This is a genomic window from Glutamicibacter uratoxydans, from assembly GCF_050753455.1.
GTDB classification, from domain to species: domain Bacteria; phylum Actinomycetota; class Actinomycetes; order Actinomycetales; family Micrococcaceae; genus Glutamicibacter; species Glutamicibacter uratoxydans_A.
Map to the genome: position 1 here is coordinate 2,580,604 of NZ_CP192736.1, position 114,725 is coordinate 2,695,328.

Here is a 114,725-nt window from a genome sequence, read left to right on the forward strand (position 1 = left end):
CCAGCGCGTTATCGGCGATCGCCACCTTATGGTGTGCCTCGTAGCGTTCTTTCAACCCACGCAGGATGGCGATGGTGTCATCAACGCTAGGTTCGCCCACGTACACCTGGGCGAAACGACGTTCTAGAGCGGGGTCCTTCTCAATATTTTCGCGGTACTCATCCAAGGTGGTGGCACCGATTAGGCGCAATTCGCCGCGGGCCAGCATGGGTTTAAGCATGTTCCCGGCGTCCATGGCGCCCTCGGATGCTCCGGCGCCGACCACCGTGTGAATCTCATCAATGAAGGTCACGACTTGGCCATCGGCAGCTTTGATTTCTTCCAAGACGGCTTTCAGACGCTCTTCAAACTCACCGCGGTATTTTGCTCCGGCAACCATGGCACCCAGATCTAGTGAAATGAGGGTTTTGCCACGCAATGATTCGGGAACGTCTCCGGCGACCATGCGCTGGGCGAGCCCCTCAACTACCGCTGTTTTACCGACACCTGGTTCACCGATCAGCACCGGGTTGTTCTTAGTACGTCGGGAAAGAACCTGTACCACGCGACGAATTTCCTTATCGCGCCCAATTACCGGGTCCAGTTTGCCAGAGCGAGCCAGAGCGGTCATGTCCGTCCCGAACTTCTCCAAGGACTGGAAGGTCCCTTCCGGATCCGGGCTATCGACTTTTCGATCCCCGCGGATGGATGGCAGGGTGGCACTGAGCAGTTCCCGAGTGGCTCCGGCCTCACGCATAGCCTCACCGGCCTTGGTGATATCCGAGGCAAGGGCAATAATCAGGTGTTCGGTGGACACGTAGCTATCGCCAAGCTCGGTAGCCAGCTCCTGTCCAGCGCTGACGCTCTGCAGCAGCTGTCGCGAGAACTGCGCTTGAGCTACGGATGAGCCAGAACCAGAAGGCAGGTTCTTAATGACCGAACTGGCCTTAACGGAGAGGCCATCCACGTCGATCCCCGCGGTTTTCAGCAACGCCACGGCCACCGAATCCCGCTGATCGAGCAATGCTTTAAGTAGGTGGGCTGGTTCAATTTGTGGATTGCCGGCGGTAGAGGCATTCATCCCGGCAGCCGATAGTGCTTCCTGGCTCTTGGTTGTGAGTTTGGTGTCCACGCGAGTCCCTTCTCTAAATCAAACACCTCGTAAACTTGAGTGTACTTGACTCAACTTACTTTTCAGAGAATCTATTCCGAACATCACCAGAAATTTTTCCAATCCTGCCGCAATGTCCACCCCGGAGGCCGGTCACTCACAGTTCACGTCAACTCCTCCTGGACCCCGCAACCCTCATGTTGGCAACCCTCCTAGAGCAGCAACTCTTCGCCGAGCTCTTCGAGGGCAAGGCTCGTGACGGCCAGTAGCCCACTATCCGACAGCGCCTCATCCGCGGTGTCCCCCCACAAGAAGCGATAACTAAAACCTGCCGCGCCGCAAGCTAAACAGACTAAATGGTCTATGCAGCAATAATTTTGGTCTGCATAGTGTTGCCCATGGCTGACGAGCTACCGGGCAGACGAGCACTGCCCCCCAGACACCGCGCGTACGCGCCGATTAATTCTGGCTGCTGCCTCGCGGCTCATCGCCAAGGACGGCCTCGGAGTATCGATCGGTGGCATCGCCGCAGCAGCAGGCATATCCAAGAGCGGTTTGCTTCACCACTTCAGCTCGCGCTCCGTCCTTTTCGACGCGCTGACGCGCGGGATCTTCGACGAGATTCGCAGCATCGTTTACAAACAGGCGACCTGACCGAGAACCGGCCCGGCAAGCTCCTGCGGGCTTACGTACGCGCGATGTGCGACGAGGCCGAGTGGTTTGTCAGTGAACAGTCTCAGGACGAGTTGCATCTCGACTGGGGCCCGTGGGTCGTTGTCCGCTCCAGCACATCTACTGCGGCCATCGAAAGCGCGGACGCCCGCCGTTGGGATGCCGAGCTGAGCGCCGACGGGTCGGACAAGGACCGCGTTTTGCTCGTTCGGCTCGCCGTCGATGGGCTGTCATCAATCGCCCAGCAAGATAAAGCCCATGCGCGCAGTTACCTCGAACGGATGCGGCCACTGGTGGACTCGCTAAATCTGTCAACGATCTGGGTCGTCGTGGCGATTATCCTTCTCGCCCGTCGTCCGGCAGCGATAAGTTGGACCTCCGCTGCGGGGGCCTTGCCTCCTTCGTTGCCGGTGTCCTCGTCTGCTACTTCGCCGCCAGCACCGCTGCCAGTTCAAACACCCTTCGTGGGTTAACCCTTGGTCCGGGCTACCCCTTGGCGCGCTGGCCACAGTGGCCGATCTACCCAGTACTTTTCCCATGTTCTTAGCCGTGGAGCGCATCATCAACGCCGAGATTCCTTCTTCCACCGGTGTGCTGCTACTCATGGGCTACAGCGTGATCTACATTCTTCCTACGCTGGCAGTTCTTATCCTCGGAAACCCCTTCGGGCGAAGGAGTAGGGGCCGGATTCAACGGATTTACAATAGGTATGCACTGGGCGAAGTGAAAGCTAGTTGGAAACTCGCCGCGTTTTACCTAACGGGAGCAATCGCGACGACAGTGCTACTCATCTTCGTCATTTGGTGAAAGCTCAGATGAAATCCTTTAGCCCGCGCGGCTGAATCTGACACTTTTTGAGCGGCTTCACACTTGCCTGATCTTTAAGCAAAATATCGCGCGCACCTCCCGCGAGGGGTGACACACGCGATATTTATTCCGTCGACTAGCGGTTTCGAATGGAGCCGATGTAGTAATCCGAGGGAACGATGGCCTTGCCCAGCGGCATCAGCGAGACCGGGATCATCTTCAAGTTTGCGATTCCCAGCGGGATACCAACGATCGAGACGAACATCGGTATCGCGGTCATCACGTGGCCGATGGCGATCCAAATTCCCGCCACAATCAGCCAGATCACGTTGCCCAGGGTTGAGAAGGCTCCCACCGGCCCGCGATCCACCACGGTGCGCCCAAAGGGCCACAGCGCGTAACCGGCAATCCGGAACGAGGCAATCCCAAAGGGAATCGTGACAATGAGCAGACAGCAAATAATGCCGGCCAGCACGTAGCCAAGGGCGAGCCACAGCCCACCAAAGACCAGCCAAATGACGTTAAGCACCGCACGCAATAGGTTCATAGCCTCATCATCTCGCATGTTCCCGACCCCACACCATCCGGGAATACCCTGAGCCAGCCCGGGAATTCGAGTCAATCACGCGATGGTTCTCACGCGGAGACGACACCGCCTGCACAATAAAGCTCGGCTAGGATAAATCATCATGAGCGACAGTAGCCTTAATCCCGAATCCATCAACGATCCTGACTATCGCGACCCTGAGCTGTACCGCAACGAACCAGTATCTTTTGTTCGCCGTGGTAATCGCCTGCAGGGCCGGCGGGCCAAAGCCTGGGAACGCAATGCCGAACGCTTCATCATTGAACCCGAACGTAAGCGCGCTGACACCTCGGTAGCCGATGATCAGCATTTGGATTTGGAGCAGACCTTCGCTCGGCAGGCTCCGCTGATTGTGGAAATCGGCACCGGGTTAGGTGAATGTATCGCCAATGCTGCCAAGGACGATCCAGCAAGCAACTATTTGGCGGTGGAGGTCTACCGCCCCGGGTTAGCTCAGCTGATGCTCAAGGTCGAATCCTTCGGTTTAGAAAATGTCCGAGCCATTCAGGCCAACGCTCCCGAAGTTCTTGATGTCATGCTCTCGGAAAATAGCGCCGATGAAATCTGGATCTTCTTCTCCGATCCTTGGCATAAATCCCGCCATCACAAGCGGCGCCTGATCAAAAGCTCATTCCTCGATAAGGTGGCCCGCATCTTGAAGCCCGGTGGCACCCTACGACTAGCCACCGACTGGTCAAATTACGCCGAACAGATGCGGGAACTTCTCGAAGCCCACGAGGCGTTCGAGAACCAGTTCCCCGGAAACTTCGCAGGTGAAGAAAGCAATCTGACACAGGTGCGGCGACAGGGTCTAGAGAAAGAGGAAAGCGATCCCGACTTCATTGATGAGCAAGGCGGTTGGGCACCACGCTTTGAGCGTCGTATCCTGACCAGCTTCGAAGGCAAGGCGCTGAACTCCGGACGACTGATCTTCGATCTGGCCTATACCCGTAAGGCTTAGTACGAGCTGAGCGACGATGAATTGAGAGCAGGGGCTGACATTGCATAATGGCAATGTCAGCCCCCGAATCTTTACCCCACCGGGCTAGCACCGAGGCCTTGAATGTCCTCGATGGCTTGATCATGTTCCCCTTGGGTGATGGCTTTGCGGATGACACAGGCTTTATTGGTCACTACTTGATGGTTGAGTCCACTTCGAACTGGGCAGTTTGCTCATGCTGACCCAGAGTTTTTATCCCCTGAACAACGCGACATTGCCCCTAGATCCCTAAATTAGCGACCAATTGCTCGCTGGGTAGTAAAGATTCCAAAGCTGGTTTCGCGGCGTACCGGACGCATTCCACGGGCCAGACTGACCACATCTCCGGCGGTCGTTCCCGCCGCAAAGACTCGACTCTGACTATTGCGCAGTTGGTGTACCTCCACGGAGAGTGTTTGCACCTGCCCGCGCAACTGCTCCACCTCGCGTTCTAACTGCAGTATCCGCCGGATACCTTCGAGGGACACGCCTTCTTTGCTCAGCTGTTGGACTTGGCGCAAAAGTTGCACATCGCGTTGTGAGTAGCGGCGCTGTTTTCCCGCCTGTCGACTCGGTGAAACCAAACCCATGCGGTCGTACTGCCGGAGAGTCTGTGGGTGCATGTCAGCCAGCTGAGCGGCGACTGAGATGACAAAAACCGGACGAATGAAGTCACCGGTCATGCTCTTCTACCACCTTTCCTGGGACCTTACACGTTGTTCTCAGTGTAGTGCGCCGACCTCCGGTCTTCTCACCGGCGGTCGGCCAACACTCACAGTTTGGCTTTGGCCGCCAAATCCGCGCGGGGGTCTTCCCCCGCAGTGGCCGCAGCGAAGTCTTCGACCGCTTGTTTGGCCGCCGAACTCAGATTCTGGGGAACCACCACATCGAGGACGATGAGCAGATCGCCACTGACCTTCGAGGTTTTCACCCCACGCCCCTTGAGCCGCAAGGTACGCCCGGAATTGGAACCTGCCGGAACCTTGACGGTCACGGCCTCACCCTCCAAGGTGGGAACCTGAATCTTCGCGCCTAGTGCAGCTTCATCGAAGCTGACCGGAACGTGGATTCGAATATTGTGTTCCTCCCGCTTGAAGAAGGGGTGCTCTAAGACCTTCACTTTCACCAGCAGGTCACCGTTGCCGGCGGCTCCGGGTTGCCCCTTACCGCGCACGCGCACCGATTGACCATCCTTGATCCCGGCCGGGATCCGCACATCAATGACTTCACCATTCGGTTCACGTAACCCGATGGTGGTTCCCTTAATGGCTCCGGCGAAGGAAATCGAGGTGCTAGCGGTGCGGTCTGCGCCCTTTTGTGGTGGGGCCTGACGGCCAAAGCCACCAAAGCCTCCCCCACCGCCGAAACCGCCGCCACCGCCAAAGAGGTCCGCGAATTCCGGTGGGACCTGCCCACCCCGGCCACCGCCGGGTGCACCGCCGCCGAAGAGGTTGGAGAAAATGTCCTCAAACCCTGCGCCCTGTCCGCCACCTGGACCACCGGAGGTGAAACGTGCACCGGAGCCCATGGCCCGGATCGCGTCGTATTGTTTACGTTCCTCGGGATCCGAGAGCACCGAGTTCGCTTCGGAAATGTCTTTAAACTTCTGCTCTGCCTTGGCATCCCCGGCGTTAGTGTCCGGGTGATACTGCCGCGCCAGTTTCCGGTAGGCCTTTTTAATATCCGCGTCGCTTGCGTCCTTGGGGACGCCAAGGATCGCGTAGAAATCCTTTTCGATCCAGTCCTGACTTGCCATCAGGCATCCAACCTTTCATCGGCCGATTCAACACTGCCCACTGTCGAGAATCGGCAGTGGGCAGTGTCGGTGTGTATTTGTCTCGGCGACTACTCGCCGGTGGATACCATCACTTGGGCGGCGCGCAGGATGCGCTCCCCCTTCTTGTATCCGATACGTAGGATCGCTCCGACGTGGTCTGCTTCGATACCTTCAACGGGCTGGCGTAAAAGCGCCTCATGCACGTTGGGGTCGAATTCCACGGCGTTCTGATCGATACGTTCCAGACCGTGTGTTTGCAGGACACCGTCGAGCTTGTTGGCGATGGCCGCGAACGGGCCATCGGCCAAGTCCCCGTGCTGGCGGGCCGCGTCGATGTCATCCAGTACCGGAAGCAGGGAGGCGAGCACCGACTGGACCGCATTGTCGCGGACAACTTCGCGGTCACGCTCCACGCGCTTACGGTAGTTGACATACTCGGCCTGGAGACGAAGCAGGTCGTTGCGTAGTTCGGTGACTACCTCGGCGACCTCGTCCTGTTCGGACTCGACGGATTCGCCGGCTTCGTTCAGGATCGCCTCGGCCTGACCCAAAGCGTCGGCGTTCGGCTGCTCATTGGCAGCGTCCTGCTGGTTCTCCGGCTGCTCGCCGGAGTTGGCGTTCTGGTCCTGTGCCTCGGACATATTCCCTTACTCCCTACTTCTTGTCGGCTTCGTCTTCGTCGACAACCTCGGCGTCGACGATGTCTTCCTCAGGTGCTGGATCCTGTCCCTCACCTGCGGCAGCGCCTTCAGCCTGTGCGTTAGCGTAGATCGCTTCGCCGAGCTTGGTCTGCGAAGCTTGCAACTTCTCGAACGCAGCCTTGACCTCGTCGTCGTTGTCCTGCTTCTCCAAGGTAGCCTTCAGCGCGTCAACGTCAGCCTGAACTTCGGTCTTGACCTCTTCAGGCAGCTTGTCCTCGTTGTCCTTGATCAGCTTGTCAACCGAGTAAGCAGCCTGTTCGGCAGCGTTACGGGTTTCTGCAGCCTCACGGCGCTTCTTATCCTCTGCAGCGTGCTCTTCGGCTTCGCGTACCATGCGCTCAATGTCATCCTTGGACAGCGAGGTGCCGCCGGTGATGGTCATCGACTGCTCGGTACCGGTGCCCTTGTCCTTAGCCGAAACGTGAACGATACCGTTGGCATCGATGTCGAAGGTGACCTCAACCTGTGGGATACCACGTGGAGCCGGTGCGATGCCGGTCAGCTCGAAGGTGCCCAGAGCCTGGTTGTCGCGGGTGAACTCGCGTTCGCCCTGGAAGACCTGGATAGAAACCGATGGCTGGTTGTCCTCAGCGGTGGTGAAGGTTTCACTGCGCTTGGTCGGGATCGCGGTGTTGCGCTCGATCAGCTTGGTCATCACGCCACCCTTGGTTTCAATACCCAAGGACAGTGGGGTGACGTCGATCAGCAGAACGTCCTTGCGCTCGCCCTTCAGAACGCCTGCCTGCAGGGCTGCGCCCACGGCAACAACCTCATCAGGGTTCACGCCCTTATTGGCTTCCTTGCCGGCCATTTCCTTGACCAGTTCGGCCACGGCTGGCATACGGGTGGAACCGCCGACCAGAATCACGTGAGCGATATCCGAAACCTTGACACCGGCTTCGCGGATGACATCCTGGAAAGGCTTCTTGGTGCGCTCCAGAAGATCTGCGGTCAGCTCCTGGAACTTGGCACGCGAGAGGTGCTCATCCAAGTGCACTGGACCGTCTGCGGTAACCGATAGGTACTGCAGCGAGATGTTGGTGCTGGTAGCCGAGGACAGTTCCTTCTTGGCCTGCTCGGCAGCTTCCTTCAGACGCTGCAGGGCAATCTTGTCCTTGGACAGGTCCGCACCCTTGGCCTTAGCCTGAGCTAGCAGCCAGTCAACGACGCGCTGATCCCAGTCATCGCCACCCAGACGGTTGTCGCCCGCGGTAGAGCGAACCTGAATGGTGGAGAAGTCATCCTCATCCTTGCCAACTTCCAGCAGGGAGACGTCAAAGGTACCGCCACCAAGGTCGAATACCAGGATCAGTTCGTCTTCTTTACCCTTTTCCAGACCGTAGGCCAGTGCAGCCGCGGTTGGCTCGTTGACGATACGCAGGACGTTCAGACCAGCGATTTCACCGGCTTCCTTGGTAGCCTGACGCTCGGCGTCGTTGAAGTAGGCAGGAACGGTAATTACCGCGTCGGTGACCTTTTCACCTAGGTAGGACTCGGCATCGTTCTTCAGCTTCATCAAGGTACGAGCCGAAATTTCCTGTGCGGTGTACTTCTTCTCGTCAATGTCGATCGACCAGTCGGTGCCCATATGGCGCTTAACCGAGGCGATGGTGCGATCGATGTTGTTCACGGCCTGACGCTTGGCAATGTCACCAACCAGCACTTCGCCGCTCTTGGAGAAAGCAACGATCGATGGAGTGGTGCGGTTACCTTCCGCGTTAGCGATAACGGTTGGCTCGCCGCCTTCCAGAACGGAAACGACGGAGTTGGTGGTTCCGAGGTCGATACCTACGGCACGCGACATAGTGGTTCTCCTTTTGCCTTGGTGAAAATACTAACGCGGCGGGCTTCTGCCCAGTTGAGCGTTCTGCACTCAAGTTTACTCTTGGGTTTCTGAGTGTCAAATCAAACCTGAGTCTAACTCACTCAACTTTGCGTTCTGTCTTGTTCAACAAGACCCAGCATCGATTCATTCCCGGTTTTAGAGATATCCTTTAAACACCACTTCAACGCGTGGTTTTCAGTCATTTCGGCCACTAAGGAGAGCAACGATGAATGAAAAGAAAAAGTTTTCTGAACTTACCCGCTCGGCTCAACTCTCCATTGTTGCGGCTGCCGCAGTGCAGTTGATCTTATTAGGCACGGCTCTGCGCGACATCTCGAAGCGAGAGAGTAGTCAGATCAACGGATCCAAAATCGTGTGGGTGGCAGCCAGCTTCGTGAATTTCATCGGTCCGATTTCCTATTTTGTTTTCGGACGTAAAAAACGTTAATCGCTAGGGTCCGCTAGTCCCAGACACACGAACCCACCGTGTCGCAGCGCACGAACCCACCGTGTCGCAGCGCACGAACCTACGGTGCCGCTGCGCACGGGGCGTTCCTTGAGCCCCACACCGGTAGCAGCAAGCGTCATCTCCAACAACTTTGCCTTCGATCGCTACTCTGCGTTGGTGGTCGGACAGACTGCTACCGCTCAGATTGCGAAGGGCCGGTTTAAGATCAACCCAGGTTAACAAATTTAACCCCCGCGTTCCGGATCACTCCAGAAAGCGGGGGTTACAGCATTCTGCTCGTACTGAGGGTCTAGCGTCCGCCAGTCGCCGGGCTGGTGGCGCGACGCGGGCCGCGTCCACGAGTACCTGCGGTAGCACCGGCCGTAGTTCGGGCCCCGGCCGAACGCCCGCCAGTACGCGAACCACGCGAGCCATTGCCTGGACGCTCGGTATTTGACCCGCGTGAGGACCGTGCCGGACGATCACTAGCACTTTGAGCGCCACGTTCGGAGCGGTGGGTGCCGCCTGCGCGCTGCTGCTCCTCAAGCGATGAACCCCTACGGGCGGGACGGCTGCTCTGTCCACCGCGCGAACGGTTGGCGGTGCCGGTGCTGTGTGTCTTGGTCGAAGTGCTGCGCTTGGGCTGCTGCTTCACTGGGGCAACGTAGGTCACCAAGTCTGCTACTTCGCCAACTACCTCGGCCACCGCCGGGGAGTTACGATCTACCGACTCGAAAGGAACCTTCAGGCCAGCTTGCTTCAGCAGCTGAGCCACATCGCCTTGTTGCTCCCGGGTAGCAATAGTGACCACGGTGCCATCGGAGCCGGCACGCGCGGTACGTCCCGAACGGTGCAGGTAGGCTTTGTGCTCCGCTGGCGGATCAATGTGCACCACCAGCTCCACCCCGTCCACATGGACGCCGCGGGCGGCCACGTCGGTAGCCACCAGCACCTTGGCCGAACCGTCAGCGAAGGCTGCCAGGTTTCGGTCGCGAGCGTTCTGGCTGAGGTTACCGTGCAGGTCCACCGCCGGGATGCCAGCCTTCGAGAGCCACAAGGCCATCTTCTTGGCATGGTGCTTGGTGCGCATGAACATGATGCGACGGCCGGTGCCGCTGGCCAGAGTACGCACCATTTCCTTCTTTTCATCGGCAGAGATCACAAAGACGCGGTGTTCCATCGTGTTGACCGCAGCCTGGGGTGCATCCACTGAATGAATGGTGGGGTTCTGCAGGTAACGCTTGACGACCTTATCGACCCCGTTGTCCAAAGTTGCCGAGAACAGCAGGTGTTGAATTCCAGTTGGTACGCGATCCAAGATCCGACGTACGACAGGTAGGAAGCCCATGTCGGCCATGTGGTCGGCCTCGTCCAACACCGAAATTTCAACATGGGACAGGTCAACGAGCTTCTGCTTCATCAAATCGTCCAGGCGCCCAGGACAGGCGATGACAATATCTACCCCATCGTTCAGCGCCTTTTCCTGACGGCTCTGGGCCACCCCACCGTAAATCACGGTGGTACGCAAACCCGCGGCCTCGGCCAACGGCTCGGTGGTCTTGGCGATCTGAGTAGCCAATTCGCGGGTTGGGGCCATGATCAGCGCGCGCGGAAAACGGGCCTTGCGACGCTGCGGCTTGGCTGCCAAGCGGGCCACCAGGGGAAGCGAGAAGGCTAGGGTTTTACCCGAACCGGTCTGACCGCGGCCCAATACATCTCCACCGGCAAGGGTGGAGGGCAAGGTTGCTTCCTGAATTGGGAACGGGCTGGTAATACCCTGCGCTTCGAGAACGGCAACAAGGTTTTCTGGCACGCCAAGGGCGCTAAAAGTTGAAGTCATGAACGAACTTTCTCTATTACTAGCTTAAACGCCATGATCGGCGCATCGGGTCGCCGAAAGCTGGAGAAAGTCCGCAGCCGCGCCCGGATCAAGAACGCTGATCCGAAAAGTACGCGTGGCCGCGCGGGCAGAGAAATTGCCCCGAGACCGGTGGGAAATCTATATCAGTCGACGCATGCAAGAACTTGGGTCTGCGCCGAAAACTCGACGCAACCGCTTGTGCACATCCATGATTCTATCAGCGAACAAGCCGATATCCTGCGCCCTAGGCCACTGGATATCGGCTTGTTCAGGAGACTTCCGCCACCTATCAACCTCTGACAGGGTTACTTCGTACCTCGCGAGAGTTTGCTCGGCCACCAGACAGCACGTCCGATTTCGTGAACCAATGCTGGAACCAGCAAGGAACGAACAATCAAGGTATCGAGCAGCACGCCGAAGGCGACAATGAAGCCCAACTGCACGAGGAACATGATTGGAATGATTCCCAATGCGGCGAATGTCGCGGCCAAAACCACACCAGCCGAGGTAATGACCCCACCGGTGACCTTCAGCCCACGGTTCACACCTTCGATGGTTCCGTGTTTCAGAGCTTCTTCGCGGACACGGGTCATCAAGAAGATGTTGTAATCCACGCCCAGCGCAACCAAGAACACGAAGCCGAAGAGTGGGACAGCCGGATCGGCACCGGAGAACCCGAAGATGTTATTGAACACCAAGGCACTGACGCCCATCGCGGTTCCATAGGACAGGACGGTGGTCAGGATCAACAGCACCGGCGCCAAGATCGAACGCAGTAGCAGCATCAAAATGATCAGGATCGCCACGAGAATCAACGGGATGATCTTGAACAGGTCCGCCATTGCAGTTGCGGCGGTGTCGATCTGAGTGGCGGTAGTACCGCCAACCAATCCGTCAGCATCCTGCGCATGAACCAGATCACGCAGCTCCTTCACGGTGTCCTTAGCCTCATCCGAGTCGGCAGCATCGGCAAGGGTGATGGAAATGAGTGAGCGGCCTTCAACTACCTGCGGTTCGGCACCGCGTTCGGCCATGGCCGGTCCGCCATCTTCAGCCTGAAGATATGCCGAGTCCACGCCCTGCAGGTTTGTAATGTCTTCAAGCAGTATCTCGGCTTCAGATTCCTGAACCACCGCGATAGCTGGGGATCCAGACCCTCCCGGGAAATGCTCGCCCAGGGCAATCTGTCCGTCACGTGCCTCGGATTGGGCGGTCACCAGTTCGCTTTGCGGAACACCGCTGGCCTTGAGCTGGGTCATGCCCAGTGCACCAACGATCAGCAACAGCGTGGTCGCCACCCAAACCAGGCGGCTACGCTTGGCGACAAAGTTGGCGATCTTGCCCCAGAGCCCGTCACGCATCGCGGCATGTTGTCCTTCTAGTTCCGGCTTCGGAGCAAAAGGCCAGTACGCGGCGCGGCCGAGCAGGCCGAGAACTGCGGGCAGGAATGACAATGCAGCAATGATCGAGAAGATGATGCCGCTGGCGGCAATCGGGCCAAGTGCCTTATTCGAGTTCAGATCAGAGAACAGCAGGCAGAGCAGACCCACGGTCACGGTACCGCCCGAGGCGATAATCGGTTCAAAGGATCCACGAATGGCCGTATTCACGGCCTTCCACTTCTGCTCCCCACGGCTCAGCGCTTCCTTATGGCGTGCCACCATCAACAGCGAGTAGTCGGTTGCAGCGCCAATGACAAGAATCGACAAGATGCCCTGTGACTGTCCGTCTAGACGGATCCAGCCCGCGTCAGCCATGTAGTAGACCACGACAATCGCGGCGCAGAGCGCCACCATACTGGTCATCAGTACCGCTAGAGGTAGTAGCAAGGAGCGATAGACCAGCAACAGAATGATCAGTACCGCGGCGAGCGCCACACCCAGCAGAATCCCGTCGATACCTCCAAAAGCTTCGATGAGATCGGCGCTAAAACCGGCTGGTCCGGTCACATAACTAATACTGCCCTCGGGGATCAGATCCGGCAGAAGAGTGCGGAGTGCTTCGACCCCTTCATCGGCTTTGACCTCGCCGCTAATGGGGATCAACAGCTCAATGGCGAGCCCGTCCTCAGAAATAAACGGCCCGGTCACCTCTCCGTCTAGGTATTCAAAGTCTGACAAGTCCTCAGCAAGTGTGGCGGCGACTTGCCCATCTAACCCATCCTCGGATGTGACTAACACGACAGCAGGAATTGCATCGCTGTCGCGGAATTTGTCCTGCCACTCCAAGGCCTTAGTTGCCTCGGCGGAGGTCGGCAAGAATGCGGCCTGATCATTGGTTTGCACTTCGGATAGCTTTCCGAAGGTGGGGCCGCCAATACCCGCGACGGCCAACCAAACCAGAATTAACACCGAAGCGATCAGTACTCGCACTCCGGTTCGCTTAGACGTGCTCCGGCGTGCCGGTGATTCTTCATGCTCTGCCACGAGGTTCCTTCTCACTGTGCGTTCACGGGCAAGGTTTGGGCTTCAAGACGAGATTTCGTTCGTCAAGGAAGTAATTCCATTATCGAACTATACCATTAGATATAAGATACCGTTATGGAGTCACGGCAAAGTTTCGAGTTAGTGCAGCTGCTACAGCGTTTCGCCCAGGCCTCGGATCGCTATGTGGAATCCACCGGAGCCCTGCATCGAACTCACCGCACAGACATGAATGCCTTATCGGTCATTCTTCGTTACGAGCGTGAGCGCCGCCTGCCATCTCCCAGCGATCTCTCCCGTGAACTGCATCTGAGCTCCCCGGCAACCACCGCACTTCTGGACCGGCTCGAACGCTTGGGATATGTGCAGCGACAGCGCGGGGATAAGGATCGCCGCGTCGTGCGAATCGCCCTGACCGATCAGGCACGCCTCGACGGGCGCGCCATGTTCATGCCTTTAGCTGAGCAAATGATGCAACTAATTTCCGATTACACACCCGAACAGGTGCAATTGCTCCACGGTTTCATGGTCCGCGCCATCGAAGCGGTTGACGCGGCACGTGAAGTTTCTATTTCCACCCATGACCAAGAGAAATAGCCTAGCCCTCCACGGCTGATCTAAACTATCGCGGTGACTCTTCCACTCTGGTTCTCACTGCTTGGCGCATCCGTAGTGATCAGCTTCACCCCCGGTGCCGGTGCCATCAACACCATGAGCAACTCCTTGCGAGGCGGATGGCGTGGGTCGATTTGGGGAATCCTCGGGCAACAAATAGCTCTGCTGATCCATGTGGCGGTCGTGGCCGCTGGCGTAGGTCTTTTGGTCAGCAATTCTCCAACTGCTTTCGAAATTATTCGCTATAGCGGCGCTGCCTACCTGATCTATCTGGGCATTCGGATGTTGCTTGCCCGAGCCGAACCGGGTGAAATCGCCCTCCAACGCAGCGCCGGACGATGGCAAATGGTGCGCCAAGGAATTCTGGTCAACCTGCTAAATCCCAAAGCGATTGTTTTTTTCTTGGCGCTCACCCCGCAGTTCATCCTGCCTCATCAACCGCAACTACCGCAGTACCTGATCTTTATCAGCACGATCATCGTGGTCGATATCTTGGTGATGTTTTTCTTCTTTGCCGCCACCGCTCGCAGCTTCCAACGCTTCACCGCAACCGCTCGTGGCCTGAGAATTCAAAATATTATCTTCGGTACACTGTTCATTTTTGTCGCCGCGCTCTTGGTCCTAGCCCGCTAACTGGGCGACAGATCACTAATCGTTGTCAATTCGTTGCCGCCGATCAGCGTCTAAGGCTCGATTGTGTTCAAGGTTTCCCCCTAGACTTGTGTCATGTTCCGGATTATGACCGTGTGCACGGGAAACATTTGCCGCTCGCCAATGGCCGAATTCATGCTGAAGAACGCTCTAGAAGATGCCGGGATTACCGATGTTGAGGTCATCTCTCGCGCAATCAGCGATGGTGAAGCCGGAAACCCTATCGATCAACGCGCCGAAGCAACTCTTCGAGCCCACGGGTTGAGCGGCGAAGGACATACCGCCACCCAGTTCCATGAGGATGAAATCAGCGAGATGGACCTGATTTTGGCTCTCGACATCGATCATTTCGAGGCGCTGATCCCGGCGCTGACGGCAGTGGACCAACAACAACGGCCACAACTGCGCATGTTGCGTTCCTTTGATCCGGCCAGTTCCTCCGAACCACACGAAAAGCAGGGTATCTACGATCCCTGGTACGGGGATGCCGGCGATTTCCGGGAGACCTGGAAGCACATTAGCGCCGCGCTTCCCTCACTTGTTGAATACGTACGGAGCAATATCGCCTCTCGTGGAAACCGTTAAACCACTCATTATCGCCCTCGATGGACGATCCGGAGCCGGTAAGACGTCATTGGCTCATGCCCTGACTCAGCTCTTCGGCGCCGCAAACACCTCGCTGCTGCATCTGGAAGATCTCTACCAGGGCTGGCAGTCACTGGAACGCACCAGCCACCGACTTCATGGTTTATTGCAGCAACTAAGCTCCGGTGAAACCGCCAGCTGGTTCGGCTGGGACTGGGTCCAGCACACCGAAAGTACTCAATCTTTTAGCGTGCAACCCCGCCCGATCGTGCTGGTTGAAGGGGTCGGCAGTCTGCATTCGGTGGTCCGCAACTTTGTAGATTTTGGAATCTGGTTGGATGCTGACGATGCCGAACGTAAATCTCGGGCACTCACCCGGGACGGGGACACCTTCGCCCCGCACTGGCAGACCTGGGCACAGCAGGAACAGAATTATCTGGCTGCGGAGAATCCTCGGCTGGCAGCGAATCTGATCCTCGACGCCGAGTCCACCGACAGTACGCTGACTCAATTCCAGCAGCTGGCTCGTTTCCTCCCGACAGCACTGAGCCGGTTTGTGCCCCCCGAGGTGTTAGCTGCCCCGGCTAGGCAAAGCGCCCTGTTGCCGGTCCCGGAAGACATCGCGTCACTCTTTGAACTAGTTTCCGCACAGTGCAGCCATGCGGCGCTGCTGGAATCAACCAGCCATCAGCAGACCGACCCGCTGGGCCGTAACCGCTACACACTGATGGCCCTAGCGCAGCAACCTCACTGCCCCATTCTGCTTACTAACGAATCTCAAGTCAGCATGCGAGCTGGCAATGCACACCTGCGTTTGGGTGCCGAATTCTTTGCTGCCCTAGGAAATATTTGGCCCGACCCAGTGAACCATCCACCAGTAAATGACGCGGCTCCCGCGCCACAGTGGGTTGGCTATCTAGGGTATGAACTCAAACGAGAAGTGGGAGCCGCTGACATCCGGGCAGTCCTACCCGATGATTCGGTTCGCCCCGACGCTATGTTCTTTGAGCCCGATACCCTGCTGATCATTGATCATCAGGAACAGACCCTGAACGTCCAGGCACCACCCGAGCTGCTTGAGGCCACCGTGCAGCGCGCCCGGTCAGCACTTTTGATCACCCGGCAGTCCCGCTCCTTGGCGGTACCCGAGTTTCGCTCTGCGGATACCGCATCCGGCTACCGATCCAAGGTGCTTGAAGCCAAAGCGGAGATTCGCGAAGGAAATACCTACGAAGTCTGTCTCACCACAGAGCTTGAAGCAGTAGTCGAGGAATTCAGCCCTTTCGAAGCCTACTGCCGATTGCGGTCTTCTTCACCGGCACCCTTCGCCCATTATTTGCGTTTGGGACAGGTGGAAGTAGCCAGTATTTCCCCGGAACGCTTCATCAGTATCTCAGCCACCGGCAAGCTGCGGGCCGAACCGATCAAGGGCACCCGTCCCCGCGGGCACGACGAAGCAAGCGATATCGCGCTACGCCACGATCTGGCCACGCACCCGAAAGATCGGGCCGAGAACATCATGATTGTCGATCTGTTGCGTAATGATTTATCGCATTATGCGATGCCCGGTTCACTTTCGGTGCCGCGGCTGTGCGCGGTAGAAAGTTATGCCACGGTCCACCAAATGGTGTCCACCATCGATGCGCAACTTCAAGATCCGCGGTTTGCCGCCGCCGCACTGCGTGAAACCTTCCCCCCGGGGTCAATGACCGGCGCCCCGAAGCTTTCCACCATGACCATCCTTGATCGTTTGGAAGCTGGCAGGGCCCGCGGACTGTATTCCGGTGCGGTGGGTTACTTGGGGACCCAGGGCAGCGCCGATTTGGCCGTGGTGATCCGCACTCTGGTCTGCGACCGGTTAGCCGATAGCCGCTGGAGGCTGAGTCTCGGGTTGGGTGGGGCGATCACCGCCGACTCCGATCCGCAGGAAGAGTGGGACGAGGTCCTTACCAAGTCGGTGGGTGTGCTCAGCGCGCTGGGAACGTGCTTCCCCACTAGTGCAGACTGATAAACCGCTGCTCCCGGATATTCTCTGGTGCCTCGGTTTTCAGTTTCGGCAGATCAGGTAGACCTCCGGCGAACTTACTGCAGGGTCGCGGTCAACCGGGCGGCATTGTCCACCCAGCGTTGCATCCGGGGTCGTTTCATCCATTCTTCGAGAGTGAGCTCCCGGGAAATGCTCCGGTAGTGCGCTTGTACCTGGTTGACCTGATCAACGATCTTCTCGCCTAGCAGCATCACGGAAATTTCCATGTTCAGACTAAAGGAGCGCATGTCCATGTTCGAAGAGCCCACCACGGCCACTTCATCGTCTACGGTGAAACACTTGGCATGCAGTACCATCGGTGCCGGATACCGGAAGATCCGGACTCCGGCCTCCAGCAAGGTCTGGTAATAGGACTGTTGGGCATGATGCACCAGGAACTGGTCACCGGTTTCACACACGAACAGGTCTACGTCGATACCGCGTTGCGCCGCCGTGGTGATGCCGTAGAGCAGCGAATCATCAGGCACGAAATATGGACTAGTGATCTGCAGACGCTCAGAAGCCGAGTAGATGAGCGTGTTGAATAACCGCAGGTTATTTTCATCTTCATAACCTGGACCGCTGGGAACCACTTGGGCCACCACATCACCGGGCACGTCGCAAACCTGCATCGGGTAGGGGGCATCGGTCAGATCCTGCAACACATCTTCGGTTTCCGCTTCCTGCCACCAGTCCGTGGCGAAGACAACGTCTAGGGAACGCACCAACGGACCGCGTACCCGGATCATGAGTTCCACCCATTCACGGCCAACCTTATGTGCTGATGCCCGCTTATACCCCGGTTCGATCAGGTTTTGGCTTCCGGTGAAGGCAACCTCTCCGTCCACCACAAGAATCTTGCGGTGGTTGCGCAGATCCGGACGGCGCCAGCGCCGACGGAACAGATCCACTGGTAGCATCCGCTTCCAGTGGATGCCTGCCGCATCTAGTCGTTTGCACAGCTGACGGTAGCCGCGCACCCGGGCGGTACCTAGGTGGTCAAAGAGCAGACGGACCACCACGCCCCGCCGGGCCGCTCGTTCCAAGGATTCCAACACCGGTCCGACATAGGCCGGGTCATCGCCCATGATGTAGAACTGGATGTGCACAAATTTTTGTGCCGCGTCGATCTCCTGCCGCATAGCTTCAAGGGAGCTACGGTAATCGGAGATCACCTCCACTTGGTTACCGCCTTCCAAGGGCATGGCACCTAGGCGACGGTTAAGTACGGCAGCTGATTCGATCCATTCCTCGTCACTGTGAAACTCCACCGGGGATTCCATATGGGCGGTGGCCTCAAAGATCGCCTCATTGGCGCGCCGTTGTTTATCCAGCCGGCGCCGGGAGAGTCGAGGATTGGCAAAGAGTAGGTATAGCGTCAAGCCCAGCAATGGAATAAAGAAGATGGCTAACAACCAGGCCATGGCCGTGGTCGGGCGACGATTCCCCGGCACAATGCCGACCATGAGCACACGCACCAGAATGTCTAGGGCCACCGCTGAAGCCCAAACGATCGGGCCGAGCTCGCGCAGGAAGTTCTCACCGATGATCATCCGATCGCCTCCTAATCCTGAGTACCCTTCTGGTACGTTGGGCTCGACTTTGATGCAGTCAACCAACAAATTCCCTGCTTTACACCCTACCCAACCCGGGGGCCGAACACCGCCAAGTTTGCGTCTTGAATCCGGAATCGACCGCGGATTCGATAATCTAGAGGTTATGAGCTCTTTGGTTTTCCTCGACCCTTCCTACCCGGCCGGTCGACTGGCGGATATCACCGCCCCACAACTCCCGGTCACGGCCCAAGGTGTGGCCCGTGGCGACGGCATCTTTGAGTCGATGCTCTACAAAGCACAAAGTGTCCGGAAAATCGATGCACACCTGGCCCGGCTCCAGTCCTCGGCACAGCTGTGCGACTTGGAAATCCCCGACGAGACCCGGTGGCGCGCAGCCATCGATACCGCCATCGCAGACTTCGATGCCACCGGTGGCGCCGATGAAGCGGTGGTTAAGTTAGTGGCCGCCCGTGGAGACGCCGATACGGACCCGGCGCTTTGCTGGGTGACTGTCACCTCGGCCCCCACCTTAGGTCAGGCGCAACGCAACTCCGGGGTGGACGTGTTGCTTTTGGATCGCGGCTACGATTCAAAAATCGCCGAACGTGCACCGTGGTTGCTGATGGGCGCTAAGACCCTGTCCTATGCGGTGAATATGGCTGCCTTGCGTTACGCCCGTGCCCATGGGGCCCATGACGTCATTTTCACTTCCTCCGACGGCGCCGTGCTGGAGGGTCCAACCTCCACGGTACTGCTGGCCCAACGCGATGGTGACACCAAACGGTTGATCACCCCACTACTGGAAACCGGGATCCTGCCCGGCACCACGCAAGCCGCGATTTTCGCTGCGGCCGCCGAAGCCGGATGGGAGTTGGGCTATGGTCCGCTACGGCCCGAAGACTTGTATCAGGCCGATGTGCTGTGGCTAGTCTCCTCGGTGCGGTTGCTAACTCCGGTGAACTCGCTCGATGCCAAGCCCTTACGCTTTGACGCACAATTGCATGCCGAGCTGAGCGAACTGGCCGAAAATATTCTCTAGTACGGCCGTTAAGCCTCGCAGGGAGTCGAACCATGCTGGTTCGGCTCCCTGCGGCGTCTTGCACCTCGTTGGCTTAGCTCCAGACCAGGTTCCACGCCCCGAAATACACGGCAGCAAAGACGGCCAACCCGGAAACACAGCACCCGGCAATGATCACCAGTACGTCCTGCCCACCGAAACGCGGGGTATGCAGCCAACTGCGTGGACCGACGCCAAAGCCTTTAGCTTCCATGGTGATCGCCAATCGGCCAGCACGCCGGATGGCTTGCACTAGCAAGGCCAAGACTTGTCCCAGGTTGGCCTTTGCTCGTTGCATAGGAGACCCAAAGTCCCCCACCCCACGAGCCCGTCGGGCCAATTTTAGAGTGTTGAACTCTTCGACGAGCAAGCCTAAGAGGCGCATCCCCGCCAAGGCTCCGAGCACAAAACGGTGGGGTACACGCAATTGTTGTGACAAGGCCGAGCCGAGATCGCTGGGACTGGTAGTACTGAGGATCAGCACCATCGGGATCGCCATCCCGATGGCCCGCATCCCGGTGGCAATACCTCCGGCCACGGAGCCTTCGGTGATAGTGAAAACTCCCAAATTCAGCAAGGTGGCACCCGAGTCTTCACCGACTAGCGCAATACCCCAAGCGGCGATGACTCCGGCTAACACTAGTGGCCAAGCCCGGCGCATAAAACGCCCGATCCCCACTTTGGCCAGCGGCAGCATCAGCAAGGTGGCTAGGATGACCACCGAACCGGACACCGGGTCAATGGAGGCAATGAGCGGGATAGTGATCGCGATGATTGCCGCCAGCTTAGCTAGCGGGTTGCGCCGTGCCAACCAGCTCTCGGGAACCGGCGCCGAGAATTCCCTAGACTCACTGCTAGATCCGGCGGGCTCTGCAGGCTGCAACACAACCTGTTCTGCGTTCAGTGCACAGGCAAACTGTTCATCGTGAGTCACCGCAATCACCGCGGTGCCCTCCTGCAGCACCTGCCCCAGCAGCTCAACGATTTCACGCCAAGTGTTAGCGTCCTGGCCGAAGGTCGGTTCATCCAGAATCAGCACGTCGGGACTGGCCGCCAACACGGTGGCTACCGATAAGCGGCGTTTTTCACCCCCGGAGAGGGTGTAGGGATTAGCGTCTGCTAAATGCGCTAATCCGAGTCGCTGCAGTAGCTCGCTAGTGCGCTGCTCGATCGTGTCATTGTCATACGTCGCTTCCGGGTTTGTTGCCGCGGCACGGCGCGGTCCGTACGCCAATTCCTCGGCCACACTTTGTGAGACGAACTGGTGCTCCGGTTCTTGAAAGACACTGCCGATCCGAGCAACTAACTGGCCTGCTTTCCAACTAAAGGGACTAGCTGCCGCGGACCCGGCCAACGCGTCGGTGGCTTCAAGGACCCCTGCCCCGGGTTCGAGCAAGCCTCCTAGGGTCAACGCCAGCGTGGTTTTTCCGGCACCGTTGGCTCCGCGAATCACGGTGGCGGTGCCCGCCTTGATCCACAGGTCTACCGGTTGCCCTAAGGGAGCGCGCAGGCTTCGGCGTGCTTGCAAGGCTTCGGCGCGCAACAAGGTGCTTCCCGGCTGAGTGCTGAATTCGGCGGTTACCGGCTGATAGTTGGGGATCCAGATCCCCGCGGCAGCAAGTTCGCTACGCAGTACCGCATCCTCGAGGAGGGCCTGTGGCGGCACGTCATGGCTGATTCCACCACCGGGCTCCAGCACCAACACCCGGTCCATCTGCGCAAGCCATGGCTCGACCCGATGTTCCACCACTACCAATGTCGCCCCGGACGCAGTGACCGTATCAAGTACGGCCTGCCGTAGCGCCGCTGCTCCCTGCGGGTCAATATTGGCGGTGGGTTCATCCAAGAGCATCACCGAGGGGAGCATCGCCAGAATTCCAGCCAACGCCAGCCGTTGTTTCTGCCCACCGGAGAGCTGAGCGGTAGGGTGATCCCAGCTCAGCTCCCCAAGGCCTACCGCTTGTAGCGCCGGAGCAATCCGAGCTGCAATCAGGGCCGGATCCACCCCCAGGTTCTCAGCGCCGAAAGCGACGTCGTCACCCACTTTGGCTTGAACAATCTGGGTTTCCGGGTCTTGCTGCATCAATCCGATGGTTGTGCGATGAGTCAAGGCATCATGCTCACCAATCCGCAGGCGTCCGCTGGCGGTGCTGGCTTCCTCGGGATGTAACACTCCGGCCATAGCGTGCAATAGGGTGGATTTTCCGGCTCCGGAAGGCCCTAGTAGCAACACCTTTTGTCCTGCGGGGATGTGAAAGCTCAGCCCCTCCAGGGCAGGATCCTGCCGATCGGCATGCCGCCACCCAAAGTTTGATGCGGTGATCGCCAACCCGCGGCCATCGGCCCCGACGCCGGTTTGCTGCCCGGTAGGTGCGGCACTCATCGCTGTTCCCTACCAAAAACTGGCTCTTGATGGGCCCGGCGGCTCGGCAATGCGGACAGTGCCCCGGTCCGGGCCAAGGCACGGGTGGCAAAGAAGCTGAGTAGCCCGGCGATGACCAGACCTGAAAAACTCATCGCAGCTACGTGGAAGATCTTCATGCCGGCGGTGTACTCAACGAAGTAGGCCAGAATGTAGGCCTCCGTGACCGCCCCGAATAAGCCGGATGCGGCACCGGCAATCATGGCTACGGGTAAGTTCCAGAGCCGGTAGTGCAGGGCGGCGAACACTAGTTCCGCGCCCAAGCCCTGAACGAGACCGGAAACCAACACGGCGATCCCCCATTGGGAGCCGAGCAGCGCGGAAATTACCGCGGCTAGTAGCTCACAGTAGATTGCGGCACCGGGTTTGCGGATGATGAGAGCCCCAAGTACGGCGGGGAACAACCACATGCCGCTCAAAAATGCGGAAGCCGGGGGGAAGGCCACAAAGGCTAAGGAGATCAGGCCATAACTAGCATTCCAACCCCAGAAAATGACTCCGGATGCTACGGCAATCACCGAAGCCACCACGATGTCGGCCACTGACCAGCTGGTTTTTGGGCGCAATGTTGGCGATGTCAAAAGATGGTCCTCCTGAATCAGGAGGGGAGCTGCACGCGCACCAAAAATTTCCGTTGTCGCGTATCTGAGATTCTCGACTTCCTTCGCCGGTACTAACCGGAGCAGGTTCGAGGGTCTGCGATCTATCGCACTCTCAGCGTCTTTTATCGGGTGCTCTTCCGCCGGATTACCGGACGGAGCGAGTCACGATATGACGCTCCCCTGTCGTTTATATGTCTGCACAGTCACCATACAACACGATATGCTCTAAATAGAATTCGGGTATGCCGCAAACGAGGGAGATTCACAGAATGAATACGGTAATGAAGCTACTGACCACTGCTATTTCGTTGGGTGCAGGATTCCTTGGGAGTAAGTTGGTGGATCGCCTGTGGACTGGTTTTACCGGTGATGAGCCACCGCGACACGGCAAGGACGCAGAAGTCGAGGCTTCAATGCGTAAGGCTTTGGCCTTCGCCGTATTCTCTTCCGTGGTAGCTGCCATTATTCAGGTCCTCACTGATCGAGGTACCCGCAAGGCGCTGGCGCGGTTCGAAAAGTAAATTCAGTGTTAATAGTGTGAGGGTGGTTTCCTTTAGGAAACCACCCTCATGTTTTTGTCTAGTCTTTATCCTCACCGTGACTCGCGTTTTCCACCACGGTACGCAACTCGTCGCTGTACAAGGTCTCACGATTCACGTGCTTCGTTCGGTATCCCGAACGCCCGATCATATGCGCCGAGACTGGGGCGGTCAATAACTGTACCCCCCATGCCAACACCAACACCGGCACCAGCGCCCAGGAGCGCAGGTGGATGGCTAGACCCGCGAAAATTAGCAGGAAACCCAGTACTTGTGGTTTGGTGGCCGCGTGCATGCGAGTCAACAGATCCGGGAAGGTAAGCAATCCGACCCCGGCAATGAGTGACATCAGCGCGCCCACGATCATGAGTACCGCGACAACGATTTCCAAAAAGAGGTCCATTATGCGTTCCTCTGGTCCGAAACGAAACGGGAAACGGTCACCGATCCGATGAACGCGATGGCACAGGCGATGACCACAAACAAGATGTTGTTCCTGTGTTCGTTCAAGTACATTTCTAGGCACAGGGCCGCGGAAATAATCAGTAACATCACATCTAGGGCCAGCACCCGATCTAGGATCGATGGTCCGCGTGCCACCCGGATCAGACAGGCTACCGCACCGATACTCAGTAGCGCTCCGGCGATCCCAACAACGATAAAGGTCACTTCTGCGCTCCCTTCGATTTGAGTTCGCGTTTCTTGGTTTGCAGGTCGGCGCGGATTTCCTTCACTGCTTCGTATTCGTCTTTACTACCAATGGCCATAATGACCCGACGTTCAATCTCGTGGATTTTGGCCCGGGAACGAGCCACCCTAATGGCGTCGCTGGCGTTAAGGTAGTGCAAATACAGTGTCGAACTGCGTCTGTCGACCTCCACCACGAAGGAACCGGGGATCAGGGTCAACACGTGCCCCACGGTCGTGACGATAAGATCCGAGTCGGTGTGTAAGTGCACGGCGATGATCGAGGAGCGGGTCTTCTTGCGCCGAAAGAGTGCCAGATATGACACTTCCACACTGGCGGCCACCACTTGCATGATGAACCAGCCCAACAACAAGAAGCAGTACCAAAGGTTGATTCGGCCCGAGAGCACCACCGGGGGCAGCGGGAACAACGCCACTACGATCAGCGCTAGCAGAGCACCGAAAATCAGGTTACCGGCGGAGAAGTCCTGCCAAAGAGCACCCCACATCAGCACCAAGAAGATCAGCAACGGCCACTCGTCTTTGAGAGTAGGCCGAGTACGTTTACCCGAGGCTTCATCCAGCGCATCATCGATGCGCTGGTCACGAGGTTGTTTAGTACGTTTTGACATGCTTTCCTTCCGCTTAGCCTGGCGGGAGTACCGCGGTGAGGTATGGTTCGCGAGCCAAGAGTTCGACGGCTACACGCTGACAGAAGGCGAACAGTGGTCCAGCGAAGATAGTCAAAGCGATGCCCGCCAACACCAAAGAACCAGTGGCGTACCGCATGCCCCAGGGAAGGTGGGTAGCTTCCATCTGCTTAGCAACTTGTGCCCCACGGATCGGGCCGGAGGTTCCTCCGGCCGTGATGATCTCGTTCAAATCCTTGGATTCCTTGACCAACAGTTCGGTCGGGTTCTCGGCATCGGCTGCGCGACGCCAGAAGGCACGAGCCCACACACGCACCACGGCCAAAAGTGTGAGCAAGCTGGTTAACAAGCCTGCGGTGATGACCACCCAGTTCAAGGTTCCACCCTGTTCAACGGCCGCATGCAACAACCCAAACTTGCCCATGAAACCGGAGAACGGTGGAATCCCACCCAGATTCATGGCTGGGACGAAGAACAGTACCGCTAGCGCTGGGGAGAGTTTGGCTAAGGAGCCTAGCTCGGTCATATTGGCGCTACCGGCTCGGCGTTCGATCAAGCCGGCGACCATGAACAGGCTGGTCTGGACGATAATGTGGTGGCCCACGTAGTAAATCGTGGCCGCCATGGCCACCTCGGTCCCCACTGCGATTCCGAAGATCAAGTATCCGATGTGACTAGTCAGCGTGAAGGAGAGCATACGTTTGAAATCGGCCTGCGCCAAGGCACCTAAGATCCCGATGAGCATGGTCGCCGCAGCCACGACCAGTAGCGCGGAGTTCACCGAGCCACCGGGGAAAAGTAGTGTTTCGGTCCGCACAATGGCGTAGACACCCACCTTGGTGAGCAAGCCTGCGAATACCGCGGTGACCGGAGCCGGGGCTGTTGGATAGGAGTCTGGCAACCACAGCGACAACGGGAAAACAGCGGCCTTAATGCCGAAAGCGATGAGTAGGAAGGAATGCAGAATCAGTTGGGTGCCGGTGTCCAGCTCGGCTAGTTTCACTGCCAGGTCCGCCATATTCACAGTGCCCGTCGCGGCGTAAATCAATGCGATTGCGGTCAGGAAAAGAATCGATGAGACCACCGAAACCACCACGTAGGTGATGCCTGATCGGATCCGTTCGGCGGTGCCGCCGAGCGTCAGAAGGACGTAGCTGGCGGTGAGGAAGATTTCGAAGCCGACATACAGGTTGAACAGGTCGGCGGCCATAAAGGCGTTGGAAACACCGGCCAGAAGAATTAGGTATGAAGGGTGGAAGATCGAAATTGGCCCATGTTCATCACCGTCGGCCAGACCCTGACTGGTCGCGAAGAGCAACACCGCGAGGGAAACGATAGTGGAGACCAACAGCATGAAGGCGCTGAAACCGTCGACGACCAGAGCGATCCCAAAGGGGGCATCCCATCCAGCGATCGAAATGGCATAGGTTTGTCCGTGCCAGGTCGCGGCGACCATACCAATTTCCAGCAGCATGGTCAGAGACAGCACACCGATGCTGATGATGCGCTGCCAGCGCACCTTGCGGCGCACCACGAAGGTGGCGCCTGCGCCCAGAATTGGCAGGATAACCGCCAATGGGGATAGTGACATGAAGTCCATTTACTCTTCCCCCTCACGAATCGGTCGTCCTTCTTCGTCCACGAATTCCGTGGTGTCGGCCGCCACCGGGGCGTCCTCTTCCTCATCGTAGGCGCTGGCCTGCGAGACGCGGATATCCTCTTCGTCATCGCGAACCGTATCTGCGTTAGTCAATGACCAAGAACGGTAAATCATGGCCAGCAGGAACGCGGTTACCGCGAAGGTGATCACGATCGCGGTCAAAATCAAGGCCTGGGGCAGCGGGTCGGAATACTCATCCGGCGCTAGGTCGGGGTTGAACAGCGGTGCTTCGCCCATCCGTCCACCGGCGGTGAGGATCAGCAGGTTCACCGCATTGCCTAACACCACAATGCCTAGCAGCACCCGGGTCAGGGTGCGCTCAAGGACCAAATAATATCCGACGGCCAACAGCACGCCGGTGATGACCAGAAAGGTGATGTTTACGCTCATCGTCCCACTCCCCTCCGGTAGCCGGCTACTACATCGTGACGGGCGACCGGGGATCTTCCCTCGGAAAGCTCATCGATTTCGCTGCCCAATGAGCGTAGTACGTCCTGAACCAGGCCAAGTACCACGAGATAAACTCCAATATCGAAGAAGGTGGCGGTGACAAATTTATGTTCACCAAAGATTGGTAACGCGAATTCCCACACGTAGGTGGTGAAGACCGGGTCACCGAGGAATAACGGATAAATTCCGGATAGTCCGGCCAACGCCAGACCGCCGCCGAGCAGAATATTCGGGGAGACCCGCATTGATTCGGCCAACTCAACGCGTCCGCCGGCCAGATAGCGCACGGTCAACGCCAGACCCGCCAACAATCCACCAGCGAATCCACCGCCGGGAGTATTGTGCCCGGTGATCAAGGTAAACAGCGACATCATCAAGATCGCATGGAAGATCACGCGAGTGACCACCTCAAAGATGATCGATCGTCGTTCGGCCACGAGGGTGTGTCCGGCAATCAGCCAGTCCTTATTATCGGAGCGGGCGAATTGGCGTGCCACACTCAAGCCGGCCTTGCTGAATTCGCCGGTTGAGATGGCTTCCGAGCCGTGGTCGATCGAGCCGGACTTTACTTCGCCCGCTCGCCAGCGACGAATATTCGGGCCAGCCACGAAAATCAGCGAAGCCACACCTGTCGCTGCAGCAGCCAGCACGGTAATTTCCCCGAAGGTGTCCCAGACACGCAAGTCTACGAGGGTCACGTTCACGATATTTGCCCCGTAGCCCTCATAGTAGGCCAGCTCGGGGAAGTCCAAAGATACCCGGGCTTCATTGCGTGCGGCCAGCATACCGATGGCGACATACACGGTCATCAAGGCCAAGGCGGTGGCTAGAATGGCGCGGGCAGGTTTCACCCTCGTGATCCCGATCCACAACCGTTTGGGCAACGCACGCAAAGCCAAGACGAACGCAACCAGCACAATGGTTTCCACCAGCAACTGGGTTAGAGCCAAATCCGGAGCACCCTGTAAGGCAAAGATAGCCACCATGCCGTAACCGGTGACCGAGACCATCAGCACTGCCATGAAGCGCTTCGAGGCACGAATCGCGGCGATTGCGCCGACGATCATGATGGCGCCAATAATCACCTGAGCCGGATGATCTGCGATAATCCAGTTGGTCGGCCACGGGGTCGGTACGGTCAACGCAATCGAGAGTGGAACCACCAATGCCACCGCGAGGATCACCCCGAGGTAAAAGGACAAGGAACCACGCTGAGTTCTACCGGTTACCCAAATGGCCAGCTCATCGAGCGTATTCACAATGCCACGGTAGATCTCTTCAGCCGAGAGAATCTTCCGTCGCAGTGGCGCCCCGGTATCGGTCTTCACCCGCAAGAGGTAGAACAACACACCCAGCAACAGCGCCAGGACGCTCAGCCCTAAGGCTGGGGTAAACCCTGCCCAAACAGCCAGGTGTACCTCGGGAGCCTGCGGGTAGAGGCTTGCCGCGTGCTTGACAAGGGTCTCGATTGCAGCGGGGAACAGACCGAAAATAATGGTGCCAAGACTCAGCACCAGCAACGGTGCTAAGAAGATGAGACTTGGACGGTAGCATTCAGTGTCCGCTACACCCTTTTTATTTCCAAAGGCGCCAAAGACGAACCGTAGTGAGTAGGCCATGGTTAACGCTGCGCCAAGCACCACGCCGACCAACGGAACCCAAGCTAGCTCCCCTTCAAACTTGAGCAGTGCATCAAGCACAGACTCCTTGGCCACGAACCCATACAGCGGTGGAATACCAGCCATCGAAGCAGCGGCTACGGTAGTCGCGATCGCCAGTACCGGCATGTTGCGTCCCAGCCCGGAAAGCTTACGGATGTCACGCGTACCGGTGTTGTGGTCAATAATGCCCACCGCCAGGAACAGGGTGGCTTTGAACAACCCATGAGCCAAGGTCAGCGCCAGTGCCGCGAAGGCGGCGTTAGCGTTCCCCAACCCGAAGATTGCAATGATGAATCCCAATTGGGAGACCGTGCCAAAAGCCAAAATCAGCTTCAGGTCATATTGCTTCAAGGCCCGGTAACCACCGATGAGCATGGTCAGCACGCCGATTCCGATGACCATCGGACCCCATAGAACCGTTTCGGCAAACCCTGGAGCCAAACGAGCTACCAGATAGACGCCGGCTTTGACCATTGCGGCCGCGTGCAAGTATGCGGAGACCGGGGTGGGTGCGGCCATGGCACCGGGAAGCCAGAAGTGGAAAGGCACCAGCGCGGACTTCGACAGTGCCCCGACCAGCACCAGGGCGATGGCCACATCAATATGCATGCCCTGCGTGATCAGCTCCGGCGCGGCGGCCAAAATGTCAGATAACCGGTAGCTGCCGGTGGAGGTTCCCAAAATCAGCAGACCGGCCAGCATTGCCAGGCCGCCGAAGGTGGTCACAATCAGCGCGTTCATCGCAGAACGTCGTGCAGTGATTAGCGCCTGACTGAAACCGATCAGCAGATAGGAAAGCACGGAGGTGATTTCCCAGAAGATAAACATGATAATGACATCGTCGGCGGTGACCAAACCGATCATGGCGCCGGCGAAAGCTACCAGCTTGGCGGCGAAGGCCCCCACGCCCATGTCATCATTTTTGAAGTACCGGCCACAGTAGATCAGCACCAAGGCGCCGACTCCCAGGATCAACAACAGCAAGACCGCAGCGAGCGTATCCAGACGGAAGTCTAGGTTGATCAGAAATCCGTCGATCCACGGGTATTGGCGGCTTGGGGGCGCGTTGGGCTGTCCATTAGCTAGTTCAAGCTGCGAGGAGAGGATCGTGGGGAATTGTGTCAGTAACCAAATAAATCCCACTGCGGGTACCGTAGCGACAATATAGAACCCATTGCGTCGGAAGTAACGGAAGATCAACGGGCAGAGCGCAGCAGTTACGAAAAGCGCAATGAGAATTATTAACACACGTCTCCTCTGTCGAATTGAACATGGGCAGAGTCCGACGATTTACACCGACCGGTTTTTTTATTTTATCAGTCCAGAGCCCAGTTTTACGCCTCAGTAACCAGTGTCAAACATCGGTTTCGCTTAGGGATTAGCCGCAGGATTTATTCCAACCGATCTGTTGTCCACCCTGAATTCATGTTCTGATCACTGTTTACAGGCTACGATGCCCCCATGGGAAGCATTTCGGAACGGGCGCTGGCGAAACCCGAAAAATCATGGCTTAATAGTTCGACTCTGGCATGGGCCAGCTGGGACTGGGGACAGGCGGCCATCAATGCCGTGATGACAACCTTCGTCTTTACCGTCTATCTCACTAGCGAATTGTTTGGGTCCACCGACCACGCCTCAAAGGTGCTGGGGCAGGCGTTGACCTACGCGGGTTTCGCAATCGTGCTATTAGTGCCAGTGACCGGAATGCGCTCCGACGCTTCGGGAAGCCGCAAGCGTTGGTTGGTTTGGAATTCCTTGGCCGTGGTTGCGCTGACGGCGGCCTGTGTCTTCGTGGCACCTGATCCGAAATATCTCTGGCTGGGTGCCGGTCTCATCGCTGCTACCTCGGTCTTCTCGGAATTCGCCTCGGTGAACTACAACGCGGTACTCACGCAAATCTCAACCCCCTCAACCATTGGCAAAGTCTCCGGGTTTGGTTGGGGTATGGGTTATGTGGGTGGCATCCTGGCGCTGGCTTTGGTGCTCTTCGGCTTCGTTGATCCGATCATTGATTGGCCCGGTGCGAATACCGAAGACTCCTGGAACCTCCGCTGGGTGGCAATCTTCAGTGCCATATGGTTCTTGGTCTTCGCTCTGCCGATCTTTTTCAAAATCCCCGAGGCAGCGGCTACACAGAGTGAACGTATCCCACTATTGAGTTCTTACAAGGTGCTTTTCCTCCGGATCAATCAGCTTTGGCAGGAGGACCGCAACCTCGTGTTCTTTCTTGGGTCCTCGGCTGTGTTCCGCGATGGGCTGGCCGCAATCTTCACCTTCGGCGGGGTGATTGCCGCCGGGACCTTTGGTTTTGAACTCAGTGAGGTCATCATCTTCGCGATCGCTGGCAACGTGGTCGCCGCCATCGGAGCGATACTTGGCGGGTGGCTGGATGACTATGTGGGTCCCAAGCTGGTCATCACCGTGTCCCTCATAGGTCTGCTAGTTGCAGGTCTAGGAGTGTTCTTCTCCCCCGATGCCAGCGGCTTTTGGCTCTTCGGACTGCTCTTGTGCTTATTCGTCGGGCCGGCGCAGGCCGCAGCCCGCTCCTTCTTGGCACGCTTGGCACCGGCCGGACGGGAAGGCGAGCTGTTTGGACTGTACGCCACCACCGGACGAGCGGTCAGTTTCCTAGCACCGTTGTTGTTCACCACCGCGATCGCTGTGGCGGGCAGTTGGGTGCTTGACGGCCAAGCACAACGCTACGGAATCTTAGGGATCTTACTGGTTCTACTACTCGGGCTCGTATTGCTGCTACCAATCCGCGCCCCCAAGGGGCGGGGTCGCGGCTAGTCGCTAAACTCGGTGCGGTGAAAATTCAGGTGACTTCGCGAGGCAGTCGGTCCGCGTTGTCCCTGATAACGGTTGCCGTAGGGGCCTGAACCGTAGGGGTGCTCGGCCTCGGAAGTGAGCTGGAAGAAGCACAGCTGGCCGATCTTCGAGCCAGGCCAAAGTTTGATCGGCAAGGTTGCCATATTAGACAGTTCCAAGGTGACATGACCGGAGAATCCCGGGTCAATGAAACCCGCGGTGGAGTGCGTCAAAAGGCCCAATCGGCCTAGCGAGCTTTTTCCTTCCAGCCGAGCGGCAACCCCATTGCCCAAGGTGACCTTCTCGTAGGTGGCGCCCAGTACGAACTCGCCGGGGTGCAAAATGAATGCTTCGTCCGGGTCGACCTCTACTAGCCGGGTTAACTCTGGCTGATCCGTGGATGGGTCGATGTGAGCGTACTTGTGGTTATCGAATAACCGGAAAAAACGATCCAACCGAACGTCTACCGAGGCGGGCTGAACCATCTCGGGCGAATATGGGTCTAGGGCAATCTGCCCGTTAGCGACTGACCGACGAATATCACCATCTGAATACAACACGTGACCAAATTTATCCTGCCCGTGCCCTTCTCGCCTAACGCTACCGGTTATGTGGCAGCACTACACCGATATACAAGCCCTCCCCTAGCAGTTAATCACACATGGTTCTCCCAGCTTCTAAGCCGTATTCTTTAATACGGATAATGCCCGACCCAGTTTCAAGGATGGCGAAGACTAACCATGCGTTTTGTGCTGCGTACTGCCGGCGCCTCTCTTGCGGCGCTCCTGCTGCTGACTGGAACGCTCAGCGCACACGCCACCACCATCGGTGAACTACCTGAGGTGAAATCCACTGAGCTCACCGATAGCGCCAGCTTGCTGGCGCTCATCAATTCAGAGATTCAGCTATCCACCCCCGATTACAACCCCAGCGACCTACGCGCTGTGGCCGGAACAACTCATCAACTGCGTGAAGAAGCCGCGGATGCCTTAGAAGCATTGCTTCAAGATGCCCGGCAATCCGGCCACCGAATCCAGTTGCTCAGCGCCTTCCGGTCCTATGAGCGGCAGCGGGTGCTCTTCAACGGTTATGAAAGTAAATATGGGACAACCTACGCCGAACGTATTTCGGCGCGCCCCGGAACGAGCGAACACCAGCTGGGTTTGGCCGCGGATCTGGGCTACGGGGGCGGCAACTGTGAGCTGCGGATCTGCTTCGGGGACACCCCTGCGGGTCTGTGGCTGAAGAACCACGCGTCCGATCACGGTTTCATCATCCGATACCCCGCCGGAGAGGAAGAGGTCACCGGCTACAGCTATGAGCCTTGGCATCTGCGCTACATCGGAACCGCGCACGCTCAGGCGATGCGCGAAGCACAGATCCCAACCTTTGAAGAATATTACGAACTTTTGATTGAACAGGTCGCGCGGACCAGCTCGGAACCAACCCAGAACGCGGTGGAAACCTCCCCGGCAGATGATTCTGCGCCGTGGGCCCCGGTCAAGGAAGCGACTTCTGAGACCGAGCAGTCTGATGATTTGGTTGTTTTGCGCTTCCTGCCACCGTACCGAGATTGGTCCTTCGGCATCAGCCGCTAGCGCTGTGCGCGGCTCCAGTCGCACCGGCAGAAACCGCAGTTATGCAAAACACCGGGTTCACCACCCCTGAAGGGAGTGGTGAACCCGGTGTTTGAGGCTCAACCGAAGTGTCTTATTTCGAACGCACGGGAATTCCGGTGAAGGTCGGCTTGGAGGTGGCTTCGAAGAAGTCATTGCCCTTGTCATCTACGACAATGAAGGCCGGGAAGTCTTCAACCTCGATCTTCCAAACCGCTTCCATACCCAGCTCTTCGTACTCGATAACCTCGACCTTTTTGATGCAGTCCTGAGCCAAACGGGCTGCCGGGCCACCGATAGATCCCAAATAGAACCCACCGTGTGAGCTACAGGCATCGGTGACCTGCTTGGAGCGGTTACCCTTGGCCAACATGACCTTCGAGCCGCCGGCTGCTTGGAACTGCTCCACATAGGAGTCCATCCGTCCGGCAGTGGTCGGGCCGAAGGATCCCGAGGCCATACCGTCCGGGGTCTTGGCCGGGCCGGCGTAATACACCGGGTGGTCCTTCAGATACTGCGGCATCTCTTCGCCGGCATCCAACCGTTCCTTGATCTTGGCGTGAGCGATATCGCGCGCCACCACCAACGGTCCGGTCAGTGACAGCCGAGTCTTGACCGGGAACTTGGTTAGCTCGTCAAGGATTTGATCCATTGGCTTATTCAGGTCAACCTTGACCACCGAGCCGCCTCCGGTCCCCGAGACACCTTGGCTGTCATCCCCGTAGGCAGCGACGGCCGGGTGCGATTCATCGGGCATAAAGCGTGCCGGATCGGTTTCCAGCTGCTCCACAAAGACGCCGTCCTTGGTGATCTTGGCCAGCATCTGGCGATCCGCCGAGCAAGACACTGCAATAGCCACCGGCATCGACGCGCCATGGCGTGGCAGACGCACGACGCGCACATCGTGGCAGAAGTACTTGCCACCGAACTGGGCACCAATGCCAAAGTTGCGGGTCAGTTCCAAGACCTTCTCTTCCAGATCGGTGTCGCGGAAGCCGCGCCCGGTCATGGCACCCTCGGTGGGCAGCGCATCGAGGTACTTAGCCGAACCGTACTTCGCGGTCTTCAACGCCATTTCGGCGCTGGTGCCGCCAATGACGATCGACAGGTGGTACGGAGGGCAGGCGGCGGTGCCCAGTGAACGCAGCTTCTCATCGAGGAACTTCAGCATCGAGTTCTCGTTCAGAATGGCCTTGGTCTCTTGGTAGAGGAAGGATTTGTTGGCCGATCCGCCGCCCTTGGCCATGAAGAGGAACTTGTATTCAGTGTCCGCTTCGGGCTTGGTGTTGGCGTACAGATCGATCTGCGCCGGCAGGTTGTTACCAGTCTGCTTCTCTTCCCACGTAGTGATGGGGGCCAGCTGCGAGTACCGCAGATTCAGGCGAGTGTAAGCGTTGTAGATACCGCGCGAGAGGGAAATTTCATCCTGCTCTTCACTCAGTACACGCTGCCCACGTTTGCCCATCACGATCGCAGTTCCAGTATCCTGGCACATTGGCAGGATGCCTCCGGCGGCGATATTGGCGTTCTTCAACAGGTCCAGCGCCACGAACTTATCGTTCGGGCTGGCTTCCTCATCGTCGAGGATGTTGCGCAGCTGTTGGAGGTGTGCCGGGCGCAGGTAGTGGGAGATATCACGCAGCGCGGTTTCGGCCAGCTGTTCTAGGGCCTGTGGAGAAACCTTCAGGAAGTCCTTTCCGTCCGGTCCGGCGACAACTTCGACGCCCTCGGAGGAAATCTTGCGGTAAGTGGTGGTGTCCTCGCCAATAGGCAAAAGGTCTTCGTAACGGAATTCAGGCATGCTCAGTCCTTGCATCTCTATGTGGTTGCTCCTGAGCTATTTTAGGCGCATTTAGAAATTTTGAAGATTCCGTGGTTGCACGTGACGCGCCCGGCGCGACATGCTTGGCCTATGACTAACGATTTCTCCGAGGCAGATAACGCTCCGCAATCACCTGAGGATCCCGCCCCGCAACGCGATGATTCCCCCGCTACCGAAGGGAGCGCGGGAGGGCTGACTCATTTCGAAACGATGATCCTCACGGGGATGAATAAGCCCGAACTATCCGGTTCGGTGGTTGGCGCGTTCATGAGTGCCGAGGTGTACTTCCTTTCCCGCGAAGAAGTGACGGGTCAGAACCCCAACGCCCAGCCACTGCTGGTCAGCAACGCGGCCGGAGCCCCAATGGTGCCGGTTTTCACCTCCCTTGCCCGAATTCCCGGAAGCTACATCGACCAAGCACCCTACGGAGTGAAGGTTCAGGGGGCTGCGATTATCCGCTCGCTGTCTCAGACCGGGCTGGTCATCAACCCGGGTGATGAGCTAACTTTCCAGATCCCCGCAGATGGGGTAGCTGTTTTGCAGCAAGAACTGCTCAACCAACGCACCGAACAGCAGTAGGCACGCCCACCCTAACGGAAGCGTAAAGTAATTCTCATCACACTTCCGATGCTTGTTCGACTAGAGGATTCCGCGCTTTTTTGACCCCTCGAACCCGTCGGCACCCGCCAACTGGTTCGATGTTTTACTCACGGGTTTGAAAACTGCGCACCGTGGTGCGCTATGCTGGGATACGCCCGGGCCGCCAATAGGCCGCCCGGAACATTGCGGGCGTAGCTCAATGGTAGAGCGCTAGCTTCCCAAGCTCGATACGCGGGTTCGATTCCCGTCGCCCGCTCGCAGCAGATTGACGCCGGGGTCCTTGGACTCCGGCGTTTCTCACTTCCGCTGCTCGTTCTTCGTCGCAGATCCGGGAGGTCACCGATGGCCGGTGTGTTGTCCGGGTTCTCCATTATCTGGGTCGTCATCCTGGTCGGATACTTCGTGGGCCGCACCGGGGTGCTGGGCGAACAAGGCCGTTGGGTCCTGAACCGGTTGACCTTCTTCGTCGCAAGCCCGGCGTTGCTGTTCATTACGATCGCTGATTCAGAACCCACCGAGGTGCTCGGTCCGTTGCTGTGGATCGCGACCCTCTCCGCCTTTGGCACCGCCGTGATCTACCACCTAGCCACCTACAAATGGCTTAAACGTACCCCGGCCGAACGCATCATCGCCGCGATGAGCGCCTCCACCGTCAATTCGGCCAACTTGGGACTACCGATCGCACTTTACGTGCTCGGGGACATGTCCCATGCAGCGCCGGTAATTCTGTTTCAGTTGGCGCTCTATCAACCGGTGAACTTGGCGATGCTGGATGCAACCACCATCAGTCACCGCACCACCTTTCTCGCGTTACTCTCGGCCACGCTGAAGAACCCAATGATCATCGGTTCCATGGCAGGGTTAGCGGTGGCGCTAACCGGTTGGCAGGTTCCGCAACTGGTAGTCGCCCCGATTGAACTAATTGCGGGGGCATCCATACCTGCCATGTTGTTGGCTTTCGGTATCTCATTAGTTGGCTCCAAACCCTTGGATCGGGCTAGCGGACGACGCGCGGACGTGTTGGTCGGGTCTGTTGCCAAGCTGATTATCCACCCGGCGATTGCTTGGGTGTTGGCCGCATTCGTCTTCCAGCTTTCCACCCCGATGATCGTTTCTTCGGTGATTATGGCCGGACTACCCACCGCCCAAAATATCTTTGTCACCGCCTCACGCTATGAACAAGGTGTAGTCATCGCCAAGGACACTGTTTTAATTACTACAATCTGCGCGATCCCATTCATGATGCTACTGGCCACCGTCCTGGGAATTTAGCCCGCTTTCACCGCGGGGTCATGAATGTTTATGACCGTGAGATTCTGCGTAATACGGTTAATCGAGTTTTACGGGAATACTTGAAGCTCTAGGCATTGTTATGCTCGATGAGTCCCACCCGTTCCAATTTTGTTGAGGTTCCAAATGAAACGCACCCTGACCTTTCTCTCTGCCGCCGCTGTGGCTGTGACGCTGAGCGCCTGCGGTTCGAACGCTCCGGCTGATTCACAGGCTGAAGGCGAATCCCTGCTATCCCATGTGCAGGAATCCGGTGTGCTGACCGTTGGCACCGAAGGAACCTACCGCCCGTTCTCCTTCCACGAAGGAAATGACTTGGTCGGCTACGACGTGGAAATCATCGAGGCCGTCGGTGAGAAGCTGGGCGTGGATGTCGAGTTCCAAGAAACTCAGTGGGATGGCATCTTTGCGGGCCTAGACTCCGAGCGGTTCGATGTGATCGCTAATCAGGTCACCATCAATGCCGAGCGCGAAGAGAAGTACCTCTTCTCCACTCCCTACACCGTCTCTAACGGTGTGGTTGTGACCGCCGCGGACAACACCGACATTACCGATTTCGCCTCGCTTGAAGGCAAGACCACCGCTCAGTCGCTGACCAGTAACTGGTATGACGCGGCTCAGGAAGCCGGGGCGAATGTCGAAGCTGTGGAGGGCTGGGCACAAGCCGTTACCTTGCTGAAGCAGGGACGCGTGGATGCCACAATCAACGACAAACTGACCTACCTTGACTCCCAGATCACCACCCCGGATGATTCGATCAAGATTGCTGCCGAGTCGACCGATCAATCCAAGGTGGCTGTGGCCTTGCGTCAAGACAGCGCCGACCTGCGCGACGCGATCAATACCGCTTTGGACGAACTGCGCGCCGACGGCACGCTGAAGGAGATCTCCGAGAAGTACTTCAACGCGGATGTGACCGAGTAGTCCAACAGCTAGCACGGTTTCAACTCTTGCGTAGACTTGCCCCTAGAACCGGTTCTAGGGGCAAGTCTCATGTCAGGGAAATGGAAGTAGGAATATGGATCAGACGTTGCAGCTAGTTCTTGATTCCTTATGGCCCCTCGCCAAAGGCGCATTGACCGGAACAATTCCACTGACCCTAGCCAGTTTCAGCCTAGGTCTGTTGCTGGCCTTAGTGGTGGCCCTGATGCGGATCAGCAGCAATATGGCGCTCTCGGCCATTGCGCGGGTCTATATTTCGATTATTCGCGGCACCCCACTGCTGGTGCAGCTCTTCGTGATTTTCTATGGGCTGCCTTCCTTGGGAGTCACCATTGACCCGTGGCCCAGCGCGATTATCGCCTTCACCCTCAATGTGGCTGGTTACGCCGCTGAAATTATCCGCGCGGCAATCCTGTCGGTCCCCACTGGTCAGTGGGAGGCCGGTTACACCATCGGAATGTCACGCTCACGGACGCTGTACCGGCTGATCTTGCCGCAAGCAGCCCGGGTGGCCATTCCACCGTTGTCCAATACCTTCATTTCCTTGGTTAAAGACACTTCGTTGGCATCGCTGATCCTCGTGACCGAAATGTTCCGTCGGGCCCAGGAGATAGCTGCAACTTCCTTGGAATTTATGACCTTGTACCTGACCGCGGCAGCATTGTATTGGGTCATCTGCTTGATTTTGTCCACCATCCAGACCCGAATGGAAGGCAGGCTCGAAAAGTATGTCGTCTAGAACCGGTGCCCCACTGTTGACCGTCACCGACCTGCACAAGTCCTTCGGCGCCAATCAGGTCCTGCGTGGGATCGACTTCACGATTCACGAGGGCGAAGTGCTGGCGTTGATCGGCCCGTCCGGATCGGGCAAAACTACCGCATTAAGGTGCTTGAACGGGCTAGAAATAGCTAATCAGGGCACGATCGCCTTCGCGGGAGGCCCCTCGGTGAAATTCGATCCGAAAACCACGAAAAAGTCCGCGAGCGTCCTGCGAGATCGTTCGGCCATGGTGTTCCAAGGACACCACCTCTTCCCTCACTTAACTGTGTTGCAGAACGTGAGTATCGGGCCCCTAGAAGTCCAGCGTCGACCCAAAGCCGAAGTGATGGAACAGGCCGCGACGTTACTGGATCGCGTGGGACTATCCGAGAAAGCATCCGCGTTTCCGTCCTCGCTCTCTGGCGGGCAACAGCAGCGCGTGGGTATTGTGCGTGCGCTGATGCAGAAACCGGATCTGTTGCTCTTTGACGAACCTACCAGCGCGTTGGATCCGGAATTGGTGGGCGAAGTGCTCAGCGTCATTAAAGAGTTAGCGTCCGAAGGGTGGTCCATGCTGCTGGTCACTCACGAGCTGGCTTTTGCCCGGGACGTAGCCGATACGGTGGTGTTCATGGACGGCGGTTATGTGGTCGAACACGGCCCTGCCGCCCAGGTCCTGCGTTCCCCCAGCAATCCACGCACCCAATCATTCGTCCAACGGCTGCTGAACCCGTTCTAAGAAGCTCTCGCCTCAACTTCAACGGATCAAGGCACGTCCCTCACCCGGCGCGCATCGATCGAGCATGATGGATGCTGACGCGGCAGATTTCAGGGCGCGGTAACACCAGAACTTTTTGAAGAATTCGAAGAGCTCAGGGATCGAAGGACCCCACAACCGGTGTGGTCATTATGGCGGCTCACCTCGACTTGCCAGAAGGCGTCCAAGGCCTTCAAAGCCGCAGAGATCATGACCGTGCGTCTCATTCGGTCGACGGAGGCCGGGGTTTTATCACTGAGACAGCCACGATTATCCCCCGAGAAGATACTTGAGCAGGTCAGCAGTCATGCTCGGCGGTGGATGGGTGTAATTGCTCCACAGGATGCCACGGTCTGAGATGTCACCGTCGTCTCAATCCCCGACTGGAACCCTTGGTCGAGCCTTAACCTAAGGCTGGTGAGGTGTTGAGCTGGCGTGTTGAACGGACAGGCCGCTGTGTGGCCCCGATTTGTTTGTCTGTCCCGGATTTTCTGGCGGGTACCTGAGCCACCGAAAAGATAGTTGAGTGCGGCCGCAACTCGCCACTGAACTATCGAACGCCCTTGACTGAACCATGGACGGAGCACCTCATCGAAGAGTCGATGCTGGACTCCGCCAGATCCAATACTGCGGTGCGAGTCTCGCAGACCGCGACTTCAGCATCGCGCGGAACGCTGAAACCGAAGCTCTTTCCAATCCGCTGCTGGACTTCGCAGGGCAAACGGCACAATTTCTAGGACAAGTTTCTTTGCATAGCTTGTTGGGGACACGGCGGTGTTGCAGACGTCGTTGATTTACGAACTGGGCGGTGCAACAGCTAGCCTTAAGAAGACATGAACGCTTCGAATCCTGCACCACGTATAGCGGTACGTTGGGCTCTTACCGCACTGGCCGTGGTCGTCCTGCTGATCCTTGCTATCAGCATTTCTAATCGCACGGTGTTTTCCGCATCTTCTCATGTCAAGACGTTCCAGCAGTTGCTGGTTGCGGGTAAGGGAGCCGAGGCCCTCGGGTTACTCAATGCCACCGTTCCCGAGGGGGACGCAGTAGCTTTGGACGGTGAGGTGCTGCAACGCACCCAGCAAGGCATTAGCGAGTTCACGGTGGACCGGCCGGTCAGTGACCCGCAGGATCCAGAACGTGTCACGGTGACGGCACATTACAAGGCCGAAGGTGTGGATCATAGTTCAACCTATGCGTTGCGCCATGCTGGCAAGTCATGGTTGTTTTTCGATCAGTGGGAGTTTGAACAGACGGCTCTTCCGACGGTGTTGGTTAAGGCCAATACCGTCAATGAAGTGTCAGTCAACGAACAGCAGATCCCATTAGCGGAAGGCCGTGCGACGTTACCGGTGTTTTATCCTGCCGTTCTTGATGCCGGGTTCGAAACCACGAACTTTCAGGCAGATACCCGTGGCGTGGTGATTACCGCCCCGTCCAGCGACCCGGTTCAGATCCCACTTCGCACCGAACCTACCGAGCATTTCACCTCGGCAATCAATGATCAGGTGCGGGACTACCTGCAGGAGTGCACCAAGCAAAAGGTGCTCATGCCAAGCGATTGTCCGTTCGCCTATCACACCACCGCCCGGGTGGACGCCGAATCGATTGATTGGCAGATCGTCGACTACTCACCACCTGAAGTCTCCTACTACAACGGCACCTGGGTGCTTAGCCCTCTCACGGTCAGCACCGAGCTGCATCTGACCGAACAGGATCTGCGTACCGGTGCGTTGGAAAACAAGGTCATCAAATCCGATTTTGGATTCCATGCCAAGCTAGAGACCAGTACCACCGAGGTCAGTGTGCGACCGCTGTCCGAGAGTGATCAACAGGTTGCTAGCGCGCCCGCCGGGTAAGGATGCGTTGCATCTGCACACGCACCGGAACCGCGTCGGCCCGGAATTTTTGCCAGAGGATCAGAGCCAGTAGGCCCGCGATCAGCGAGAGGCTCGCCCCCACCCCAACGGCCATGCGCGGCCCAAACAAAGTGGCCAACCAGCCCACCAAGGGGGCGCCGATCGGAGTACCGCCTTGGACCACCATCAGGTACAGCGCCAATACGCGCGCCCGATACTGTCCGGGTACCGAGGTTTGAATCATCACATTGCAGCTGTTCAAAAAGGTCAGGGCGCAGAGCCCAATGGGGATCAGCGACAGCATAAAGAGAATGTAGTTGGGCATCAGGGCACTTGTCAGCGCGCTGGCCCCGAAGAAGATCGCGCCGAAGATAATGTAGCGCCAGCGTGGCCGAGAACGTCGAGCGGCGAGCAACGCCCCGGCGAAGGTGCCGATCGCCATTACCGAACCAAGAATCCCGTATTCTCCAGCCCCCACTCCGAACACATCAGCGACCATCATCGCATTGGTCAGCTGAAAGTTCAGTCCAAAGGTCCCCACCACGAAGGCCAAGGCGAAGACCAATAACAGATCACGGCGGCCGCGTAGATACCCGAATCCGTCCCGGATCTGTCCCTTGCCACGTTTCACCCGGGTAGCGGCGCGAATTTGTGTCCGATCCAGCGAGGTCAGGGCAAAGAGCACGGCGAGGAAAGAAACCCCGTTGATCAGGAACGCCGGGCCGGTACCGACGGCCGCGATGACCAATCCGGCGATTCCCGGTCCTGCTAGGCGTGCCAGATTGAAGTTTGCACTGTTCAGGGCCACCGCGTTGGTCAGGTGAGTTCCCGGAACAATTTCCGAAACAAAAGCTTGACGGGCTGGGGCATCGAAGGCAGACCCAACGCCCAGTGCCGTCGCCAGAATGTACACGTGCCACAGCTGCGCCGTATCAGCCACCACGAGCAACCCGAGAATCAGGGCGCAGAGCGCCATGAAACTTTGCGTGCACATCAAAACCTTGCGCTTATCGTAGCGGTCAGCGATCAGCCCGGCGTAAGGCCCCAAAATCAAGATTGGAAGGAACTGCAGGCCGGTTACGATACCGGTGGCGGTGCCATCTAAATCGGTGAGTTCGGTGAGCACAAGCCAGTCCTGGGCCACCCGTTGCATCCAGGTGCCGATATTCGACACGAGTGCACCGATCACCCAGAGCCGATAATTACGGATTGACAAGGCCCGGAACATTTTAGTCGCCACGAATTACATTCGCCGGTCACTGACCGAACCGGCGTCCTCCCTGAGCCCCAGTCTAACTGCCCCGCGGCGCACGGGCATCTAGGACGGCTACTAGCCAGCCAATCAGCTCAAGACAGCGCGCCCGAATCACGACCGGGTCTCGCGCGATTGAGCCTGTGGTGGTATTTTCGAGGCGTTACCGCAAAGGAGTACAGCTGATGAAACCCACCGAGTCGACTTTCAAGCTCAGCGGGCTGACCCGTTACATCGGGGAATGTCTGATTCTTGAATTTGATGAGCCATCCAGCCAGCAGCTACCCAGTCGCGGACAAGTGGCAGTGGAACTGCTGAGCGAGACCGAGCCGCGGCCGGTGATTGTCATCGAACCCGATGGGCGGCGCGGACATTGGCTTCCACTCACCGATCAGGCCAGCTCTTTGGGCGTCACCGGGGCAGCGCAGCACCTTGAATTTCGGGCGCGAACTGCAGCCAACTGGCCGGAAACATCGGTTCCTGACGACCTGCACCAGGCGTTGGCTGCGGCCAGCGATCTGACACAGACTTGGGAAAGTCTGACCCCCATGGCTCGATGGGAATGGGTGCGCTGGGTGAAATCCACCAAGAATGCAGCCACTCGTGCCCGCCGGGTGGAGGTCAGCATCTCCAAATTACGTGCTGGAAAACGTCGTCCCTGCTGCTTCGATTTATCTTCCTGCACGGTGCCGGAACTTGCAAAAAGCGGCAAGCTCATTCCCGCAAACTAAGCCATCCCAGCAGGCGCGAAAGAGTCCTTGCACACGCGTGCAAGGACTCTTTGGCAGGGGTTAGTTGATACCGCGTAGATCCAAGAGCAGTTCGTTCTCCCCCTCGGCGTCCAACACCAACGGGATTCCCCAGTCCTGTTGGTAGAGGTGGCATGCAGCGTGGTCCGGGATTTCACCGCCGGGCTCACCATCGCAGGCCGCGGCCCGGGCGGTGATGTGCAGTACTCCTTCGCTAACCTCCGGGTTGAGCTGCAAGGTGCGCAGCAGACCCACCGAGGTTCCGGCACCGTCGAGCAGCAGCTCTTCGGGGCTGGACGAGATCTTCAGCTGAGTGGGATCTCCCCAGCGGTCATCGAGTTTCTGTCCGGTCGGGGCCGCGAAGCGCACCGTAATCTGGTGTTCGCCGGCTCGGACCTTAGTGCGTGGGCGTTGGGTCTGGCTGGCACCCTCGTCCACGCTCAACGCCTCGGCGGGGATCGGGATGCGCACCAGCTGGTGCGCGTTGGTTTCCACGACCAGCAAGACTGGATCGCCGTCCACCGAGGTATCCAACAGCACGTCTGCTGGTTCCTTTAATCCGGTGGCCAAGGTGGAGACGGTGTTGTTGCTTGGATCAAAACGACGCACCGCGCCATTGTAGGAGTCCGCGATAGCGACCGATCCATCGGGCAGGTTAGCTACACCCAAGGGGTGCTGTAGCCGTGCTTGTTCGGCAGCTCCGTCACGGAACCCGAAGTCAAACAGTCCGGTGCCGATTGCGGTGGATACTGTCTGGGCGTTACCTTCTTCGTCTACGGTGATGCTGCGTAGTGCGCTGGTTTCCGAATCAGCCACCCAGATGGTGCCGTGGGCGTCGATGCTCAGCCCGGAGGACTGTGCAAACCATGATTCGGCTGCCGGTCCATCGAGCAAGCCTTCCAAACCGGTGCCAGCAAAGACGCTGACCGCGTCGGTTCGTGGGTCGAAGGCAAAAATCTGGTGGGTGCCAGCCATCGCAATAATGACCTTGCCATTGGGGTGGTACACCACATCCCACGGCGAGGAGAGCGAAATATTCAGCGCATCGGTACCCAACTCTGCAGACTGTTCGGAGTTCCGTGCGGTTTCCGCGTCGAGTAAACGCTGTACCCCATTACCGGCCAAGGTTCCTACTTCGCCGGTGGCCAGGTTCACCGAACGTAGCCGGTGATTGACCGTATCGGCCACCACCACGTCGTAGCCAACCTCGGCGGCTAGCTCGGCCGGCAGTGCGGTCAGCCCCTGTAGTTCATTGAATGCCGCCTGCTGCGCATCTCCATCCGCGTAGCCACGTTCCCCGGAACCGATGGTGCGCACCACGGTCGTCAGGTCGTTAGCCAGCTCAACTAGCCGGTGGTGGCCCGAGTCACCGATCAGAAAGTTCCCATTCTCCAGTGGCAGGACCTTACCGGGGAAACGCAAGTCACCTTCGCGTGCTTCAGGTGCCACATAAGGGCCGTCTCCGCGGTGCAAGGTGCCCTTGACTTCGTGTTCGGTAATGAGCTCGTCAACCAAGGACTCTAGACCAGAGGCGTGTCCCTCACCGGAGAGGTGCGCGACGATGTAACCCTCCGGGTCCAGCACCACCAAGGTTGGCCAAGCGCGTGCCGAGTAAGCCTGCCAGGTCTCCAACTCCGGGTCATCAAGCACCGGGTGCTCGATCTCATAGCGTTCTACGGCTGCGGCCAAGGCTTCGGGATCCGCTTCGTGCTCAAACTTTGGTGAGTGCACGCCGACGGTGACCAGCACGTCACGGTACTTTTCTTCCAGCGGACGCAATTCGTCGAGTACGTGCAGGCAGTTGATGCAGCAGAAGGTCCAGAAATCTAGAATGACGATCTTGCCCCGCAGCGCTTCGAGGTTCAGCTGTTTTCCCCCGGTGTTCAACCAATTACGCCCGACCAGTTCGGATCCTCGCACCTTGTATGAGGCACGGACAGAAGATGTTTCAGGGCTCACGGTGGGGGGCTCCTCAGATTGACGAAGGGATTACCAAGGTTAACTCCATAGTAGTCCCGGCTATTCCCGCACGATACTCGCATGACGTGAGGCTACGCATCCCGGCCACGAGCGGTTTCTCACATCCGTACCGCTCCCCGGCTGAGTAGTCGAAACAACGTTCAGCACGGAGTCTGAGGGATGCAGACACACCCTCTGGGCAAGGGCCTGCACGGCAACCCGATTCCACGGTTATCTGCGCGAAAATCAGCAAGCAAACGCCGCGCTACAAACGAGATCTGAGTCGTTCATGTAGCGCGGCGTGCTCAGCTGGTCGGAGCGGATACTCAGAGCTGCGCCAGCACGCTGTCGAGGATCTGCTTGCCCACCAGGTTGATGGTGTCATCGGATAACGAGGTGGCGGCGATAAAGGACACCATCGCCACATATTCGCCCTTGCTCTGAATCAGCACCACGGTGTCCTGCGCGGTTGCGGAGTTCCCACGCCGGGTATACGCCAGTTGCGATTCCACCGCTTCAACCGCTGGGTTGCTGAACTTCAAAGTTTCGGTGAACTCGACCCAGTTCAGCTTGATCGAAGAGCACTCGGTGCGCATGGTCAGCACGGTACGGAAGTGCTCTTCAAGGCTTTCACGGCCGTCTAGCTCGGCCACCTCAATCGACCCGGTGACGTTGCCCGCCCCATTGGTGAAATCGGTCCGTGCCACATCCGTGCCCAGCTGTGCCGGTGACCAATTCAAGGCTTCCAGAGGTGCCTCACATTGCCCCGGAAGCACCACGACATCGGCCAGGGTATCGGTGGGGGCTTGAGCCAGTTCGGCCAGCTGCTCCCCGGAAATACGCTGCGATTGATCGAATCCGAGTTCCGCGGCAAACACGGCGCCCACCTGCGTGGCTAGTTCCACCGTGCTTAATTCTTCGGCTGAGGTCTCGGTTGGTTGGGCGCTCGGGCTTGGTTGCGATTGCTGATTTTCCTGCAAGGATTGATGCAGCTCATCCTGCGGCATCTGTTCAACGTCAGTGCTGCTCGAGCATCCGCTGAGCAGCACTGCGGCCAGCAGGCTCAGCGCGATCCCCCGGTTGATACGTTTCTTAGCCACGCTGCCCTCTCTGGTTCCGCTGCTTTAGCTGTGCAAACATTTCGTTATAGGCCGCCAACTCAGCATCCCCATCACGGTCGGCCTGACGGTCCACGCGCCGTTTCTCGCGGTCGTCGCTGCGCGACCAGGAAACCATGACGGCAATAGCAATCACCAAGGTGGGCACCTCACCGATCGCCCACATGATCCCGGCGCCAACTACTTGATCATCGATCGCGCTCGGTCCCCAATCACGGCCCATATTGCCGAACCAGTCTCCGGCCAAGAGGGTATCCATCCCCATCAGCGCGACCCCGAAGAAGGCATGGAAGGCGACGGTGGCCAGCAAGATCAGCAAACGGAAAGGATAGTTGAACCGGAACGGAATCGGGTCCGCGTCAATGTGGCTCAGCACAAAGAGATATCCGGTTAGCAAGAAGTGCACGATCATTAGCTCGTGGCCGGCGTGGTAGCGCATGGCCGGTTCTAGTACTGGGCTGAAGTAGAAGACCACGATCGAGCCAGCAAAGTTCACCGCCGCAAAGATCGGGTGGGTGATGAGCTTGGAATAGGGCGAATGCACCAGCCAGAGGATCCATTCGCGGGTCCCACGCGTGCCATCGGTGCGCGTGGGTAAGACTTGCAAGGCTAAGGTGATCGGCATACCAAGGACCAAGAAAATCGGCACAATCATGGTCAAAGACATGTGATCGATCATGTGCACGGAGAACTGGATCTTGCCATAAACCGCTGGTGCGCCGCTGGTGACATAGAACAGGGCCAGCAGGCCCACTATCCAGCTGATCATGCGCAGCACGCTAGGTTTATCCCCACGTCGCCGCAGCGTGGTGAAGGCCCACAGGTAGAAGCCCAGCAAGAAAACGATGATGGCTACCCACAACCAGTCGATGCGCCAGACCGTGAACCAGCTGGAATTTACCAGTGGTTCGGGAAGCTCATACCCGGTGAGCAGACGTGCCGGAGTTGGTTCCACCGGCGGGGTATCCGGGGTAGGTGGGGCGGTGCGTGAGAGCACGGTCGCCACGGCCATCGTGGCGCCCATCAGTGCGACTTCCACCGCGACCACCCGCCACGCGGCGGCCAGTGCACTGACCTTCCCAGCCAAGAGTTTCGGGATGATCCATTGCCGGTGGGCGAGCCCCAGCACACCCAAGGCCAAGGTCAGAACTACCTTGGCAATAACGAGTGAACCGTACGGGGTGAGCCACTGCTCCCAGCTAGTAATACGAATCATCGCCGAAACCAGGCCGGAACCTGCCATCAGAACAATCGCGATGCTGGCCATAGTCGAATACCGGCGCAACACCACCCCCAGCAGCAGGGGGCGCTGTTGAAAGCGGCCCGGTGCCTGCCCGGCCAACGTGGGCGCCAACAGGCCCAACATCAGGATTCCGCCGAACCAGAGCACCACGGCTAACAGGTGTAATCCGATGCTGTTCACTGCGGCATAGTGGTCATCCCCGCCGGCAGCGTGGCCAATGAATGCCAGCGGAATAATTCCAAAGAAAGAGAACGCAGCGCTCAGCCCGACACCGATCTGCGAGCGGATGGCCAAGGCCAAGGAGGTCACTACCGCTGCGATCACCACCATCCACGCCCAAGCCCGTCCGGTGGTGATTTCTAGGATGTAATCCAGTATTGCGGTGGTGTAATTGGAGGCGAAGCTGATCTGCAGACCGGCCAAATCCCAGAAGGTCAGCAACATGACGCAGGCTGCGGAGAGGGTCCACACCACGCCGGCGCCGGCGGCAATGTTCATTGCGCGACTAAAGGAAGCATGCGGTGTGCCTGCGTCGGTGCTCGGGTCTTCAGCGGTGGCGCGCCGCGATTTAGTACTGCGCGGAATAATGCACGCGGCAAACACCAACGCGGCGATGGTTATCGCCATCGCGGTGTGATGGATGGTGCGGCTGATCGGTAGACTCCAGCGCACCAAGGCCCCGGGATCTGCCAATAATCGTGGCGCGGCGATACCGCTGATCAGCACCGCGAGGAGGAAAGCGACCACCATCGCTAGGATTCCTGGAAGCAGGAACCGTGTCAGTGAGGGCGCAGTGGTCCTCGGCGATAGGTCTTGGGATTCGCGTGATTCTGTGGCCATAGCCTTCCCATCATCTCATTGTGCGCGGTTGCGAGCCCACTGCCCGGTCATCGCAGCGGTACATCTCACATCGCCCGCACCGTACCCCACTGGTTGCGGGGTACGGCGCGCAGTTACTAGGGCTGCCCGGCGGCTTCGAACAGCTGCTGTCCGAGGTACATTCCTTCGCTGATTCCCGGCAGAATCCCATATACGGCCGAGCCGATCGGGGTGATCCACTGGTTCAGTGCATCCAGTTCCGCCAGTCGGCGCTGGACCGGAATGAAACTGGCTTCCACATCCAGTTGGTAGCTGGCGAACAGTAATCCGGCATCCGCACCGTCGAGGTAACTGTAGCCACGACGCCACAACACTTCCGAACCACTGGTGGGCATTGCTCGGGCCACGTGTGCGTGGGCCGAAACCCGCGGCAAGCCTAGTTCGTTGAGCGCGCTGAGATCCACCGGATCTTCCGGTTTACTCCCCGAGAGCGGGCTACCGTCGCTCTGCCGCCGCCCCAACGCCATATCGCGTCCCGGCCGGTCCAGCTCATCCCAGCCGTCCAGGTCCATGGCAATCCGCCGTAGCACCAAGGTGGTGGCGTGCGGGAACCAGCTTTCTTCGGGGGCAAACCCAAAGACCGCGATCTCACGGTTTTGCCCCGTGGGGTTAGCGGTCCCATCGACCTGACCGAACAGATTGCGAAACGGCGAGCCTGCTGGTTGGGAGGACGCCGCGTGGGTGAACCCACGCTGTTCGAACTTCACGGTGGTGATCGAGCGCAGATTTTTGCGGATGGCACGTACCGCATGAGCCAACACCGTAGGATCCTCGGCACAGAGCTGAACAATCAGATCCGACTGGCCATATTCCTCTTGTAGCCGATCAACCGTGAACTCCGGTAGCGGATTCAGGCTGGTCGGCGCCAAGGAGCTACCGATCAGCTGGATCGTTGCTCCGCTCAGCCCCACAGTCAGGGTGAGGTTAGCTGGCATGGCGGCCATTTCGGGCTCGGTATCAGCCAAAACCCCGCGCCCGCTGGTGAGCCGCACAGCATCATCGGTGAGTAGTCGCAGAATGGAACGTAACCGCTCGCGTTGCGCGGCTGCGTCCAAGCCATCGGTCACCAAGTCCACCCCAAGGAAGACCGCATGGGCTTGCGGGTCGTCCAGAATCCCATGCTGGTAGGTACCGAAAAATTCACGGTAGGCAGCAGTTGTTAGCTCTTGCTTGGGTTCGGCCGGTTCCGGTGTGATGACCCGGCTCAGACCAAAGCCTGAGACGACTCCCCCAATGGCCGCCGCCGCTGAAGAGGAGAGGACCACTCGGCGTGAGGGTTGTGCAATTGATTTACTCATTTAGTGGTCACCGGAGTGGTCTGCCGAACCCTGCTGTCCATCCTCGTGGTAACTCTCGTTAGCACCGTCGTAGTTGCGAATTGCAAAGTCCACGTCCTTGCTTGATCCGTCAGCAAAGCTCAGGGTCAACGTCGAGGTTTCGGCCGGAACCAACGGTTCATTCAGCCCCATGTACATGATGTGGTCGCCGCCCGGTGCTAACTCAGCCGTACTGTGCGCTTCGATCACCAAGGGTTCACCCATTTGTTGCATCACCATGGACTCACCGGACCCGGCCATTTCATGGACCTGCATTTCGGTTCCGTTCTCGGGATCACTCACCGAAACCAGTTCAATGGACAGTTCAGTATCGTTGCGCAATGTGGCAAAGGCCGCGCTCATTCCGGTGTCGGCGGCCTTGGCCCAGCTTTCGGTGACTTCCAAGGCGTCTGCTTGGCTCAGCTCCGGGTTCGCTTCCGACTGGTTCTCTGCGGCAGCTTGCGAACAACCGGTCAGCAGCAGGGCGCCGCCAAGTAGCAGTGCGGCAACTTTAGGGGTGGGGTGGGTTGACAGTTTCATTGGGATGACTCACTTTCGGCGCATCGCAATTTCGGGCATGCGTGTATTAGCTGTGGCCGCGAATTGGGTATGCCAGTTGCAGGCGTGCCTCGGCTGACGCGCGTTATTGCGGCAGCCCGAGGAGCCCTAAAGAATGGGTGTGCTAATTTACTTGGTATTATTCCGGCGCGTGAAGTTCACCAATACGGCCACGGCAGCACCTGCAGCAACCACGCCCAGGACGATCCACAATACCGTGTTCGTTGTCCCAGATTCGGTGTCAGATTCGGTGGCGTCGCTCGGCTCGGCACTCGGCTCATTTTGTGCTTCGGTGGCTTCGGCCGCTGCTGTTTCGTCCTCTTCAGCTACCGCATTTTCGGCTGCGACAGTGAAGCTGATGCTCTTCTCGACGGGGTGCCCGTCGGAGGAAATCACCCGGCTGGCGACGGTGTAATCACCATTGCTGAGTTCCGTGGTTGGGGTAACGATGACATCCCGGCCGGTGATCTCAAATTCGTTGGGAATTTGCTCCCCCTGGCCGTCGGTGATCACCACAACGGTGCCGCCACCGTCTGCCAAGGTTTGGAGTTCACCGGAGTAGTTCAGCACAATCTCGCTGGGAATTTCGGTGACGGTACTTCCGGATTCGGGAGTCGATCCGATCAGGTCATCATGAGCGGTGGCCGCGGTGCCACTGACAAAGATCGCGCTCAGTGCGAGCACCGCTGCGATCAGAAGCCGTAGTGAAGTGGTGCGCGCACGGTTAACTGCAATGCTATTCATAAGGGGTTCATCCTTCGTTCTCCACCCTTGGCCATGGTGGCCGTAGACCGGGTGCAGTGCCGGTATTGATGGGCTGTGGCTAAGCGGAAATCAATACCTGCAGCGGAGGGCCGCGAAGTAATGGCAGAAGCGTTCGCGACTGGGGGCGAACCGGCTGCTCATCCCAGGCCGTAACCTGTTGCCTGGTGACCGGCAGACCCATCGCACGAAGCACCGTCAGGATGCGTCGGACGGTGGCAAGGCTAAAGACTTCAGCCAGCACCAGCACAATCCGTTCTCCTTGGCGCAGCAGGAAAATACTCACCACCGCCGCTAAGAGGTGAGCCAGAATCATGGAGTCAGCTTCATTGGGTCCACCCTGCGTCACCACGTTGAGCGAGGTGACATGGTGTGCGTGCGCACCAGTAGCGTTCGTAGTGACCAGCTGATGCGCGGGATGCGACATCACCGACATCGCGAAATGGTACAACCCTTGGCTCAGCAGCACCACCAAACTAGTGCCAAGCAGGGTGAATTTGCGACTTAGAAGCGCCATAGCGATCACGGCCGAGACACAGGTGATCAGTAGCATGATCATTCCCGATGCCACGGTTGGGGTGGCTTGGGCGTGTGCGGCAAAGGCTGTCCAGGAGCATACCGCGGCAGCAATCCATCCGCGTATGACGCGCGGCGCTGCGGAACGGATCTGCATGCTTTCCTTTGCTGGCCCTACTGGAACAACTACCGAATTCTATTCTACGTCAGGTAGAAGCTAGTCGGAAATATCATTTCCGGGCCCTGTACGGATCCGCCGATAGCGGGCAGTGACAAAACTAGGGCGGGGATTCCCGCTTAGGAGAATCCCCGCCCTACTGAAACCCCAAGGGGTTACATAAGTTTTAAGGTCGACTACTTCTTAGCGACAGCAGCCTTCAGCTTCGAGCCAGCGGTCAGCTTGACCGAGTGGCCTGCTGGGATCTGGATGGCTTCGCCGGTCTGTGGGTTACGGCCGGTGCGAGCGGCACGATCGGTGCGCTCCACTGCCAACCAACCTGGGATGGAAACCTTCTCGCCCTGGGAGATCTGCTCGACGAAAACTTCGAACACGGCATCCAGCACACCGTTGACGGCAACCTGGGAGTTATCGGTCTTTGCTGCAACAGCAGCAACAAGTTCGCTACGGTTCATAGCCAATGTATGGTCCTCCTGGACTAGTTTTCCTTGGCCCGTTTAAGCCTTGGACGCCGCACGGTCGCGCGGACTTCTAAAAACTGAACTTATCAAATGAATCAGGGCAAAACGCCCAAAATCACCGGAAATCTAGGGATTTTTTTGCGGATCGGAGAAATTTCACGCTCAGCGGAGCTTTGATTGAGGTAAATGGAGCACCGTGATGTGTTTTAGGACACTTCGTTGCGTCTGCTCGGACCTCGCAGATCGTCCGCCTCGTTAGTCTGAACGCAGGCAAATGATCGGATCATGTACCTTGGGTGCGCTCAAAGTTGGAAGGGATCCCGTCCATCGTTAGCCTCGATAAACATCTGCCAGACCGGGTCAAGTAACCTCTTCCGTCGGGTCAGATTCGCTGGTTTCACCAACCAAGCTGGCCCCTTGCTGATCCCGCGGGGGCCGATGTACACACCATGGTCAGTGCGATCAAGACCGGGGTTCAGTGCGGCTTCAACAATGGGTACCGCGCCTTGATGCTTGCCTTGGGCAAAGCCCGATTGCAAGCGTCCGATGAATCGTTTAGCAAAATCTGGCTCATTGACCCCCGGGATCGTCACGCTCAAGCCGGAAAGTGAATACCCCGGATGCACCGTGATGGACCGGGCGGGCCAGGACAGTAGCTTGAGCCGGTGATCGAGCCCCAAACCAAAGGATTGCAAGGCAGCTTTTGATTGGGCGTAGGCGCGATAAGAACTGTACCCGTGGTGTAGCTGCATGTTCTGCGGGTTCGCTGGAAGGATATGGGTGGCCATTGAACCCACAGTGATTAGCCGCAGTGCTCGTTGTTGGAACTGTGCGGCAAGTTTTCCCACCAACCGCGCATGACCCAGATAGTTGGTGGACATCACCAGCTCAGCTCCCGAGGAATCTTCTTGGCGTTGCCGAGGGGTGTGGATGATTCCCGCGTTCGCAATGAGAATATCTAACTCCGCCTCCGCTAGCTGGGTTGCCAGTGCATCCACGGAATCATAGCGGCTGGTATCCAGCGGCAGGATAGATAGCTTGGCTCCGGGCACGCGTTGCTCGATACTCTGCCGGGCACGTTGGGCACGTTGCTGGTCACGGCAGGCCATGATGACTTCCGCGCCACTGGCTGCCAAGGCCAAACTAGTGAAATACCCCAACCCTGCATTGGCTCCGGTGACCAGAGCACGCTGTCCCGCACCCCAACCATTCCAGCGTGAACGATTCTCATGCACCGAAGGCAAGGCATCACCGTGGCCGAGTTGGAGCAATGATCCGTAGCGTACAGCGCTTTTCATGCCTCCCACGCTACTACGCAGGGTTTGCACATCCTCGGCTTGAAGCACCGGGTGTTGCCTGCGAACAACCGAAGGTGACACGATAGTGAGATGAATTCCGAGTCCAAATATCCCGAGCGAGATGCGGCCTTGAACGCCGCACGGTACCGGATGGAACGCTCGGCAGAGGATCCCTTGCCGGTGGACGAGTATGCCGAGAAAACAGGGCGCAACCTAGGAAACGAGAAGCCTCGTACCCCCTTGCAGATGTATGCCGAAGATGAGGCGTGGGAAGTGGCAAATAGCGCCCTCGATGATGCATTCGCGCGCGGGGAATTCGATAATCTTGCTCTCGCTGGGCAGAAGATTGACCACCTGACCGGCACCAATGATCCGGACTGGTGGGTCAAGGGAATGATGCGGCGGGAGCAGATTAGTGGGTTGGGCCCGCCGGCATTGCTGTTGCGGGTGGAGGATCAGCATCTAGACGAAACCTTGGATCGCTTCGGCGATCAGCAACAGGTACGCGAACACCTGCAGGACTTCAATCAGCGAGTCATCGAGGCACGTCGGCAACTTCAAGGAGGGCCACCAGTAGTCACCGACTTACGGGATGTTGACCACGAAGTCGCACAGTGGCAGTTACGCCGGCAACGCCAACCGGCCGAAGACCAAACCAACGCTTCCGCTGCCCCGGCACCGAAACGACGCTGGTGGCGACGGGCCCGAGATTAACCCGCTTTCCGTGGCTGGCGCAGTTTTTCAGGCAAAAAACGAACACCGTGATCACTTCCCCCAAGGGAAGTGATCACGGTGTTCGCGTGTGGGGTTAGACCCCGAAGCTTTGGTGCTTACCAGGAAGACTTAGTAATGCCCGGCAGCTCACCACGGTGAGCCATGTCGCGGAAGCGAACACGGGAGATACCGAACTTCTGGAAGGTACCGCGTGGACGACCATCGATCGAGTCGCGGTTGCGGACGCGAACTGGGGAAGCGTCACGTGGCAGCTTCTGCAGACCAACGCGTGCAGCCTCGCGGGCTTCGTCGGTTGCGTTCGGGTCAACTAGGGTCTTCTTCAGTTCGAGGCGCTTCTCAGCGTAACGCTCGACGATGACCTTGCGCTGTTCGTTCTTTGCGATCTTGGACTTCTTGGCCATGTCTTAGCGCTCCTCTCGGAATTCAACGTGCTTACGGACAACTGGGTCGTACTTCTTCAGCACCATACGGTCTGGGTTGTTACGACGGTTCTTGCGGGTCACGTAGGTGAATCCGGTACCGGCGGTCGACTTCAGCTTGATGATCGGACGAACGTCCTTATCCTTCTTTGCCATTTTAGAGCTTCACACCCTTCGCAAGCAGGTCGGTGATGACTGCGTCGATACCGCGCACGTCGATCAGCTTCATGCCCTTGACGGACACGTTCAGGGTTACCTTGCGGCGCAGGGAAGGCACGTAGTAGGTCTTCTTCTGCACGTTTGGGTCGAACCGACGCTTAGTGCGACGGTGCGAGTGGGAGATGCTGTGTCCGAAGTTCGGAACTGCACCGGTCACCTGGCATACAGCTGCCATGATCACTCCTCAGTTAGTAGTAGTAAAATTTGACGGTACTCGCGCGTAATGCAGGACTAATCCCACATCACTGATGCGTTAGTGAGTCCCGCCAACCAGTGAAACACCGTTAATACTGCACACTATGAAGGTAACCAGGCTGGGTGAGAACCAACCGAAGCGCCTTGAAGTATGTAAGACGGTGAACTTCGAGATCTGTCGAGCATTTTCCCCGTACTCGGGCGATCGCGATATTCGGTATTACGGGCTACGCGCACACCTGTTGCCACCGAAGCCGGGGCATCACGACGCGCACGATTAACGCCTACTTATGATAGCCAGTTAATCTCCGGCAAACCAAATCGACTTAGGCCGGATCGAGGATCCAGTGATCCTCGTCCAGCTGCCCAACAATTTTTCGAGTAATCCTCGTCAAGTCCTGAACGTCCTTGTCATCTAGGGAATCGAAGACCAACGCGCGCACGGTGGCCACGTGGTGTGGCGCCATTTGCACCAACACGTCCCACCCCTTGGTAGTTAATGAGGCGATCTTCACACGAGCATCGTCCTTGGACTGCAGGCGCACCACCCAGCCGCGGGCTTCAAGCTTCTTCACCACATGCGACAAGCGCGAAAGCGAAGCACTCGTGCGAGCAGCCAGTTCGGTCATACTCAAGTTGCGTTCCGGAGCCTCGGAGAGCATGGCCAGCATGTGATAGTCAAACAAGGTGATCCCCTGCAACGCTTGCAGGTCGGTGTCGAGTACCCCTGGCAATAAGGTGCACAGGCTATGCAGCCCAAGCCATGCTTCGCGTTCCTTGTCGTTCAGCCAGGCCCGCTCGTCGTCCATTGCTAGATTCCTCATCCACTAGTGTTCCGATCCACCCACAAGGTGACTTCCAACAGTACAGTCTAGACGTTCAGGCCGGGACCGAAGGAGTATTTCAAGAAGATGGGTTTATTTGGGCTATCCACTCGACCTGATGAACCGGTCGGCGCGGCGAGCGCTAAGCGGACTTCGCCAGCGCTTTGCGTCTGCGGTAGGCCAACACCTGTGAGGTGATCACCACCAGCAGGGCGAGCAGGAACATAGCTGATCCGATGACATTGGCTTGGGCCGGAATACCGCGGGTGGCTGCCACGTAAATGAACTTCGGGAAGGTTTGGACGTTGCCGGAGTTGAAGTTGGTGATGATGAAATCGTCGAAGCTCATGGCGAAGCTGAGCATGGCCGCGGCGATGATGCCCGGGAGCAGCAGCGGGAAAGTCACAGTCCAAAAGGTGGTGCGCGGGTTCGCGTATAGATCCGAGGCTGCTTCTTCTAGCCGCGGGTCCAGTGAAGAGACGCGGGCGCGCACGGTGACGATGACGAAGGCCATACAGAACACCACGTGTGAGATCACGATGGTGGTGAAGCCCAATTCCCAACCGAGATTGAGGAACTGTGCGAGCAACGCGGCCCCCAACACCACTTCGGGGGTCGCGAGGGGAAGGATGATCAAAATGTCGCTGGCGTCGCGAAACCGAAATTTATAGCGCACCAGGCCGAGGGCCACGCAGGTTCCCAGAGCCGTGGCCACCACCGTGGCCAGCAACCCGATCTGCAGGGAGTTGGCTAACGATTCACAGACCGCGGGCGCTCCGCAGGGGTTCTGCCAGTTAGCCCAGGTAAAGCCGCGCCACTGCAAGTTGGTGCGCCCGGCATCGTTAAAGGAGAAAACGAAGATGTAGGCGATTGGCACTAAAAGGTACACAAAGGCCAGCCCGCCGAGGATGGGGATGATCCAGCGTCCAAGTTTGCGTCGCATCAGGACCTCCTAGAACAGTTCTTTGGTGCCAAAGCGCCGGATATAGATGATCACCAGAATCAGAATCGATATCATCAGTACGAAACTCAGTGCCGCGGCGCCAGGGTAGTCGATGACGCGGAAGAACCGTGAGTCGATCACTTGACCGATCATGGTGGTATTGCGGTTATTGCCAAGCAAGGCCGCGTTGATGTAGTCACCGGCGGCCGGGATAAAGGTCAGCAGGGTTCCGGCAAACACCCCCGGGGCGGACAGCGGCAGGGTCACTTTCCGAAAGGTTGTCACCGGGCTGGCATAGAGGTCCCCGGAGGCTTCCAGCAGTCGAGTGTCCAGCCGGTCCAGGTTCGCGTAGATCGGTAGCACCATAAAAGGCAGAAAGTTATAGGTCAGGCCGGCGACCACGGCCAATGGGGTCGCGGTCAGATGTCCGTCTGGGGGAAGCAGCGAGATCGCTTTCAGGCTCTGAGCGATAATCCCTTCATCGGCCAGTATCTGTTTCCAGGCTTGGGTTCGCAGGATGAAACTGGAGAAGAACGGGGCGATCAGTAAAACCAGCAAGATCCCCTTGAGGAGTCCTTGTTGGCGTAGTCGAACGGCCACCAGATAGGCCATCGGATAACCGATCAGCAGGGCCAGCACGGTGGCGATGAGCGCGAATCCGAAGGACCGCAGCAACACCGACCAATAGGTTTCCAGCACCACCGCGTAGTTGCTCAATTGCAAAGCCGGAACGAACTCGCCGATCTCGGCACCCGGTGGCTTGGTGTAAAGGGACATCGCCAACAGGACAAGCACCGGTAACGCGAAGAACAGCGCCAGTACGATCATCCCGGGGAGCACCAAATAGAGGCCGGTGCGTCCCTTGCGACGTACGGCCCGAATCTCGTCGCGGCTACGCAAATCGGCGCGCTGGCCACGTCTGGTTTTCAGCTGCCCGCTCATAGCTGTTGGACCCCATCGGTTTCACGATCGCTGCCGGGTAGACCAAAGGTGTGGACCGGGTCCCATGACAGGTAGACACGTTGGCCGACCTCGCCAGGTTGTTGTCCGCGGTTTTGCGAAAAGGTTCCCAGCGTACCGATTCCCGGCACCTCGATCAGGTATTCGGTGGTGGTCCCGGTGAATGAGGCGTCCTTGACGATTCCGTTGAGCTTGTTCAGTTCCGGATTGCTCTCCTCCACCGCGGTGATCTGCAGTTTTTCCGGACGCACTCCCACCACGATTTCTCCGCTTGTTTCCACAGCCCGTGAAGCGGGTAGGAGAATCCGGTTCCCCGCGACATCCACACTCAACATTAGGCCACTGGCCTGACTGACCATGCCGCGCATCAGGTTAGATTTGCCCAAAAAGTTAGCCACAAAAGCGGTACGTGGCAGCTCATAGAGCTCCCGCGGCGGCCCCATTTGTTCGATCCGGCCCTCATTCATCACCGCCACTTCATCGGCCATGGTCATGGCCTCTTCCTGATCGTGGGTGACATGGATGAAGGTCAGCCCCACCTCGGTCTGGATGGTTTTCAACTCCAGTTGCATTTGCCGGCGGAGTTTCATATCCAGCGCGCCTAGCGGCTCATCGAGCAAGAGCACCTGCGGGCGATTCACGAGGGCACGGGCCAACGCGACACGTTGCTGCTGACCGCCGGAGAGTTGGACTGGTTTGCGGCTGGCTAAGTGGCCCAGTTCAACCATCTGCAGGGCGGCCTTGGCCTTAGGGGTAGCTTCGCGGTCTTTCTGACGTTTCAGCCCGTAGGCCACGTTTTCCAGCACGGTCATGTGGGGGAACAACGCGTAGGACTGAAATACCGTATTCACCGGTCGTTTATAGCTGGGTAGCTCGGTGACATCCTGCCCGGCAATGGAAATACTGCCTTCGCTGGGCGCTTCCAAACCTGCGATCATGCGCAAGGTCGTGGATTTTCCGCATCCCGAGGGACCTAGCAGTGCGAAGAATTTTCCGGAAGGAACTTCCAAATTCAACTGGTCCACAGCTATGAATTCGGCAAAGCGTTTGGAAATGTTGCGCAGGGTCAGGTTCGCGCCCTCGGATCTCGGGTGGGCCGGAGTTACTGCATTTTGAGTTTCTGTGTCCATCTGACCTCTACCTCAATAACGGCGTGGAAGCTGGTTCTGCACAATATGTGGAGCTGGTTGCTGGCAGGTCGCAGTTGCCAGCAACCAAGAAGAATCCCCGGTGGCGAGGTGGGCGCGTTAGGCACCGATCGCTTGCTGGAATTCGGAGGTGAAGGAGGTTTCTTCCTCGGGCTCTAGGGAACGGAACGCGAAGACGTGCTGCAGATCTTCATCGGTGGGGAAGATCAACGGGTTGTCCATGAGTTCCGGGTCAATGGCTTCCATCGCTTCACGGGCACCGACTACCGGCGAAATGAAGTTGACGTAGGCCGCGACCTGGGCGGCGACTTCTGGCTCATAGTAGAAGTTCATGAGCTTCTCGGCGTTGGTCTTATGCGGTGCAGCGACCGGGACCATCATGTTATCGCTCCATAGGGTGCCACCACCTTCGGGGATCACGAACTCCCACTGGTCATCATTCTCAAAGTTCATCTGCACAATGTCCCCTGACCAGACGATCCCGGCGATGGCGTCCCCAGAAATGAAGTCCTCCTTATAGGAGTTGCCCTTCACCTGACGGATCTGCCCATTGGAAATGTTCTCCCGCAGCACATCCAGTGCGGCCGCGAACTCGGTTTCGCCCCATTGCCCGGACAGATCCACCCCGGCTTCGAGAAGCAACAACCCCATGGTGTCGCGCATTTCATCGAGTACCGTGATCCGCCCCTTCAGATCCGGCTGCCACAGATCGGCTACCGACTTCAGCCCCTTCGGGAAGCGTGACTTATTCCAGGCGATCCCGGCATAACCCGACTGCCAGGTCAGCGAATGCTGTCGCCCGGCATCGAAGTCCACATCCTGCAGGTTGGGCAGCAGATTAGACAGGTTGGGAATATTGGTATGGTCCAGTTCTTGGGTGAACCCTTGGCGGATCATGCGCCCGGCCATCCAGTCAGTCAACGTGATGATGTCTTGGCCGATGTCCTGTCCGGCGGCCAGCTGAGCTTGTACCTTGCCGTAATAGGTGTCATTGCCATCAATGTCTTCGGAGTAGTTCACGCTGATCCCGCTTTGGGCTCTGAACTGTTCCAAAGTTGGATAGTTCTTGGTCGCATCGTCATAGTCCAGGTATAGCGTCCAGTTGGCCCAATTGACGACCTTTTCGGTGTCCGACAGATCGGTGACATCCACCGGTGCCGCGGAAGTTGCCCCACCCCCACCGGTTCCTCCGGTTCCGCATGCGGCCAGCAACCCGGTGAGCCCCAGGGCACCAGCAGCGCCCAACACCGAGCGGCGTGACATTTGTCGGGAGGCGAGCATGCGCGCTAAGGCGCGAATCTGTGGATCTTCGGGTGGTCTTTTTTGCGAGTGAGACATGAGGTTTCCTTTGCTAGCAAAGTTCAATAATGAAGAATGTGAGCTAGACCACAAAGTGATGGTTGCGCTCATCATTCCAGTAAATCCGGCATGAAACAAGAGTTGCACCGAAGAAATCGGGGCATCGTTCTGTAAAATTCAACGAAATCTTTTTCGAACCACTACTTCCGCAACTGTTTCCGTGGATGTATGGTCATTCGTAGGCTCTGCCTGCCCCTTGTGGGCGGGGTAGAACGTCTGCCTGCTGACCGGGAGGTCGATGAGAAATGACGATTGCGCACAACGGTGGCTCGGCTCAAGGAATCGATGAGATCTCCAAACAGATCATCGAACAACTCCAAGAAGACGGCCGTCGATCCTATGCCGCGATCGGCAAGGCGGTGGGACTGAGCGAGGCGGCGGTACGTCAACGCGTGCAAAAACTGGTAGATAACCGGACCATGCAAATTGTTGCCGTGACAGATCCGCTGCAACTGGGCTTCACCCGCCAAGCGATGATCGTGATCGTTAGCAATGAACACATCAACGACACCGCAGAGCGCGTCGCGGCACTACCCGAGGTCGATTACTGCGTGATTACCGCCGGTCCCAGCGATATCTTGGCCGAAGTAGTCTGCGCCAACGATGCGGACCTGCTTCGCGTTGTCAGCGAAATCCGCGCTATCGAAGGTGTTCAAAGCACCACCACCTATATGTATCTTTCACTGAAAAAACAGGAATACAACTGGGGAACACGATGAGCACAACTCCACGCGGCACCGACCGCCAACAAGCCGCCCGCGATCACCTATGGATGCACATGGCCCGCCATTCCGGGCTGATTGCCGGCGGAAAGGTTCCGATCATCGCCCGCGGCGAAGGCCACCATATTTACGATGACCAGGGCAAAAAGTACATTGATGGGCTGGCCGGATTATTCGTGGTCAACGTCGGACACGGGCGCAGCGAACTGGCCGAGGTGATGGCCAAACAGGCCGAAAAGTTAGCCTTCATGCCGCTCTGGTCTTATGCCCACGAACCAGCAATCGACTTGGCCGAACGACTGGCCAGCTATGCCCCGGGAGACCTGAACCGGGTGTTCTTCACCACCGGTGGCGGCGAAGCAGTTGAATCAGCCTTCAAACTGGCCAAACAACATTTCAAGATGAAAGGTAAGCCAGGCAAAACCAAGGTGATTTCGCGCGCCTTGGCCTACCATGGCACCCCCCAGGGTGCCTTAGCGATCACCTCACTACCGGATATGAAAACCCCCTTCGAACCGCTGGTGCCTGGCACCTTCCGGGTGCCCAATACCAACTTCTACCGGGCCCCGGAAATGTTCGCCGATAACGAGAAGGACTTCGGGTTGTGGGCCGCCGAACGCATCCGCGAAGCCATCGAATTCGAAGGAGCGGATTCGGTGGCCGCGGTCTTCTTAGAGCCGGTCCAAAATTCTGGTGGCTGTTTCCCACCCCCACCGGGCTATTTCGAACGCGTCCGCGAAATCTGCGACGAGTACGATGTCTTGCTGGTCTCCGATGAGACGATCTGCGCCTTCGGTCGGATCGGTTCGATGTTCGCCTGCAATGACTTTGGCTATGTCCCCGATATCATCACCACCGCCAAGGCCATCACCAGCGGTTATGTGCCGCTGGGCGCCATGGTGGTCTCCGACCGGCTGTTCGAACCCTTCACCAAGGAGCAGAATACCTTCTACCACGGGTACACCTTCGGTGGGCATCCGGTAGCTGCCGCGGTGGCCATGGCCAATCTGGACATCTTTGAACGCGAGGGCCTGAATGAGAACGTGATAAACAACGCCGACAAGTTCAAAAGCACCTTGGAGAAACTCAAAGACTTGGACATCGTGGGCGATGTGCGCGGTGCCGGCTACTTCTACGGCATCGAACTAGTGAAGGACAAAACCACCAAGGAGACCTTTAACGACGAGGAATCCGAACGGTTGCTGCGCCAATATCTCTCCCCTGCCCTCTGGGAAGCCGGGCTTTATTGCCGAGCCGATGATCGCGGAGACCCGGTGATTCAGCTGGCGCCACCAGTCACCATTGGCCAGAACGAGTTCGATGAGATCGAATCGATCCTGCGCGCAGTGCTCGGCCAGGCGATGGCAAAGCTCTAGCCGCCACGCAACATCGCGCCCGGCGGGTCCCCCGAACAGGTGGGCCCGCCCGGGCCGCGGGGTTGCTCCGGCACAGCTCAGCGGTGGGTAGCCGCACCGAGTCTGTGTTCCCCCTACCGGATCGGCTGGTTCGGCGCTAGGCTGGGTGCACCCAATTCGGTACGGCATCTCTGCTGTTCACCGGCAGTGCTGCACTGGTGCAAAGGATCTGCCATGAACCAACCTGCCGGAAACTCGGCCGCCCACGTCGATGCGGCCCGCGCTCGCGAAGTCGCCGAAGAATCCCGGGAGCAAGACTGGCAGCGTCCCAGTTTCGCCAAAGGTTTGTACATGGGCGAGGTAGATTTCACACTCATCGATCCTTTCCCACAACCAGAGCCGCAGGCTGCCGCGCGCGGCGCACAGTTCTTGGACCGGTTGCAGACCGTCATCGATGAGATCGACCCGCGGATCATCGAAGCCGAAGCCCGGGTGCCCGATGAGGTGATCAGCGCGCTACGCGAAATCGGCGCCTTCGGCATGAAAATCCCCCGCCAATACGGCGGTCTCGAACTTAGTTTGCTGGATTATGGTCGTGCCCTGCAACGCATCGGTTCGCTCAGCCCGGCGATCGGAGCCCTTCTCTCAGCTCACCAATCCATCGGGGTGCCCGAACCGGTGAAGAGTTTCGGCACGCCTGCGCAAAAACAAAAGTACTTGCCCCGCTGCGCCGCCGGAGCGATCAGCGCTTTCCTTTTGACCGAAAACGATGTGGGCTCCGATCCGGCGCGGCTGGGGACCACCGCCGAACTCAGCGCCGATGGAACGCACTACGTGATCGAGGGAGCCAAGTTGTGGACCACCAACGGGGTGGTCGCCGAACTGCTGGTGGTGATGGCCGCCGTCGAACCACACCCGGCCCGAGGCGATACGCCCGAATCCAAGGGTGGAATTACCGCGTTCATCGTTGAGGCCGACAGCCCGGGCATCACCGTGGAGAACCGCAACAGTTTCATGGGGTTGCGCGGCATTGAGAACGGGGTGACCCGTTTTCGCTCGGTTAAGGTTCCGGTTGCGGACCGGCTCGGCAAGGAGGGTAGCGGCCTAAAAATTGCGTTGAGCACCCTGAACACCGGGCGCTTGTCGATCCCGGCAATGTGCGCCGGAGCTGGCAAATGGGCGACGAAGATCGCCCGTGAATGGTCCGCTGCACGCGTGCAATGGGGTCACCCGGTCGGCAAACATCAGGCCATCGCCGCCAAATTGTCCTACATCGCCGCCAGCACCTACGCCTTAGAAGCGGTTTTTGAACTCAGCGCTTCACTGGCCGATGCAGGGATGAAGGATGTGCGCCTCGAGGCTGCTTTAGCCAAACTTTACAGTTCCGAGGTCGCCTGCCAGATCGCCGATGAGCTCCTCCAAATCCGCGGCGGCCGCGGCTACGAAACCGCCGAATCCCAAGCCGCGCGCGGCGAGCGCGCCGTCCCGGTAGAGCAACTGGTCCGAGATCTGCGCATTAACCGGATTTTCGAAGGATCCACGGAGATCATGCACCTACTCATCGCCCGTGAGGCGGTGGATGCACATCTGAAAGCCGCAGGAGATCTAGCCAAAGCGGATGCCAGTTTAGAACAAAAAGCCAAAGCCGCGCTGGGCGCGTCTGGTTTCTATGCCAAATGGTTGCCGCAGCTGGCGCTGGGTACGGGGAATCTGCCCAACGCTTATGCCGGGCATGGCCCACTGGCTAAACACCTGCGTTATGTGGAGCGTGCCTCACGACGCATCGCCCGGCAAACCTTTGCCGGGATGGCCCGCTGGCAAGCGGCTATGGAACGCCAACAGGTGTTTCTCGGGCGCCTGGTGGACATTGGTGCCGAGCTCTTTGCCATGTCCGCGGTGATCACCAAGACTCACGCCCTGGAAAGTACGGCGGCCCCGGAGCACGCCTCCGCTTTGGTCTTAGCCGAGGCCTTCTGCGAACAGGCCACCGCACGCTGCGAGGAACATTTTGAGCGACTCTGGGATCCCACCACTCAAAGCTCTGAGAAGGTGGCCACGCAGCTGCTGGAGGGCCAGTTCAGTTGGCTGGAAGACGGCGTGCGCGATGTGTCCGAAGGGACCGGCCCGTGGATCGCCGAGTGGTCAGATAGCCCTCAGGAAGATTTACGCTGGCCCTACGGACAGTAACCGCCCACCCGCCAACTAGCCGTGCAACCGATACCACAGCAACGCGACCTGCAAACTGGCGCGTGACTCGGCGCTGTCCAGCGCGAAACCGAGCTTCTGTTCGAGTTTGCTGAGCCGGGCATAGAGCGTGGGGCGTGAAAGGTACCCGGCTTTAGCCAGCGCAGATTTATTTCCCCCATGCTGCAGGTAGAGTTCCAGCAGTTCTAGTCCGTCACGGTCTACAGGGTTCAATAACCCCGCGAGCTCGGTATGTGCGAAACCGCGCATTCGCCCGTCGGTACCCATGGCGGAGAGAACTCCGCGCAACCGCAAATCAGCGAAACGATAGTACGGCCGGATGCGAGTGGGTAAGTTCGGCACAATCTCTGCCACCTGCGCTGCTTCCTCCAGATTCTTCGCGCACTGAGCAATCAGCGAGGCCGTATTGCCCACACCCACCGCCACCGGGCGGCCCAGATTTTCCCCCAGCTGTCGGGCGAAACGTTGCAGGATACCGTCGGCCAATTCCCGGGCGGCCAAGGGCAGAATCGCTGCTAACACACCGGCGCGTAATGATCCGGAGAGGACTCCCAAACGCATCGCTTCGGCGACCTGGTCCACCACTTCCAACACTTCACGTTCGCGCAACTGCATGCTGGTTGGGCTCTGACCGGCCGGCAGCATCAGCTCGATGGCCACCGGCACATAGTGCCCGGCAGTATCCAGCCCTAAGGCCTCGGCACGCACCTGCACTTCCTTCTCGGACAACGAGTGTTGCTGCAGTAATTCGTGTAACAGCGAGGTCCGTGCCTGATACAGCAGCTCACGCTGATCACGGCCGGAGAGTCGGGCGATGGTCAGGGTCTGTCCGGCCCGTTCCAATACCAGCGCCGCACTGGATTCATCCTCCAGCCGAGCCGGAACCACCAGCCGGCCCCACCGGTTCTTCACCGCGCCCACGGGCGTCTGCAACCAGTCTTCAGCACCGTGCCCGCGCCCAGTGGCTTCGGCATAGCCCACGAACCGTGATCGGCTAATCCAATGTTCGAGCACGGATTCGGCTCCCTGACCGGCTCCGGCATGCGCCAACACGCGGTGCCGCACATCCTCCAGCACTACCGGAGCGTTCAAAAGTTGCGCAGTTTTTTCCACGATGCGATGTTCATCGGCTTCACTGAGCGAGAGCTCGGTGAAAATTTCGTGCACATGCCGGGAGAATTCCACCGCGCGTAGCTGCTGGGCCACCAACAATTTGTGGATCACCTCGGTGATCTGCACGAAACGCACCTGACGACGCAACCAGACCACCGGTAGTTCCAGCCCCGCACAGGCCTCGCTAAACAGTGCCGCAGTATGCGGTGAGGCATCAGCAAACTGTTCAATCAGCACCCCGGCAGCGCCGGCCAGCTGCAAACGGTCCAGGAACTGGCGCAGGTCAGGCACCGTGGGATTAACATTGCGCAGCGTGCTCAGCACCAGCTCGCGCCCCTCCAAGAGTTCTGCGTTCTCACTGGACTCGGTGACGTGCACCCAACGCACCGGCGCATCGAGCAGTGGCCGGCCACTGAGCAGCACCGGATCTGCGGCCTGCACCTCCGCTAGCTCCAGCACATGCCCCATTGTCAGCTCAGCCATGCCACACCTTTACAACACGTAAATCTTAACTACTAGATCATGACACATTGCCTGTGTGGTTGGTCATGTTTATGACCCATGATGGTTCCAAGAGCACAAACCTGCCTGAATGAAAGGACCATTCCGATGACCACCACGTTGACCGAAACTCTGCAGCACTGGGTGAATAACGCCGATTTCAGCTCCACCGAGGACACCCGGACCGGCAAGGTCTACAACCCCGCCACCGGCGAGGTGACCCGCGAGGTCGCACTTGCTTCGAAGAGCACCACCGAGGCTGCCATTGCCGCAGCCGCCGCAGCCTTCCCGAAGTGGCGCGACACCTCGCTCACCCGACGCACCGCGATCATGTTCAACTTCCGACAGTTGCTCGCCGAGCGCAAGGGCGAGCTGGCCGCAATTATCACCGCGGAGCATGGCAAGGTGCTGGATGATGCACTGGGTGAGGTAGCCCGCGGCATGGAAGTCGTCGAACTGGCTTGCAACGCGCCCTACCTGCTGAAGGGTGAATACTCGGAGAACGCTTCCACCGGTGTGGATGTCCAGTCGCAGCGCCAGCCAGTGGGCGTAGCCGCCATCATCTCCCCCTTCAACTTCCCCGCCATGGTGCCACTGTGGTTCTTCCCGGTAGCCATCGCGGCGGGTAACGCCGTGGTACTCAAGCCTTCGGAAAAGGATCCCACCGCCGCAAACTGGCTGGCAGCCCTCTTCGCCGAAGCTGGCCTGCCCGAGGGCGTGCTCAACGTGGTGCACGGCGATAAGGAAGCCGTCGATACCCTGTTGAACGACGAGCGGATCGCCTCGGTCTCCTTCGTGGGTTCCACCCCGATCGCGCAGTACGTCTACTCCACCGGCACCGCCAACGGCAAACGGGTGCAGGCTTTCGGTGGAGCGAAGAACCACATGCTGGTACTTCCCGATGCTGACTTGGACCTGGCAGCCGACATGGCGGTGAACGCCGGTTTCGGTGCCGCCGGAGAACGCTGCATGGCCATCTCAGTGGTGGTGGCGCTGGAAAACATCGCCGATGAACTGGTTGCGAAGATTGCCGAACGAGCCTCGAAACTGCGTGTAGGCGATGGTACCCGCGGATGCGATATGGGCCCCCTGATCACCGGCGAACACCGCGATAAGGTCGCCGGGTACATCGACGCTGGCATCGCTTCGGGGGCCACCCTGGCTCTGGATGGCCGCGAAGGCACCCTAGATGCCGACGGTGAAGGCTTCTTCCTGCACCCCACGATGTTTGATAATGTCACCACCGATATGTCGATCTACACCGATGAGATCTTCGGTCCGGTGCTCTCGGTGGTTCGCGTTGATTCCTTCAACGAAGGTATCGATCTGATCAACGCCTCCAAGTACGGCAACGGCACCGCGATTTTCACCAACGATGGGGGTGCCGCCCGCCGCTTCGAAAACGAAATCCAGGTCGGCATGGTCGGCGTCAACGTGCCCATCCCGGTGCCGGTCGGCTACCACTCCTTCGGCGGCTGGAAGGCCTCGCTCTTCGGTGATCAGCACGCCTACGGTCCAGAAGGATTCAAGTTCTTCACCCGGAACAAGGTCGTCACCAAGCGCTGGTTGGATCCAAGCCACGGTGGCATCAACCTCGGCTTCCCACAGAACGACTAACCTTCGCCATCGGCTCATTGAGATAAGGACAAAAATTCATGACTGAGCAAATGATCTCGGAGATCAGTGCCGAAGAGATCGCCGCGGGCAAGCGTGCCTATGACCTCGACCGGGCGCATGTCTTCCACTCCTGGCAGGCCCAAGGGCCGTTTGACCCCATGACCATTCTGCGTGCCGAAGGTTCGCATGTGTGGGACGGCGAGGGCCGCAAGCTCATCGATCTGTCCGGGCAGCTGGTGAACACCAATGTTGGTCACCAACACCCTAAGGTGATCGCCGCGATCCAGGAGCAGGCTGGCAAGCTGGCCACCATTGCCCCACAGCATGTCAACGATGCTCGCTCGGAAGCCGCCCGGTTGATAGCCGAGCGCACCCCCGGGGATTTGAACCGGATCTTCTTCACCAACGGTGGGGCCGATGCCGTGGAGCACGCGGTGCGCATGGCTCGGCTGCACACCGGCAAGCATAAGGTGCTCTCCGCGTACCGTTCCTACCACGGTGGGACGCACATGGCCGTGAATATCACCGGGGATCCGCGCCGTTTCGCCTCGGATAAGGCCACCGACGGCATCGTGCACTTCTTCCCTGCATACCCGTACCGTTCGTACTTCAACTCGACGACCGAGGCCGAAGAAACCGAGCGTGCGCTCAAGCATTTGGAAGACACCATCGTGCTTGAAGGGGCGAGCACCATCGCCGCATTGATCCTGGAATCCATTCCGGGCACCGCCGGCATCTATGTGCCACCGGCCGGATACCTGCAAGGCGTACGCGAGCTGACCCGTAAGTACGGGATTGTGTATATCGCCGATGAAGTCATGGCCGGCTTCGGCCGTTCGGGTGAATGGTTCGCGGTCAACCACTGGAATGTCACCCCGGACTTGCTCACCTTCGCCAAGGGAGTGAACTCCGGTTACGTCCCGCTAGGCGGCGTGGCAATCAACGATGAAATCTTCGAAACCTTCCGGGAACGGGCATACCCCGGCGGGCTCACCTACTCCGGACACCCCCTAGCCTGCGCCGCCGCGGTGGCAACGATCCAGGCGATGGAAGAGGAGTCACTGGTGGCCAACGCCAAGCGACTGGGTGAAGAGATCATTGGGCCACGGCTACGGCAGTTCGCCGCCGACCACCCATCGGTGGGCGATGTACGCGGTAGCGGTGTCTTCTGGGCCATCGAACTTGTCAAGGATCGCAACACACGTGAACCTCTGGCCGCTTACGGTGGCAGTTCACCAGAAATGAACCAAGTCATCGCGGCTGCCAAGGCCGCTGGCCTGCTACCGTTTGCGAACTTCAACCGTTTGCACGTGGTTCCGGCGCTAAACATCGAAGATGCGGTGCTCATCGAGGCGCTGGATCGTTTGGAGCAGGCGCTGGTCGTGGCCGATAGTTTCGTCACCCAATAAGCCAGGCTCGACCGTTTCACCTCTGGGCAAGGGGCCTTCCGTTCGCGAAGGCCCCTTGCCGTTTTTTATTCACGGTTAGGTTTGCTCCGCGGATGTGATTCGCCGCGAAACGTCCTCTTGGCCAATAATTGGCCTCGTCGAGCTTAAACTTTCTCCTACTCAACCCGATCTGGCTTGAGTAGATTAGACCCATGGACACATCTAAATTTTCCGAGGTAGATTTCTTTTCCGCTTTCATCTACCTCGGCGTTGCTGGCATCTTGCTGGTATTTAGCGTCCCGTTGCTTATGCACGGAGCATTTCGGCGGCGTAAATTCAGCAAACTCAGTCAGGGATACCAGACCTATCAGACCCGAGCCTCAATCCGTAACGAGCTGATCGTTGGCTGGGCGATTCTGGCTGCGATGCTAGGGTTTTTGTTGGCCTCGTACTTTACCTACACCACCTCGGCACAGAACCTGCACGATAATATTCAGCAGCAGTATCAGCCCACCGAGCTATCGGTAGGGGTGTGGAACGGTTCCTGGGCCACCGTGGATTTGCAGCTACCGGACGGAACCCGTTTTACCGATAGCATCGTGACCCTGCGAGCGGGTTATGAGCCCTTTATCGAAGATGTGTGGTACCACTACAATCCGAAGCCCAATGGCTAGTCACGGGGGGCAGAGCAACACCGGTGGGTGTGCGCCAAGTCTTTCAATATCAGGCGCACAACCACCGGTTGGTTGCTGCGCTTAGCCGTTGATAATCTGCGGTTGAGCTACAGCCTTGAGCCCGTCCAAACCGAATTCCAGCCCATATCCAGACTGCTTCGCACCACCAAAAGGTACCCGTGGATCAATGGTGCCGTGAGAGTTGATCCATACGGTGCCAGCCTGCAATCGCGCAGCGACTTCGGTGGCTTTGGCCCGATCGCTGGACCAGACCGAGGCACCGAGTCCCACATCCAGTGCGTTAGCATGAGCGATCGCTTCTTCGACATCCTTGACCTTGATGATGGGTAGTGCCGGGCCGAACTGTTCCTCGATGACCAAACGACTGTTCGGGTCAATCTCCCCAATCAAAGTGGTGGGGTAGAAATAGCCTGCGGCATCGGACTGCGGGTTCGCGCCGAGCAGTACCTTGGCCCCGGAATCTACCGCATCCTGCACCAGCTCGGCGACGATCCGATATTGTGCTTGGTTTTGCAAGGGCCCCAGCACATTCTTTTCATCCAACCCTGGCCCCATCGGCATCTGCTGCGCCACCTCGATAAGGGCTTCGACCACCGCATCGTAGATTTCTTCCGGAACATAGAGCCGCTTAAGTGCCGCGCAGGTCTGCCCGGTGTTGATGAACGCGCCCCAGAAGAGATCTTGCGCAATGGCCTTCGCGTCAACATCCGGTAACACCACCCCGGCGTCATTGCCACCCAGCTCCATGGTCAGCCGTTTCACCGTGTCGGCCGAGGACCGGATGATGGCTTTACCAGTTGAGGTGGATCCGGTAAACATGATTTTGTCGATCAGCGGATGCTCGGCTACCCGTTCGCCGACCTCTCGGCCTCCAGGAATCACGTGGAGCACCTCAGCGGGCAGCACCTGATTCAGCACGTGAACTAGGGCAACCACCGACAGCGGGGTGTATTCGCTTGGCTTGAGCACCACGGTATTACCCATCCGCAGCGAGGGTGCCAGTTGCCAGATCGAAATCATCATCGGCCAGTTCCATGGGCCGATGGCCCCTACCACGCCCAATGCCCGGTAGTGTTTGACCGCATAGGTTTCCCCGTCGTCAACCACAACCTCCGGATCCACGTCATAGGCGGTTGCTGCCCGCAACCAAGCCGCGGCTCCACCCACCTCAAACCGTGCGTTGGGTCCGTTCAGCGGCTTACCCTGTTCCCGCGAAAGCAATTCGGCCAGAGCTTCGGCATTAGCCTCGATGGCATCGGCCGCCGCGTTCAGCAGACGCCGCCGCTCGGCATGGCCCAGAGCGTCCCAACCCGGTTGCGCCGCCTTGGCACGCTCTACTGCGGCATCGAGGTCGGCCACGGTCCCTTCAGCGACGCGACCCACGATATCCCCGGTGGCCGGATCCGAGATCTCCCGGCCGCCACTGGCCGGTTCGATAGCCGCTAACAATTCCTTCGCGTTGGCGTAGACGATGCCGTCGTGGGTACTCGTCGCGCTCATATCCTGCTCCCTAGTTGCATAGCTATTCGGACTTTCGACCGTGAATTTCTGGACCGGTACGTGATGCACACGGTGTTCTCAGGGCAATCTGTGACATCACCGTCAGACCACCTCTGATCTGGCAAAGTATCCTAGGAACGTGATGCAGGTCAAGGTGTGAGCCAGCCTCAGACGCTTAACAGACCGGAGAATCGGAGCTGCTTGGTGTTCAAACACCCGAGGACCTTCCATCCCTGATCCGGCTGGGCGCCGGTCCACGCTCAGCGCAGCATGTACCAGCTCATTGGCCACCGCTTCGGCTTCTGCCCGGCGCGTGGGGATGCTGCCCGGACTAATGATGCTCCGCGAGGCAAGCGCGATGATCCAGACCATGAACATGTTGCGCCAGATAGTGCGTCTCTCGTCGAGGTTTCTACCGGTCAGTTGCTAGTGCAAGGATTCCAGCAGGTATTCCAGCTGGCTCAGAAACTCCGCGCGGCTTTGCCCAACATGGTCGAGGGTGGCACTGATTTGCGCCCCCAATAGGTAGCTCATCAAGGCGTCGCGTGCCAGAATGATCCGGGATGGTTCGATCCCGGGAATCTGGGCAAGCCAAAGCTCCAACTTTGAACGCCATTCATCCATGGCGCTAGCGTGCTGCCGGGCCATCAGCGGATCTTCCAAGGCAACATGCCAAAAGTGGATGACTACGCAGGCCTCATCGCGCAGATCGTCATCCAACGGCAGCACTTCATAAGCAAAGGCACGGATGGCGGCGAGTCCCTGCAGACCAACGGTGCCACGTGCGATCCGAGCTTCGGTCGAGTCGACAACGTATTTGAAGGTCGCCATCAAGATTGAGTTGCGCGTCGGGAAATAGGGTTTCAGTGCCCCATTTGCGTAGCCGGCGGAGGCCGCCAAATCGCGAAGGTTCAGTTTCTCGAAGCCATGGCGAGCAATAAACTTCCACGTCGCCTCCATAATTTCGAGGCGGCGTTGCTCATGGTCAACGATTTTGGGCATGCCACTATTTTATGTCTAAAGCTTCAGAATGCACGAGAAGATCTGGCTGCTTAGTTTCCTGGTGATTCCGAACTTCCTTGCACCAGCTGCCCCAAGCGGGCAGTGGCTTCCGTAGGCGTAGTGGTAGCGAAGAAGTAAGCTGCCAGCGGCTCTTGCGCCGCGCTACCGCGCTCGGCAAGTTCCAGGACCCGTTGCCCCAGGTTTTCGGTGTCGCGAAGCTGCTGTGCCTGCGGTAGCCTGCGGGTCAATTCGCTGGGTTCGCTTCCATGCAGCAGCAATGGCACATTCAGCGCTAACGCGTCATAAGCCATGGCGGAAATATCGCAAATTACCACATCGCTTTCGGCCAGCGACTGTGCCGGATCGGCCACCGAATCAAAGTGTTGCCCGTAGCTGCGTTGAAGGTTTGCCAGCAGCTTGGCCATTGCCGTGCTAGTGCTCCCGGTTTTCGGATGCGGACGAAAACGCAGTTCAATGCGCGCCTCAGCTGCTAGCTGCTGCAAGATCGATTGACCTTGCGTCAGCAACGAGGAATAGGCCATGGCCTGCGAATCGCCTTCCCAGGTCGGGGCATAAAGCACCCGCACCACACCCGTGCGAGCGCGCGGCCGCACCGCATCAAGCTGGGGGCGTCCAATGAGCTCCAACTTATTCAGGTCAAAACCGTTGATCGTCGCGGCGATACGTTCCACCGCGGCTGGCCCGGCGACCGCAACCTGGTCATAGGCCTTGAGCTGGTTGGAAACCATCGAGGATTTTTCGCTCTCCCCGTGGTTCAGATGAATATGGCGCGGCCCGTTGAAACGCAGCATGGTGAAGTTTGCTTGGGCGTTATTCACGTAGCAAATCGCCTGAGTTTGCGCCGTCCGGAGCCGCTGCTCTACCTGCTCGATGGATCTGGAGAAGAAGATCGGCAGTGTCGTCATCTGCAGCAGCGCATCAGCGGTCAACGCGTTCATCACCACCACCCCTACCCGATGCCCGGCTTCGACCAGACGTTCGAAGGGAGCTAACCATACCTGCAGTTGGTAGATCTGCGTTGGCGGTTCGGAGAAGAACAAAACGGTATCGGCTCGAATTAGTTCACGGTTCGCCTGAACAATCTTCCGCTTCACCCCGGGTTCAGCAGCAAGTGACCGGACACGATTCAAGGTCAAGGCGGCTTGTCTGGAAAACAACGACATGATTCCAGTGTACGGATTTGACTCGGTGTTATTCCCCCAGCGCACTGGACAGCGCGCTTATTTGTTCACCAATCCATTGCAAATACTGTTGCTCTGCACCCATTGTCTCGGCAAACTCTACGACCGGCACCGAGTTGGCCTCGGCGGTGCTGCGGATGGAGACGCTCTCAGAGCCCTCGGTCTGGATATTGTAAGCCAATAGGTCAATGCTGCCGGCTTGAAGTGCGTCGTTCAACGCCTTGAGATCCTGTGGGGGAATTTCCGCTTCAGCTTCCACCGCGGCACTCAACCCCGCGGGGGTGGCATCCACCATCCCGGCGTCGACGAGCAAGTGATATGGCACCGGTTCGGTCATTGCGAAGCTCTGCCCCTGTAGCCCGGCTGCTTCCAATTGCTCGCTGAGCTGCTGGACCTGAACTTCAAAGTTCTGGGCATTAGCTTCAAACTCGGCGGCATGTTCGGGGACTAACTCCGAGAACTCCTGAGCCAAGGTTCCGGCCAGTGCGCTCATCGATTCCAGATCGAACCAAATATGTTCGTTATAGCCGGCGTGATGATGCCCTTCATGTTCCGGACCCGCATGCTCATGGTCGTGATCATGCTCATGCCCTTCACCCGTGTCATGCTCGGCCGTTTCGGCTGGTACCGGGGAGGAATCTACGGCATAGACGGTTTGCACCACAGCGTCCGTGGACAGCGAAGAAACAAGCTGGGTCATAAAGTCGTCGTACCCCCCACCGTTGGCCAGCACCACGTCAGCTTTGGAGACGGTGAGCTTATCGCGAGCGCTGGGCTCATAGGAGTGCGGATCCTGAGCTGGTGAGGAGATGATTTCGGTGGCTTCGATATGTTCGCCGCCGATGTTTTGGGCAATGTCTCGGTAGACATTGGTGGTCGCCACTACCGTCAGACCTGCAGCTGGTTGTGTTTGCTCGGCTTCCGTTTCCTGTGCGCTGCCTTGCGAGCATCCGGCGAGAAGTAGTGCGGTCAGGGGGACGGTCAGCACAGACAATGCCAGCTTGCGGGACTTCAAGGGCGGGGCTCCATTCGGAAGGGTCGCTATTGAGAACTATTCTACATTGTCATGAGAATGATTCGCAACAGTGGGCTGCGCCACGCGCCGTCCCGAGCGAGCCGTGCGGACTCCGTGGGCTCCACCGGTGCCAGTCGCCTTCACCACGAGCACTGCAATCAGTGTGGTCACCGGGATCGCTAGTACTAGCCCAATGGAGCCGATGAGGATCCGGATGACTTCCTCGGCCATCGAACCGGTGGTTAGCGTATTTCCGAAGCTCTGATCACTGAGCGCGGCAATTGCAAGGATCGGTAGCGCTGCACCGGCATAGGCAAAGGCGATGGTGTAAACCGTGGAGGCGATGTGGTCACGTCCAATGCGCATCCCCTTGAAGAATAGGTCCCGGGCGGTAGCGTGCGGTGCAGCTTCGGCCAGTTCCCAGACCGTGGCGGACTGAGTAATGGTTACGTCGTTGAGCACGCCCATCCCACCGATGAGCAACCCACAGATCAGCAAACCGGTCAACGAAACTTGTGGGGCCACCGTAGACAGGGTCATCGCATGTTCGTCCGTTGCCCCGGTCAGCGCCGCCGCGTCGGTCAACCACACCGCAAGCCAAGCGGTCACCCCCAAACCGAAAAGCGTGCCCAGCAGCGCCGTGGATGTCTTCGCATTGAGTCCGTGCGCAAAATACAGGGCTCCGAACATGATCACGGTGGAGCCTACCAGCGCCACGAGAATCGGGTTCTGGCCCTCCAAGAGCGCGGGGATCATGAAAGCCATCATGAACGTCACACCACCAACCAGACCCACGACCGCTCTAGCTCCTCGCCACCCGGCCACCAACACGACTACCAGCCCGTAGGCAATCGCCAGCAGCAACATCGGGGTGGTGCGCACGAAGTCTACAAAGACGTAGGGCACCCCTTCACTGGAAACCTGTGACAAATCGAGGTAACGCACCACATCCCCGGCCTTCACCTCCCGCGAGCTGAGCGTCTCCGGAGGGACTTCCAACTGGATCTCCGCTCCCCCCTGCGCTGGCATCACATAAGTCACCGGGCATTCCAGCTCCTGGCCACCAAATTCGTCCAGCCCCTCACTGGACGGGCAGATCTCCACCTCGGTTCGGGTGACCGAACCGGTCGACATACTCACCCCTTCGCCGGTGGCCATGGGATTATTCAGGGCAAAACGGTCATAGTTGCCCTGCGGCCAGAGCACGATGACCATCACCAACGCGACAATTCCCACCGGTGCCAGGAGCGCCCAGAGGATGATCGACGCCCGCCGTCGACGTTTCGGATCCTGCAGGATCGGGGAATGATCGTGATGATGACCCATCTGCCCATCAACTCCTTGATACTCGGGGAGCAGCTTCAGGCTGCCGCTCCAGTTTAGCGACCGAAGCTGTAGCCCAGCACCACGCACCCCTCTTGCGGATGACCCCCGATATCCTCCCTAAGGTTCATACTTATTCCCGAGGCTCGAGGTGAGAATGGATCTATGAGTCAGTCACTACCGGTCTCCGCGAACCATCCGCCCGCAACCGATGCGATTCAATCCGAACCGCGCTATGCCTATCACCGGCTGATGCGACGTGATCCGAATTATCGCTGGTGGCGCCCGCTGGCGGTGGGGAGCACCTCGCTGGGGTTCTTTCTGATTCTTACCATTGGCGTGGTCGTGGCCATGCTCGTGGTGGTCTTGCTTAATCCCACGCTCTGGGAAGACCCGGACTCCATGAGCTCATTTGAAGATGTTGAGAACATCAATATGGCAGATCCGACGGAGTTCATCATCACGATGCTTTCGTTGATCATCATCATTCCGGCGTGCTTCTTCGGCTATCTGTTGCTTGGACCGAAACCCGTGGGGTTACTCCTGTCGGTGACCGGCAAATTGCGGATGAAGTGGCTGGGTATCTCCACGTTGGCCGCGTTGATCCTTTACACGCTTTACTTCGGCGGGCTGGTCTTGCTGGAACAAACCGGGGTTATCGCGGCAACCGAGGTACCCGCGGAGAGCATTCCAGCTTCGCCACTGCTGATGATCCTGTTGGTGTTGTTACTCGTACCGTTCCAAGCCGCTGCCGAGGAATACCTCTTCCGCGGTATGCTCATGCAAATCATCGGCAGTTGGCTTAAACACCCACTCTTTGCGATTTTGCTCCCGGTTCCGCTGTTTGTCATCGGTCACCTTTACGATCTCTACGGCCAAGTGGACGTGGCTGTTTTCGCGATTGCCGCCGGATATCTGACTTGGCGCACCGGAGGCTTGGAAGCAGCCATCGGACTGCACACGGTGAATAACGTGGTGCTTTTCATCTTCGGGAGCGTGGGGCTCATGGATTTGAATGCCGAAGGCTCTTCGCTTAGTTCACTGATTTCCTCGGTGGTCTTGACCGGTGTGACGACCCTGATCTTGTTGCAGCTGGCCAAACGTTTCAAGATTGAGCGGACTGCCGGGCCAGCACCCCTGCCACCGCAACCGCACTATCTGGTGCCCTGGCCGGCCCCGCAGCAGCTGACTCATCCGCCTTACGGCTACTACCCGCCCGCGCAACAGCAAACACCAAGCGCACCGCATCCCACCGGCGCCTATTGGAACCCACCTCCGGGCTACCAACAGCCGACCGGACCAACTCAACCACCGGCCGACCCCACGACAGAGACGGACACAGACCGGGACTCCGATCCCCACCGGCCTACGCAAGGCTAACGCTTAGCCAGTTGGAACAGAACGCAAATTGCGGCGGTGAACCAGTTCTGGTTCACCGCCGCAATTTGTCTCTAGTAGTTACGCGCCATTGCGCGGCCAACGGAGCAGGGCCGCAATTCCCACACCGTCGGGCAGAAGCCCGTCCGGCACATACCGGATGGTGGCGTCGGTCAGTGCGGTAGCCCGTAGCAGCACCTCTGGTGCCGGCCACTGGCCGATCACGAGTTCGGCATGATTTGGGTCTTCTTCGGTGGCCAACCAGGGTTCAGCGTTCAGGGCACGGAGCGTGTGCTCATCCTGATACTGGCTGACCAGTACCGTGTCGGCTTGAGCTTGCTGCAGTGCAGCGACGACCTGTTCAATGCCTAAGGCCAGCTGGCTCTGCGAGTTGCCCAGCTGTTCGGCGACTCGTTCGGAGAGCTCGTTCAGATCCTTAGCGGTGACACTGTCCACGAGTTTACGGATCTGAGCGTCCTGCGCAGACCGGTCCCCTCCCCCGGTACGGTTGTTAATATCCAGCATTGCGACCAAGGGTTTCAACGAGGTATGCAACTGGTCGCAGACGGATTCACGGGATTTCACATCCCCGGAGATCACAATCAACCGCACATAGGTTTCATTGGCCATCTCACGGATCAGTTCGGCCACTTCTTCCGCATTCCGCCGCACCATTTCTTCGGCCGCGGACTGGTTCTTCGGTTGGTCATATTCCCCTGGCACTTTGCGGGCCACATGGGTCTCTTCGGGCAACCCGACGATGCCGCGACTAGCGACCCGTTCGGGTGAGGTGGTGTTGTACAGGTGCACTTCCCCGCCATCACGGCCGGTTTCTGCCACGAGGTATGAGAATGCCCCGCCTCGTGCGCGAGCCAATGAGACGAAGTTCGGAAAGGGTCCGACATCCACACTGGTTTTCTCGACTTTAAGTCCTGGGATCAGCTCGTTGAGTACCACCTGTCCGTCATACGCTGCCACGCAGCGTGCCACTGGTGCCCGTAACCCTTCGGCCGGTACCAACGCTTCGATGAGGGCCGAAATGTCCGCGGCATGGGCTTGCTGGCTTTTCAGTATTTTCGCCACCTTGTCGGGTAGCTGATCTGCGGCTTCCTGCGCCGCGGTCGTTCCTAAAGAGACATCGGCCAAAACAGTGCTCCAAGAGCCGGTCTTCCGATAGAGCGAAGCGTCGATTCCATTAGAATCCGCGCGCAATGCCATGCTGACTCCCTTCCGCACGCGACCTTCACGTCGCGCAGCGACTAGATCCGTGAGACTAACCTAACACCCCAAGTGGATCCAGTGAAGAGGTAGCGCTCAAGCAGCGGCTTTAGCTGCGGGTGCTATCCGATGAGGGAGCGAAAAGACACCGCAGAAGCAAGATTCTGCGGTGTCTTCCAGATGATTACCAGCGACCACGCCAGTATTGTTGTGGGTTGCTCCGCGGCGCCCCGAGCTGTTCGGCTGCCCGGTTGGCCCATTGCGGGTCCCCTAACGCTGCCCGGCCGATGCTGACCCCGTCGGCCTGCCCGGTGACGATAATCTGTTCGGCCTGCAGCGGATGGGTGATGCCACCGACCGCGGTGACAAAAGCATCGTCCGGCAGCGCTTCTTTGACTGCGGTAGCCAGCGGAACTTGGTATCCGGGACCACTGGGGCCGTGGAAAGCCCCAATCCCGGCACTTGAGATATCGAAAGCGCGCACGCCTTGTTCGTAAAGCTCACCGGCCAGTTGCACAGTGTCCGCGATCCTCCAACCCTCAGACACCCAGTCTTCACCGGACAGTCGGATGGCTAGGACCTTCTCCGCCGGCCACACCTCGGCGATAGCAGCCACGACTTCTTTGAGGTAGCGGGTGCGGTTGGCGTAACTGCCGCCGTATTCGTCGGTGCGAGAATTCGACAGTGGCGAGAGGAATTGATGGATCAGATAGCCATGAGCCGCGTGGATTTGAAGGGCGTCAAAGCCGGCTTCATGGGCACGTTGCGCCGCAGCAGCCCAAGAACGCAAAGATCGTTGAATCTGTTCCGTACTCATTTCTTGAGCCGGGGCTAACTGATAGAGCTCGGAGTCAGTTGACGTGATGGTCTGCCAGCCACCCTCATCCAGCGGGATACTACCAACCTGTTTGGCTTCGTTCTGCGCCGGCAGCCAAGGATAAGTCGAGGCTTTTGCTCCGGCATGCGCCAATTGAATCGAAATTTTCGTCCCGTGCTGGTGAACATAATCCACCACCTTCGCCCAAGCCTGTTCCTGCTCGGTATTCCAGATGCCGGCATCCTGATCCGAGATGCGACCCTCCGGGCTGATGGCGGTCGCTTCGGTGTGCAGCAGGGCAAAGCCGCCGTGGGCCATAGACCCTAAATGCACCAGCTGCCAGGTGACCGGTACACCGTCTCGGGCGGGGATTGCATATTGGCACATCGGTGCCAGAGTTACCCGGTTGGCGAGGGTCATCCCCGCTCCACTGCGCGTAGGAATGGTGACGGGGGAAAAGAGATTACTTTGGGCCATATTTCACATAAGGTTGCCAGACCCGGCTTTATTCCCCTTGGTGTTCCTCGCCACTAAGCTCCGAAAACACGCAGCACCGTCATCGCCACACTAAAATAGACCAGCAGCCCGGCGGCATCGACGAAGGTGGAGATAAACGGGTTGGAAAATACGGCTGGGTCGACCTTCAACATTTTTCCAAGCAGTGGCATAGCCCCACCAACTGCCGCGGCAAGGGTGCACAATACTACGAGCGTGATCCCGATGATCAGCCCCATCTGCAAACCGAAGATCAGGGCACAGATACCGAATCCCAGCCCACCCAAACAACAACCAAGGATCGCCCCGACGCGTGCTTCGCGCAGCAAGATACGGGCGAAGTGAGCGGGGCGCACCTCACCCATGGCGATCGCTCGGGTGAGGGTGGTGGCTGCCTGGTTACCGGTGTTCCCACCAATACCGACCACCAGGGGTATGAACAAACTGAGCATGACCACGGACTCTAGGGTCTGTTCGAAACTCGATAGCACTTGCACCGTCAGGCTGGCGCCGATTCCTAGCACCAATAGCCAGATCAGCCGAGAGCGCACCAGAGACGAAATGGGCGTGTTCAGGTAGGGACGCCGCAAAGGTGCGGTTCCGCTGCCATGGGCAGAGCGTTGCTCATCTTCCAGTTCGGTGAGACGGATCGCTTGTTCCAGACTCAGCACACCCACCAAACGTCCCTCCAGATCTTGCACCGGGATCGCTAGTGCCCGCGTATCTAGCGTCTGGCGCGCGGCTTGCCCCGCCGGGGTGTTAACCGGTAGTCCCGCAACCTGTTCCATCAACTCGCTCACTGGTTGTGCCGCATCAGCAGCCAGCAAAGTTCTTAGGGATACCGTTCCAAGCAGTCTTTTCGATTCGTCGATTACCATCACCGTAGTAATACTTTCGGCGTCCTTAGCCTGAGCCTGTACGCGGTCCAAAGTATGTTCGACACTCAAATCCGGATGGGTGGTGAGGACATTTGGGCTCATCACGTGACCCAGCACGCCGGCGGCATAGCCCAACAACACATTGGTTTCACCCCGTTGCTCGGCGTTCAGGCCCTTAAGCAGTTTCGCGGCCACGCCAGCGGGCAACTCATCAAGCAAGGCGACCCGGTCATCGGGATCTAAAGCTGCGAAAATCTCGCTAAGGGTTGAACCCTGCAGGGTTTCTAGCAGATCGGCTTGCATCAGTGGATCCAGTAGTTCGAAGACCTCCAGCGCGCTTGCTTTCGGGAGCATTCGATAAGCCAGAGCCAGCTGGCTCTGGGACAACGTGTCGAATTGAGCCAGAACCTCGGCCGTGGAGAGTCTTTTCAAGTGCCGTGCCAATTCGGCGAGTTCTCGCTGCTCAATGGCGTGGCGAATGAGGCGGGAAGTAGTGGAGAAGTCAACTGTTTCGAAGGTGTTCACGCGGCTGGGTCCAATTCTGGGTCGAGACGCCAGGCACCGTAATTCTCCCTATTTTCGGGATTCTTCGCACATGGAAGGCCACCGGAAATTAGGGGATAAATCGCATGATTGAACTAGGTGTCGGCTGAGGGAAAAACCTGGCGAACCTCAGACTCGTTCAGCGCAAATACCTGTGCTACACAGGAGAAAATGAGCGGCGGAGAATACGGGCTCGCATGCTGTTAGATCGACTTGGTCCGTCTTCCATGCGGCTCACCTCCTCGGCTCAGTGCAGCCAGCTAGCTGCTGGCTCCGCACCTGTAGTTCTATCATCGACACCGACTATTACCTAATCCTTGGGCGCAGGTGCTCCGATGGGGCACAACCAGTTTCGGGGTGATTCTGCAAAGTCATCCCCCGAAACTGTTCAGCTGGTTAGCATTCGACCACGTTGACAGCCAGTCCGCCCATCGCGGTTTCCTTGTACTTGTCGCTCATATCTTTGCCGGTTTCCCGCATCGTGATAATCACTTCGTCCAAGGTGACGTGATGTTGTCCGTCGCCCATCAGGGCCATCTTTGCTGCATTCACGGCTTTGGAAGCGGCGATCGCGTTGCGTTCAATGCACGGAATCTGAACGAGTCCACCGATGGGGTCACAGGTCAGCCCGAGGTTGTGTTCCATCGCGATTTCCGCGGCGTTTTCGACTTGGGCTGGGGTTCCGCCTAGAACTTCAGCCAGTCCGGCCGCGGCCATCGAGGAGGCTGAGCCGACTTCACCCTGACAGCCGACCTCGGCCCCGGAAATCGAGGCTTGTTCCTTATAGAGCACTCCCACGGCCGCGGCGGCGAGCAGGAACTTAACTACCGCTTCGTTGCGCTCTTCATCGTTCCAGAACTTGGCGCCGGGTGCGTAGTGGGTGGCATAGAAGAGTACCGCCGGAATGATTCCGGCCGCCCCGTTGGTCGGCGCGGTGACGACACGGCCGCCCGAGGCGTTTTCCTCGTTGACGGCCAGTGCCACCAAGTTGATCCATTCCTGCCAGTAAACTGGGTCGCGGTCTTTATCTTCCTTACGGAGGCGCTCATGCCATTCGGGGGCGCGGCGGCGCACATTCAACCCGCCGGGCAATACCCCGGTACGTTCCAGGGCGGAGTCCTTGCATTGCTCCATTACCTGGAAAATGTGCACTAGCCCAGCGTAGATTTCTTCGCGGCTGCGCCAGGTTTCCTCGTTGGCCAGCATGATTTGGGCGAAGGATTTGCCGGTTTCGGCGCTGTAGGCCAATAGTTCTTTGGCGGTGGTGAAAGGGAAAGGGACCGATTGCGCCTTTTCCTCCAAGGACTTTTCTACCCGTTCCTCGGCACCGTCTTTAACGATGAACCCGCCACCGACTGAGTAGTAGGTCTCTTCCAGCAGGGTATTGCCTGCGGCATCGAGCGCCGCAAATTTTACGCCGTTCGTGTGGCGGGGAAGAATGGTCAACGGGTGCTGGATCATGTCCGGCACTGAATATTGAATGTCTTTGCGGGCACCCAATTGTTCGGCCAACCGCAAGGGTCCACCGGCCTCAATGTCTGCCAGTCGTTCATCGACTTGGGTTGGCAGGATGCTTTCCGGTTCGAATCCTTCCATGCCCAACAGAATGGCGGTGAAAGTACCGTGCCCGCGTCCAGTGGCGGCCAGTGAACCGTAGACATCCACCTTGATATTGCTCAGTTGGTCAAGCAGCCCTTGCTTGACTACATGTGCGATAAACGCATGTGCGGCTCGCATGGGGCCTACGGTGTGGCTAGACGATGGGCCAATACCCACAGAGAACAAGTCGAAGACACTGATGGCCATCGTAAATCACTTCCTTCGGTCTTACATGCGGCTCGGCATCGAGCCTGCTTTACGGTCAAATCTCGGGATCGGTCACCCTATGAGGTGGTACCGGTGAGCGTGCTGGGCCGGACGGATTTTTAGGCCGTTGTGCACAAAGGGCCCGGAAAGCACTGAAATGCGCGCTTTCCGGACCCTTAGTTTAGGGTCTAGCCCGATGTTACTTAGCTAGCTGCGGCAGCTCCGGGTAGAGCGGGTGGGCCTGGGCGAGGTCCAACACGCGTTGTTTCAGTTCGGGAAGTATTTCGGTGTCTCCGTCGGCGCCGGCGATCAAAGTCTGCGCAATAATCTCCGCAACCTCCACAAACGCCTCCTCAGAAAAACCACGAGTCGCCAACGCCGGAGTACCAATACGCAAACCACTAGTAGTCATCGGCGGACGAGGATCAAACGGCACCGAATTACGATTCACCGTAATCTCCACCTGCGCCAACAAATCTTCACCCTGCTGCCCATCCAGCTCCGAATGACGCAGATCCACCAACATCAGGTGCACATCAGTGCCACCAGTCAGAACGCTAATACCCTTCGAGGCAACATCCTCACGAGTCAAACGCTCAGCCAGAATCTTCGCCCCAGCCAAAGTCCGCTCCTGACGCTCCTTAAACTCCGGACTCGCAGCAATCTTGAACGCCACCGCCTTACCAGCAATCACATGCTCCAACGGACCACCCTGCTGACCAGGGAACACCGCCGAATTCAACTTCTTCGCAATATCCGCATCATTCGAGAGAATGATCCCGCCCCGCGGGCCAGCCAAAGTCTTATGCGTCGTCGAAGTCACCACATGCGCGTGCGGCACCGGCGACGGGTGCAAACCAGCAGCCACCAAACCAGCGAAATGCGCCATATCCACAAACAGGTACGCACCGACCTTGTCAGCGATTTCACGGAAACGCTTGAAATCCAACTGACGAGGGTAAGCCGACCAACCAGCCACAATCATCTTCGGCTGATGCTCCACGGCTAGGCGCTCGACTTCATCCATGTCCACCAGGTTCGTTTCCTCATCCACACCATAAGGAACGATATTGAACAAGCGACCAGAGAAGTTCAGCTTCATCCCATGGGTCAGATGCCCGCCATGAGCCAGATTCAGGCCCAGCACGGTATCCCCCGGACGCACCAACGCATGGTACACCGAGGCGTTCGCCTGCGCACCAGAGTGCGGCTGTACATTAGCGAACTTCGCGCCGAACAGATCCTTCAGCCGCTCGATCGCCAACGTCTCAATGACATCGACCTCTTCACAACCCCCGTAGTAACGGCGACCCGGGTACCCCTCGGCATACTTATTGGTCAACACCGAACCCTGAGCCTGCATCACTGCCTGCGCCGTGTGGTTCTCCGAAGCGATCATTTCCAAACCACGCTGCTGCCGAGCCAACTCAGCATCAATACGCTGCGCCACCTCAGGATCGAGTTCGGCTAGGGACTGGGTCAGCGAGGCCGGAGCCAAGGATTCAAAAGTCGTATTCGACATTTACTCGACGCTCCCACCGTTGGCGCTGGCGTAATCGGCTGCCGACATCAGTGGGCCTTCTTCGGAAACCTCGACGATGATGAGCCAGCCAGCACCATATGGGTCCTCGTTGAGGATCGCTGGGTTGTCAACAGCCTCGGAGTTCACCTCAACGACCGTGCCGGTCACTGGGGAGTAGAGGTCGGAGACCGACTTAGTGGATTCCACCTCACCGCAGGTTTCACCCGCGGTGACGGTGTCACCTACCTCTGGCAGGTCGACGTAGACGACATCGCCCAAGGCATCCGCAGCTACCTGGGTGATACCAATTTTTGCGGGGCTCGCATCGTCAATCCACTCGTGTTCGGCCGAGTAGCGCAGGGATGACAGAACTTTACTCATGATGGTTCCTCTCTGAAGGGAAGCAGTGGGCGTTGCTTGGACGCCCCCAGGTATTAACGTTACTTGGCGCGGGTGTAGAACGGCAGCTCGACGACTTCAAAAGGCAAAGTCTTACCTCGCAGTTCAACATCCAATGCGGTACCGACCACAGCGTGCTGCGCATCGATGTATCCCAGAGCCACCGGGTAGCCCAAGGTTGGTGATGGCAGGCCCGAGGTGATTTCGCCAATGACTTCCCCATCCTTGAGGATCGGGTAACCGCCACGGCCGGCACGTTTGCCCAAGCCCTTGAGTCCCACCAGCTTACGCGCGGTGCCGTTGGCCTTGACTTCCTCTAATGCGCTACGACCGATGAAGTTCTCTTCCTTCTTGAAGGAGACCACCGGGCCCAAATTGGCTTCGAAGGGGGTACGTTCTAGGGACAGCTCGTTGCCGTAGAGCGGCATGCCGGCTTCTAGTCGCAGCGAGTCCCGAGAGGCCAGACCGCAAGGCAGGAGGTCATGCTCTTGACCGATCTCGACGATTTGGTCCCACAGCCCATTGGCATCGGCATTATCGATAATCAGTTCGAAGCCGTCTTCCCCGGTGTAGCCGGTGCGAGCCAAGATGGTTTTCACGCCACCCAAGGTCACATAGGCTGCCGAGTAGTAGCTCATGCCGGTGACTACGGCTGCGGCCTCGTCATCGGAGGCTAGCTTGGCCACGATGGCTTCGGCGTTCGGTCCTTGAACCGCGATCAGCGACGTGTCAGCGGAGGCATCGTGCACGGTGGCATCGAAACCTTCGGTGCGTGCAGCTAATTCACGGGCTACCACCGGGGCGTTTCCGGCGTTCGGGACCACCAGGTACTTCTCGTCTTCGAGACGGTAGACGATCAGGTCATCGATGATCTTGCCGTCTTCGTTGAGAATCAGCGAGTACTTAGCTTTACCGAGCTTCACTACGGCCAGATTTCCGGCCAGCGCGGTGTTCAGGGCCTTCGCAGCTTCCGGTCCGCTGACCCAGACCTCGCCCATATGGGACAGGTCAAAGAGCCCAGCGGTGGAACGCACGGCTTTGTGCTCGGCTAGTTCGGAACCGTACTTCAGCGGCATATCCCAGCCACCGAAGTCGGTGAAGTTCGCGCCGAGCGCTTCGTGCTTGGCGTGCAACACGGTGTGTTTGATCTCAGTCACGGTACGTGGTCCTAGTTCTCGAAGGCTTCTGGTGGTGGGCAGGAGCAGATCAGGTTACGGTCACCGGCTGCTCCGTCGATGCGGCCCACCGGTGGGAAGTACTTGTCCTGTTTCAGGCTTGGTACGGGGAAGACGGCCTGTTCCACCGAGTACTTGCGGCTCCAGTCGCTGGTGATGACCGCGGCGGCGGCGTGCGGGGCGCGGCGCAGTGGGGATTCTTCCACTGCGTAGACCCCGGCCAGAACCTCATCCATTTCTTGGCGGATCGTGATCATCGCTTCGATAAAGCGTTCGATCTCGGCCAGGTCCTCAGACTCGGTCGGCTCCACCATCAAGGTTCCAGCCACCGGGAAGGCGAGGGTTGGCGCGTGGAAACCGAAGTCGATCAGGCGCTTGGCCACGTCTTCGGCGGTCACTCCGGTCTTCGCAGTGATTTCGCGCAAGTCAAGAATGCACTCGTGGGCTACGAGGTCCTTGTTCCCAGTGAACAGGATCGGGAAGTGCTCGTTCAACCGGGTGGCGATATAGTTCGCGCTCAGGATCGCGGTCTTGGTCGCGGCGGTCAGCCCGTCCCCTCCCATCATCGCAATGTAGGCCCAGGAGATCGGCAGTACGCCAGCCGAACCGAAGGCGGTGGCCACCACCGGCACCCCGTCACGCTGCGTGTATTCGGTGTAGGTGCCCGAAGGGTCACCGGGGAGGAACGGCAGCAGGTGCTCGCCCACGCCGATTGGTCCGACGCCCGGTCCGCCGCCACCGTGTGGGATGCAGAAGGTCTTGTGCAGGTTCAGGTGGCTGACATCGCCACCGAACTGACCTGGCTGGGCCAGGCCGACTAGGGCGTTCATATTCGCCCCGTCGATGTACACCTGACCACCGGCGGCGTGCACCTTGTCGCAAACTTCGCGCACGTCCGCGTCATACACCCCGTGGGTGGATGGGTAGGTGATCATGATCGCGGCCAGCACATCCTTGTTGGCTTTGATCTTCGCGTCCAAGTCGTTGGCGTCGATGGTGCCATCGGCGGCGGTCTTGACCACGACCACCTTCATGCCCACCAGTACTGCGGAGGCGGCATTGGTTCCGTGGGCGGAGGCCGGGATCAGGCAGACATTGCGCTGCGCCTCGCCACGGGAAGCGTGGTAGCCGCTGATTGCCAGCAGGCCAGCGTATTCACCCTGAGATCCCGCGTTGGGCTGGATGGAGACCCCGGCGTAACCGGTGATGGTGGTCAACCGCTCTTCCAGGTCGGTGATCAGTTCACGCCAGCCCACCGACTGCTCGGCCGGCACATAGGGGTGAATTCCGGCGAACTCTGGCCAGGTGATCGATTCCATTTCCGCGGTGGAGTTCAGCTTCATGGTGCACGAGCCCAGTGGGATCATGGTGCGGTCCAAGGCCAAGTCACGGTCCGAGAGGCGACGCAGGTAGCGTAGCATCTGCGTTTCGGAAGAAATGGTGTTGAAAATTGGGTGAGTCAGGTACTCACTGCTGCGAACCATCGAGGCAGGTAGTTCGAAACCGGCCGGGGCGCTGAGCTGCACCCCGAATACCTCGGTCAGGGTCTGGATGTGCGCGGTGGTGGTGGTCTCGTCGGTGGAGATGCCCACTTCGGTATCGCTGAGTTTGCGCAGGTTGATGCCGGCTTCGGCGGCCTTGGCAAGCAGTGCCTGAGCATCTTCCACTTGAACCACGACGGTGTCGAAGAAGCTGTCGCTGGCTAGCGTGTAGCCGCCGTCCTGCAACGAGCTGGCCAGTACGCGAGCGTGATTGTGGGTGCGGGTAGCGATCTGTTTCAGTCCGGCCGGACCGTGGTACACCGCGTACATCGAGGCACAGATGGCCAGCAAGGCCTGAGCGGTACAAATATTCGAGGTGGCCTTCTCGCGGCGGATGTGCTGCTCACGAGTCTGCAGTGCCAAACGGTAGGCTGGCAGCCCGGCATCATCGGTGGACACCCCCACCAGACGGCCCGGCAGCGAACGCTCCAACCCCTTCTTCACCGCCATGTAAGCAGCGTGCGGGCCACCGAAGAACAATGGCACACCGAAACGCTGAGTGTTGCCCACCGCGATATCCGCGCCCTGTTCACCAGGAGGGGTGATCATGGTCAGCGCCAGCAGATCCGCCACGACGGTGACCATCGCGCCGGCGTCCTTGGCGGCGGCGATGATCTGCTCATGATCGACTACCGCACCGTTATTGCCCGGCTGCTGCAGTACGATGCCGGAGATTTCGCCTTCCGGCAGTCCCTGGGTCAGATCCACAATTTCGATTTCGAAGCCCAGCGCCGTGGCGCGGCCTTCGATGACCTTGATGGTTTGTGGGAAGAGATTGGCATCCAGAACGGTTTTACCGCTGCTCTTCTTCTTGTTAGCCCGACGCATCAGCAGCACCGCTTCGGCGGCGGCCGAGGACTCATCGAGCATCGAGGCGTTGGCGATCTCCAACCCGGTCAGATCCATCACCATGGTCTGGTAGTTCAGTAGGGCTTCTAGCCGACCCTGAGAGATTTCGGGCTGGTACGGAGTGTACGCCGTATACCAAGCCGGGTTCTCCACGATATTGCGGCGGATCACCGGCGGGGTGAAGGTGTCGTAAAAACCCTGACCGATCATCTGGGTCTTCAGCACGTTCTTCGAAGCCAGGGCACGTAGCGTGTCGAGGGCTTCGGCCTCGCTCAGGGCACCGGGCAGATTCAACGGCTCATGCTGCCGAATATCGGCTGGAACAGCGGTATCGACTAGCTCATCGAGACTGGAGTAGCCCAGCGTCTTGAGCATGGTCTGCACGTCGGAGTCGCGGGGGCCGATATGGCGGGCAACGAATTCGCTACTCGAAGAGGTCGAGGTCTGCGTGATGGTCATGGTGTAGGTAACTCCCTGGGATCGGTCGAGGGGCATGCCAATGGAGGGTCATTTCCCTCCCCATCCCTGTTCATCAACCTGAGAGTTTTACATAACCAGCGAACGAATGCGGTTACTTGCACCTTCGGTGAACCGGTGATCCGGTTACTTTCCAGAGTTGCCTCTTGATGGCGGTACGGATGCCTGAGAGTTTCCTGGGGAGGAATTGCTCCTTCGGCGCCCTTCCATGGCTTGGGAGGAACTCTCCCGCCATCCGTTAGCGGCGCGGTTCGGGAATTGACCCGGAACACATTGCTAACCATAGCGCCAAGGTGGGCGCTGACACAACACCGGTTTCACGAGCCTGTCATCCAAGCCGTTAAACGATCGGTTTAGCTCAGGTCAGACGCACATAATCCGGATATTTCGGTTCTAGCAGATCCCCCGAAGAGGTTCCGGTCAGCCGACGCTTCACCCATGGAGCCAGGTACTCGCGCGCCCAACCGAGGTCTTCGCGCAGCTTCTGCGAGCGCGAGGCGAGGGGTACTTCGGGCAACTGCGGTATTGTCACCCGCTGTGCCAGCTCGGGGGTGATAATCCCTTGCTGTCCCAACAGCTGCAGCACTTTACGGGCCATCAGCGTGTGTCCAGCAGCGTTCATATGCAACCGATCGGTCGCCCAATAGCGTAGATCGCTAAATTCCCGCCATTCCCAATAGTCCGCGACGAATGCACCTTGCTCTTGAGCGATCTCACGCACCAGCTCGTTGTAGCGTTCGGTGCGCGGACGCGTCTTCGCAAAGAGCGCTGAATCGGCGGTGTCGAACCCGGTAAACACCAGCACTTTTGCGCCCGATTCCCGAAACCGGCGCACCATACCCGCATATCCGGTCATCAAGGAGGTGATGTCCACTTTAGGACGCAGGATGTCATTGCCGCCGGCGTAGATCGAGACTAGATCTGGGCTGAGCGCCAGACCTCGATCCAGCTGCTGGTTGATGACCTGCCCGATTTTCTTGCCGCGGATGGCCAGATTCGCATACTGCCAGTCCTGTTCGGCGCACAAGACTTCAGCGACCCGATCTGCCCACCCCCGCACTTGATTCGGCCGCAAGGGATCTTCGTCGCCCACCCCTTCGGTGAAGGAATCCCCCAGTGCTAAGAACTTCACGACTTGGCCTTTCTTGCGTTCAACAACTGACGTGCATGCTGGCTGAGCAGCACCCCGGTGGTGGTCGCCACTTCGCCTTCCGGACCCGAGGGGAGGTAGGCGAAGGCCAAATGGTGGGCTGGATCGGCGAAAGCCAGCGAGGAGTTCGCACCCCCGTGTCCGTAGGCAAAAATTGAGCCATAGTCATTGCCCGGGGTACCCTTGGCAAAGCCCAGTGCGAAAGACTGAGCTTTGCCACTGATCCGATCCGCCCCGAAGACTCGTTCCCGGGAGACCTGCGACCAGGTTTCTGCGTTTAGTAATCCACGCTCAACGCCTAGTTCGGGGACTGGCCCAAAGGACGCGGCAAAGACTGCGGCCAGCCCTTGGGCGTTAGCTACCCCACCGAGACTAGCTGGGCCCACCCGTCGTACTTGGGGTGTGGTTGCCCAGGCCAACAGTCCGGCCTGACCGTGTTTGCGTGATTCGGGCACGTTGAACCCGGCCCGCGAATTCAGCGACATCCCGGACAGCGAGAATGGGTCAAAGAAGGTGTCTGGGGTGTTGATCAACTGGGTGGGACGGTAGCGTTCTTCCAGCTGTTCTGGCTGCCCTAGATACACGTCGACGTCCAATGGCCGCCGGATCCGTCGCTCGAAGATATCCTGCAGTTCTTCCCCGCTGACCCGGCGCACTAGTTCTTCCATCAGCGCACCCATGCTCAACGAATGGTAGCCCACGATCTGCTGACCCAGCGGCCAGTAGCTTGGAATCTCAGCCAGCAACGCTGCGTACTTGCGCGAATCCAGCAACACCGCTTCGGGTACTCCCCCGGGAATCCCCAAGAGGCCAGCTTGATGGCTGAGCAGTTCCCCGACGGTGAGTGCACCCTTTCCCGCAGCAGCAAATTCCGGCCAGTATTGGCTCACCACGACATCGGGGTCAAGCTTGCCCTCTTGTACCAGGAGCCCGATGACCAGCGCAGCCAGCCCTTTAGACACCGAGTAAATCCCGGTCACTGCCTCCCCAGACAGGTAGTCTCCGGCGGTATGGCTAAGTACCAACTCACCGCGGTGGTATACGGCTAGCTGTGCCGCATAGCCGGGTATAGCGGCCACTCGTTCGTCCAGATCCGCGGCCAGTGGCGCAAAATCTTCGGTGATCAGTTCGCGCATTCGCTTATCTATCCTCAGTCGTGTTCGTGGGTTGTTGCACGGTTTCTTGTCGGAACCGTAGTTTCCAGCCATTGTCGGTCCGTTGCCACCAGGAGGAACATAAAAGCTGCTGCTGACCGAGGTTCATCCGGTAAGCGATCAGCACCGTCCCGGTGTCGATGGCATGACCGGTCAGCACCTCTATGGCACCGGTTGTTGGTAACTGCTGCCCAGATTCCAGCAACCGTTGGACGGTGGCTACATCCAGTAGTCTGCCGCCGCGCGCGATCTCCTGGTAACCCGGGTGCAGGAAGTCGACGAATTCGCTGAACGTAGTCCTAACTTGGGCCTCTAGCATGGCTTTTTCTAGGACGACGATCCGCGCAATGTGCTCCGTGTCCAGTGCCGGGCTGGGCTGGGCGGCGCTGGTCTCATGCGGTGCGGGCGGTTGCCCAGCCTCGATGCCTGACGGACCGGTAGGAGCTGGGCTAGCACCAGCTGCCCGATATCCGGGACCACGATCCACCGGTTGGGATTGTTGGTGGGCGGTTGCCGCCGCACGGGCTCGTTCATCGGCCGCTTCGTTCAATTCATGGCCGGTATGCCCGCGCACCCATTGAAAACTGAAGTTGCGTCCTTGAATCGCCTCATCCAGTTGTTTGAGGATGTCCTGGTTCAGCACCGGTTTCCCGTCGGACTTTTTCCAACCCTTTTTCTTCCACCCGGGCATCCATTTGCTGATGCAGTTGATGGCGTACTGCGAATCGCACAGGATTTTTAATTCTTGTTCGGCCACATGCTCGGTGGCACGGAAAAGTTCCAGCACCGCCTGCAGCTCACCCATATTATTGGTGCCATGGTCCCAGCCTCCGGCGGCCCAATTGGAGTCGTCGATGTACCAGGCCCATCCGGCCGGCCCGGGATTTCCCAGTGCCGATCCATCCGCTGCAGCAATGATCGTCATAAGTTTAATCCTGCCATGTCTGGCCGTCCTTTTCCGAAAACAAACGCGTTGCAGCCAGCAACTTATCCACAGTCGGCGCCGTGTGGCCAGACCCCGCTCACGGCTAGGGCATCATCGCTGCATGACCTCACCAAACCCCGAGATGCCCACAGCGCAGCTCCCGCAGCTAGATCTACCGGCTGCCTCAGCTGCCTCGGCCGAGCAACTGTTGCGCGGTTTGGCGCTCTTGGAGATTCAACAACGCGAACTGATCGACAGACTGCGTCAGCAGCAGCTCACGGCGGCCGAATCCCTCACCTACTTCAAACTGGCAGATACCCATCGGCGTACTTCTCGCGTGAGCTTGGTACATGCCGCCGGCGCGGTTAGTGCCACTACAGCGCACCGCCTAGCCCAGAATTCCTTGGATCAAGTTTTCGCCTTGACCCCGGAACAAATCGCCTCCGGAGCACCGCTAGCGGTAAATCAACTTCTTCCGGCCAGCACGAAGGCGCACTACCGCTCCGAGGCCGATGTGCTGGCCCAGTTAGGCGACTGCAAGCCTCAGGCTGCCAAGGTATTGTTGACGGCCTATCGGCATCTGGTTGGCTCCCCTACCCAGCCACCGCTCTATGCAACCCTCGGTAAGCTCTTCCACGATCCGGGAATCAACCCCGAAATCATTTCACAGGCTGCCGCTCGGATCAGCGGTCTGCAGCTTCGTGGCCCGGCCCGCCGCCGCGCCGAAGAACTAGTAGCTACTTCCAGCGCTCAGGGCCAGTCCGCGGTCAATGCGGAGCTTAAGTCTCTCGCCGATGAACTGAGCACACCCGATTTGCCCGAACGCGAAAACGTACATGAACGGTGTTCCGGGTTACGCTACCGCGGGCTCGGGCCGCGTGGCCATATCTGGGAACTGACTTGCACGACCTTGGTCCATGAGTTCCTTTCCACCTGGGCTGACCGGTTGGTCAACCCGAATCTCAGCGCAAATCGTCGGGGCTCCGCGTTCTTCCAGAATGACAACTCGGAGCAGGAGTCACCAGGCCAAGCGGAGGCTGAACTATCGGACCCAGCTTCGGTCAAGGCCCGCAAACTCCTTGAGGCCATCATCGAAATTCTCCGTCGGCAAACCAGCCCCCGCCGAGCGACCCCGACAAATCTGGTCGATGAGACAGCCCCGAGTGATGATCACCCCGCAACTGAGCTGGCGGCTCCGTCGTCACCCGGAGAAGCTATCTCAGCCGAGGGGCAGGATTCGCTCACCTTACCGCCAATGATCGATCTGCTGGTGACCATCGACTACGATGCCTTGTTGGCCAAGACCACCCAGGCGGGGATCACCAGTCACGGACAACGTATTAGTGCCACGGAGTTACGCCAGTCAGCGGCCATCGCAGGAATCATTCCGGTGGTGCTTGGTTCTGAGGGAGAAATTCTCGACTACGGCAGACGGCGAAGACTTTTCAGCGCCGCGCAGACTCGTGCGGTGGTGGGACGTGACCGCGGGTGCATCAACCCCGGGTGTACGATGCCCGCACATCGATGCGAGGTGAATCATTGCCGACCATGGCATCGGGGCGGTAAGACCAGCGTGGATAACGGGTGTCTGCTATGCAAGCACTGCCATACGGCGTTCCATGCCGGACATTTCCGGATCAAAATGGTCAACGCGGTTCCCTATGTGCAGCAATCACGCGAACGAGACCCGCAGCGTTTATGGCGCAGGAACTGGGTGTGGCATCCGCAGGCCGAAGCCCTGGCCGCCTAGTAAAGGCAGCCAGGGCTTCGGATCCCCGCCACGGCGGGGTAGCTATCGATCGTGGTTTTTCCGAAGCGATTCAGTTCGCCGAGTACAACGGGTTGTGCCCGGCTTGAACACGCTCGGATTCGCGCACCGGTCCCGGTGCGGTCCCGTCGAGGAACTGCGGTCCGTCGGCCAGCGATTCTCGGCCGTGCGCTTCAAGCCAGCCTTCTAGTTTCGGCCCCTTAGGGATCACCTGCGTCGGATTAATGTCCTCGTGCACCACGTAGTAGTGCGCCTTGATCTGTTCGAAATCGACGGTATCGCCGAACCCTGGAGTCTGGAATAGATCCCGGGCATAGCCCCATAGATTCGGCATATCGGACAGAAGGTTTCGGTTGGTCTTAAAGTGTCCGTGGTAAACCGGGTCAAAACGCACCAACGTAGTGAAAAGTCGCACATCAGCTTCGGTAATGTGATCACCCATCAAATAACGGCGCGTAGCCAGACGCTCCTCTAAGTAGTCGAGCGCGGTAAACAGTCGGTCGAAGGCATCGTTGTAGGCGTCCTGACCGCCAGCGAACCCGGCTCGGTAAACTCCGTTATTTACTTCGGTAAAAATCTTCTTGATCAGCGGCAACATTTCATCCAGCTGATCGGTAGGAATGAGATTCGGTGCGCCCTCACGGTGAAATTCCTTCCACTGCGTGGACAGATCCCAGGTGATTTGGGGGTAGTCATTGGTCACCACCGCGCCACTACGAATATCCACGATCGCTGGAACGGTGATCCCGCGAGGATAGTCAGCAAAACGCTTGAAGTAGTTTTCCTGCACGCGTTCGGTTCCCAACACCGGGTCCCGACCGTCAGGATCTAGGTCAAAGGTCCAGCTGCGAGAATCATGGGTCGGTCCAGGCAAGCCCACCGATAGTGCATCTTCCAACCCCAGCAGGCGGCGAACGATCAGTGTCCGGTTGGCCCACGGGCAGGCGCGGGCCGCCACCAAATGGTAACGCCCGGCTTCGACCGGCCAGGTTAAGGCACCCTCACCTAGGGGTGCATCGGGGTGCCCAATGGAGCTAGATTTCGCGCCCTGTGCTTTGCTGAGATCCGTACCCGCTGCCAGAATGCGGTCCTGAATGTAGTTGGTGTCGCGGGTAAATTCGCCGCCGGTAACATAGCTTCCCTTGGTGGAATATTGCTGAGTCATAATGCCTTCCTTCAGGTGCCTAAGAACAGACTAGCCGCTGGCCGTGGAGCACGGGTGAGAATAAAATTTTTGGCCGGGCATTAGCCAGTATTCGGCGATCATCCCCGGCCTAGCAATGCTTACGCGTTGACGCTGGCCTCTGCGCGGACCGAGTTCAGCGCCTTGGTCCAGGCCGCTAGCTGATCCAGCATCGGGTCAACAGACGCGGCTGCCACTTCAGTCGGCTTGAAACTGGAGAAGTTCTCGAAATCGGTAAACAGCGAGAACAGTCCGGTCTTTTGCACATGCGCTACCTGCAGCTCGGAGAGGATGGCGCGCAGGTGTTCAATTGCACGAGCTCCCAGAGCCGACCCGTATCCGACCAGTGCAGCAGCCTTGTTGTTCAGTTCGACGTTGACGTAGCTCAAGGCATTGGCCAGAGCTGGTTGCACTGAGTGGTTGTACTCACCGGTGATGAAGATGTAGCCATCGAACTCGGAAAGCTTCTCGGCCCAACGCTTGGTGTGGTCATTCTGGTAGTTCTGGTACGCGGCTGGGAAGGCTTCATCCAGCAGCGGCAGGTTGAAGTCGGCAATGTCTACGAGTTCGTAGCTGGCGTCCCCGCGCTGTTGAGCGCGCTCCAGTACCCAGTCGGCAACGCTGCGGTTGACACGGTTCGGGCGGGTGGATCCGGTAACGATGGCGATCTTGTTCATTTTCAATCTCCTGTGTGGTTCTTGTCGAAACAACTACTTAGTTGACGCGTCATCAGCGCTTGCTAAATACGATCATACACGAGATAATTGATGCGTCAACAAAACAATGGGTTATACCCGCCCCACCGAGAGGACCTAAGAAGAATGTCTAAGGAAACACGCTGGCTTGATGATCAAGAACAGCAGCTGTGGAGAACTTTGCGTGAATTTCTCTGGCAGTTTCCCAGTGCGATGGACCGCCAGCTCTCCCGCGATTCGGCCATGCAGTCCGGCGAATACTCAGTACTCGCCGCACTTTCGGAGGCCGGTGGCCCACTGCGTCCGGCGACACTGGCCGGAGAACTTGTCTGGGACCGTTCTAGGTTGTCTCACCTCTTGCGCCGCATGGAAAACAAAGGGTTGGTCCTGCGCTGCACCGACACTGAGGATGGCCGCGGTCAGCTGGTGAGCCTTACGGATGAAGGTTGGCAGGCCATTCGCTCGGCCGCCCCAGCACACGTCACCTTTATCCGGCAGAGCATTTTTGACCATCTCGATGATACCGAGCGTGAGATGCTAGAGCGCGTTCTGCACCGCGTCTTGGGCAGCGTCCGGGACGCAAGCGCCGCCACAAACGCTAACTGTTAACCGACTGTTTGTAATCGCCGTGTTCTAGCAGCTGAGCCAAGGCACCCTCGCTAGCGGCTAACTGCTCAAATGTTCCGCTTTCGACAATTTGCCCGGCGTCCAGCACCACAACCTTCTGCGCCCGGGCAATCGTACTGAGCCGATGAGCGATCAGCAGCGTGGTGCGCCCCTGCGCCAAACGATCCAAGGCTTTTTGCACCAAAGCTTCTGTCACCGTATCTAATGCGCTGGTGGCCTCGTCAAGGACCAAGACCTTAGGATTACGTAGCATGGTGCGGGCAATGGCCAGCCGCTGCTGCTCCCCGCCGGAGAACCGGTGGCCACGTTGACCCACCATGGTTTCCAATCCATCCGGTAGCGAACGAATCAGCTCAGCAATCTGCGCATCTTCCAGTGCAGCCCAGATTTGCTCCTCGCTGGCTTCACGAGCGGCCCATTGCAGATTTTGTCGGACGGTTCCGTGTAACAGATAGCTCTCCTGCGACACCACGCCGACAATATCGGCCAGATCCTTTGGCTCAAGATCCCGCAGATCCTGCCCGTCCAAAGTGATGCTTCCCTGGTCGGGATCGGCGAGCCGGGCCACCAAGGCACCAAGGGTGGACTTGCCTGATCCTGTGGCCCCGACCACCGCGGTGACTTCACCGGCAGCAAGAAGTAAATCAATCCCCTGCAGAGTAGGCTCGGTGGCCTTCGGGTAACTAAACTGCACATCCTGGAATCGCACTTCACCACGCACTTGCTCCCGGGGCAGGCGCCGCGGCACCGTCGGCAGTGGCAGCGCTTCATTCAGGTCCAAGTACTCGAAAACTCGGCTAAACAGCGCCAGAGCGGAAACCCACTGCACCGAAATCCCCATCAAACCCATGACCGGACGGAAAATTCCAGCCTGCAAACCGGTAAATGCCACCAGGGTACCGATACTCATGCCCCCAGAGGTCGCTGGTAGACCTGCGGCCAGATAGAGCAGAGCCGGAACCACTGCAAAGATCACAGACATAGTTGCCATTCGCCAACGCCCGGCCAGCTGGCTGCGCATTTCCAAGTCAATAAGCCGCGAACTGGAATCGCTAAAGCGTTGTGCATCGGCCTGTGTGGTTCCCATGATCTTCGCCAGCCGCACCCCAGAGACGCTCAGTCGTTCCTCAATCAGTGAGGTCAGTGTGGAGAGTTCAGCCTGCCGCTGGGAGGTGACTTTGCGTCGCAAGTTCGCGACCTGCTTGGTAAGCAAGATCGCCGGCGGCAGCACGATCAAGGAGATCAGACTCAGCCGCCAAGAGATGGCCACCATGGCCGCGGCGGTCGCCACCACTGTGGTGAGATTCGAGGCGACGGCGGTAGCTGAACTGGTGATCACCGATTGCATTTGCCCTACATCGTTGATCAGCCGGGACTGCACTTCACCGGATCGTGAACGGGTGAAAAACCCCAGAGATTGCCGCTGCAGGTGATTGAAAAGGGAGGTTCTCAGCCCGTGCATTACGCGCTGTCCTATCAGGGTGGCCCGCCAGGTCTGAATCACACCGAGCAGTGCGGTGATCACCGCGATGGCGACCAGCCCACCGGCACCAGCCAGTAGCGCCGCGACATCCTGTTGCGGAATTGCGTGGTCAATCAGATCGCGAACGATGAATGGCTGGATCAACCCAATCAGTGAGGCCGCAACAATCAGCAGCACCACGATAACTAGGGTTCCCCGATGCGGGGTGAAAAGGGCGCCAATGCGACGTAGTGACACCGGGTGTTGGACAAGCTGGGCTTGGTCTTCGCGCAGCTTGCGCTTGTCCACGCGACCGTGCGGACGTTCTGCGACCGGTGGACCGAAGGATAGATCGCTCATGAGTACCTCCTAAGGATAACTATCCCCTCCAGATTAGCAGAGGTTACCTCACTATGTGGTTACATCTTGAAGTTTTCCCCTTCTCTCGCCTATTCTTACTTCCATGCCTAACGCGAATTCATTGCCCGACTTGGGTTCCCTCTTCCACCGGGTTTCCCGCGCCGTGAGGAAACAGACATCTCTGGCCCTGCATCCACACGGTGTCACCCCACATCAGGCGCGGGCACTGATGTTACTGGCACGCGCCGGGCAAGACCCGGCAGGCACCGGCGGATTACGCAATTCACAATTAGCCGAGCGTTTGCGCATTGCCGCCCGCTCGGCCACCGAGGTGGTCGACCAGCTACAAGAGAAGCAGTTAGTGCAACGCACCGCCGATCCCAGTGACCGTCGGGCATGGATTATCACTCTCTCCGACCGTGGTCGGGAGCTAGCCGCGCTGATTCGTACGGACCGACAACTGCAAATGAGCGATTTCTTCGCCCGGTTAGATGCCGCAGATCAGCAAACCCTGCACCGCATCCTGAGTTCCCTCATCGTCGAAGATGAGGACTAACTGAGAACGACCAAAGACAAAGGGCTAACCGGCGGGATAAGTTCTCTTATCCCGCCGGTTAGCCCTTTATTCTCCGCGGCTACCGCGGTTCCTTAGTTTTCGCTCTTCCCTTGGCGCCAGTACCCCATAAACGCCACCTGTTTGCGGTCGATGCCCACCTCACGCACCAGATAGCGACGCAAGGTTTTGACTACCGAGGCTTCTCCAGCGATCCATGCATAGAACGGGCCGGCCGAATTCTGCCCTGTTTCCCAAAGGATCTGCTCATCCACATCAATTTCTTCCGGGTCGGCATCAGTGTGTACCACCCCTGCCGCCGGAATCGCGACCGCGTCACGCACCGCGGTTTCCAACAAGGCTCCGTGTTGTGCCGTACCGCGCGTCAGCCACTGCACTGAGACCCCGGAGGCGGTACTGGAACCGAGAATATCCTCGGCTTCCGGAACCTCGATGAAGGCCTGCCCGGTGACCGATGAAGGTAACGCCTCGAGGATCGAGCAGATAGCCGGAGCCGCAGTCTCATCGCCCACTAAGAGCACCCGACTAGCGCGACCTGGGCGGAATTCGATCCCGCCGTAGCTGGCATCGCTCAGCGTTTTATTCGGTCCGAGGATCAGCAGCCGATCCCCGATCTTGGCCTTGGCTCCGAACTCGGTGGCCGGGCCGCCCTTGAGATGACCGTCGACGTAATCGCCATGCAGCACAAAATCTACATCCAGTTCCGGCAAGTCCGGCGCGAGGTTATCGCGATGCCCTGCCTCGCGCCAGTCACGCACCGTGTAGGTACGCATAACTCCGCGGCGTTGCGGATCGATCTGCAACCAGCGCTGGTACCATCCGGACAGTTCTGCGGGGTTAGTCAGCCCGTCGGGGCGCATGGTGGCAAGTTCAGCAGGTAGCTCCTGACCAGCGGCGGCCAAGAGCAACTTGATCCGCAAATCCAGCGGATGCGAATTCGTTCCAAAGTATGCCAAGTCCGGCCCGCTGAGAGTCAGCCGACGGAAAGAGTGAGAGAGGTTCTGAGCCCGAATCACCTCGGTTTCAAAAGCCAAGGTGGCACAGTGCTCATGACTCGGCCGGAGTTCTTGCGTTGCTGCGTCACCCCCAGCGGTTGGGGCCTGAGCCACTGGAGACGCGGCCTCGTCCAGCTGCTCCATGTTCGGTGCCGCTTTGCGCCGCACAATCCCCTTCGCAGCAAGCAAGGTTTCGGCGCGCAGCACGCGGTGCTTGCCAATGGGCAGCACCAGAGGGGTGCCGGCCACCGGGTCGGGAATCACCCGTGAAGGCATCCCGAAGACCTCTTTGACGGTTTGTTCGGTGACCACCACACTGGGGTGACCGGAGGCATAAATTTTTCCGTCCTTCAGCGCCACGAGATGATCGGCATAGCGTGCGGCCAAGTTCAAATCGTGTAGGACGATCACCACGGTGATCCCGCGGGTGCGGTTGAGCTCGGCGATGGTATCAAGCACCTCGAGCTGATGGGCGATGTCTAGGTAGGTGGTGGGCTCATCCAGGAGCAATAGCCCGGTCTCTTGAGCCAAGGCCATGGCGATCCACACGCGCTGGCGTTGCCCGCCGGAGAGTTCATCCACCGGACGGTTGGACAACTCGGTGGTGCCGGTCATCTCCAAGGCGCGCAACACCTCGGCCTCGTCCTCCTTGGAGAATCGTTTGAACAGCCCTTGGTGCGGGTAACGGCCGCGGCTGACCAGTTCACGCACCGTGATGCCATCGGGCGCAGTGGGGGTTTGCGGCAATAAGCCCAGGCGCTTGGCCACTTCCTTGGCCGGGCGGGTATGTATATCCGTACCGTCCAAGAGCACCTGTCCGCCGGCGGGCTTCATCAGCCGGGCAAGCGCACGCAATAGCGTGGATTTGCCGCACCCGTTGGCCCCAACCACCATGGTTACTTCCCCGGTGGGGATCTGCAGTGAGAGCTCATCGACGATGGTGAGGTTGTCATAGGCCAAAGTTAGGCCGGTGGCTTCCAAATCCGCCATGGGTTATCCCCCGTTTCCTTGTTTGTTAGCGCGCATCAGAACCCAGGTCAGGAACGGTGCGCCGAATGCTCCGGTAATCACTCCCACCGGCAGGGATAACTCCGCGAAGAGGTTCGCGGCCAGAAAGTTTGCCAGCGTGACGATCACGGCCCCGGTCAGCGCCGCCATCCCTATGTTAATCGCCCCACGAGTCAACGCCGCGGTGATCGGGCCTGCTAAGAAGGCGACGAAGGCCAAAGGCCCGGTGACCGCCACCGGAATCGCCCCCATCGCCACCGCGACGAACACCAATAGCAGGCGAGAGCGGCCCACCGATAATCCCAGTGCGGCGGCCGTATCGTCACCCAATTCCAAAACCTTTAGCTGACGGATCACCACAGGCAGCAACAATCCGACCAATCCCAGTCCGATGGCTAAAATCTCGGCTTTGGGCCAAGTGCTGGGAGCTAGGGAACCAGCCAGCCAACGGATCGCGTCGGCAGCGGCGTTGAGTTGCGCCTGGGTGAGGAGGAATTGGATCAACGCCTGCAGCATCGCACCGATGGCCAGCCCGGCTAGGATAAGTCGCGGCCCGGTGCGACTCCCGGAGGCCGAGAGCCAGTAAATCAGCCCCGCTACCCCCAAACCACCCAACAGTGCCGCCACATTCAGCCCCCAGCCCGTGGCACCTACGTAAATCAGCGCCACGATACTGGCGGTGGCTGCTCCGTATCCGATGCCAATGACGTCGGGGCTGGCCAACGGGTTGCCCAACCAGCGTTGAAAGAGCGAACCGCTGATCCCGAACCCCGCCCCAGCTAAGATCCCGACCACAAGGCGCGGCAGACGATCCTCCAGCAAGATGAAACTAGCACCCGGCACGTGCTGCCCCGCAAGCACGGCCAGAACCTCATCGGCCGGCAACCGGTCACGTCCGGCAAAGATATAGGCGATGCTGCCAAGCAGTAACGCAACCACCAAGAGCCAAGTCATATCGCGGGTGCGGGTTCGGCGTTCGGCTACCGAAGCGCTCATAGTTTCACCCCGGTCAGTCCCCGCCGCATCAGCACGATAAAGAGTGGTGCGCCTAGTACCGCACACATCACGCCGACCTGAATTTCGCCGGGTGGGAGGATCAAGCGCCCGGCGACATCGGCGGCCAATAACAGAATCGGGCCTGCCAACAGCGTGCCGGGCATCAGCCACCGGTAATCGGAGCCCACCAGGAGTCGTACCGCATGCGGGATCATCAACCCCACAAAACTAATCGGTCCGGCCACCGCGGTGGCACTTCCGGCCAGCAGCACCACACCCAGCGAACCGAGAATCCGCATTCGCCCCAGATTGAAACCCAGCGCGGTGGCGGTTTCATCGCCCAGCGCCACCGCATTGCAGGCGCGTGCTGTCAGTAACACGATCAGTGCACCGATCAACACCACCGGCAGCGCCCCCACATAGTAGGAGAAGTCACGCCCCGCGAGGGTACCAACTTGCCAGAAACGAAATTCATCGAGGGAGGCGCGAGAAACCATCATCACCGCATTGGTCAGTGCGGTGAGTCCGACAGCCAGCGCGGCACCGGCCAGCGCCAACTTGATCGGGGTGGCGCCGTCGCGCCCGATACTGGCCAAGAGGTACACCAGCAACATCACGAGCGCCGCACCGCTAAATGCGGCGAGCATCATCGAGTTCAGGCTTACCGCGCCACCCAAAGCCACGAGCAACACCACCGCCAAAGCTGAGCCGGCGTTTAGCCCCAGAATCCCAGGATCCGCCAATGGGTTGCGGGTTAGCCCCTGCATCCCGGCTCCTGCCAATCCTAAAGCGGCGCCCACCACCAGCGCCCCGACGGTACGGCCCACCCGAGAATGCAGAACCGCATGTTCTGGGTTGTGCGGATCATTCCCGTCCAAGGCGTCCACGAATACGTCAAAGGGGATCATTCGGGCACCGAATAGCAGCGAAGCCAGCACCCCGCAGGCTAGCAACACGAGCAACCCCGCCAAGATGCTCAGTTTCGCGGCGGCCCCCGTTCTGCTTTGACGCGAACTTTCGGTCACGGTCATTGCTTCCTACACTCATTGATATGGAACATCTTGCCTCGCCTCAGTGGATCGCACCCGGACTGGGTCTGTTGCGTGCCGATAACCCTTCGGAAATGACCCTGGAGGGGACCAATAGTTATTTGGTCTTTGACCCGTCCTTGACCCAACCAAGCGAAGCGACCGCGGTCCTGGTGATTGATCCGGGCCCGGCATTGGAGGAACACCTGCAGGTGTTGGCAAGGTTCAACGTGCAATTGATCGTGGCCACGCACCGGCATCAAGACCACACGGCGGGAATTGACCCGCTCCATGAGCTGACCGGAGCCCCGGTGCGCGCCTGGCTGCCCGAATATTGTCGGCAGGCCACGCCATTCACCGATGGCGAGCAGCTCTCGATTCCCGGCACCAGCCTGCAGGTGGTGCACACTCCGGGACACACCTCGGATTCGGTATGCCTGATGCGCGATGAGGGCAGTCAGAACTTGTTCACCGGGGACACCGTATTGGGTTCCGGAACGACTATTTTGGAGCATCCCGACGGCACGCTGGCCGACTATCTCACCTCGTTGCGCGCCTTGCGGGCCCTGCCGGATCTGCCTTTGCATCCGGGGCACGGACCACAGCACCCGGGGTCTCATCGGTTGCTGCAGGACTATCTGGCACATCGTGAGCAGCGGCTGGAACAGGTACGCGCGGCGCTGAGAACCTTGGGCTACACCGCGTCCGAGGCCAGTTCCACGGAACTGCTGACGCTGATCTACCCCGGCCTTGACCCGCGGCTGCACGGCGCGGCCCGCATTTCGCTAGATGCACAACTGCACTATTTGATGAACTAGTAACTTACTTGGCTTCTGCTGCCTGCTCGGCGGCCTCAGCCAGTATTGGCACCACGTTCTCGATGGCCCAAGACATCGACAACGGTGAGGCAGCGGACACCGAAAGGACGGCCTGATCACTATCCACAGCGACCAGTCCGCCAGTTTCCGCGGCCGGAATCTGCCCGAATAGCGGGTTGCTGGCAAGTGCGTCGGCGATACCGGCACCACTGGCTACCGAAGCGAAGACCACGTCAGCTTCCAACTCATTGGCTCGCTCCGGGGACCACTCGAAGTAGAAGTTACCTTCTTCGGTGTTCTCACTGACCACTGCGGCCTGGCTCATTCCAAGGGCGCTAAGGAACCGGGGGCGGTTGTCTTCGCCCGCGTAGATGCTAATCGTGGACGGTTGCGATAGGTCGGCGGCGATGAAGCTGGAATCCTTGAAAACCGGGTATTTTTCGGCCTGCGCAGACAGCTGCCCTTCCACCTCGTCGATCAGCGCGGAAGCTTCGGTGCTCTTACCCAGCAGCTCACCGGCTGCCTCGGTACTCTGCTGCCAGCTGGTGAGGTAATTGGCTTCCAGCGGCCCCACGGTCGGAGCGATTTTGCTCAGCTTCTCGTATTCGTCCTGTTTCAGCCCGGAATACGCGGCAAAGATAACATCGGGATCGGATTCGGCAATCGCCTCATAGTCGATGCCATCGGTCACCGAATACTGAGCCGGCGCGTTCTCGCTGCCGATCTCGGCACCGAGTTCCTTAAGCCGGGCGTCTTTCCAGTCGGTGGAATTGTTCGCGTTTTGTCCCCAGGTGTCGATATCCATGCCCACCGGCACGGTCCCCAGCGCAAGCAGCACGTCGGCGTTCACCCAGGAAATCGTTGCGACCTTCTCAGGCACTTCCTCGATCGGTGTGCTGCCATAGATGTGTTCGATGCTAATCTGCGCAGCGGACCCCTCCGGCCCGGCCTGCTCAGTCGAGGAACCGCAACTGGTCAAGGCCAGCGCGGTAGCGGCTGCGGCAGCCAATAGCGTGTATCGAGAAGTGAGCTTCATGGTGGGTCCCTACGTGTTCTGTCTGCATCGTCCCCAAGGCAGGTTAGGTAAGCCATGCCTTGGCCGGATGCAACGTTACTCCCATCTAACCCAATTACGCAATACGAGTTGGGTGTATTCCAAGGCGCCGATGTCTCACCAATCCATTACTCCACCGGGGCAAGAATCCCCTGTCCTCTGGGACCGTCCAGTATCCGTTGGGGAGCGGCCAATGAGATTGCCACACGCACCACCAGCAGCCCAGCGACCACGGTTCCTAGCACCACCAGCACGGTCACCGGCTGTAGCAGCATGGCTAACCCCGCCAGCGGTAGCACCAACAGGGCGCTAGCCAGCCCGAACCCGATGGCCGCAGTCAGGGTAGGCAGCATGACCGATTTCACGCGCGCCTGATTCATTAGGTGCAGCGGCATACCTAATCTGTCTAAACCCCGGTAGAGATCCGCCCGATCTAAGGTGGCGGCAGATTGCGTAATCGCGCTGGATGCGGCCACGCAGCAAAAACTAATCCCCAAGGTGAGCAGCACCCCCGTGAGCATATCCGTGGCCAGGTAGGCTTCCCAGCCAGCTAGATCGGAGGAGCTGGTGGCTTGTATCATGGCGGCACCGCTACCACCTACTACCGCGACAAAAGCCGCCATCGCCACACCGGATACCTGTCGCCAGGCCTGTTGCGGGGACTCAAGGATCATTCGCGCGCCCAAGAGACTGGCCGCATTTTGAGCCTTACGCAGCTTCCGTTGCGCGACCTTCGCCACGAGCCACGGCCCCATCAGGTTCAGCACCGCCAGCCCCAGACCCAGCCCACCAATGAGCACCAGCAGCATGACCGCCAGATCCTGCGCGATGACACCCAAGTTGCTAAAAAGTACGCTGAGCATGCCCAACCCGAGGACCATCACCAGAGCCCGTACCCAATGTGGGGAAGACACCACCGCCCGTTTGCGCACCGCCAACGGAGTGATCACCAGCCGCCGCAACCCCAGTAATGAACTAACGATGGACAGTACCGCCACCACCGCCAACACCAGCAATATCACCGGCACCGGCGCCATCAAACTGGTTCCCAAACTCGCACCTTGGAAACGCAGCAACCCCACCAGCGGAACCAGCACCAGATACAAACCCACCCCGCCCAGGGCACCGAGCACCGCTGCACCGAAGGCCTGCAGCACCGAGATCGCGCGCACGTCGACACCGGTGGCTCCGAGCAGTCGGAGGGACGCCAACGCCCGATCCTGGCTACGAGCCGAAAGTTGTGCGGCCGCTCGCCCCAGCACCAGTAGCGGGATGACTAACAGGATGGCCGCCAGCCCCGCCAGGGAAAGGTAGAAGGGCTGGGCCTGAGGGTCAAATTGGCGGAACGACAACGCCCCGCCCACCACTATCAGTGCCAACGCGGTCACAACCGCATAGGCGCTGAGTGTCAGCAAAAGCGGACCACGCCGCCCGGCTGAAGGGCGCGCCAACTGCCAAGCAATGTGCATCAGGTTCATCGCTGAACCCCCACCCGATGACTTGTCACCGAGTCTTCAATGATCAGTCCATCATGCAATCGCACCACCCGGTCGCAGCGGGCCGCCACCTGTTGATCGTGGGTGACCATCACCAAAGTTTTTCCCGCACCCACGGTGCCGGTCAATAAGGTGGCCAGCACCTCACTTCCGGTGACCGAGTCCAACGCCCCGGTAGGTTCATCGGCAAAGATCACCTGCGCCCCGGTCACTAAGGCTCGGGCGATCGCCACTCGCTGAGCCTGTCCACCGGAGAGCTCACCGATACGACGTGCTTCCAAGCCCGCTAGCCCCAGCCCGGCCAGCCTTCTCGCCGCCTCTTCGGTGGCCGCGGCACGGCCCACACCATTGATCATCAGCGCCATTGCCACATTTTCCACCGCGGTCAGTTCCGGGATCAACAGCCCGGACTGGAAAACAAACCCAAACGTTTCACGGCGTAGCTTGGAGCGGCGGGTTTCATTCAACTCGGTGATGTTCACGGGCGGCGCACCGAGCAACCTCAGCTGCACCTCTCCGTCATTCGGCACCTCGATCCCTGCCAAGGTATGCAACAAGGTGGATTTACCCGAACCGGAAGGACCCATGATCGCCACCGATCCACCGCGGAGAATGTCTAAGTCAACCCCAGCAAGTGCGGTAGTGGAGCCGAAACGTCGGACTAGGTTTCGTGCGCTGAGCACGGCAGTATTTTCTCGCATGGTTCCATGTTCGACGTTTTCCTCTGCTCGCACCTCGCCCTAACGGGCCAAATCTCCACGACAATTTCTCCTACCCTGGTCGCAGTCACTGGGCTGAAACACCGCCTGTATGCTGAGAAAACCATGATCCTGCAATTGTTCACCCAACCCTTTTGCGCCCCGTGCGTGCGCACCCGTCAGGTGGTGCATCGGGTGCACGAGCTGCTGCCCGAGTTGCAGATTCAGGAGATTGACGTAGTGCGTGACTGGCAGGCCGGGCAAGCCGCTGCGGTCAGCAGCACCCCGGTGATCCGTTTATTGGAGCAGGACCAGGTGATTTTTCGGTCCGCGGCGGTCCCCACGGTCAATCAGTTGCTCACTGCCATCGCCGCCCATCGCAAAATGTAGCGGCGACACGGCTCACAATGCCACGGCACACTTTCCCCGCTGGGATGGGGAAGAATAGATCGGGTGAGTGGTGTAACTGGTCTGGGGCATGAGTGCTTCCAACGCGTATTGGCTGATTCGTCGAACCGTATTGAATGGTTGCGGGCTCGGGCTCAGGGAATCACGGCTACCGATGTCGCCAAGCTCTCCACCGAACGCTCCATCCGCTCGGCGGCCTGGGATAAGCTGCATGGATCGGGCTTTTCCGGTAACCCCTATACGGAGCACGGTCGACGTCGCGAACCAGTCATCGCCTCTTGGGTGCAGGAAAACTTCAACATTTTCCCTTCCACCCAGCTCTTTCACTCAAAGGACAACCCAATTCACTTGGCCACCCCTGACGGTTTGGGGTTCGACGGCCACGGCATTCCAGTCTTGGCCGAAATCAAGACCACCAACAAACCATTTAATCGGGTACCGAAGAACTACCTGCGCCAAATTCTGTGGCAGCAGTACGTGATCGGCGCCCAAAAAACCCTATTCGTCTGGGAACAGCATGAAAACTTTGTTCCGCTTCAGGCGGTGCCACAATTTCAATGGGTGCAGCGCGACGATGAGATGATCGCAGACCTCATTGCCAAGGCCGGAGACCTCGTTGCGGAACTCCGCCGGGCTACCGCCAGGCAACAGCACCTTAACGACTACGGCCCGGCGGCGCTACGCCTCTAATTCACCTCGGGCAACATCCGCGGATCGGGTAACGAATCGGGATAATCCTGCACCAGCTCCTGCAACAACTTTTCTCGCACCATGGTGCTCAGATCCCACAGGTCCCCGGGATTTCTCGCCGATAAAAAGATGGTCACGGTTTGCAGCCCGCCGACCGCGTCGGTCACAACCAGGGAGTTGGTCCGTCCATCCCATAAATCGGAGGCTTCCAGCAGTTCGCCGGTCCGCTGACGCAAATAATCCACCGGAGCGTTCCACTTCAATTCCAGCACAATTGTTCCGGATATTTCGGTGCTGCGCCGCGACCAGTTCTCAAACGGGGTGGTGGTGAAGTAGGTGGAGGGCAGGATCATGCGTCGCCCGTTCAGCAGTAAAACCACCACGTAGCTGAGCGTAATTTCCTCCACGGTACCGCGCTCATCTTCCACCACGATGATGTCTCCCACGCGAATCGCATCGGTGAAGGCGACCTGCATCCCGGCGAACACATTAGCCAACGGGGTCTGAATGGCCAAGCCCACAACCACCGACAGCAGACCAGCGGAAGCCAAAATACCGGCTCCCAGCGCCCTGACCTGTTCGATCGTCAACAGGATCGCGGCGATCGCAATGACAATCAGGATCGCGGCAACGACTCGACGCAGCAACCCAATCTGGGTTTGCACCTTCGCCAGTTTTCGCCCCTGCCCAAATCGCTTCTCCAGCCGATCGAGCATGAAGCCTTCTACCGTCTTGGTCAGCCGGATCAGGAACCAGGTGAGGAACATCACCAGTAATACCAGCCAGATGAACTGCCAGAACTCATAGTGCTGTTGGTCTCGGTGCATCACCAGCAAGGCACTTTTCACCATCACCGAGCTCAGCGCGCCGAAGAATGGTAGACGCGTGGCGGCAATGTCTTCACGCATTACCTCGCTGCGACGGAAAACCCGGATAAAAATGAAGCTGAGCACCGCGGTCACCACCGCCGCCAGAAGTAACCCGGCAGCAATCACCACCCAGAATCGCAACGATTCGGGAATGAACGCCGAGGCTTCGACGACTTCCGTCATGGTCTCTTCAATCGGTTCAGTAGCACTGATCAGCATGCTTAAAGCATGTCATAGTCGGCTTTGTGGCAGCTGGGTAGCACGCCAATGGTTGCCGAAGAGAATTCTCCGGCACGGCGTAAGTCTCAAAGTAGTTGCGGTTAAATGCCGATTACGCCAGACCCTTGTCTGTGCCCTTAAACAGGCATGTACTTAGCTGTACAAAGGTGCCACAAATGGGCCTTGGCGTAGCTTCGAAAAGGAAAGCCGGTGAGAGCAATGCGCCATTCAAAAATTCTCATAGCAACCACACTTCTTGCCTCGGGCATGTTGGGATTAGCTCCGGCCGCCATTGCGGCCACTCCCACAGCTAACACGGTCAAACCGGCGATCGCCTGTGAAACCGTGTATTGGGGGTCGACGCCAAAGATCAAGAACGTGCACGCTGCGAATACCTTGCACAATATTCGTAGCGGCCGGCACACCTGCTTCGACCGGCTGGTGATAGATATGAACGCCAAGAATCTGGGTTACTCGGTAAAGTACGTGGACAAGGTGTATCAGGTCGGTAGCGGTCAGCGGGTGCACTTGAGCGGAGGGGCGATTCTAGCGGTCACAGTGAATGCTCCGGCCTATGATGCGAACGGCAACCCCACCTACCTGCACGGGCCAATGGTGCGCACGTTGAACTATTCCACGTTCAAACAGCAGGCCTTCTTAGGTAGTTTCGAGGGACAGACCGAAATTGCGATGTCCACCCGGGCACGACTGCCGATGCGTGTCTTCACGCTGGATGGGCCCGGACAGGGCTCGCGGCTTGTGATTGACGTGGCACATTACTGGTACTAATCCCGTTACCCTCGGTGGGTAGCGCAGCTAAGTGTCATTCTCTATGGCAACAACGTAACACCAGCTGACCTACCCACCGGAGTATGCCACGATGCAGTATATGAGCCGCACCTTTCCGTATCAGCAGGTAGATGTTTTCGCACCAACCCCTTTTAACGGCAACGGCTTGGCGGTGGTCTTTGCCGCCGAGGGGCTGAGCACCGATCAGATGCAAGATTTCGCACGCTGGATCAACCAGTCAGAGACGATCTTCTTCGTTCCCCCCAGCGATTCGCGGGCGGACTACGCTATCCGGATTTTCGCCCCAAGCACCGAGCTACCTTTTGCCGGGCACCCCACCCTGGGCGCAGCCCATGCCTGGTTGGAGGCCGGCGGCCAACCAGCCAACCCGGAACAACTGATCCAAGAATGCCCCGCCGGGCTAATCGATGTGCGGATCGAACGAGAACCCAGCAACACCCACTTACGCCGACTTGCGTTCCTTGCGCCCCCGCTTACCCGCAGCGGCCCGCTGGAAGAGGACATCTTGCAGTGGGCAATGGGCGGACTTGGACTACAACCCGAGGATGTCATCGCGCACCAATGGCTGGTCAACGGGCCTAACCATGTGGGACTGATGTTGCGTGATGCCGACGTGGTCTTGAGCATCGAACCTGACTGGGTGGCCCTGGAAGGACTGGAAGTCGGGGTTATCGGACCATATACCGCCGCCAGCATTCCCATGGGTTCCTGGCAATCGCGAGAAAGCGTCTTACCCCGGCTGGCGGGTACCCGCGAGGAACTCCGTCCGCTAGACGCATCGGATCTACAGCGTTCGGAAGAACGCTTCGCTGCAGTCGTCGTGCAACCACCGGCAGACTTCGAGGCCCGCGCCTTCGTGCCTAGCGAGTTCATCCCCGAAGATCCGGCCACCGGATCGCTCAATGCCGGTTTCGGACAGTGGCTCACCGAAGCAGCGTTGGCCCCACAACGCTACACGGTGCGTCAGGGCACCCGGGTGGGCCGAGCCGCGATTCTGCACGTGGAGCACGACGAGGCCGGGGTTTGGGTGGGCGGGGACGTCGTCACCCGCATCGAAGGCCATGTTAGTTTCGACGCAAAGTAATTGCCTTGAGCACCCCTGGGCACTCCTGGGGTCTAGGCTTGGCAGGTGACTTCCACCGAATTTGATTCCCGCTCCGCATGGCGGGCCCTCTGGGCTTTGGTCATCGGTTTCTTCATGGTCCTGTTGGACACCACCATCGTCTCCATGGCGATGCCGGCCATTATGGGCAGCCTCGAAACCGATCTGACCGCGATTATCTGGGTCAATAGCGCCTACCTGCTGGCCTTCGCGGTGCCACTGTTGGTTACCGGGCGGCTTGGAGACCGCTTTGGTCCGCGCAATATCTATCTGGTGGGCTTGACGGTCTTTACCCTAGCTTCGCTCTGGTGCGGTCTCTCTCCAAGCATTGGTCACCTCATTGCCGCGCGGGTCTTGCAGGGTCTCGGTGCGGCCATGATGTCACCGCAATCGATGACGCTCATTACCCGACTCTTCCCCTATGCCCGGCGCGGCGCGGCCATGGGCGTTTGGGGCGCAGTAGCAGGTATCGCGTCGTTGATCGGTCCAATCGCCGGCGGGGTGTTGGTCGATACCCTCGGCTGGCAGTGGATCTTCTTCATTAACCTGCCCGTCGGTGTGCTGACCTTCATTCTGGTGCAACGTTGGGTTCCCCAACTGCCCATCCACTCGGCCAGCTTCGATTGGGTAGGCGTGGCACTTTCCGCGGTGGCGATGTTCGCGTTGGTATTCGGAATCCAAGAGGGCGACGCCACCGGCTGGCAACCGTTTATCGGTCCACTGAGCTCCGTTCACCTGATCATTATTGGACTGGTTCTATTCGCCGTATTCATTTGGTGGCAAGCTGAAACTCGGAAGGAACCATTAGTTCCGCTCGGACTTTTCAGCGTCCGCAACTTCTCATTGGCGAATATCGGGATTTGCTTTATGGGTTTGGCCATCACCACGATGGGCCTGCCAATGATCTTTTACCTGCAGTCGGTTCGCGCCCTGACCCCGACCCAGGCCGCCTTGCTGCTGGCCCCGATGGCGGTGGTGGCCGCAATCTGTGCCCCGGTGATCGGCAAGAGCGTCACCCGTCACGATCCCCGCGTATTCGCGGTTCCTGGGTTCGCCCTGTTCGGCGGCGGCATCGTGGCCTTCGCGTTGCTGATGCACGCGGAGACGCCCTTGTGGTTACTGCTGATTCCGTCGGCTATACAGGGCGTAGGGTCGGCCTTGATCTGGCCGTCGTTGTCGCTGGCCGCCACCCGAGATCTAGGCCCGGCCAACGCCGGTGCCGGATCCGGAGTCTATAACACCACCCGACAAATTGGTGCGGTACTGGGTTCGGCCCTCATTGCGGTGCTGATGCAGGCGCGGATTACCGCTCAGATCCGTGCTCAGGAGCTAGGTTCCGGCGCGGAAGCTATGCCCGATGTTTCCGGGGAGCTTGTTCCAGGGGTTGCGCTACCCACGGCGCTACATGAACCGATCTCCGTTGGTTTAGGTCAAGCCTTACTCATGCCGGGGCTGGTAGCGCTGGCTGCAGTATTGGTGGTGACGTTCTTCCGTTCGCAGTCCACAGTAGCAACCAAGTCCGTGCCACGGGGCTAACCACAAAAGAGAATCCCGGTGAGCTCAGCACGGAATGATGCTAAGCTCACCGGGAGTTGCCAGCTGCCGATTTATTGCTGATTCTCTGGCTTGTTTTTGAACTCGTTAACCTTCTCCGAGATCTTTTCTTGGGTCTCAGCAGCTAGCTCACGGGCCTGCTCACTAGTCTCCGAGGCGAATTCCTTCACATTTTCGGCCGTATCTTGGGCAAACTCTTTAATGTTTTCCCCGGCATCCTCGGTGAACTCTTTAACGTTTTCTACCGCTTCGTCCAGCTTCTTTTTGGCGTCATCGAAAAAACCCATGTCTTGCCTTTCAGCTACGCATTTCTCACCATGGGACTACGAGGATTCGGTAGTTCCGGGGTAATCCTACCGCCGCGGCAGTCATGGATGTCGGGACATGAACGAATAAATCAGTCCTTGTGCTTCTTTTTCTGTTGGCGGTAGGAGCGGCGGCCGAACATCAAGGCAACAGCCATACCTGCCAGCCAGACGTCCTTGGCCAGCGCTATGCCATCGGCGGTTGGGCGCACACCATCGGATTCGGTCATCCCCGGGGTACGCAGGTAGCTGGAGATCATCACACCGGAAAAAGCTGCTAATCCTAGGCCGGCTAGGCGTGAAGGGATCAGTGGAAGCAGTAGCGCAGAACCGAGCCCGATTTCAGCCCCGGAGACCACCTTCCCAAAGACGGCCGGTTCCAGCGATGCCAATTGTGGGACACCGTTGACGGCCATCTGCTGAAGACCGGCAGCGCTTTCTTCGTCTAAGCGCATTTTGTTGATGCCACTGTTGAGGATGAAAGCACCACTGACGAGACGTAGTGCTGCATTCGCAATTGAGATACCCACAGATATTCACTTCCTTCGATAGTGTTGCGTCTCTGGCCATGCCCAGTCACTAAACTGCCAGGCATCTGTTATTCACCCTAATCACCGTTGACCTCGATCACAATCATCTGACACGCGCTCACCGCAGATCTTCAGCTTCCCATTGCCGCGCAGCACTCGTTGACTCGACGTTGTAGCGTAAACGGCTGGGGCTAGTCATGCTAGATTCAAAAATTATGATCTCTTCATCCGCCGTACCCGCAGCTGCCCTCGAATTACTCATTGAGCAGGGTTTTGATGCCACTAGTGTCGATCAGCTCGCGGCAGCCGCCGGGATCTCACGTTCCACTTTTTTTCGGCGTTTCGGATCGAAGGAAGACATGGTCTTCGCTGATCAGGAAATGATCATCACACATTTGCAGACCCTGCTTGGCAGTAGCTCCGCACCGGCACTGCAGGCTCTGGTCGAAGCGGTCGGAGTGGTGTTCGACCAGTACACCGCCAATCCGCCCGCCGCACAGCTGCGCCATCAGCTCCTCCAAGAAGTTCCGGCTCTGCGGGAACGTGAACTGGTGTCCACTCACCGCTTCGAGCGAGCCTTTAATGGCTTCCTGAACATGCGCCAGCTTTTTGATTCTGCTGAAACTCAGGCCCTGCGTCTAGGGATCAGTGCCGGGATCGTAGCCATCCACAATGATCATTTGCGTAGCTGGCTGCGAGAGAACACCTCTACCAGCCGTGAGGCCTTGGCAGAGGATGCTCGTCGTTTCCTCTCGCGTTTCAGCGACGTGTTAGCGCCGGAGACGCAGCCCGTGGACTCAACACCCAGCGCCACGGTAGTGATCTCGGTGATCAAGGGCGAGGCAGATCAACAACAGATTCTTGAGCAAGTGAGCCGCGCCTTGAATGAAGCCCACGGAAAATGAAACACAGTTTCTTGACTTGACACTTAGTTCCACTAGGCTTGGGGGTGAGACCTATCCCACTGCAGCAAGGAACCCTGAGATGAGCCAAGAAACTACCACCGTTTTCCCCACCGGAGTCACCGAGCCCGAGTACGACCTGTGGGGTGCCGACGTTCAGATCGACCCAACCGGGATTTTTGAGGATCTCGACGAACAGGATCGCATATGGTGGGACAAGGCTCGTGAGTTCAGTTTGCAGCACGTTCGCCCGACCATCCACGAGTACTGGGATCAGGCGAATTACCCCTTGCACTTACTCAAGGTGCTCGGTGATGCGGATCTATTGCGCGATGGCCAGAACCCCGCCGGAAGCACCCCCATGAGCACCATGGCTGCCGGGCTTGTGAATATGGAACTGCACCGTGCCGACGGTTCGGTAGGAACCATCGTCGGCGTTCAGGCAGGTCTCGCCGTACGTTCGATTCTGAAGTGCGGGAGCCCCGAGCAGATAGAAAACTACGCGGTACCGATGATGCGCGGCGAACTTCCCGGCGCATTCGCACTGACCGAGCCAACCCACGGTTCGGACTCGGTTGGGCTCGAAACCCAAGCCACTCGGGTCGCCGGAGGCTATCTGATCAATGGCGAAAAGAAATGGATCGGCAACGGTTCAGTCGGCGGCATCACCGTAGTATGGGCCCGCGATGAAGCCGACAACGTGCGCGGTTTCCTCGTGGATCAAGCCTCCCCGGG

The 114,725-nt window shown here is 58.6% G+C and carries 104 protein-coding genes, 1 tRNA gene and 2 riboswitches (2 of these 107 only partly in view); of the genes, 39 read left to right on the top strand and 66 right to left on the bottom strand.

Annotation, left to right across the window (positions count from 1 at the left end; all coding sequences use genetic code 11):
- Nucleotides 1-1,111, bottom strand: the 5' end (the start) of a protein-coding gene (gene clpB, locus ACQQZ8_RS11950; RefSeq protein ID WP_431710023.1) for an ATP-dependent chaperone ClpB. The gene continues 1,475 nt to the left of window position 1, outside the view; the window shows 1,111 of its 2,586 coding nt (coding positions 1-1,111); it begins with the start codon at nt 1,109-1,111; its stop codon lies beyond the left edge, outside the window.
- A gap of 501 nt (nt 1,112-1,612) precedes the next feature.
- Between clpB and ACQQZ8_RS11955 the strand changes: the two genes are divergently transcribed.
- Nucleotides 1,613-1,744: a TetR family transcriptional regulator gene (locus ACQQZ8_RS11955; RefSeq protein WP_431712192.1), complete on the top strand. Its 132-nt coding sequence runs from the start codon at nt 1,613-1,615 to the stop codon at nt 1,742-1,744.
- 23 nt (nt 1,745-1,767) lie between these two features.
- Entirely contained in the window at nt 1,768-2,235 is a 468-nt protein-coding gene (locus tag ACQQZ8_RS11960) for a hypothetical protein (protein ID WP_431712193.1), read from the top strand.
- A 470-nt stretch (nt 2,236-2,705) separates the two neighbouring features.
- Here the strand turns inward: ACQQZ8_RS11960 and ACQQZ8_RS11965 are convergent, their stop codons facing one another.
- Entirely contained in the window at nt 2,706-3,107 is a 402-nt protein-coding gene (locus ACQQZ8_RS11965) for a YccF domain-containing protein (RefSeq protein ID WP_431712194.1), read from the bottom strand.
- Nucleotides 3,108-3,258: 151 nt separating this feature from the next.
- On the opposite strand from ACQQZ8_RS11965, the gene trmB reads away from it, so the two are divergent.
- Nucleotides 3,259-4,116: a tRNA (guanosine(46)-N7)-methyltransferase TrmB gene (trmB, locus tag ACQQZ8_RS11970; protein WP_431710024.1), complete on the top strand. Its 858-nt coding sequence runs from the start codon at nt 3,259-3,261 to the stop codon at nt 4,114-4,116.
- A gap of 272 nt (nt 4,117-4,388) precedes the next feature.
- Here trmB and ACQQZ8_RS11975 read toward each other — a convergent pair whose 3' ends face one another.
- The 4 genes from ACQQZ8_RS11975 to dnaK form a co-directional block, all read right to left on the bottom strand.
- On the bottom strand, nt 4,389-4,817 hold the full coding sequence (locus ACQQZ8_RS11975) for a heat shock protein transcriptional repressor HspR (RefSeq protein ID WP_431710025.1): 429 nt from the start codon (nt 4,815-4,817) through the stop codon (nt 4,389-4,391).
- Between the two features lie 89 nt (nt 4,818-4,906).
- Complete coding sequence (locus tag ACQQZ8_RS11980) at nt 4,907-5,890, bottom strand: DnaJ C-terminal domain-containing protein (RefSeq protein ID WP_431710026.1); 984 nt, start codon at nt 5,888-5,890, stop codon at nt 4,907-4,909.
- Nucleotides 5,891-5,979: 89 nt separating this feature from the next.
- Nucleotides 5,980-6,552 (bottom strand): nucleotide exchange factor GrpE, encoded by a 573-nt coding sequence (locus ACQQZ8_RS11985; protein ID WP_431710027.1) that lies wholly within the window; start codon nt 6,550-6,552, stop codon nt 5,980-5,982.
- Between the two features lie 13 nt (nt 6,553-6,565).
- Nucleotides 6,566-8,416 carry a molecular chaperone DnaK gene (gene dnaK, locus ACQQZ8_RS11990; protein ID WP_431710028.1) on the bottom strand — a complete coding sequence of 617 codons (1,851 nt, stop codon included), beginning with the start codon at nt 8,414-8,416 and terminating at the stop codon, nt 6,566-6,568.
- Nucleotides 8,417-8,663: 247 nt separating this feature from the next.
- Here dnaK and ACQQZ8_RS11995 point away from each other — a divergent pair, with 247 nt between their 5' ends.
- Nucleotides 8,664-8,885, top strand: coding sequence for a PLD nuclease N-terminal domain-containing protein (locus ACQQZ8_RS11995; RefSeq protein ID WP_431710029.1), 222 nt, complete (start codon nt 8,664-8,666; stop codon nt 8,883-8,885).
- Between the two features lie 310 nt (nt 8,886-9,195).
- Here the strand turns inward: ACQQZ8_RS11995 and ACQQZ8_RS12000 are convergent, their stop codons facing one another.
- Together ACQQZ8_RS12000 and ACQQZ8_RS12005 are read right to left on the bottom strand one after the other, a co-directional pair.
- The gene (locus tag ACQQZ8_RS12000) at nt 9,196-10,725 is read right to left on the bottom strand and encodes a DEAD/DEAH box helicase (RefSeq protein WP_431710030.1); all 1,530 of its coding nucleotides are present in this window, start codon (nt 10,723-10,725) and stop codon (nt 9,196-9,198) included.
- Between the two features lie 326 nt (nt 10,726-11,051).
- Complete coding sequence (locus tag ACQQZ8_RS12005; RefSeq protein WP_431710031.1) at nt 11,052-13,172, bottom strand: MMPL family transporter; 2,121 nt, start codon at nt 13,170-13,172, stop codon at nt 11,052-11,054.
- Nucleotides 13,173-13,286: 114 nt separating this feature from the next.
- Here ACQQZ8_RS12005 and ACQQZ8_RS12010 point away from each other — a divergent pair, with 114 nt between their 5' ends.
- From ACQQZ8_RS12010 to ACQQZ8_RS12025, 4 genes are all read left to right on the top strand, one after another.
- On the top strand, nt 13,287-13,766 hold the full coding sequence (locus tag ACQQZ8_RS12010) for a MarR family winged helix-turn-helix transcriptional regulator (RefSeq protein ID WP_431710032.1): 480 nt from the start codon (nt 13,287-13,289) through the stop codon (nt 13,764-13,766).
- A 33-nt stretch (nt 13,767-13,799) separates the two neighbouring features.
- A complete protein-coding gene (locus ACQQZ8_RS12015) occupies nt 13,800-14,417 on the top strand; it encodes a LysE family transporter (RefSeq protein WP_431710033.1) in 618 nt (205 codons plus the stop codon).
- 93 nt (nt 14,418-14,510) lie between these two features.
- Nucleotides 14,511-15,020, top strand: a complete 510-nt coding sequence (locus ACQQZ8_RS12020; protein ID WP_431710034.1) for a low molecular weight protein-tyrosine-phosphatase — start codon at nt 14,511-14,513, stop codon at nt 15,018-15,020.
- The gene (locus ACQQZ8_RS12025) at nt 15,007-17,028 is read left to right on the top strand and encodes a chorismate-binding protein (protein WP_431710035.1); all 2,022 of its coding nucleotides are present in this window, start codon (nt 15,007-15,009) and stop codon (nt 17,026-17,028) included. The genes ACQQZ8_RS12020 and ACQQZ8_RS12025 overlap by 14 nt, the downstream gene beginning before the upstream one ends.
- A 74-nt stretch (nt 17,029-17,102) precedes the next feature.
- Here the strand turns inward: ACQQZ8_RS12025 and cls are convergent, their stop codons facing one another.
- The gene (gene cls, locus ACQQZ8_RS12030; RefSeq protein WP_431710036.1) at nt 17,103-18,599 is read right to left on the bottom strand and encodes a cardiolipin synthase; all 1,497 of its coding nucleotides are present in this window, start codon (nt 18,597-18,599) and stop codon (nt 17,103-17,105) included.
- 166 nt (nt 18,600-18,765) lie between these two features.
- Between cls and ACQQZ8_RS12035 the strand changes: the two genes are divergently transcribed.
- Nucleotides 18,766-19,641, top strand: a complete 876-nt coding sequence (locus ACQQZ8_RS12035; protein ID WP_431710037.1) for an aminodeoxychorismate lyase — start codon at nt 18,766-18,768, stop codon at nt 19,639-19,641.
- A gap of 73 nt (nt 19,642-19,714) precedes the next feature.
- Here ACQQZ8_RS12035 and ACQQZ8_RS12040 read toward each other — a convergent pair whose 3' ends face one another.
- Together ACQQZ8_RS12040 and ACQQZ8_RS12045 are read right to left on the bottom strand one after the other, a co-directional pair.
- Nucleotides 19,715-22,042, bottom strand: coding sequence for an ATP-binding cassette domain-containing protein (locus ACQQZ8_RS12040; protein ID WP_431710038.1), 2,328 nt, complete (start codon nt 22,040-22,042; stop codon nt 19,715-19,717).
- The gene (locus ACQQZ8_RS12045; protein WP_431710039.1) at nt 22,039-22,662 is read right to left on the bottom strand and encodes an ECF transporter S component; all 624 of its coding nucleotides are present in this window, start codon (nt 22,660-22,662) and stop codon (nt 22,039-22,041) included. Before ACQQZ8_RS12045 ends, ACQQZ8_RS12040 begins: the two co-directional genes overlap by 4 nt.
- A 61-nt stretch (nt 22,663-22,723) precedes the next feature.
- Nucleotides 22,724-22,875: riboswitch (TPP riboswitch) on the bottom strand.
- 77 nt (nt 22,876-22,952) lie between these two features.
- On the opposite strand from ACQQZ8_RS12045, the gene ACQQZ8_RS12050 reads away from it, so the two are divergent.
- A complete protein-coding gene (locus tag ACQQZ8_RS12050; protein WP_431710040.1) occupies nt 22,953-23,204 on the top strand; it encodes a DUF4235 domain-containing protein in 252 nt (83 codons plus the stop codon).
- A gap of 58 nt (nt 23,205-23,262) precedes the next feature.
- Here ACQQZ8_RS12050 and mnhG read toward each other — a convergent pair whose 3' ends face one another.
- Genes mnhG through ACQQZ8_RS12080 form a run of 6 tightly spaced genes read right to left on the bottom strand, consistent with a single transcriptional unit; the run spans nt 23,263 to nt 29,578 of the window.
- Nucleotides 23,263-23,625 carry a monovalent cation/H(+) antiporter subunit G gene (gene mnhG / locus ACQQZ8_RS12055; protein WP_431710041.1) on the bottom strand — a complete coding sequence of 121 codons (363 nt, stop codon included), beginning with the start codon at nt 23,623-23,625 and terminating at the stop codon, nt 23,263-23,265.
- Nucleotides 23,625-23,891, bottom strand: a complete 267-nt coding sequence (locus ACQQZ8_RS12060) for a monovalent cation/H+ antiporter complex subunit F (RefSeq protein WP_431710042.1) — start codon at nt 23,889-23,891, stop codon at nt 23,625-23,627. Before ACQQZ8_RS12060 ends, mnhG begins: the two co-directional genes overlap by 1 nt.
- Nucleotides 23,888-24,541: a Na+/H+ antiporter subunit E gene (locus ACQQZ8_RS12065; protein WP_431710043.1), complete on the bottom strand. Its 654-nt coding sequence runs from the start codon at nt 24,539-24,541 to the stop codon at nt 23,888-23,890. The genes ACQQZ8_RS12060 and ACQQZ8_RS12065 overlap by 4 nt, the downstream gene beginning before the upstream one ends.
- A gap of 13 nt (nt 24,542-24,554) precedes the next feature.
- Complete coding sequence (locus tag ACQQZ8_RS12070; RefSeq protein WP_431710044.1) at nt 24,555-26,159, bottom strand: Na+/H+ antiporter subunit D; 1,605 nt, start codon at nt 26,157-26,159, stop codon at nt 24,555-24,557.
- Nucleotides 26,160-26,609 (bottom strand): Na(+)/H(+) antiporter subunit C, encoded by a 450-nt coding sequence (locus ACQQZ8_RS12075; RefSeq protein WP_431710045.1) that lies wholly within the window; start codon nt 26,607-26,609, stop codon nt 26,160-26,162. It abuts the gene before it with no gap.
- Entirely contained in the window at nt 26,606-29,578 is a 2,973-nt protein-coding gene (locus ACQQZ8_RS12080; RefSeq protein WP_431710046.1) for a Na+/H+ antiporter subunit A, read from the bottom strand. Before ACQQZ8_RS12080 ends, ACQQZ8_RS12075 begins: the two co-directional genes overlap by 4 nt.
- A 213-nt stretch (nt 29,579-29,791) precedes the next feature.
- Between ACQQZ8_RS12080 and ACQQZ8_RS12085 the strand changes: the two genes are divergently transcribed.
- Entirely contained in the window at nt 29,792-31,120 is a 1,329-nt protein-coding gene (locus ACQQZ8_RS12085) for an MFS transporter (protein ID WP_431710047.1), read from the top strand.
- On the opposite strand, the gene dcd is transcribed toward ACQQZ8_RS12085, so the two are convergent.
- Complete coding sequence (dcd, locus tag ACQQZ8_RS12090; protein WP_431710048.1) at nt 31,117-31,698, bottom strand: dCTP deaminase; 582 nt, start codon at nt 31,696-31,698, stop codon at nt 31,117-31,119. The genes ACQQZ8_RS12085 and dcd overlap by 4 nt on opposite strands.
- Before the next feature lie 180 nt (nt 31,699-31,878).
- On the opposite strand from dcd, the gene ACQQZ8_RS12095 reads away from it, so the two are divergent.
- Nucleotides 31,879-32,736, top strand: a complete 858-nt coding sequence (locus ACQQZ8_RS12095) for a M15 family metallopeptidase (RefSeq protein WP_431710049.1) — start codon at nt 31,879-31,881, stop codon at nt 32,734-32,736.
- 112 nt (nt 32,737-32,848) lie between these two features.
- Here the strand turns inward: ACQQZ8_RS12095 and ACQQZ8_RS12100 are convergent, their stop codons facing one another.
- Nucleotides 32,849-34,555, bottom strand: a complete 1,707-nt coding sequence (locus tag ACQQZ8_RS12100) for a fumarate hydratase (RefSeq protein ID WP_431710050.1) — start codon at nt 34,553-34,555, stop codon at nt 32,849-32,851.
- 111 nt (nt 34,556-34,666) lie between these two features.
- On the opposite strand from ACQQZ8_RS12100, the gene ACQQZ8_RS12105 reads away from it, so the two are divergent.
- The 7 genes from ACQQZ8_RS12105 to ACQQZ8_RS12135 all read left to right on the top strand — a co-directional run bounded on the left by ACQQZ8_RS12105 (nt 34,667) and on the right by ACQQZ8_RS12135 (nt 40,784).
- Nucleotides 34,667-35,155 carry an SseB family protein gene (locus ACQQZ8_RS12105; RefSeq protein WP_431710051.1) on the top strand — a complete coding sequence of 163 codons (489 nt, stop codon included), beginning with the start codon at nt 34,667-34,669 and terminating at the stop codon, nt 35,153-35,155.
- Nucleotides 35,156-35,361: 206 nt separating this feature from the next.
- Nucleotides 35,362-35,432 (top strand) — tRNA-Gly (locus ACQQZ8_RS12110).
- Between the two features lie 86 nt (nt 35,433-35,518).
- Nucleotides 35,519-36,448 (top strand): AEC family transporter, encoded by a 930-nt coding sequence (locus ACQQZ8_RS12115; RefSeq protein WP_431710052.1) that lies wholly within the window; start codon nt 35,519-35,521, stop codon nt 36,446-36,448.
- A 144-nt stretch (nt 36,449-36,592) separates the two neighbouring features.
- Nucleotides 36,593-37,390: an amino acid ABC transporter substrate-binding protein gene (locus tag ACQQZ8_RS12120; protein WP_431710053.1), complete on the top strand. Its 798-nt coding sequence runs from the start codon at nt 36,593-36,595 to the stop codon at nt 37,388-37,390.
- Nucleotides 37,391-37,484: 94 nt separating this feature from the next.
- A complete protein-coding gene (locus ACQQZ8_RS12125) occupies nt 37,485-38,147 on the top strand; it encodes an ABC transporter permease subunit (RefSeq protein WP_431710054.1) in 663 nt (220 codons plus the stop codon).
- Entirely contained in the window at nt 38,137-38,907 is a 771-nt protein-coding gene (locus tag ACQQZ8_RS12130) for an amino acid ABC transporter ATP-binding protein (protein ID WP_431710055.1), read from the top strand. The genes ACQQZ8_RS12125 and ACQQZ8_RS12130 overlap by 11 nt, the downstream gene beginning before the upstream one ends.
- A gap of 851 nt (nt 38,908-39,758) precedes the next feature.
- Nucleotides 39,759-40,784, top strand: coding sequence for a hypothetical protein (locus ACQQZ8_RS12135; RefSeq protein ID WP_431710056.1), 1,026 nt, complete (start codon nt 39,759-39,761; stop codon nt 40,782-40,784).
- Here ACQQZ8_RS12135 and ACQQZ8_RS12140 read toward each other — a convergent pair.
- Nucleotides 40,765-42,024 carry an MFS transporter gene (locus ACQQZ8_RS12140; RefSeq protein WP_431710057.1) on the bottom strand — a complete coding sequence of 420 codons (1,260 nt, stop codon included), beginning with the start codon at nt 42,022-42,024 and terminating at the stop codon, nt 40,765-40,767. The genes ACQQZ8_RS12135 and ACQQZ8_RS12140 overlap by 20 nt on opposite strands.
- 197 nt (nt 42,025-42,221) lie before the next feature.
- Between ACQQZ8_RS12140 and ACQQZ8_RS12145 the strand changes: the two genes are divergently transcribed.
- The gene (locus tag ACQQZ8_RS12145; protein ID WP_431710058.1) at nt 42,222-42,767 is read left to right on the top strand and encodes a YdeI/OmpD-associated family protein; all 546 of its coding nucleotides are present in this window, start codon (nt 42,222-42,224) and stop codon (nt 42,765-42,767) included.
- A 60-nt stretch (nt 42,768-42,827) separates the two neighbouring features.
- Here the strand turns inward: ACQQZ8_RS12145 and ACQQZ8_RS12150 are convergent, their stop codons facing one another.
- The 9 genes from ACQQZ8_RS12150 to ACQQZ8_RS12190 form a co-directional block, all read right to left on the bottom strand.
- Entirely contained in the window at nt 42,828-44,744 is a 1,917-nt protein-coding gene (locus tag ACQQZ8_RS12150) for an NHL domain-containing thioredoxin family protein (protein WP_431710059.1), read from the bottom strand.
- 326 nt (nt 44,745-45,070) lie between these two features.
- Nucleotides 45,071-45,844, bottom strand: coding sequence for a hypothetical protein (locus ACQQZ8_RS12155; RefSeq protein ID WP_431710060.1), 774 nt, complete (start codon nt 45,842-45,844; stop codon nt 45,071-45,073).
- Entirely contained in the window at nt 45,837-47,945 is a 2,109-nt protein-coding gene (locus tag ACQQZ8_RS12160; RefSeq protein WP_431710061.1) for a cytochrome c oxidase assembly protein, read from the bottom strand. Before ACQQZ8_RS12160 ends, ACQQZ8_RS12155 begins: the two co-directional genes overlap by 8 nt.
- Before the next feature lie 116 nt (nt 47,946-48,061).
- Nucleotides 48,062-49,282, bottom strand: a complete 1,221-nt coding sequence (locus tag ACQQZ8_RS12165) for a Dyp-type peroxidase (RefSeq protein ID WP_431710062.1) — start codon at nt 49,280-49,282, stop codon at nt 48,062-48,064.
- Nucleotides 49,283-49,840, bottom strand: a complete 558-nt coding sequence (locus ACQQZ8_RS12170) for a copper chaperone PCu(A)C (protein ID WP_431710063.1) — start codon at nt 49,838-49,840, stop codon at nt 49,283-49,285.
- Nucleotides 49,841-49,987: 147 nt separating this feature from the next.
- On the bottom strand, nt 49,988-50,602 hold the full coding sequence (locus tag ACQQZ8_RS12175; RefSeq protein WP_431710064.1) for a copper resistance CopC family protein: 615 nt from the start codon (nt 50,600-50,602) through the stop codon (nt 49,988-49,990).
- 79 nt (nt 50,603-50,681) lie between these two features.
- Entirely contained in the window at nt 50,682-51,293 is a 612-nt protein-coding gene (locus ACQQZ8_RS12180; protein WP_431710065.1) for a hypothetical protein, read from the bottom strand.
- A 197-nt stretch (nt 51,294-51,490) separates the two neighbouring features.
- A complete protein-coding gene (locus tag ACQQZ8_RS12185; protein ID WP_431710066.1) occupies nt 51,491-51,775 on the bottom strand; it encodes an HU family DNA-binding protein in 285 nt (94 codons plus the stop codon).
- 302 nt (nt 51,776-52,077) lie between these two features.
- Nucleotides 52,078-53,073 (bottom strand): SDR family NAD(P)-dependent oxidoreductase, encoded by a 996-nt coding sequence (locus ACQQZ8_RS12190; protein ID WP_431710067.1) that lies wholly within the window; start codon nt 53,071-53,073, stop codon nt 52,078-52,080.
- 90 nt (nt 53,074-53,163) lie between these two features.
- Here ACQQZ8_RS12190 and ACQQZ8_RS12195 point away from each other — a divergent pair, with 90 nt between their 5' ends.
- Complete coding sequence (locus tag ACQQZ8_RS12195) at nt 53,164-53,787, top strand: DUF1992 domain-containing protein (protein WP_431710068.1); 624 nt, start codon at nt 53,164-53,166, stop codon at nt 53,785-53,787.
- A gap of 116 nt (nt 53,788-53,903) precedes the next feature.
- Here ACQQZ8_RS12195 and rpsN read toward each other — a convergent pair whose 3' ends face one another.
- The 8 genes from rpsN to ACQQZ8_RS12235 all read right to left on the bottom strand — a co-directional run bounded on the left by rpsN (nt 53,904) and on the right by ACQQZ8_RS12235 (nt 59,854).
- Nucleotides 53,904-54,209 (bottom strand): 30S ribosomal protein S14, encoded by a 306-nt coding sequence (rpsN, locus tag ACQQZ8_RS12200; RefSeq protein ID WP_431710069.1) that lies wholly within the window; start codon nt 54,207-54,209, stop codon nt 53,904-53,906.
- A 3-nt stretch (nt 54,210-54,212) separates the two neighbouring features.
- Nucleotides 54,213-54,383 (bottom strand): 50S ribosomal protein L33, encoded by a 171-nt coding sequence (gene rpmG, locus ACQQZ8_RS12205; protein WP_054821834.1) that lies wholly within the window; start codon nt 54,381-54,383, stop codon nt 54,213-54,215.
- A 1-nt stretch (nt 54,384) separates the two neighbouring features.
- Nucleotides 54,385-54,621 (bottom strand): 50S ribosomal protein L28, encoded by a 237-nt coding sequence (gene rpmB / locus ACQQZ8_RS12210; protein WP_431710070.1) that lies wholly within the window; start codon nt 54,619-54,621, stop codon nt 54,385-54,387.
- Between the two features lie 346 nt (nt 54,622-54,967).
- Entirely contained in the window at nt 54,968-55,450 is a 483-nt protein-coding gene (locus ACQQZ8_RS12215) for a MarR family winged helix-turn-helix transcriptional regulator (RefSeq protein WP_431710071.1), read from the bottom strand.
- Nucleotides 55,451-55,607: 157 nt separating this feature from the next.
- Nucleotides 55,608-56,408, bottom strand: a complete 801-nt coding sequence (locus ACQQZ8_RS12220) for an ABC transporter permease (protein WP_431710072.1) — start codon at nt 56,406-56,408, stop codon at nt 55,608-55,610.
- Nucleotides 56,409-56,417: 9 nt separating this feature from the next.
- Nucleotides 56,418-57,350 carry an ABC transporter permease gene (locus ACQQZ8_RS12225; RefSeq protein ID WP_431710073.1) on the bottom strand — a complete coding sequence of 311 codons (933 nt, stop codon included), beginning with the start codon at nt 57,348-57,350 and terminating at the stop codon, nt 56,418-56,420.
- Entirely contained in the window at nt 57,347-58,498 is a 1,152-nt protein-coding gene (locus ACQQZ8_RS12230) for an ABC transporter ATP-binding protein (RefSeq protein WP_431710074.1), read from the bottom strand. Before ACQQZ8_RS12230 ends, ACQQZ8_RS12225 begins: the two co-directional genes overlap by 4 nt.
- A 117-nt stretch (nt 58,499-58,615) precedes the next feature.
- Nucleotides 58,616-59,854 (bottom strand): ABC transporter substrate-binding protein, encoded by a 1,239-nt coding sequence (locus ACQQZ8_RS12235; protein WP_431710075.1) that lies wholly within the window; start codon nt 59,852-59,854, stop codon nt 58,616-58,618.
- A 266-nt stretch (nt 59,855-60,120) separates the two neighbouring features.
- On the opposite strand from ACQQZ8_RS12235, the gene ACQQZ8_RS12240 reads away from it, so the two are divergent.
- From ACQQZ8_RS12240 to ACQQZ8_RS12250, 3 genes are all read left to right on the top strand, one after another.
- On the top strand, nt 60,121-60,594 hold the full coding sequence (locus ACQQZ8_RS12240) for an Lrp/AsnC family transcriptional regulator (RefSeq protein WP_431710076.1): 474 nt from the start codon (nt 60,121-60,123) through the stop codon (nt 60,592-60,594).
- On the top strand, nt 60,591-61,973 hold the full coding sequence (locus tag ACQQZ8_RS12245) for an aspartate aminotransferase family protein (RefSeq protein WP_431710077.1): 1,383 nt from the start codon (nt 60,591-60,593) through the stop codon (nt 61,971-61,973). Before ACQQZ8_RS12240 ends, ACQQZ8_RS12245 begins: the two co-directional genes overlap by 4 nt.
- Nucleotides 61,974-62,186: 213 nt before the next feature.
- Nucleotides 62,187-64,139 carry an acyl-CoA dehydrogenase family protein gene (locus tag ACQQZ8_RS12250; RefSeq protein ID WP_431710078.1) on the top strand — a complete coding sequence of 651 codons (1,953 nt, stop codon included), beginning with the start codon at nt 62,187-62,189 and terminating at the stop codon, nt 64,137-64,139.
- 15 nt (nt 64,140-64,154) lie between these two features.
- Here the strand turns inward: ACQQZ8_RS12250 and ACQQZ8_RS12255 are convergent, their stop codons facing one another.
- Entirely contained in the window at nt 64,155-65,753 is a 1,599-nt protein-coding gene (locus tag ACQQZ8_RS12255; RefSeq protein ID WP_431710079.1) for a PucR family transcriptional regulator, read from the bottom strand.
- 126 nt (nt 65,754-65,879) lie between these two features.
- Here ACQQZ8_RS12255 and ACQQZ8_RS12260 point away from each other — a divergent pair, with 126 nt between their 5' ends.
- The 3 genes from ACQQZ8_RS12260 to ACQQZ8_RS12270 all read left to right on the top strand — a co-directional run bounded on the left by ACQQZ8_RS12260 (nt 65,880) and on the right by ACQQZ8_RS12270 (nt 69,450).
- Nucleotides 65,880-67,388: a CoA-acylating methylmalonate-semialdehyde dehydrogenase gene (locus tag ACQQZ8_RS12260; protein ID WP_431710080.1), complete on the top strand. Its 1,509-nt coding sequence runs from the start codon at nt 65,880-65,882 to the stop codon at nt 67,386-67,388.
- A gap of 38 nt (nt 67,389-67,426) precedes the next feature.
- A complete protein-coding gene (locus tag ACQQZ8_RS12265; protein ID WP_431710081.1) occupies nt 67,427-68,797 on the top strand; it encodes an aspartate aminotransferase family protein in 1,371 nt (456 codons plus the stop codon).
- 191 nt (nt 68,798-68,988) lie between these two features.
- Entirely contained in the window at nt 68,989-69,450 is a 462-nt protein-coding gene (locus tag ACQQZ8_RS12270; protein ID WP_431710082.1) for a hypothetical protein, read from the top strand.
- 81 nt (nt 69,451-69,531) lie between these two features.
- Here the strand turns inward: ACQQZ8_RS12270 and ACQQZ8_RS12275 are convergent, their stop codons facing one another.
- The 5 genes from ACQQZ8_RS12275 to ACQQZ8_RS12295 all read right to left on the bottom strand — a co-directional run bounded on the left by ACQQZ8_RS12275 (nt 69,532) and on the right by ACQQZ8_RS12295 (nt 75,516).
- Nucleotides 69,532-70,971, bottom strand: a complete 1,440-nt coding sequence (locus ACQQZ8_RS12275) for an aldehyde dehydrogenase family protein (RefSeq protein WP_431710083.1) — start codon at nt 70,969-70,971, stop codon at nt 69,532-69,534.
- Nucleotides 70,972-71,397: 426 nt separating this feature from the next.
- Nucleotides 71,398-71,973, bottom strand: coding sequence for a TetR/AcrR family transcriptional regulator (locus tag ACQQZ8_RS12280; protein WP_431710084.1), 576 nt, complete (start codon nt 71,971-71,973; stop codon nt 71,398-71,400).
- Nucleotides 71,974-72,023: 50 nt separating this feature from the next.
- Complete coding sequence (locus tag ACQQZ8_RS12285) at nt 72,024-73,157, bottom strand: CDP-glycerol glycerophosphotransferase family protein (protein WP_431710085.1); 1,134 nt, start codon at nt 73,155-73,157, stop codon at nt 72,024-72,026.
- A gap of 28 nt (nt 73,158-73,185) precedes the next feature.
- Nucleotides 73,186-74,190: a metal ABC transporter solute-binding protein, Zn/Mn family gene (locus ACQQZ8_RS12290; RefSeq protein ID WP_431710086.1), complete on the bottom strand. Its 1,005-nt coding sequence runs from the start codon at nt 74,188-74,190 to the stop codon at nt 73,186-73,188.
- Nucleotides 74,191-74,226: 36 nt separating this feature from the next.
- Nucleotides 74,227-75,516 (bottom strand): YibE/F family protein, encoded by a 1,290-nt coding sequence (locus ACQQZ8_RS12295; RefSeq protein WP_431710087.1) that lies wholly within the window; start codon nt 75,514-75,516, stop codon nt 74,227-74,229.
- Between the two features lie 162 nt (nt 75,517-75,678).
- Between ACQQZ8_RS12295 and ACQQZ8_RS12300 the strand changes: the two genes are divergently transcribed.
- Entirely contained in the window at nt 75,679-76,893 is a 1,215-nt protein-coding gene (locus ACQQZ8_RS12300) for a CPBP family glutamic-type intramembrane protease (RefSeq protein ID WP_431710088.1), read from the top strand.
- Between the two features lie 78 nt (nt 76,894-76,971).
- On the opposite strand, the gene ACQQZ8_RS12305 is transcribed toward ACQQZ8_RS12300, so the two are convergent.
- From ACQQZ8_RS12305 to ACQQZ8_RS12355, 11 genes are all read right to left on the bottom strand, one after another.
- Complete coding sequence (locus ACQQZ8_RS12305) at nt 76,972-78,108, bottom strand: hypothetical protein (RefSeq protein WP_431710089.1); 1,137 nt, start codon at nt 78,106-78,108, stop codon at nt 76,972-76,974.
- Nucleotides 78,109-78,292: 184 nt separating this feature from the next.
- Nucleotides 78,293-79,402 carry an NADH:flavin oxidoreductase/NADH oxidase gene (locus ACQQZ8_RS12310; RefSeq protein WP_431710090.1) on the bottom strand — a complete coding sequence of 370 codons (1,110 nt, stop codon included), beginning with the start codon at nt 79,400-79,402 and terminating at the stop codon, nt 78,293-78,295.
- Nucleotides 79,403-79,455: 53 nt separating this feature from the next.
- Complete coding sequence (gene mgtE / locus ACQQZ8_RS12315) at nt 79,456-80,823, bottom strand: magnesium transporter (RefSeq protein ID WP_431710091.1); 1,368 nt, start codon at nt 80,821-80,823, stop codon at nt 79,456-79,458.
- Between the two features lie 414 nt (nt 80,824-81,237).
- On the bottom strand, nt 81,238-82,647 hold the full coding sequence (locus ACQQZ8_RS12320; RefSeq protein ID WP_431710092.1) for an L-serine ammonia-lyase: 1,410 nt from the start codon (nt 82,645-82,647) through the stop codon (nt 81,238-81,240).
- Nucleotides 82,648-82,846: 199 nt separating this feature from the next.
- Nucleotides 82,847-84,169, bottom strand: coding sequence for a serine hydroxymethyltransferase (gene glyA, locus ACQQZ8_RS12325; RefSeq protein ID WP_431710093.1), 1,323 nt, complete (start codon nt 84,167-84,169; stop codon nt 82,847-82,849).
- Nucleotides 84,170-84,550: a glycine cleavage system protein GcvH gene (gene gcvH, locus ACQQZ8_RS12330; protein WP_431710094.1), complete on the bottom strand. Its 381-nt coding sequence runs from the start codon at nt 84,548-84,550 to the stop codon at nt 84,170-84,172.
- A gap of 59 nt (nt 84,551-84,609) precedes the next feature.
- A complete protein-coding gene (gcvT, locus tag ACQQZ8_RS12335; RefSeq protein WP_431710095.1) occupies nt 84,610-85,725 on the bottom strand; it encodes a glycine cleavage system aminomethyltransferase GcvT in 1,116 nt (371 codons plus the stop codon).
- An 11-nt stretch (nt 85,726-85,736) separates the two neighbouring features.
- Entirely contained in the window at nt 85,737-88,592 is a 2,856-nt protein-coding gene (gene gcvP, locus ACQQZ8_RS12340) for an aminomethyl-transferring glycine dehydrogenase (RefSeq protein WP_431710096.1), read from the bottom strand.
- Between the two features lie 161 nt (nt 88,593-88,753).
- Nucleotides 88,754-88,851: riboswitch (glycine riboswitch) on the bottom strand.
- A 117-nt stretch (nt 88,852-88,968) separates the two neighbouring features.
- Nucleotides 88,969-89,742, bottom strand: a complete 774-nt coding sequence (locus ACQQZ8_RS12345; RefSeq protein ID WP_431710097.1) for an SGNH/GDSL hydrolase family protein — start codon at nt 89,740-89,742, stop codon at nt 88,969-88,971.
- Nucleotides 89,739-90,896 (bottom strand): serine hydrolase domain-containing protein, encoded by a 1,158-nt coding sequence (locus ACQQZ8_RS12350; RefSeq protein ID WP_431710098.1) that lies wholly within the window; start codon nt 90,894-90,896, stop codon nt 89,739-89,741. The genes ACQQZ8_RS12345 and ACQQZ8_RS12350 overlap by 4 nt, the downstream gene beginning before the upstream one ends.
- Before the next feature lie 4 nt (nt 90,897-90,900).
- On the bottom strand, nt 90,901-91,839 hold the full coding sequence (locus ACQQZ8_RS12355; protein WP_431710099.1) for an RNase H family protein: 939 nt from the start codon (nt 91,837-91,839) through the stop codon (nt 90,901-90,903).
- Between the two features lie 121 nt (nt 91,840-91,960).
- On the opposite strand from ACQQZ8_RS12355, the gene ACQQZ8_RS12360 reads away from it, so the two are divergent.
- The gene (locus ACQQZ8_RS12360) at nt 91,961-93,589 is read left to right on the top strand and encodes an HNH endonuclease (protein ID WP_431710100.1); all 1,629 of its coding nucleotides are present in this window, start codon (nt 91,961-91,963) and stop codon (nt 93,587-93,589) included.
- A gap of 70 nt (nt 93,590-93,659) precedes the next feature.
- Here the strand turns inward: ACQQZ8_RS12360 and ACQQZ8_RS12365 are convergent, their stop codons facing one another.
- Nucleotides 93,660-94,772 (bottom strand): glutathione S-transferase C-terminal domain-containing protein, encoded by a 1,113-nt coding sequence (locus ACQQZ8_RS12365; protein ID WP_431710101.1) that lies wholly within the window; start codon nt 94,770-94,772, stop codon nt 93,660-93,662.
- Between the two features lie 119 nt (nt 94,773-94,891).
- Nucleotides 94,892-95,467, bottom strand: a complete 576-nt coding sequence (locus tag ACQQZ8_RS12370) for an NADPH-dependent FMN reductase (protein WP_431710102.1) — start codon at nt 95,465-95,467, stop codon at nt 94,892-94,894.
- Nucleotides 95,468-95,611: 144 nt separating this feature from the next.
- On the opposite strand from ACQQZ8_RS12370, the gene ACQQZ8_RS12375 reads away from it, so the two are divergent.
- Nucleotides 95,612-96,094, top strand: a complete 483-nt coding sequence (locus ACQQZ8_RS12375; protein ID WP_431710103.1) for a MarR family winged helix-turn-helix transcriptional regulator — start codon at nt 95,612-95,614, stop codon at nt 96,092-96,094.
- Here the strand turns inward: ACQQZ8_RS12375 and ACQQZ8_RS12380 are convergent.
- Nucleotides 96,084-97,934, bottom strand: coding sequence for an ABC transporter ATP-binding protein (locus ACQQZ8_RS12380; RefSeq protein ID WP_431710104.1), 1,851 nt, complete (start codon nt 97,932-97,934; stop codon nt 96,084-96,086). The two genes, ACQQZ8_RS12375 and ACQQZ8_RS12380, sit on opposite strands and share 11 nt — an antisense overlap.
- Nucleotides 97,935-98,037: 103 nt before the next feature.
- Between ACQQZ8_RS12380 and ACQQZ8_RS12385 the strand changes: the two genes are divergently transcribed.
- Complete coding sequence (locus tag ACQQZ8_RS12385) at nt 98,038-98,490, top strand: MarR family winged helix-turn-helix transcriptional regulator (protein ID WP_431710105.1); 453 nt, start codon at nt 98,038-98,040, stop codon at nt 98,488-98,490.
- A gap of 92 nt (nt 98,491-98,582) precedes the next feature.
- Here ACQQZ8_RS12385 and ACQQZ8_RS12390 read toward each other — a convergent pair whose 3' ends face one another.
- From ACQQZ8_RS12390 to ACQQZ8_RS12400, 3 genes are read right to left on the bottom strand one after another with little or no spacing between them, the layout of a single operon-like run.
- Entirely contained in the window at nt 98,583-100,493 is a 1,911-nt protein-coding gene (locus ACQQZ8_RS12390) for an SIP domain-containing protein (protein ID WP_431710106.1), read from the bottom strand.
- 3 nt (nt 100,494-100,496) lie between these two features.
- Complete coding sequence (locus ACQQZ8_RS12395) at nt 100,497-101,507, bottom strand: FecCD family ABC transporter permease (RefSeq protein ID WP_431710107.1); 1,011 nt, start codon at nt 101,505-101,507, stop codon at nt 100,497-100,499.
- Nucleotides 101,504-102,538, bottom strand: coding sequence for a FecCD family ABC transporter permease (locus tag ACQQZ8_RS12400; protein ID WP_431710108.1), 1,035 nt, complete (start codon nt 102,536-102,538; stop codon nt 101,504-101,506). The genes ACQQZ8_RS12395 and ACQQZ8_RS12400 overlap by 4 nt, the downstream gene beginning before the upstream one ends.
- Nucleotides 102,539-102,558: 20 nt before the next feature.
- Here ACQQZ8_RS12400 and ACQQZ8_RS12405 point away from each other — a divergent pair, with 20 nt between their 5' ends.
- Entirely contained in the window at nt 102,559-103,353 is a 795-nt protein-coding gene (locus tag ACQQZ8_RS12405; protein WP_431710109.1) for an MBL fold metallo-hydrolase, read from the top strand.
- A gap of 4 nt (nt 103,354-103,357) precedes the next feature.
- Here the strand turns inward: ACQQZ8_RS12405 and ACQQZ8_RS12410 are convergent, their stop codons facing one another.
- The 3 genes from ACQQZ8_RS12410 to ACQQZ8_RS12420 form a co-directional block, all read right to left on the bottom strand.
- Nucleotides 103,358-104,389 carry an ABC transporter substrate-binding protein gene (locus ACQQZ8_RS12410; RefSeq protein ID WP_431710110.1) on the bottom strand — a complete coding sequence of 344 codons (1,032 nt, stop codon included), beginning with the start codon at nt 104,387-104,389 and terminating at the stop codon, nt 103,358-103,360.
- A 146-nt stretch (nt 104,390-104,535) separates the two neighbouring features.
- Nucleotides 104,536-105,885 (bottom strand): permease, encoded by a 1,350-nt coding sequence (locus tag ACQQZ8_RS12415; RefSeq protein ID WP_431710111.1) that lies wholly within the window; start codon nt 105,883-105,885, stop codon nt 104,536-104,538.
- Nucleotides 105,882-106,604 carry an ABC transporter ATP-binding protein gene (locus ACQQZ8_RS12420; RefSeq protein WP_431710112.1) on the bottom strand — a complete coding sequence of 241 codons (723 nt, stop codon included), beginning with the start codon at nt 106,602-106,604 and terminating at the stop codon, nt 105,882-105,884. The genes ACQQZ8_RS12415 and ACQQZ8_RS12420 overlap by 4 nt, the downstream gene beginning before the upstream one ends.
- Nucleotides 106,605-106,610: 6 nt before the next feature.
- On the opposite strand from ACQQZ8_RS12420, the gene ACQQZ8_RS12425 reads away from it, so the two are divergent.
- Together ACQQZ8_RS12425 and ACQQZ8_RS12430 are read left to right on the top strand one after the other, a co-directional pair.
- Nucleotides 106,611-106,991 (top strand): thioredoxin domain-containing protein, encoded by a 381-nt coding sequence (locus ACQQZ8_RS12425; protein ID WP_431710113.1) that lies wholly within the window; start codon nt 106,611-106,613, stop codon nt 106,989-106,991.
- A gap of 63 nt (nt 106,992-107,054) precedes the next feature.
- Nucleotides 107,055-107,699 (top strand): YqaJ viral recombinase family protein, encoded by a 645-nt coding sequence (locus ACQQZ8_RS12430; protein WP_431710114.1) that lies wholly within the window; start codon nt 107,055-107,057, stop codon nt 107,697-107,699.
- Here the strand turns inward: ACQQZ8_RS12430 and ACQQZ8_RS12435 are convergent.
- Nucleotides 107,696-108,787 carry a mechanosensitive ion channel family protein gene (locus ACQQZ8_RS12435; RefSeq protein ID WP_431710115.1) on the bottom strand — a complete coding sequence of 364 codons (1,092 nt, stop codon included), beginning with the start codon at nt 108,785-108,787 and terminating at the stop codon, nt 107,696-107,698. The two genes, ACQQZ8_RS12430 and ACQQZ8_RS12435, sit on opposite strands and share 4 nt — an antisense overlap.
- Before the next feature lie 219 nt (nt 108,788-109,006).
- Between ACQQZ8_RS12435 and ACQQZ8_RS12440 the strand changes: the two genes are divergently transcribed.
- From ACQQZ8_RS12440 to ACQQZ8_RS12450, 3 genes are all read left to right on the top strand, one after another.
- Complete coding sequence (locus ACQQZ8_RS12440; protein WP_431710116.1) at nt 109,007-109,576, top strand: AMIN-like domain-containing (lipo)protein; 570 nt, start codon at nt 109,007-109,009, stop codon at nt 109,574-109,576.
- Nucleotides 109,577-109,676: 100 nt separating this feature from the next.
- A complete protein-coding gene (locus ACQQZ8_RS12445; protein ID WP_431710117.1) occupies nt 109,677-110,681 on the top strand; it encodes a PhzF family phenazine biosynthesis protein in 1,005 nt (334 codons plus the stop codon).
- A 45-nt stretch (nt 110,682-110,726) separates the two neighbouring features.
- Nucleotides 110,727-112,235, top strand: coding sequence for a DHA2 family efflux MFS transporter permease subunit (locus ACQQZ8_RS12450; protein WP_431710118.1), 1,509 nt, complete (start codon nt 110,727-110,729; stop codon nt 112,233-112,235).
- Nucleotides 112,236-112,306: 71 nt separating this feature from the next.
- Here the strand turns inward: ACQQZ8_RS12450 and ACQQZ8_RS12455 are convergent, their stop codons facing one another.
- Both ACQQZ8_RS12455 and ACQQZ8_RS12460 read right to left on the bottom strand, forming a co-directional pair.
- Nucleotides 112,307-112,540: a hypothetical protein gene (locus ACQQZ8_RS12455; RefSeq protein ID WP_431710119.1), complete on the bottom strand. Its 234-nt coding sequence runs from the start codon at nt 112,538-112,540 to the stop codon at nt 112,307-112,309.
- A 110-nt stretch (nt 112,541-112,650) separates the two neighbouring features.
- Complete coding sequence (locus ACQQZ8_RS12460; RefSeq protein ID WP_431710120.1) at nt 112,651-113,088, bottom strand: hypothetical protein; 438 nt, start codon at nt 113,086-113,088, stop codon at nt 112,651-112,653.
- Nucleotides 113,089-113,303: 215 nt separating this feature from the next.
- Here ACQQZ8_RS12460 and ACQQZ8_RS12465 point away from each other — a divergent pair, with 215 nt between their 5' ends.
- Together ACQQZ8_RS12465 and ACQQZ8_RS12470 are read left to right on the top strand one after the other, a co-directional pair.
- The gene (locus ACQQZ8_RS12465) at nt 113,304-113,993 is read left to right on the top strand and encodes a TetR/AcrR family transcriptional regulator (RefSeq protein WP_431710121.1); all 690 of its coding nucleotides are present in this window, start codon (nt 113,304-113,306) and stop codon (nt 113,991-113,993) included.
- 79 nt (nt 113,994-114,072) lie between these two features.
- Nucleotides 114,073-114,725, top strand: the 5' portion of a protein-coding gene (locus ACQQZ8_RS12470; RefSeq protein ID WP_431710122.1) for an acyl-CoA dehydrogenase family protein. The gene runs 577 nt beyond the window's last position; only the first 653 of its 1,230 coding nucleotides appear in the window; its start codon is at nt 114,073-114,075; its stop codon lies beyond the right edge, outside the window.

Coding starts and splice junctions, on each gene's coding strand:
- ACQQZ8_RS12020 (WP_431710034.1), top strand. CDS start 14,511: ATGTTCCGGATTATGACCGTGTGCACGGGAAACATTTGCCGCTCGCCA.
- ACQQZ8_RS11985 (WP_431710027.1), bottom strand. CDS start 6,552: ATGTCCGAGGCACAGGACCAGAACGCCAACTCCGGCGAGCAGCCGGAG.
- ACQQZ8_RS12310 (WP_431710090.1), bottom strand. CDS start 79,402: ATGGCCCAAAGTAATCTCTTTTCCCCCGTCACCATTCCTACGCGCAGT.
- ACQQZ8_RS12435 (WP_431710115.1), bottom strand. CDS start 108,787: ATGCTGATCAGTGCTACTGAACCGATTGAAGAGACCATGACGGAAGTC.
- ACQQZ8_RS12380 (WP_431710104.1), bottom strand. CDS start 97,934: ATGAGCGATCTATCCTTCGGTCCACCGGTCGCAGAACGTCCGCACGGT.
- ACQQZ8_RS12220 (WP_431710072.1), bottom strand. CDS start 56,408: ATGCGACGCAAACTTGGACGCTGGATCATCCCCATCCTCGGCGGGCTG.
- ACQQZ8_RS12440 (WP_431710116.1), top strand. CDS start 109,007: ATGCGCCATTCAAAAATTCTCATAGCAACCACACTTCTTGCCTCGGGC.
- ACQQZ8_RS12365 (WP_431710101.1), bottom strand. CDS start 94,772: ATGACTCAGCAATATTCCACCAAGGGAAGCTATGTTACCGGCGGCGAA.
- ACQQZ8_RS12100 (WP_431710050.1), bottom strand. CDS start 34,555: ATGCCTGAATTCCGTTACGAAGACCTTTTGCCTATTGGCGAGGACACC.
- ACQQZ8_RS12165 (WP_431710062.1), bottom strand. CDS start 49,282: ATGAGTAAATCAATTGCACAACCCTCACGCCGAGTGGTCCTCTCCTCT.
- ACQQZ8_RS12000 (WP_431710030.1), bottom strand. CDS start 10,725: ATGACTTCAACTTTTAGCGCCCTTGGCGTGCCAGAAAACCTTGTTGCC.
- ACQQZ8_RS12035 (WP_431710037.1), top strand. CDS start 18,766: ATGAGCTCTTTGGTTTTCCTCGACCCTTCCTACCCGGCCGGTCGACTG.
- gcvH (WP_431710094.1), bottom strand. CDS start 84,550: ATGAGTAAAGTTCTGTCATCCCTGCGCTACTCGGCCGAACACGAGTGG.
- cls (WP_431710036.1), bottom strand. CDS start 18,599: ATGATCATCGGTGAGAACTTCCTGCGCGAGCTCGGCCCGATCGTTTGG.
- ACQQZ8_RS12250 (WP_431710078.1), top strand. CDS start 62,187: ATGAACCAACCTGCCGGAAACTCGGCCGCCCACGTCGATGCGGCCCGC.
- ACQQZ8_RS12265 (WP_431710081.1), top strand. CDS start 67,427: ATGACTGAGCAAATGATCTCGGAGATCAGTGCCGAAGAGATCGCCGCG.
- ACQQZ8_RS12180 (WP_431710065.1), bottom strand. CDS start 51,293: ATGCAGATCCGTTCCGCAGCGCCGCGCGTCATACGCGGATGGATTGCT.
- ACQQZ8_RS12425 (WP_431710113.1), top strand. CDS start 106,611: ATGTTCGACGTTTTCCTCTGCTCGCACCTCGCCCTAACGGGCCAAATC.
- ACQQZ8_RS12070 (WP_431710044.1), bottom strand. CDS start 26,159: ATGGACTTCATGTCACTATCCCCATTGGCGGTTATCCTGCCAATTCTG.
- ACQQZ8_RS12245 (WP_431710077.1), top strand. CDS start 60,591: ATGAGCACAACTCCACGCGGCACCGACCGCCAACAAGCCGCCCGCGAT.
- trmB (WP_431710024.1), top strand. CDS start 3,259: ATGAGCGACAGTAGCCTTAATCCCGAATCCATCAACGATCCTGACTAT.
- ACQQZ8_RS12385 (WP_431710105.1), top strand. CDS start 98,038: ATGCCTAACGCGAATTCATTGCCCGACTTGGGTTCCCTCTTCCACCGG.
- rpsN (WP_431710069.1), bottom strand. CDS start 54,209: ATGGCCAAGAAGTCCAAGATCGCAAAGAACGAACAGCGCAAGGTCATC.
- ACQQZ8_RS12255 (WP_431710079.1), bottom strand. CDS start 65,753: ATGGCTGAGCTGACAATGGGGCATGTGCTGGAGCTAGCGGAGGTGCAG.
- ACQQZ8_RS12115 (WP_431710052.1), top strand. CDS start 35,519: ATGGCCGGTGTGTTGTCCGGGTTCTCCATTATCTGGGTCGTCATCCTG.
- ACQQZ8_RS12260 (WP_431710080.1), top strand. CDS start 65,880: ATGACCACCACGTTGACCGAAACTCTGCAGCACTGGGTGAATAACGCC.
- ACQQZ8_RS12275 (WP_431710083.1), bottom strand. CDS start 70,971: ATGAGCGCGACGAGTACCCACGACGGCATCGTCTACGCCAACGCGAAG.
- ACQQZ8_RS11980 (WP_431710026.1), bottom strand. CDS start 5,890: ATGGCAAGTCAGGACTGGATCGAAAAGGATTTCTACGCGATCCTTGGC.
- glyA (WP_431710093.1), bottom strand. CDS start 84,169: ATGTCGAATACGACTTTTGAATCCTTGGCTCCGGCCTCGCTGACCCAG.
- ACQQZ8_RS12240 (WP_431710076.1), top strand. CDS start 60,121: ATGACGATTGCGCACAACGGTGGCTCGGCTCAAGGAATCGATGAGATC.
- ACQQZ8_RS12095 (WP_431710049.1), top strand. CDS start 31,879: ATGCGTTTTGTGCTGCGTACTGCCGGCGCCTCTCTTGCGGCGCTCCTG.
- ACQQZ8_RS12300 (WP_431710088.1), top strand. CDS start 75,679: ATGAGTCAGTCACTACCGGTCTCCGCGAACCATCCGCCCGCAACCGAT.
- ACQQZ8_RS12415 (WP_431710111.1), bottom strand. CDS start 105,885: ATGAACCTGATGCACATTGCTTGGCAGTTGGCGCGCCCTTCAGCCGGG.
- ACQQZ8_RS12170 (WP_431710063.1), bottom strand. CDS start 49,840: ATGAAACTGTCAACCCACCCCACCCCTAAAGTTGCCGCACTGCTACTT.
- ACQQZ8_RS12195 (WP_431710068.1), top strand. CDS start 53,164: ATGAATTCCGAGTCCAAATATCCCGAGCGAGATGCGGCCTTGAACGCC.
- ACQQZ8_RS12395 (WP_431710107.1), bottom strand. CDS start 101,507: ATGAGCGCTTCGGTAGCCGAACGCCGAACCCGCACCCGCGATATGACT.
- ACQQZ8_RS12230 (WP_431710074.1), bottom strand. CDS start 58,498: ATGGACACAGAAACTCAAAATGCAGTAACTCCGGCCCACCCGAGATCC.
- ACQQZ8_RS12305 (WP_431710089.1), bottom strand. CDS start 78,108: ATGGCATTGCGCGCGGATTCTAATGGAATCGACGCTTCGCTCTATCGG.
- ACQQZ8_RS12225 (WP_431710073.1), bottom strand. CDS start 57,350: ATGAGCGGGCAGCTGAAAACCAGACGTGGCCAGCGCGCCGATTTGCGT.
- ACQQZ8_RS12105 (WP_431710051.1), top strand. CDS start 34,667: ATGACTAACGATTTCTCCGAGGCAGATAACGCTCCGCAATCACCTGAG.
- ACQQZ8_RS12410 (WP_431710110.1), bottom strand. CDS start 104,389: ATGAAGCTCACTTCTCGATACACGCTATTGGCTGCCGCAGCCGCTACC.
- ACQQZ8_RS11975 (WP_431710025.1), bottom strand. CDS start 4,817: ATGACCGGTGACTTCATTCGTCCGGTTTTTGTCATCTCAGTCGCCGCT.
- ACQQZ8_RS12145 (WP_431710058.1), top strand. CDS start 42,222: ATGAAACCCACCGAGTCGACTTTCAAGCTCAGCGGGCTGACCCGTTAC.
- ACQQZ8_RS12160 (WP_431710061.1), bottom strand. CDS start 47,945: ATGGCCACAGAATCACGCGAATCCCAAGACCTATCGCCGAGGACCACT.
- ACQQZ8_RS12135 (WP_431710056.1), top strand. CDS start 39,759: ATGAACGCTTCGAATCCTGCACCACGTATAGCGGTACGTTGGGCTCTT.
- ACQQZ8_RS12085 (WP_431710047.1), top strand. CDS start 29,792: ATGGGAAGCATTTCGGAACGGGCGCTGGCGAAACCCGAAAAATCATGG.
- ACQQZ8_RS12190 (WP_431710067.1), bottom strand. CDS start 53,073: ATGAAAAGCGCTGTACGCTACGGATCATTGCTCCAACTCGGCCACGGT.
- ACQQZ8_RS12350 (WP_431710098.1), bottom strand. CDS start 90,896: ATGCGCGAACTGATCACCGAAGATTTTGCGCCACTGGCCGCGGATCTG.
- ACQQZ8_RS12465 (WP_431710121.1), top strand. CDS start 113,304: ATGATCTCTTCATCCGCCGTACCCGCAGCTGCCCTCGAATTACTCATT.
- ACQQZ8_RS12295 (WP_431710087.1), bottom strand. CDS start 75,516: ATGGGTCATCATCACGATCATTCCCCGATCCTGCAGGATCCGAAACGT.
- ACQQZ8_RS12175 (WP_431710064.1), bottom strand. CDS start 50,602: ATGAATAGCATTGCAGTTAACCGTGCGCGCACCACTTCACTACGGCTT.
- ACQQZ8_RS12010 (WP_431710032.1), top strand. CDS start 13,287: ATGGAGTCACGGCAAAGTTTCGAGTTAGTGCAGCTGCTACAGCGTTTC.
- ACQQZ8_RS12355 (WP_431710099.1), bottom strand. CDS start 91,839: ATGACGATCATTGCTGCAGCGGATGGATCGGCACTGGGAAATCCCGGG.
- mnhG (WP_431710041.1), bottom strand. CDS start 23,625: ATGGACCTCTTTTTGGAAATCGTTGTCGCGGTACTCATGATCGTGGGC.
- ACQQZ8_RS12050 (WP_431710040.1), top strand. CDS start 22,953: ATGAATACGGTAATGAAGCTACTGACCACTGCTATTTCGTTGGGTGCA.
- ACQQZ8_RS12455 (WP_431710119.1), bottom strand. CDS start 112,540: ATGGGTTTTTTCGATGACGCCAAAAAGAAGCTGGACGAAGCGGTAGAA.
- ACQQZ8_RS12445 (WP_431710117.1), top strand. CDS start 109,677: ATGAGCCGCACCTTTCCGTATCAGCAGGTAGATGTTTTCGCACCAACC.
- ACQQZ8_RS12130 (WP_431710055.1), top strand. CDS start 38,137: ATGTCGTCTAGAACCGGTGCCCCACTGTTGACCGTCACCGACCTGCAC.
- rpmG (WP_054821834.1), bottom strand. CDS start 54,383: ATGGCAAAGAAGGATAAGGACGTTCGTCCGATCATCAAGCTGAAGTCG.
- ACQQZ8_RS12375 (WP_431710103.1), top strand. CDS start 95,612: ATGTCTAAGGAAACACGCTGGCTTGATGATCAAGAACAGCAGCTGTGG.
- dnaK (WP_431710028.1), bottom strand. CDS start 8,416: ATGTCGCGTGCCGTAGGTATCGACCTCGGAACCACCAACTCCGTCGTT.
- rpmB (WP_431710070.1), bottom strand. CDS start 54,621: ATGGCAGCTGTATGCCAGGTGACCGGTGCAGTTCCGAACTTCGGACAC.
- ACQQZ8_RS12075 (WP_431710045.1), bottom strand. CDS start 26,609: ATGAGCGTAAACATCACCTTTCTGGTCATCACCGGCGTGCTGTTGGCC.
- ACQQZ8_RS11995 (WP_431710029.1), top strand. CDS start 8,664: ATGAATGAAAAGAAAAAGTTTTCTGAACTTACCCGCTCGGCTCAACTC.
- ACQQZ8_RS12390 (WP_431710106.1), bottom strand. CDS start 100,493: ATGGCGGATTTGGAAGCCACCGGCCTAACTTTGGCCTATGACAACCTC.
- ACQQZ8_RS12040 (WP_431710038.1), bottom strand. CDS start 22,042: ATGAGTGCCGCACCTACCGGGCAGCAAACCGGCGTCGGGGCCGATGGC.
- ACQQZ8_RS12320 (WP_431710092.1), bottom strand. CDS start 82,647: ATGGCCATCAGTGTCTTCGACTTGTTCTCTGTGGGTATTGGCCCATCG.
- ACQQZ8_RS12370 (WP_431710102.1), bottom strand. CDS start 95,467: ATGAACAAGATCGCCATCGTTACCGGATCCACCCGCCCGAACCGTGTC.
- ACQQZ8_RS12405 (WP_431710109.1), top strand. CDS start 102,559: ATGGAACATCTTGCCTCGCCTCAGTGGATCGCACCCGGACTGGGTCTG.
- ACQQZ8_RS12270 (WP_431710082.1), top strand. CDS start 68,989: ATGGACACATCTAAATTTTCCGAGGTAGATTTCTTTTCCGCTTTCATC.
- ACQQZ8_RS12400 (WP_431710108.1), bottom strand. CDS start 102,538: ATGACCGTGACCGAAAGTTCGCGTCAAAGCAGAACGGGGGCCGCCGCG.
- ACQQZ8_RS12125 (WP_431710054.1), top strand. CDS start 37,485: ATGGATCAGACGTTGCAGCTAGTTCTTGATTCCTTATGGCCCCTCGCC.
- ACQQZ8_RS12120 (WP_431710053.1), top strand. CDS start 36,593: ATGAAACGCACCCTGACCTTTCTCTCTGCCGCCGCTGTGGCTGTGACG.
- ACQQZ8_RS12235 (WP_431710075.1), bottom strand. CDS start 59,854: ATGTCTCACTCGCAAAAAAGACCACCCGAAGATCCACAGATTCGCGCC.
- ACQQZ8_RS12215 (WP_431710071.1), bottom strand. CDS start 55,450: ATGGACGACGAGCGGGCCTGGCTGAACGACAAGGAACGCGAAGCATGG.
- gcvP (WP_431710096.1), bottom strand. CDS start 88,592: ATGACCATCACGCAGACCTCGACCTCTTCGAGTAGCGAATTCGTTGCC.
- ACQQZ8_RS12280 (WP_431710084.1), bottom strand. CDS start 71,973: ATGCCCAAAATCGTTGACCATGAGCAACGCCGCCTCGAAATTATGGAG.
- ACQQZ8_RS12420 (WP_431710112.1), bottom strand. CDS start 106,604: ATGCGAGAAAATACTGCCGTGCTCAGCGCACGAAACCTAGTCCGACGT.
- ACQQZ8_RS12065 (WP_431710043.1), bottom strand. CDS start 24,541: ATGTCAAAACGTACTAAACAACCTCGTGACCAGCGCATCGATGATGCG.
- ACQQZ8_RS12285 (WP_431710085.1), bottom strand. CDS start 73,157: ATGTCGTTGTTTTCCAGACAAGCCGCCTTGACCTTGAATCGTGTCCGG.
- ACQQZ8_RS12360 (WP_431710100.1), top strand. CDS start 91,961: ATGACCTCACCAAACCCCGAGATGCCCACAGCGCAGCTCCCGCAGCTA.